We start from the raw sequence: 101,983 nt of genomic DNA on the forward strand, positions 1-101,983 counted from the left end.
GAGAGTCGCCGGCAGCCGCCGCGAAAAGCGCCGTACCAGAAGCGATCGGGAGGATCGGGAGAACTCGTCGGCCAGGTCGGCGCGCGTCGTCATTCCCTCTGCGCTGACCATCCTGGCGGTCTGCGCCGGGCTGACCGCCGTGCGTCTGGCGGCCGAGAACCACATCGACCTGGCGCTGGCCCTGGTCGTCGGCGCCGCCCTGCTCGACGGAATCGACGGCCGCGTCGCCCGCATGATGAACGCGACGTCGAAGATCGGCGCGGAACTCGACTCCCTCGCCGACGCGATCAACTTCGGCGTCGTGCCCGCCCTGCTGCTGTCGATCACGCTGATGCCCGGCCAGGATCTCGGCTGGGCCATCGTCCTGGTCTACTGCTGCGCGATCATCCTGCGGCTGGCCAGGTTCAACACGCTCTCCGACGACGAGAACGCACCGGGCTACACCCGCGACTTCTTCGTCGGCGTGCCCGCGCCGGCCGCCGCGCTGATCGCCCTCGGCCCGCTCGGGCTGCACCAGGGACTCGGCGACGGCTGGTGGAGTTCCTTCCCGATGGTCGCGGCCTGGACGTTGCTCGCGGCCTTCCTGGCGATCAGCCGCGTACCGACCTCCTCGCTGAAGGCGACGACGAAGCTGTCGCGCCGCGCGGTGGCCCCGGCCCTGGTGCTCTTCGCCGCGGCCGCGGCCCTGCTCGTCACCTACCCGTACACGTTGATGAGCATCATCATCGCCGCCTACCTGGCGCACATCCCGTTCGCCTGGTGGGGCAGGCGCTGGGTGGCGGCTCGCCCGGAGCACTGGGATTCGCTGCCCGCCGAGCGGCGCGCACACCGCCGCCAGACGAGCAGGCGCCGGCCGATCATCGCCAAGTCGCAGGCGCGGCTGGGGCTGCGCCGCCCGCCGTCGCGTCCGGCTAGCCCGCCCGATCCACGTTGACCTGATAGAACACCGAGTTCGGCCCACCGGCGGCACGCGGCGAACTGCCCACCGTGACCCAGTAGGTCTCGTCGCCCTTCTTGGCCGACAGGATCACCGTGCGCGTCCCGCCCTCCTCCGTTCGGCTCGACTCGGTGAAGCCGGCCTCGGTGAGGGTCTCGACGGCGGCGTCGAGCACGTTCGGCCCGCCGAGCTGACCCTGCACGGTCAACGACCACCCGTCGGCGCGCGACCCGCTCGCCTGGATGAGCCGACCGTCGAGCAGCGGCACATCCTTGGCGGGGAAATCGGCCGGGAGCGCGACGTCGCCGGTCGGGCCGGACTCCGACGACCCGCACGCACCGACGAGTCCGGTCGCGACGGCGAGGAACAGCACCATGAAGAAGACGAGCGGCCCGCGGCGGCGACCTGAACGAAAACGCGTCATACCTGCAACGGTAGGGTAAGAACCGCGGGTGACTCCGAAGTGACACCCCGCCGATGACCGAAGTCGACCGATCTCGCCGGAGCGCCCGTGATAGTTACCCTTTTCACACTTTCGGTCGCTGCGCTCGTCGCGCCGGCCATCGTGTGGCGTCTAGGGCCCAAGGGTTTCTACGTCATCGCGCTCGCTCCGGCCGCCGCCCTCGTCTGGGTCGTCGCCAATTGGCCGACCGACGGCCAGCCGCTAACCGAATCGGCCGAATGGATCCCGCGTCTGCACATGACGCTGGACATGAGGATGGACACCCTCGCCGCAGTCCTGTCCGTTCTCATCCTCGGCATCGGCGCGCTGGTCCTCTGCTACTGCGCGCACTACTTCGACTCGATGCGCCCGCGCGTCGCGGTCTTCGGCGGCGAGATGCTCGCCTTCGCCACCGCCATGTTCGGCTTGGTCATCTCCGACAACATGCTGGTCCTCTACGTGTTCTGGGAGATCACCACGGTCCTGTCCTTCCTGCTGGTCGGCTTCTACGGGGTGCGCGCCTCCTCGCGCCGCGCCGCGACGCAGGCACTGCTGGTCACGACGCTGGGCGGCCTGGCCATGCTCGGTGGCATCATCGCCCTGGGCACCCGGACCGGGAGCTACCTCCTCTCCGATCTCCTGGCCAATCCGCCGGCGAGTTCGGTCTACGTCGACCTCGCGATCGCCGCGATCCTCATCGGCGCGCTGTCCAAGTCCGCCATCGTCCCGCTGCACTTCTGGCTCCCCGGAGCCATGGCCGCCCCGACCCCGGTCAGCGCCTACCTGCACGCCGCCGCGATGGTCAAGGCCGGCGTCTACCTGGTCGCCCGCCTCGCCCCCGGTTTCGCAACCCTGCCGGTGTGGCAGGTCCTGGTTCTCGGCCTCGGCGCGGTCACCATGCTCGTCGGCGGCTGGCGCTCGCTGCGAGAGCTCGACTTGAAGCTGATCCTCGCCTTCGGGACGGTGTCGCAGCTCGGGTTCCTGATGGTGCTGCTCGGCTTCGGCGACGCCAGCGTGGCGCTGGCCGGCATCACGATGCTCGTGGCGCACGCGATGTTCAAGGCGGCCCTGTTCATGGTCGTCGGCATCATCGACCACTCGACCGGTACCCGGGACCTGCGCAAGCTGGCGCGCCTCGGCCAGAAGATGCCGGTCCTCGCCCTGATCGCCGCGGTCGCCTCGGCGAGCATGGCGGGGTTGCCGTTCACCTTCGGTTTCGTCGCGAAAGAGGCCGCGTTCGGGACGATTTGGGCGTCGAGCGCCCTGCCCGACTGGCAGGCCCGCGGCATCGACCTTGTGCTGTTGACCGGCGCCATCATCACCATGGCGTACACGACCCGATTCCTGTGGGGGGCATTCGGCCGCAAGGTGCGCCCCGGACCCAGCCTCGCGGTGAGCCGGGCCCACCGCCCGCACCCGATGTTCCTGTTCCCCCCGGCCGTGTTGGCGGTGGCCGGAATCGGCACCGCCTTCGCCGCCGGCTGGTTCGGCGAGATCTTCGAGCCGTACGCCAAGACCCTTCCGACCTACGGGCGCAAGCTCGAGCACCTCGGCCTGTGGCACGGCTTCGGGCTGCCGCTCATGTTCTCGATGATCGCCATGGTCGGCGGCGTCGGCGCCTTCCTCCTCGTCCGCTCCATGCGCGACCACCTGTTCGTGCGGCCACCGGTGGTCAACGCCGACCGCGTGTACGACTGGGTGCTGCGCACCGTCGACGCTGCCTCGCTCGCCATCACCCGCAACACCCAGCGCGGTTCGCTGCCGGTCACGCAGGGCGTGATCCTGGCGACGGCCGTCGTCCTGCCCATGGCCGCGCTGTTCACCGGCGCGCGCTCGGTCCTGCATCCACAGGGGTTCGACGCCCCGACGCAGGCGGTCGTCGCACTGCTCATGCTCGCCGCGGCGGTCGGGGTCGCCGTCCTGCGCAACCGCCTCGCCGCGGTCATCGCGATCGGCCTCAACGGCTACGGCTGTGCCTTCCTCTTCGCCCGGCACGGCGCCCCCGACCTGGCACTGACCCAGGCTCTGGTGGAGACGCTGACCCTGGTCATCTTCGTCCTGGTGCTGCGCAAGCTACCCGCCGAGAGCCAGGCCCGCCGCTCGCTGGGACTCGACCGCGTCGCCCGGATCATCATCGCCGTCGCCGTCGGCGCGACGGTCGTGGTGATCGCGGTGTTCGCGGCCGCCGCCCGCTCGACGCGACCGCTCCACGAGGTCATCCCCGACCTCGCCTACACCATCGGCCACGGCGCCAACGCGGTCAACGTGCTGCTCGTCGACATCCGCGCCTGGGACACCCTCGGCGAAGTCTCGGTGCTGATCGTCGCCGCCACCGGTGTCGCGTCGATGGTGTTCCGCGACCGCCGGTTCGGGGCCGCCCCCCGCGTGGCCGACGCGAATACCGCCGACGACCTGATGCCGTCGGACCGCACCACCTGGCTGCTGGGCAGCGACCTGCGCGATCCGCGGCACCGCTCCCTCGTGCTGGAGGCCACCACACGACTGGTGTTCCCGACGATGGTCGTGCTGTCGGTGTTCCTGTTCTACGCCGGCCACAACGCTCCGGGCGGCGGGTTCGCCGGCGGCCTGACCATGGGCTTGGCACTGGTGCTGCGCTACCTCGCCGGCGGCCGCTACGAACTCGGCGAGGCGCTGCCGATCGAGGCCGGAACGATTCTGGGCACCGGCCTGGCCGTCTCGGCGGGTACCGCGGTGACCTCGCTGTTCTTCGGGGCGCCTGCCCTCTCGTCGGCGATGTTCGAGGTGACGCTGCCGGTGCTGGGCGACGTCAAGCTCGTGACGGCGCTGTTCTTCGACCTCGGCATCTACCTGATCGTCGTCGGCCTGGTGCTCGACATCCTGCGCAGCCTCGGCGCGCGCCTCGACACCGAAGGGGAGGTTCGATGAGCGTCAACGTCCCCCTCCTGATCGTCCTCGGCGGCATCATCGCCTGCGGTGCCTACCTGTTGATGGACCGCTCGCTGATCAAGATGCTGCTCGGGCTGATGCTCGTCGGCAACGCGGTCAACGTGATGATCCTGGTGATCGCGGGCAACAGCGGCAACCCGCCGATCCGGGGCCAGGAGGTCGCGGGCCGCACCGAGGACGCCGACCCGCTCGCCCAGGCGATGATCCTGACGGCGATCGTCATCATGATGGGCGTCGCCGCCTTCGTGCTGGCGCTGGTGTACCGCCTGTTCGTCCTCAACCGCGACGACGACGACGTCGAGGACGACCCGGAGGATCTCAAGATCCTCACCGGCTCCCTGGAGACGGCCGGCGACCGCGACCGCAGCGATGATCCGTTGACCCTCGCCGACACGGTCGCCGGCGACCTGTTCGACGACCAGGGGCATCCGCTGACTCCCGAGGAGTTCGAAGAGTTGCACCGCACGGTGATCGAGACCGACCTCCTCGTCGCGGACGACGACGACGTCGTCGACGAACTGCACGCCCCCGACGAAGACGAGGACGACGCCGAGAGCCCCGCGTCCGAGCCCGGCGAACGGGGGACCGACCAGTGAACTTCACCGTGCCCCTCTCGTGGTTCCCCGTACTGATCGTCATGCCGACGCTGGTGCCGCTGATCGGCGCGGCGATCGCCCTGGTCGCCGGGCGCAGCGCCCGCCTGCAACGCGTCGTCACGGTCGTCGCCATCAGCCTCTCGCTCGGCGCTTCGCTGTTGATGCTGTTCGGCGTCAGCAAGCACGGCACCCAGGCGATCGCCATCGGCGGCTGGGACTCGACCGTCGGCGGTGAACGGACGAAGCGCCTCGGCCCGCTGGGCATCACCCTCGTCGTCGACCACCTGTCGGCGATGATGCTGGTGGTGTCGGCGACGGTGCTGCTCGCCGTCATCCTCTACGCCATCGGCCAGGGTCTGCGCGACGGCACCGAGGCACAGCCGGTGTCGATCTTCCAGCCGACCTATCTGATCCTGTGCGCGGGCGTGTGCAACGCCTTCCTGGCCGGCGACCTGTTCAACCTGTACGTCTCCTTCGAGGTGCTGCTCACCGCGAGCTACGTGCTGCTCACCGTCGGCGCCAGCGCCGACCGCGTGCGCGCCGGGGCCATGTACGTGATGGTGTCGATGGTCTCGTCGCTGATCTTCCTGATCGGCATCGCCTTCGCCTACGCCACCACCGGCACGCTCAACCTCGCCGAGATGTCGATCCGGCTGAACAGCGGCGAGGTCCCCGACGGCACCCGCAACGCGCTGTTCGCCGTGCTGCTGGTCGCCTTCGGCATCAAAGCAGCCGTGTTCCCCCTGTCGACCTGGCTGCCCGACTCCTACCCCACCGCCCCGGCCCCGGTCACCGCGGTGTTCGCCGGTTTACTGACCAAGGTCGGTGTGTACGCGATCATCCGCGCGCACACGCTGCTGTTCCCCGGCGGGTCGATGGACTCGGTGCTGATGATCGCCGGTCTGCTCACGATGCTGGTCGGCATCGCCGGTGCGATCGCCCAATCCGACATCAAACGACTGCTGTCGTTCACCCTGGTCAGTCACATCGGCTACATGGTGTTCGGCGTCGCGCTGTCGTCGCAGCTGGGCATGGCGGCGGCCATCTACTACGTGGCGCACCACATTCTGGTGCAGACGACGCTGTTCCTAGTGGTCGGCCTGATCGAGCGCCAGGCCGGGTCGGCGTCGCTGCGCCGCCTCGGCGGCCTGATCGCCAGTCCGGTACTCGGCATCCTCTATCTCATTCCGGCCCTGAACCTCGGCGGCATTCCGCCGTTCTCCGGATTCATCGGAAAGGTGGCGCTGCTGCAGGCCGGTGCCGTCGACGGATCGGCGCTCGCCTGGACGCTCGTCATCGGCGGCCTGGTGACCAGTCTGCTCACCCTCTACGTCGTCGCCCGCATCTGGACCAAGGGCTTCTGGCGGGCCCGCGCCGACGCCCCCGAGGGCGATCTGTCCGACGAGCGCCCCTCGTCGCTCATGGATGAGAGTTCGGCCACCGATATCGCCTACTCCGACCGTGACGACGTCGGGTCGATGCCGCCCGGCATGGTCGTCCCGACCGCGGCCATGGTCGCCGTCGGCTTGGCGATGACGGTGTGGGCGGGGCCGATCATGAACTACGCCGACCGCGCCGCAGCCGACATCGTCGATCCGAAGGTGTACATCCGCGCGGTGATGGACATCGGCGATCCGGACAACCCGGCGGGGGGGCGCTGATGCGATCGGCACTGATCAACGCGTGGCGACTGACCCTGCTGGCCCTGTTCTGGGCGGTCGGGACGACCTTCGTGTGGATCGCCGACCGCGTCAAGGTCCCCGAGTGGCTCGGCACCGATCTTCGCGAGGTCGGCGTCCGGATCTGGACCGCGTCGTGGCTGACGTTCGTCTGGGTCCTGCTGTGGGGCACCATCTCGTGGGCCAACATCCTCGCCGGCCTCGCCGTGGCGATCGGCATCATGGCGCTGCTTCCGTTGCCGCGCGTCCCGGTCGAGGGCCGCCTGCACCCCGTGTCGATCACGCTGCTGCTCCTGCGGCTGATCCGGGACTTCTTCCTGTCGTCGCTCCAGGTGGCGTGGGCGGCGATCCGCCCGGGCCGCCCGCCGCTCGGGGCCGTCGTGCGCCGGCGCGTTGCGATCAAGTCCGACATGGTGCTGACCCTGGCCATCAACTACATCAACCTCGTCCCCGGCACCCTCGTCGTGGAAATCGACCACCGCCGCCGCCTGCTCTACATCCACGTCTTCGACTTGTCGTCGCCGAAGAAGGTCGCGCGCTTCGACCAGCAGATCGAGTTCATCGAACGCGCGTTCATCCACGCTTTCGAGCGCGACAGCGAATGGCACCCGAGCCCGTACCACGGGATCGACGACGAGTACCACAACCGCGTCCTGGCGCAGCGCGACGCCGACGGAAGGGAGCCGCGATGAGCACCATGGACATCCTGTGGCTGGTCGCCGCGGCCATGCTGCTGATCGCCGGCATCCTGGCCTCGACGCGGGTGCTGGGCGGCCCGACCACCCTGGACCGCCTCATCGCGCTCGACATGTCGATCGCGCTGACGATGTGCGGTCTGGCGCTGTGGGCCGGTACCAGCGGCGATTCGTCGGTGGTCTCGGCGATCGTCGCGATCGCACTGGTCAACTTCGTCGGGTCGATCGCGGTCGCCCGATTCCGAGTCCGGGACGATAAACGATGACCATTCCAGAAATCATCAGTACCGTCCTGGTCATCGCCGGGTCGCTGATCGCGCTCACCGCATCGGTCGGGTTGATCCGCTTCCGCGACACCCTCTCGCGCATGCACGCGGCCACCAAACCGCAGACCTTCGGATTGCTGCTCGTGCTGACCGGCGCCGGCATCCGGCTGGGCGGCAACGTCGATATCGGAATGCTCGTCCTCGCCGGGCTCTTCGCGCTGATCACGGCACCGGTCGTGGCCCAGCGGATCGGCCAGCTCGCCTACCGCGAGCAGCGGGCCGCGAGCGGCCTCACGCGTTCGCCCACCGAAGTGCCGACGTCCGACGAGAAGTGACCGCTCAGCGCCGCCGGCGCTTGCGGTGCCGCCGGATGTCGGAGCGGTGCGACAGCCTGCGCCGCATCCGGCCGAACACGAGGACCATCGACAGCACCACCAGGAGCACGATGAGACCCATCTGCACGGTCGCGTCGTTCACCACGGTGACGACACCGAGCAGGGCCACCGCGAGCACCAGCAGGATCTCGCGCAGTTCGACGTAGAAGCGGTGCAGGCGCCCCGGTCGGGCCCGTACCGTCGCCAGGGTCTGGCGGTTGACGCCCAGCCGCGCCCGCAACTCCGCGTCGATGAACGCCAGCGGGAGTTCGGGATTGGACCCCAGGGTTTCGTTGGCGGCCGGGAAGCGAGTGCCCCACGACCCACCGGTGACCTTGCGGCGCATGTCTTCGACGTCGGAAGGGACCTCGAAGACCTTCAGCACCACCGTCGGCACATCGCCGTTCTCGTCCGGGGTTCCCTCGATCACGACGTAGTCGCCGCTCTCAATGCCGAGCACGTCGATGGCCAGCCTGGGCATCAGTACGACATCGCGCTCGGTGGTCGCCGGGTCGGCGAGCGTGACGCGCATCGTTAGATAGGTCGGCTTTCCCAGCAGCCAGTCCATCTTACGGTCGCGGTCGACGTAGGCCGGCCGGACGGCGACGGCATCGCCGCGCTCGATGCCGCAGGCCATCCGCAGCACATGGTCGATCTGGGTGTGGCCTTGCTCGGGCTCGGCCGGATCGTGCGGGTCGTACGGATGTACGGCGGCCAGCGCGGACGGCGCGGCATCGCCGTGCAGCGCGGCGAGCGCCGCCGACCGGATCGACACCAGCCGGGGACTGCCCAGCTTCGCCAGATCCCCGCGCGCTATGCGAACCACCGATTTCCCACCGCGATTCAGCCCGTCCGGGCTCGAATCCGCCCACAACAGGGTCTCGCCGGGTTCCGCCGTTCCCGCATCCTCGATCGGTCCCTGGCGCGGCAGACTCCCGTAGCGCAGCGGTTCGGCCCCCATGCAGTCGGGCAAGTCGTAGAACGGATTGTCCTCCCGCACCCCGGCGCGCTGGGCGACCTCGAGCACCTGCTCCTGGTTGAGCGCTCCGGGGACGGGATCGCCGGGGACGGCCATCGCGATGGGCTCATCGTCGGCATCGGTGAGCACTCCGCCCTCTGCGACGTAGGCGTACACACCGGGTAACCGCTCCCCCGTCTCGAGGAGCACGTCCACCGATTGCTCGGTGCCGAGCCACACCCGCCGGTATCCCGGTGACTCGGACTTGTCGAGTTCGACGAGCTGGCGTTCGTCGAGAAGCTGGACGACCAGCGTCGTCTCGAAACCGGGTTCGGGGTACACGGTCGCGGCGATGTAGCCGAAGCGGGAGACCGTCGCCATGTAGCCGACCTTGGCACCCCGGATCCGCGCGCGGACCTGTGGCACGAACAGCGCCTCGGGACGGTCGGCGAACTTGAACCGCAGTTGCGCGGGCGATGCGTTGGAGCCGATCGCCAGCACCGGCACGCGATTGTCGATGGTGCCGAATCGGAGGTCCTCGGCGAGCCGGCCCAACTGCAGCGCCGCGTTGTCGGGCCGGTCGGCGGCCCGCACGTCACGCACCCGGCACACACCGAGGCGCACCGGTGGCGTCTGCTCCCAGGCGAGCGGGAAACCGTCGCGGTCGTTCAGTTCCCACATCCGGTTCGCGGCGATGACCGCCGAGAACTCGGGCCATTGGCCCGGATAGGTCAGCGGGTGACGGCGCGGAGCCGATGACGCGGCGAACGGATCGCCGGAGTCCACCATTCGGTCAGCCGGCGCTGATCACACCGCAGGCGGCACGACCGCCCGCGTCGCCGGTGTCGAGGCTCCTCTTGTCCGGGCCGGGCCGGCCGTCGGCGCTGTAGCGGTCGGGAATGTTGCCGAAGTTGTCGGCACCGGCGTGGATCACCAGGGCCTTGCCCTTGATCTGCTCCAGCGTCACCGCCTCGCTCGACGTCGTCGTGGTCCCGCCGCCGTTCTCACCGATGTAGATCGACACGAGATCTCCGCTGGACGGGTGCTCGGTGCGTCCGCCGACCTGAAGGTGGCCGCCCGCGCTGGAGAACGGCTCGGCGCCGGACGGATCGCAGACGCCGTTGGCATGGATGTGCATGCCGTGGAAGCCGGGTTCGAGGCCTTCCTTGACGGTGACGACGACCTTGACGCCCTTCTCGGCCTTGGTGAACACCGCGGTACCGATCTCGCGTCGCTGTACGTCGATGATCTTGGCGGTGGCCTGCTCGCCGGCGTGCTCCTCGCCGTGACCGCCCTGCTCGGCGCCGCCCGGCGCTCCCTTGTCGCCGGTCACCACGGTGGGCGTGGTGCCCTTCACGTCCGAGGGCTCCTCGGCGTTCGAGCAGCCCGCGAGGGCGAGCCCGACGGCGGCTGCCGCGGCGACGACCGCGACGGACTTTCGGGAAACGACGGTGGCTGTCATGACAGAACCTCTCATTCGGTGACGGCGATGACCAGCACGCCGCCGGTGCACGCGGGCAGTCTGGTCTGGTTGGGCGATCGTTGCTCGACGCTATAGCCGCCACCGAGATCGGTGGCGATCTGGTTAGCGGCGGCCTCGTCGCCGGCGCGGTAGAAGATCGTGTTCTCGCTCAGAGTGCTCGACGAGAGGTTGTCCGGCTCGGCCGTCTGGTAGCCCTTCGTCTTGAGCTGATCGGTGACGGATCCGGCCAGGCCGCTCACGTTGCCAGCGTTGACGACGCAGACCTTCGTCGACGAGGCGTCGGCGGACGGCGCCGCCGCCTTGCTCTCGCCCGAGGCGGGCGCGGGATTCTGCTGGGCCGTGGTCTGCGCCGTCGGGGCCGGCTCGGCGTCGTCGCCGGATCCGGTCGCCAGGCTGTGCGCTCCCAGACCGAAGAACACGACGGCCACGGCCAGCAGCAGCATGGCGCCGGCGCGCAGCGGCAAGCGATTGGATTCGCGTTCGGAAGTCATCAGGGCAACTGTATCTCAGCGCCCGCGGAAGCCGGGCCGCCTACTCGGAGAGGTCGAATCCGAGCCGCCGCGCGGCCCTGGCCTTCTGGCGCGACGCGCGCAGCCGGCGCAAACGCTTGACCAGCATCGGGTCGGCCGCGAGCGCCTCGGGGCGGTCGACGAGTGCGTTCAGCACCTGGTAGTAGCGCGTCGCCGACAGCCCGAACAGCTCTTTGATCGCGTCTTCCTTGGCACCGGCGTACTTCCACCACTGCCGCTCGAACGACAGGATTTCGTGTTCCCGGCGCGACAAACCGTCCGACCCGACCTCATTCGGGTCAAGGTTGGCATCTGCCCCCGCCTTGTGGCTCTGCTGGCTTCGCGCAGTCGCCCCGTCCATCACACTCCCTTGAGAATCTTGCTGTCAGGTACCGCGGGGATCGCTCCACGCCGGTGTGACTCGGTAGTTATCTAACCACGCGCACGCCGTCGAGCCGCACCGTGACGCGCCGTGTTTGCCGCCATCCCAGATTGCCGACGGCCCAAACGAACTGCGTAATCTATTCGGCATGGCGATTCTCCCGATCTGCATCATTGGCGAGCCGGTGCTGCACCAGCCGACGGCGCCGGTGGTCCTCGACGAGAACGGCCGGCCGTCCGCCGACGACATCGCGCTCCTCGACGACATGTACGAGACCATGGATGCCGCCAACGGTGTCGGCCTGGCCGCCAACCAGGTGGGCGTTGCCAAGCGGATGTTCGTCTACGACTGTCCGGCCGGTGAGTCTCGCGCGTCGGTGCGCCGCCGCGGCGAGGTCATCAACCCCGTGCTGGAGACCTCGGAGATCCCCGAGACGATGCCCGACCCCGACGACAACGACGAGGGCTGCCTCTCGGTGCCGGGGGAGAGCTTTCCCACAGGGCGGGCCGAGTGGGCGCGGGTCACCGGTGTCGACCGCACCGGTGAGCCGGTGGAGATCGAGGGCAACGGATTCTTCGCCAGGATGCTCCAGCACGAGACCGGGCACCTCGACGGCTTCCTCTACGTCGACGTGCTCCTCGGCCGCAACGCCCGAGCCGCCAAAAAGGCCATCAAACGCAACGGCTGGGGTGTACCCGGGCTCACCTGGCTGCCCGGGGAGCAGCCGGACCCGTTCGGACACGACGACTGAACCGATGACCGGGACGCCGTTCGTCGGGGATCGCGTCGTCGTGCGCTACCGCCTCGGCCCCGGTGCGCCGGGCGACTGGCGCGCATCGGATGGCGCGACGCTGTCCGACGTGACCGGCGTCGTCGTCGAATCCGGTGACGGTGAGACCCCTCTCGTCCTCACCCGGGTCGCCCCGGCAGCGGTGGCCGACGACGACCTCGTGCGCCTGCCAGCCGACCTCATCGCCTCGGTGCGCCTACTGCCCTACCGCGCGGTGCGCAACAGCGAGATCCGCGACATCGCCATGCGAGCCGTTGACGCAGCAGAAACAGCCGAGCTCCTCGGTTGGCGAGCCCGGGCGGGTGCCGGGGAGGCAGCAGAGCCGGGTGTCCCCGTGAACACCGCGGTCCCCGCGGCGATCGGCGCGCGACTGGATTCGGCGTCGGTGGCCGCGCTGCGCGAGTGGTACGCCCACCGCGACCTGGCGCCCCTCGTCGAATTGCCCGAACGCCTGGTCACCGGTGCGGTCGCGGGGACCGCGTTCGGCGGCGAGTTTCACCGGCTCGTTCGGGTCGCCCCGGACGGCACGGAATCGGACATCGTCACCGTGGCCGCCGATGATCGGGAACGCGGTCGTGCGCTGCGCGCCGACGGCTTCGCGCTGCACCACCGGGTGACCTATCGCGACCTCGGCCGCTGACGGCTAACCTCAAGCCGATGCGCCAGAAGAACTCAGCTGCCCCGGCCTGGCTCGGCGTCGGACTGTTCGCCGTACTGCTCGTGGTCGGGCTCCTCTGGCTGCTGGGCGGATTCGGGCCGTCGGGTCCGACCGCGCCGGAGCGCGGTGGCCCGGCCGCCGCCGGACAGCACGGGCCGGTCCCCGACCGGGTCCAGCGCACGCTCGACCTCATCGACGCCGGGCAGTGGCCGGAAGCGGCCAACGCGCCCGGCACCCGCGGCGGGCGCACGTTCCGCAACAACGAGGCCCTGTTACCGCGCACCGACTCCACCGGTGCGCGGGCCAGCTACCGGGAGTGGGATGTGAACCCGAAACGGCCGGGCCGCAGCCGTGACGCCGAGCGGATCATCACCGGAGCCGACGGGTCGGCGTGGTACACCCTGGACCACTACCGGTCCTTCCACCGGATCAGAGGCCCCGAGCAGCGAGGAAACCCCCGATGAGCACCGCGGATACGAGTGTCGACGTTTTTCTGGACGCAACGGCGGCCGGCGGGCCCGCGATCGCGCTGCGCGCCGTGCCGGCGAAATCCCGCGTCCCGCGCACGGATCTTCCCGGCGTCCTCGTTCGGCGCATCGACGCCCGCGATGCGCGCACCCTCGCCGGCCTGTACCGCTGCATGGCGAAGGCGTGGGATTTTCCCGCCCACTTCGGCGCCAACAAGGATGCCTTCGACGACGTCATGCGCGATCTGCCCGAGACCGGTCGCGGATATCTCACCGAGATCACCCACCCGGCGGTGCTGCTGGAGGATTCGCCGGACGACCTGGCGTGGTTCGCCGGGTCGATCGCCTTCTACGCCGACGAGTACGCCCCCGATCGTCAATTCGGCGTGCTGCTGCTGGCCCGGCGATCCGAGGAGGCGGCCACCGGGCGGGTGTGGTCCGCGGCCGGTGCCGACGTCGTGACGGTGGGCTGAGGCGAGTATGCGGCTGGCTACGTGGAATGTGAACTCGATCCGCGCGCGGTCGGAGGCGGTGGTGGGCTGGGCCCAGGCGGCCGATGTCGACGTCCTGGCGATGCAGGAGACCAAGTGCACCGACGACGGTTTTCCGGTGATGAGCTTCCTGGCCGCCGGCTACGATGTCGCGTTCACCGGCGACGGCGGCTACAACGGCGTCGCGATCGCCTCGCGCGTCGGGCTCGACTCGGTCGAGTACGGCTTCGAGGGGCAGCCGGCGCACGGCGGGACGACCGAAGCTCGGGCCATGTCCGCGGTGTGCGACGGGGTGCGCGTGTGGAGTCTCTACGTGCCCAACGGCCGCGCGCCGGACGACCCGCATTTCACTTACAAGCTCGACTGGCTCGCCGCCCTGCGCGACCGGGCGGCGTTGTGGCTCGCCCACGACCCGGCCGCGCAGATCGCGCTCGCCGGTGACTGGAACGTCGCACCCACCGACGATGATGTGTGGGATCCCGCCGAATTCGCCGGCAAGACCCACGTCACCGACGACGAGCGCGCCGCCTTCGCTTCTTTCGCCGGCGCCGGCTACACCGATGCAGCGCGGCCCTACCTCGGTGCGACGAAGACCTACACGTTCTGGGACTACCAGCAGCTGCGCTTTCCGCGGAATCAGGGCATGCGCATCGACTTCACGCTCTGCTCACCCGCGTTGCAGGACCGCGTCTTCGGCGCGAGCATCGACAAGGCCGCGCGCAAAGAACCCGGAGCGAGCGATCACGCCCCGGTCGTGCTGGAGTTGCGCTGACCCCGACTCGGGCGTCATATCCGGGCCGGTCGCGAACGCGGACTACGCCGACCGGCCGGCCGCCGGTTCCGACGGACCGTCGTCGTCGGTCATCTCGCGTTCCGGCCGCGGCACCGCGGCGGCCGACTCGGGCAGTGCCAGATACTCGACCTGCCGCGCCAGCCGCGCCCACCTGGGGAACATCAGCGCGAAGCGCCCGCCGATCCGGCCGGCCGCCGTCGATACCGTCGGCTGCCCGTAGCGGACCGCCCGATCGATCAGCTTTGCTGCCTGTTCCGGGCTGATCGTCGGCGCCGGCTGAACCTTGCGCGACGGTTCGATCATCGGGGTTCTGGTCAGTGGCACCTTGACCGAGCTGACCGTGATGCCGCGCGTCGCCACCTCGCCGGCGATGACCTCGCCGAACGCGTCGAGGGCCGCCTTGCTCGCCACATATGCGCTGTAGCGCGGGCTGTACACCTGCGTGCTGATGCTCGATACGTTGACGATCCGGCCGCTCCGGCGTTCGATCATGCCGGGCAGCACCGCCAGTGTGCAGACGACCGCGCCGAGATAGTTGGCCTCCATCGTCCTGCGGTAGTCGTGGCTGCGGTTGACCGCGTGGGCCGCGCCGCGCCGGATCGACCGTCCCGCGTTGTTGATCAGCACGTCGATCCGGCCGTGTCGTTCCAGTGCCAACTCCACGATCTGACGGATGCGCGTTTCGTCGGTCACGTCGCCGGCCCACCAGCTGACGCGTTCGGCCGCGTCGAACTCGGCCGCGATGTCCTCCGCGGTACCGCGCAGCTTCTCGGCGTCGCGGGCCACCAGGACGACGGTGGCGCCGGCCCGCACGAATCGGCGCGCGCACGCCTCGCCGATGCCCGACGAGCCGCCCGTGATCAGGAAGACTTTGCCGTCCGGTTCCAATGATCGGACACGCGGCAGTGCCATATCGGCCGTTGCTCGGGCCAGCCCTTTGCGGGCCGCCCACACACGATTGGGGACTGATGCTCGTGCCATCGGTCCACCACCCCCTTGTTTCGGATGAACTGATGTATCAGTCTTTGGCGCATTAGCCTACACCAGCGCTCAAGTTCACTCTTCTTAGAATTAGTTGAATGATGTGTCAGTCTATGGTTTATTGGACCGGTACATGACACTTGAGGGAGATTCGACCATGGGGATCGATCAGACGGCCGCGACCGACTACGAGGTCGCGATCATCGGCGCGGGCGCCGGCGGGATTTGCGCCGGGATCAAACTGCAGGAGATGGGGATCGACGACTTCGCCCTCATCGAACGCGCCGACGACCTGGGCGGCACGTGGCGCGCGAACACCTACCCCAACGTCGGCGCCGACCTGCCGTTCCTGGCCTACCAGTTCTCCTTCGCCCCCAAGGGCGACTGGGACTACTTCTTCGCCAAAGGCGACCAGATCCAGGAGTATCACGTCGGGCTGGCCCGCGACGCCGGCCTCGAGGCGAAGACGATCTTCAACACCGAGATCATCCGCGAGGAGTGGGATGAGCCGAACCACCGGTGGCTGCTGCACACGGCCGCCGGCCAGAGGATCACCGCCCGTTTCGTGCTCAGCGCGGTCGGCGCCTACATCAACCCGAAGGACAAGCCCGACATCGACGGGCTCTCCTCCTTCGCCGGCAAGGTCATGATTCCCGCCGGCTGGGATCACGACTACGACTTCACCGGCAAGCGGGCCGCCGTCATCGGCGTCGGATCGAGTTCGGTGCAGATCGCACCGGCCCTGGCCGAGCAGGTGGCGCATCTCGACATCTACCAGCGCACCCCGCAGTGGTACTTCCCCAAACCCGACTTCGCGACTCCTCGCTGGCTGCAGCGGCTGCTCGGGCTGCCGCGTCTGGCCGGCCTGTTCCACGAGGCGATCCTCGCGGTGCTCGAACTGGGCCTGCGGGTGCTGATCTACACGCCGCAGTGGCTGTTCCGGCCCGGCGCGCGGGTGTTCGACGCCGCCGGTCACGGCCTCTACCGCCTCTGGCTGCGGCTGTGCGTGCGCGACAAGGAGACCCGGAACAAACTGAACCCGAAGTACGGCCCCGGGTGTACGCGCGGCACCCTCGGCGGCGGCTACCTCTCGGTGTTCAACCGCGACAACGTCGATCTCCACACCACCCCGATCGAGCGCATCGAGCCCGACGCGATCGTCACCGCCGACGGCGTGCGCCGCCCCATCGACGCGCTCGTCCTGGCAACCGGCTACGAGATGTTCTCCGATCCGGAGACCTACCGCGAGGGCACGGTGCTCGGCCGCGACGGCTTCGACCTCGGAAAGTACTACAACACGGTCGGCCTGCGCGCTTACCACAGCACCGCCGTCGCCGGACTGCCGAACCGGTGGATCCTGGTCGGCCCCTACTCGTGGACCGGTACCGCGTTCCACTACATCCTGGAGAACGCCACGCGCCACATCACCGCGGTGCTCGGCGAGGCCCGCGAGCGCGGGGCGACCCGCGTCGAGGTCACCGAGCAGGCGCAGGACCGGTTCCACCAGGAGATGGTCGAGAAGGGCCGCAACCTGGCGCACTACTTCTCGGTGCACTGCGCCGGCTCCAACACTTACTTCGTCAATTCGCAGGGCGACGCGGTGTACGTGCGGCCGTGGACGATCTACCAGTCCCGCAAGCGCAGCGTCGGCTTCGACCGGGCGGACTATCGCTTCGGCGCGCTCGACCGTTCCGCGGCCGAGACGCAGCCCGCGGAACAGGCGGCGATCTGATGCAGCCGCTGGCCAAGTTCCGCTTCCGCGCTACCGGCCCCGTCACGATCGACGAGGCGCCCGCCTTCGCCGAGCGCGCCCCGTTCCGCACCGACGTGGTCTACGACTTCCCCACGATCGACCCCGACGCGCTGTGGCGGATCATCTCCTCCGACCGCATGTGGTCGTGGCTGCCGACCGTATGGGGCTGTCGCTACCCCGACGGGGAGGAGATCGGTCCCGGCACGGTCCGCGACTTCCAGATGTTCGTCCACCACTGGCTCGTCTACGCACAGCGCGAGCAGCTCCTGGCATGGGAACCCGGACGCCGGATTGCCTACACCGCAACCGACGCCACGCTCCCCTTCTTCGGCACCTGGTTCGAGGACTACCGCGTCGAACCCCGAGCCGACGGCGGGTCGCGGCTCCGGTGGACGATGGCCGTTCAGGTGCGCTTCCTCGGCCGACTCCCGCTGCGGTGGATCAGCCCGCTGTTCGCCCTGATCTTCCGGTTCGGCCTGCGCGGACTCCCGCGCGAATACCGCGACGGGCTGACCTCGGTCACCGAGAGGGCGCTTTAGCGCTCCCTCACGCCCGGGTGCCGGCTCAGGATTCGGCCGTCGCCTGCGCGGATCCGCCCGACGGCTCCGGGACACCGTGCAACAGCGCGTCGGTGAGAATCCGCGCCGCCTCGTCGATGTCGCCGATGTCCCGGCCGTCGGCGACGGCCGGGGCGATGACCGCTAGCACGGTCGAGATCCACGCCTGTCCGGCGAATTCGAGGCTGACCGATTCGTCGATCAGGCCGTCGGCGCCCGCGTTCGCAAGGATCGCCGTGGCGAGCCGGCCCGATTCGCGGTAACGCTCGACCTGCCCGGCCAACGCCTGCGCGTCGATGCCTGCCACGTCGAGCAACAGGAAGGCGGCCACGTCGACCCGGGCGAGCGCGATTCGTAACAGTTCCGCGGTGACAAGGGCGACCTGCGACCGCAGCGATTCCTCGGTGACGGGACGCGTCATCTCCGCCTCGGCCTGCCGGAGGACCTCCAGGTAGCCATCGGTCTCCCGGTCGATGAGCACGTCGAGCATCTGCCGCCGGTTCTCGAAATAGTTGTAGAAGGTGCCGTGGCTCACCGACGCCCGCGCGGTGATCTCTTTGACGCCGACCGCGGCGTAGCCGTTGTCGACGCATTCGGCCAGCGCGGCATCGAGCAACTGGTCGCGCCGTGACTGCTTACTCATCGCTCCCCTTGACGCCCAGCAGCCCGAACCGGGCGAGATCCGACGCCGCCGTGACGTACTCGGCCCGCTTGGCCGGCTCGTCTTTGTCTCCGGTGAGAACGAGGACGAGGCCGGGGAGACCCAGGGCGGGCAGCGCCCGGGCGATCACCGCGATCTCCCGTTCGTCCAGATCCATCCAGCCGCGCTCGGTCGCCTCGGTCAGCACCCGGATGATCAGCGAGTCGACCGTGTTGTAGATGCCGGTCACTCGATACCGCAGTTCACGATCGACCGCCCCGCCCTGAATCGTGAGGATCCGCAGGAGCCCGGGGTTCGCATCGACAAGGGCGTAGAGCCGATCGCCCAGGTCGTCGATCACCTTCCGCAGCGCCGTCGAATCCGGCGCCTCCACCGCGGCGATCAGCGTTTCGGGTTCGATGGCCGTCATCAGCTGGTCGACGCACCAGTCGATCACCAGGTCGAGGAGTTCGCGTTTGCCGTCGACGTAGCGGTACAGCGTGCCCTGACCGACACCGGCACGACGGGCGATCTCGCTGACCGGCGCTTCCTCGTACGGGTATTCGACGAAGACCTCGTACGCCGCTTTGGTCAGCTGCGCACGACGCTCGTCGGCTAGCCCGACGGAGGTCGGCCGGCCGCGGCGGGGACGAGGGGACGCCTCACTGGTCTCCACCTTGGATCCGTCGCCACCCATAAGCGATGATCTTATCGCCTAGGTATACGCAGTACGCCGCCAGACCCGCTAATCCAGCAACGCGCGTATGCCGATTCGCGATCGCCAACCCGACCGCCGTCTCCGCCGCACCGTTTATCCGGACCTGCTTCTCGGTTTCATCACCGAAAAGCCATCGGGTCAGCCAATGGAACAATCGGGGCACGGCGAAGTGGGCCAACCCCGACACCGCGATGACTCCACCGGCCACCTGGAAGAACAACGACGCCGCTCGCCCCAGATTCTCCGTTGAGGGCCGCTCTCTCAGCACTTCTCCACCTCGAAATCCTCCTTGAGATCGACCTCGGCCGGCGGCCGAGACGAGTAGTCGAAAGTGAAATCGGCCATCGGAATTCGCTTACTGGCTTTCGTCGACTGATAGGCCGTCGTCGGGCGCAGAAATCCGAAATCACCGTGTTTGTCGATGTAGTAGGAATTCGCGTTGATGCACGATTTTCCGTGCATCAGCGTTTGCTTCCCGCGCGCTGAGATGAAATCGAAGAATCGGTCATTCGCCTCCGCGGTGACCGCCACGGATGTGGCTCCGCGCTTTTCGGTCTCGGCGACGATCCGGGTGACGATGCGCATCGCGTTCTCGACCATGACGTGCCAACTGCTGCCACTCCAGGCGAACGGGCCGAACACCATGAAGTGATTGGGCAGCTGCGGCATACACACGCCCTCGTAGGCCTTGGCACGATTCTTGTCGTAGAACTCGGCAAGGTCGAAGCCGTCGCGGCCGCGCACCGGGCGGCGCCGGTACGGATCGGGGCTCTGACTCATCTCGAAACCCGTCGCCAGCACCAGGACGTCGATCGGATGGTCGGTCCCGTCGGCGGTACGCACCCCGGTCGGAGTGATCCGCTCGATCGATTCGGTGACCAAGTCGACGTTCGGGCGCGTGTAGGCCTTGTAGTACCGGTTCGACACACTGGGCCGCTTACACCCGAAGCCGTAATTCGGGGTCAGCTTGCGCCGCAGTTCCCGGTCGCGCACCTGGGTGAACAAGAACGCGCGGCAGGCCCAGTTGGGTATGAGGGTCAGCGGCGCGATCTGCTTGCCGTAGACCGTGATCCCCACGAGTCCCACTTCGACCGCGGCCGCGACCACGCCGCGGATCGCGCTCTGCAGGAACGGTGCGTAGCGGAACGCCGTACGCACCCAGCGCGGAATCGCGAAGTCGGGCTTCGCGAACACCCAGATGGCCCGGCGCTGGAACACGTCGAGGTGGGCGGCGCGCTGGGCCAGTTCCGGCACCAGCTGGACCGAGGTGGCTCCGGTACCGATCACCGCGACGCGCTTGCCGGTCAGGTCGTAGTCGTGATCCCACGCCTGGGTCTGGATGACCTTTCCGGTGAAGTCGTCGAGCCCGGCGATATCGGGCACCCGCGGCTCGACGAAGGCGCCGATGGCCGAGATCACGTACTTGGCCGTGATCGTGCGCCCGTCGGCGAGTCCGACCCGCCAGTGCTGCGCCGACTCGTCCCATTCGCGCGAGACCACGTCGTGCCCGAGGCGCAGGTGATCGTCGAGCTGGAACTCGCTCACCAGACCGTCGATGTAGGCCCGCACCTCGGCCCCCTTGGGGAAGGTGCGCGACCAGTCCGGATTCTTGGCGAAGGAGAACTGGTAGACGATGCCCGGGACGTCGACGGCAACATCGGGATAGGTGTTGGAGTACCAGGTCCCTCCAACCCCGTCGGAGCGCTCCAGGACCACGAAATCGTCGAAACCGGCCTGCTTGAGCGCGACCGCCATGCCCAGGCCGCCGAACCCGGCGCCGATGACGACGGCCAGGTGGTCGTACCCGGGAGCCGTCTCGACCGCGGTGAGTTTGGGCTTTCTCGCCATCATCGCTCCCCGTTCCCGACGGCCTGCTGTTCGATGCGCGAGTCGTACGCGGCACGCGCCCGCTTGTCGTAGGGCTCCAGAGTCCGGTCGGCGCCCACGACGCGACGCCCGAGCAGCCACGCCCATTCCGGCACGACGTGGTAGATCCGCAGCACTGGGACGGTCCCCCGCGGCACGCCGACTACTGCCGGCCGACGGCGCAACGTCGAGACCGCCCGCCTGGCGACCATTTCCGGTGAGACGATGCCCAGCCGCTCCCACCCCTTGAAGGGGATGCCGCTGACCAGCTCGGTCCGCACCGCCGACGGCATCACGACCGAGATGGTGACGCCGGTGCCCTGCAGTTCTTCCCGCGCGCTCCGGGCGAATCCCGTCGCCGCGTGCTTGCTGGCGACGTAGACGGCCAGGCCCGGGGAGTGGATGGCCCCCGCCGCCGAGGTCACGTTGATGAAGTGACCGCGGCCGCGGCCGACCATCCGGGGAGCGAGGATGCGGAAGGAGTGGTGATGGGCCCAGAAGTTCACATCCATCGTCGCTTCGGCGACGCCGGGGGCGTCGTCGAGGATGGGGCCGACCGGCATGATTCCGGCATTGTTGACGACGATGTCGATCGGTCCGATCGTGGTCTCGATCAGATCGACGGCGGCTTCGTATCGGTCGCGGGCCCGCACGTCGAGTTCGATTCCGGTTGCATCGTGCCCGAGCCGGGCCGCCGCCTCCTTCGCGTCGACCTCGTTCAGGTCGGCGATCACGACGCGCGCGCCGCGGCTCACCAGCCGCTCGGCGATGGCATAGCCGATACCCCTGGCTCCGCCGGTGATCAGCGTGACCGCCCCGTCGACGGGGAATTGCGTGAATTTCATCGTCGTCTACTTTCCGGCGCCGGCACGCATGCGCCGCCTCAACGTTGGGACCTCGCCGACGGCGGGCCGGGCCAGCGTGCGGAGCTGATAGGCGTCGAGCTCCACGTGACGGCTCTGCTTGCGCGCTTCGAAGAGGCTGGTCGGCCGGATGTAGGGCATGTCGCCCGCGGAGTTGACGTAGTAGGTCCGCAGGCCGGCGTTGACTGTGTTGAAGTAGTAGTCGATGTTCTCGTCGTTGCGCCGGATCATCGCGTGGTAGTCCTCGTGGGCCTCCTGCGACACCTCGGCGACGTCGGCGCCGCGCGCGATGACCGCGTCGATCACGTTCACCGCGTGCGAGGACGAGATCTCGACGAGTTCGTGCCAGCCGGTGCCGATCCAGGAGTAGGGGCCGACGAGCATCCACCGGTTCGGCAGCTTGGGAACGGCCACCGACTGGTATGCCTGCAGGCGCTCCTCGTTGTAGAACACGCCGAGGTCGAAGCCGTCGCGGCCGACGACCGATCCCTCGGTGTAGCTCTCCGGGTCGGAGAACAGGTGGTAGCCGGTCGCGAGGACGATGGCGTCGAATTCGTGCAGGCGGCCGTCTGCCGTCTCGATCCCCCCTGCGACGATGCGTTCGATCGGCTCGTCGACGAGCGCGACGTTATCCCGGTTGAACGCCTGCAGGAAGGCATTGGAAAGCGTGGGCCGTTTACCCAGGGGACCGTAGTCGGGCATGAGCCGCTTGCGGACGTCCGCATCGCGCACCACTGACCGCAGATACAGGCGGTACAGCGCGCGGCTGACCGAGTCGAATCGCGGTGCCGCGGCGCGGAACAGCGGCCGCGGTGTCTGGTACACCAGTCGCAGCGCGGCCTCGACGACGAGATTCGCGATCGCCGAGAGCACGCCGCCGAAGACCGGAGTCGCCATGGCCCGTCGCACGGGCACCGGCAGGGGGAAGTCCGGCTTCGGTAGCGCCCACACCGGCGTGCGCTGGAATACCTCTAACGCGGCGACTTCAGGCGCGATCGACGGGGTGATCTGGACCGAGCTGGCACCGGTGCCGATGACGGCGACGCGCTTGCCGCTCAAGTCGTAGTCGTGATCCCAATCGTTCGGGCGCAGGATCTTGCCCGCGAAGTCGCGGTACCCGGGGATGCCCGGATCCTCCTTGGCCTTGATGTAGGCGCCGATCGCCGAGATGACGAACCGTGCCGTGATCTGCGACCCGTCGTCGACGTGCAGGCGCCAGAAGCCGGCAGCGTCGTCCCACTCCTCTTTCACCACGCGGGTGTTCCACCGCGCGTGCGAGTAGAGGTCGTGTTCGCGCGCCACCTCGCGGTGGTACTCCCACACCTGGCGCCCCATCGGGAACAGGCGCTTCCACTCGGGGTTGCGGGCGAACGAGTACTGGTAGGTGAATCCGGGAACATCGACGCCCAGTCCCGGGTAGTGATTGTCACGCCAACTGCCGCCGAAGTCGGCCGCCTGGTCGATGACGACGAAGTCGTTGATGCCTTTGCGCTGCAGCAGCACACTCGCGCAGATCCCGCCGGGGCCGGCCCCGATGATCGCGACGAGATGATCGGGCTCGGTCATGACGCCCCCCTTCCGCAGCCAGACTGACACATCATTTCGTTCACCACAACGCCTCCTAGAAAGTTTCTCCAACATTAGCGGACTGATGTATCAGTCTGCAAGGTCCGGTCGTCTGTCCTGTCTCTCGACGACCCTCGTTTTCGGGTTCGCCGCTCGTCAGTTCGCGCCGGGAATGGCGCCGCCGCCCTGAATCTTGGGGTCCGGCGAGAAGTTCGCGATCTTCCACTCGCCGCCGGATCGCACGACGACAACGCGCAGGATCACCGCGTTCGTCGACTTCTCCGGCTGCTGGGTGGTCGTCGCGGTCTGGGTCGCCACGACGACGAAGTTCCACGGCTGCCCGTCGGCCGGCGGCGCGTCGGCATCGCCGTCGAAATGCGTGTAGAGGACCTTGCCCTCCGACACCATCCGCAGCTGCTGGAGAAGTTCTTGGGTCAGCAGTCCCGCGCCGCCCTGCTCCGTGCTGAAGTTCTTGGCGAACTCCGCGGTGGTGCCGCGCTGCAGCCCCTGGACGTACTGTGCCGCCTGTTTGTAGTCGATGGTGAGCGAGCGAGTCGCGTAATCCCCGGCGACTTTGCGCGCCTCGGTCAGCCGCGCACGGTTGTCGTCGACGCGCTGCTCTTGGCGTGCGAGGTCGGCCGCCGCGCTCGATCGGCCGACGGCGAGCACGACGGTCGCGGCTCCGAGCAACAGACACAGTGCTGCGAGCACCGCGCACAACCGCGCCAACACGACCGGGTCGCGCTTGCCTTCGGCCGCCGGGCGGCGGTCCCGGGAGCGGCCGGCGGCCGACGCCCTGCTCCTGATCGGGCTGGTCTTCGCCGGACCGGTCTTTCGTTCGTCGTCGTTCGCCATCGTTGTCTCCTCAATTCACTTTCAGCTGCACCCGCATGGGCCCGCCGGGCGGGAACGCCCGTCCCCAGAAGTCGGTGAAGGCGCCGGCATTGACCCGGATTCCGCGCAACTGGTCGCTCACCGGGGTCAGTGCGGCCGCGATCGGGCCGAGCGCGGGCAACAGCAGGTTGAGCTGGCTCAAGAGCCGGTCCATGAAGGGTCCGACCTTGCCGTCCCACGCGTCGCTGCGCCTCGACATCGCCGCGTAGCCGTCGATCCCGGCCAGAACGCGTTTCATCGCCGGGGTCAACGTCCGCATCGTGCGCCCTACCGGAGCCAGCGCCTCCGGCGCGTTGATGGCCATCAGCCGCCGGTCGAGTTCTTGCGCCACCCGGAACATGCTGCGGATGCCGTCGGTCTTGTCCTTGGCCGTCGCTCCCATATAGCCGACGATGGACGACAGGTTCTTGATCGTCGCCTCATCCGGCATGCCGTTGACCAGCAGCGCGGACAGCCGATCGACGATGGCCGGATCGAGCATCTCCCCGAGGCGGTCGACTTTTCCGAGCAGTTCGCCGACGGTCGCGGTATCGGCCACCCGGGATCGGGGGACCGTGTCCCCGTCGCCGAGATACGGCCCGGCCGAACGTGTCGGGCGGAAGTCGAGAAACTGCTCGCCGGCGGGCGAAAGATTCTGTACGACGACGATCGCGTCCCTCGGAACCTGTTGTGCCGCATCGACCTCCACTCGCACGTGCACCTCGTCGCGCTGCACCGAGATCTCGGTGACACGGCCGATCCTCATGCCGTACATCGAGACCGGGGAGGTGTCCATCAGACCCGCCGTCTGCGTCATCGCGACGGTGATCCCAAAGGTCGATTTGCGGGCGTCGAGACCGAGGGAGGCGATCGCCAGGTAGGCGGCCGACACGAGGGCCACAACCGTCAACACGGCACACGCCGCAATGCCTCGCGCTATGCGCATGTCACACGACTCCGATCGCTCGCAGGACATCGGCGACCTGCGTCGCCCGCCCCTTGGTGTCGTCGATCCTGGTTATGTCGACTTCACCACCGCTCATCAGGAAAGGTGCGATCTTGCGCGCGAGCAGGTCGCGCACCGCGACCAGGTTCTCCTGAATCGACGTGTCCGCCCGGGCGATCTGCATGAGCATCGGGTCGGCCTGGGCCAGCATCCGCTTCAGATCGCTATACGTCGGCTCGACCAGCAGATCGCCGCCCGGCTTGGTGAGCACCCGCAGGTCGGCGATGAGTTCGACCATCGCGAGGAAGACCTCTTGCATAGCGGCGAACCTCGCCGGACCGATCGTCAGCGTCCGGTCGATCGTCACCCGGTGATCGGCCAGCGACTGGGCCATGGCCGCACCGTTGACGATCAGGGTGTCCAGCGAGCGCGTCGCGGCGCCGACCTCGGACAACTGGGTCATCGCCTGACCACTGAGCCGGCGCAGTTCGGCCGGATCCGACGGCAGCACGTCATTGGCCTTCCGGACCAGGTCCTGCGACCGGCCGATGAGCCCACCGTTGATGAACTGGCTCAGCCCCAGCATCGTCGTCTCGACGTTCGCCGGCGGCTCGGTCTGCGCAACCGGAATCCGATCCCCGTCGCGCAGCAGCCGGCCGTCGCCGCCGTCGGCGGGCGGAACGAGCGCGATGTACAGATCGCCGAGCAGTGTCATCTGACGCAGTTCGGCCCGGGTGGCGACCGGGAGACGTTGGGTGTCGGAGACCTCGACCTCGACGGTCGCCGTCCGCCGGCCGAGCGCCACCGCGCGCAGCTGTCCCACGGACATACCGTTCACGAGCACTTTCGCACCGGCCGGGATGTTGAGAACGTTGGCGAATTCGATCGACAGGCGATAGGTCGACCCCTGCGGCGCCCCTGGTGCCCGCAATCCGCAGCCCGTCGCCAGCGCGACGACGATCAGCGCGAGAACCGCTCGCCGCGCCCATGCGGCGCCCCGGCTCACGACTGCCCCCGCAGGATCATCCGGATGAGCCCGAAGCGCTGCGCCTGGGCCGGAGCGCATCCGCTCGGGCGGCCCAGCACGGCGCACAGACCCGCGGCTTCGGCCGGCCGCACGGCCACCGTCGGTGGTGTCCAACTCACGCGCAGCGCACCGGTCTGCCGGTCGAACAGCAGGTCGGTGACCGACGCGAGACCGGGCAACTGCGCGATGAGTTGGGCGATCGTCTGCACGAACGGTGCCAGGAATCTGACCCACGGCTGGATCAGCTCGACGATCGACAGCATCCGGTCGCCGACGCGGCGCATGAAGTCGGCCAGCGTCGGAACGAAACGCACGGCCGATTCCAGCGTGCCGGAGAACTCCTCCGCCCATCCGATGAACGCCAGCACCGAGTCGTTCATCGTGCGCACGACCTTCGAGACATCGGGCCAGTGCCCCAGGGTCTCGCGGCTCAGCGTGTCGGAATTGTCGATGAGGCGCCGGATGATGTCATCGGTTTCGCTCGGAGTGCCGGAGAGGACGACCGCGTTGCGCATCATGTTCTTGATCTCCGATTCGCGGCCCGCGACGTTGCGATCCAGCGTCTGGACGAGCTGGGCGATGCGGTCGGTCTGGCCGCGCCCCGCCGGGGTGGAGTCGCTGCCCAGCAGATCGCCGAGCAGGGTGTCGACCGCCTCGAAGGCGCGGCTGACCCCGCGCGGCGTCTTGGTTCGGGCCTGCGGAATGCAGCCCGAACCCTCGAGGCGAGGGCCCCCGCCGTAAGGCTTGGAGAACTCGACGCGCCGATCGGCGACGATGGACGAATCGATCACCACGGCGCCGGTATCGGCGGGCAGGACGAGATCCCGGTCGACGTCCAGGGTGATTCGTACACCGCCGTCGCGCGGGCTGATGTCGGCGACGTGGCCGACCGGCAGGCCCATCAACGCGACCGAGTTGCCTTCGTAGACACCGATCGCGTCGGTGAAGTCGGCACAGATCTGCCGCGTCTGATTCGCCTGCAACAGTCGCGGGGCTCCCACCGCGGCGCCGACCGCCACGACGACGACGGTCGCGAGGACCAGTATCGCCCGGATTCGGCCAGCGCGGTTGCCTCCCAACGGTTTCGACACGATCAGCACCCCCTACCCGACGAGGGCACGCACAACCGGACGCCCGTTGCGACCTTGCGAGAGTCGTCGACGGTGATGCCGTCGCTGCCGACCATGCGCTTGACCGTGCCGAACGCGCGGTTGAAGTCGGTGAGCGCCCTACCCATGCCGTTCATCCGCCCTTCGAGCCGCTCGAGCACATCGACGACAGCATCGACCGACGGTTCGATCGCCTGGTGATAAGCGAGGATCGGCCGTTCCAGGAAGAGGAACAGTCGGGTGAGAAGGTTGAACACCCGGCGCACCTGCTCGTGGCGCACCCCGAGTTCGACGCCGATCTTCCCGAGGTTCTTCACCAGGGTGAACAGGACCTGCCGATCGGTGGCCGTCGCCTTGACGTACTCGTCGGAGACGTGCAGTGCACCGCGGAGCTGGTCCGAGCGCGCCGCGAGCTGCTGGGTCAGGCTCGACGTCGAGTTAAGAAGGTCACCGACGAGCGTGGGCTGTCCCGACATGCCGCGCTCGATGGTCTCGACAAGCGATCGCATCGCCTTGCCGTCCAGTTCCGCCGCCTTCGGCGTCGCCTCTTCGAGCAGGGAGACCAGGTCGTAGGTACCCGTGATGCGGTTCGGGGGCACGGGGGTGTCGCCGAGCGGCTCGCTCCCCTTCGGAGTCACCTGGATGAAGCGGCCGCCGACCGGCGTGAGCAGCTTGATCGCCATCGAGGTGTCCTTGCCGAGGTGCACGTCGTTCCTCACCGCGATGCGCATCCGCACGCGATGACCGTCGATGCGCAGCGAGTCCACCTTGCCGACCTGAATGCCCGCGATCCTCACTTGATCGCCGGCCCGCACGCCCGAGGCGTTGGACAGGTCGACGTTGTACCGCGTGTATCCGATGGGCCGCAGGTAGAGCAGACCGAGTCCGGCCGCGACGACCACGACCACCGCGATGGCGATGCCGCCCAGGAGGAGCTGGTGACGGCGCAGCCGGTCGTCGCCGCGCACCGTGCCGAGCCCGAACACGTCGCGGGCATAGGTGAAGATCCGTTTCATCGGCACACCACCACTTCGCGGCCGCCGATCAGCGCCTTGGTGACCAACGGCAGGTCGAGCCGCCCGTTCGAGCACGAGTAGGTGGCCGAGACGAACCGGCGCGAGCCTTCGTTGATGGCCGACAGCACGCCCGGGATCGCGGCCAGAACGTCCACGATCTGCGGCGTGAACGGCACGATCCGGTTCAGGAACGCGTCGAGCGGTCCGTAGTTCGCGTCATAGCTGCCCTGCATCATCTCGAGCAGGTCGACGAAGGGGACGAGCACGCGGTCGCCGTAGTCGAGAGACTGCTTGACGGTGGACATGCGGTCGTTGAACCGCAGGATCGCCGCGTTGAGCCCGTCGACGACCTTGGCCACCTGCCCGGACCGGCCGCCGATCTGGGCGGCGAGGTTGTTCAGGTTGTCGACCATGGTGATCAGCAGGACATCGCGTCGCTGGGTCAGGCCGGCGATCCGTTTGACCGCTTCGAGCGCCGGCTCTACTCCCCTCGGATCGCCCTGCAGGACGGCCACCATCGATTCGGTGAGCTTGTTGGTCTCCGCGGGATCGATCCCGCCGATCAACGGCGCCACTCCGTTGAACAGCGACGTCACATCGAAAGACGGGATCGTGCGGGCCGCCGGGATGACCGTCGCGGGCGCTTGACGCGCCGCTGCGCCTTCGTGCCGGATGATCTCGAGGTAGCGCTGGCCGACCAGGTTCTGGTACCGCACCGCCACCTGCGAGTTGTCTTCGAGCTGGTGGTCATGCGTGACGGTGAACAGCACCCGCGCCGCGGCCCCGTGCAGGTCGACGTCGACGACCTTGCCGACGGCGACGCCCGCCACGCGCACCGCGTCCCCCTCGTAGAGGCCCGACACGTCCTCGAACTCGGCGGTGTAGGTCAGCTTGTCGCCGGGCACCGGGGCGATGATCGTGCGGCCGATCACGGCCATCGCCGCCGCGACGGCGACGACGACGAGCATGATGTAGATGAACGATCTGCGCGCGGGCGTCATCGGTCCCGACCTCCGATCTCCTTGTAGAGCAGTGGTGTGCCGATCTGGGGAGCCTTGGTCAGCAATACGGTCACGAGCAGGCGGACAGCGCCGTCGTCGCGAACCTGGAAAGCGTCACCGGTGTTGCGGATCAGCTCGGTCAGCCGGCCGTAGGCGTTCGGGATGGTCCCCACCGACAGGACGATCGGCACGCCGAAGTCCAGTCCGATCTCGATCAGCGACTGCAGGTGGGTCAGGTTGCCGCCGCCGAGGATCCGGCCCAGCGGCAACACCAGCCGTTTGGACAAACCGAGAATCGCCTCCGAGGTGCGGTCGACGCCGCCGGGTTCGGCCAGGAAACTCGACGCGCCGAGCGAACCGTCGATGAGACCGAGCATCGGCGCGACCATCGGCCGAACCGAGTCGGTTAGCCGGCCCAGGTCGCGCAGCAGGTCGCCGACCGGAGTCGTCTGGTCGCTGGCCAGGCCGGAGAGCAGCGGCAGCACATCCCTGGTGAACTCCAGGTACGGCTCGGCCGAGTCGATCATCGTGCCCATGGTGCGCAGCACGTCGGGGTCGCTCAGCGGTGCCGCCAGCTTGCCCATCCGGCTCAGGACGCTGGTCATGGTTCCCAGCGCCGTGCTCGTGTTGGTCATCGTGAGTTCGGCGTCGTCGGCGAGCGGCTGACCGGCGTCACCGGTGGGCACGAGTTCGATGCTGGTCGTGGCGAACATGTTCGACGCCGCGAACACCGGCTCGACGCTCGACGTCAGCGCTGCGGCGTTGCGCCGTTCGATGGCGAGCTTGATGCGCTGGCGGCCGTCGTCGGTGATGGTCAGATCGTCTACTTTGCCGATCGCGTATCCGCGGAACTTGACGTCGGCGCCGGCGACCAGTCCGTCACCGATGCGCGGCGACACGATGGTCAGCAGGAACCTGTTGCTGAATGCGCCGTTGCTCCACTTGGTCACGGCGATCCCCGAGGCGACGAGGACCAGGACGACGGCGAGGCCGAGCATGCGCAGCACGCGCGGTTTCGGCTCCCGTCCGGACGGATCTATCCACAGCGGCACGGCCTACCCCGAGATTCTCACGGCGGAGTCGAAACCCCAGATCAGCAGTGTCAGCACCATGTCGAGGACGACGACGATCACGAGGCTGGCCCGGATGGCCCGGCCGGCGGCGACGCCGACGCCCTCGGGCCCGCCGGAGGCGTAGAACCCCTGATAGCTGTGGATCAGCACGATGGCGACGATGAACGCCACGACCTTGACCACCGAGTACAGCACGTCGACCGGGCTGACGAAGCTGGTGAAATAGTGCTGATACGTGCCGAGCGGCTGGTCGTGGACCACGCTGACCACGACCTCGCAGGAGAGGTACGCGACTGCGAGGGTGAGCAGGTGGAGCGGCACGATCGTGAGCACACTGGCGACGATGCGCGAGGACACGACGAACGGCAGCGGGTGGATGGCCGACGCCTCCAGAGCGTCGATCTCCTCCGAGATGCGCATGGCGCCCACCTCGGCGGTGATCCGGCACCCGACCTGGGCGGCGAATCCGACGGCCACGATCATCGGACCGAGTTCGCGGGTCGTCGCGTAGCCGGACACGAATCCGGTCAGCGGACCCATGTTGACCATGTCGAGCAACGCGAATCCCTGGATGCCGACGGTGCCGCCGACCGCCGCGCCCAGCACGACGAGCACACCGAGCATGCCGCCGCCGACGATGATCGATCCGTTACCGAAGGTGATCGAGCTGATATGGGCCAACACCTGGCTCCAGTACCGGGTCAGCGCGACCGGCACGTTCCGCAGCGCTCCCGTTACGAAGTAAAACTGATGCCCGATCATCGCCAGCCCCGTCGCGGGGCGGTCGACGACCTGCCTCGCGGCGCGCAACACGGTTCCGGGCCGCCCGGGCGGCGTGTGGGTCGACGGTGCCATCACAGAATCCTTTGGGGGAAGAACATGGTGGTGAGCTGGGTGATGGCGAGGTTGAGCGCGAAGGCCGCGACCACTCCGATCACCACGGCGGCGTTCACCGAGTTGGCCACGGCGATCGCACCGTGCTTCGTCTCCATACCTCGCTGGCACGCCACCACAGCGACGACGAAGGCGAACAGGATCGACTTGGCGACGGCGATGCCGATGTCGGTGAGAGAGGTGAACGCGGAGAAGGAGGAGACGAAGGATCCGGGCGCGACGTCCTGCACGATGACGGCGATGCCGAAGCCGGTCGCCAGGCCCATGATGATCGTCAGGAAGCAGATCAGCGGCGCGACGACGAGCATGGCCGCGATCCGGGGGGCCACCAGACGCCGGATCGGATCGATCCCCATGGCGCGCAGCGCGTCGACCTCCTCGCGCAGCACCCGTGCTCCGAGGTCCGAGGCGACGGCGGCGCCTGCCGCGCCGCCCAGCAGCAGGGCCGACACCATCGGTGCGCCCTGCTGGATGATCCCGAGGCCTCCGGCGGCGCCCGAGACCGACGTCGCGCCGACCTGCTGGGTGAGGCTGCCGACCTGAGCGGAGATGATCACGCCGAAGGGCACCGAGACCAGCACGGTCGGGGTCGCGGTGACGGTGATGATGAACCAGGTCAGCGAGAGGAAGTCGCGGAACGGGAACTGCCTGCGCACCACGTCGCTGATGCCGAAGACCACAACGGCCAGCGTCATCTGCACGGACCGGCCGAAGGTGGCCATCGAGTCGAAGACGACTCTGCGCACGTACCCGTCGACACTGTCGAGGGCGGCTCCGGCGCTGATCATGCGGCCCTGCGGTCCGCGGATGTCAGCGCGGCGACGAGGTGTCCGGCCATCGACGCGATCGCCCGTCGCCCCTCCGGAATCACGTCCGCGCCGGCCTGGAACACATGCACCTGCCCGGCGAAGACCTCGACCGTTGCGGTGCCTCCGCCCGCGACACAGGCCGCGAGCAACCGGTCGGTGTCGGGCCGCAGGATTTCGGAGCTACCGACCTGGATGTGCACCGGCGGGAGCTCGCCGAGTTCGGCGGACCCCAGCGCAGCCGACCGCAGCCGGTCGCACGCCGCTTGGTCGGCCTCGGTGCGCTGCACCAGTTCCCACAGCGCGGAGAGAGCGGCCCGCGGGAACAAGGGGTCTGGTTCACCACCCATCGATGCGACGGCGTCGAGTTTGCTCGTCGGTTCGAGGTCAATGATCGGCGAGATCAATCCGACCGCGCCCACCCGCCCCAATCCCCGTCGCCGTGCTTCCAGCGCCACGTGCAGCGCGAGGAATCCGCCGGCCGAGTCTCCGACGACAGCGATCCGCTCGCTCGGGATACCGGTACGGAGCAAGTACTCGAGCGCGTCGATCCCGTCGGCGATGGCGGAACTCACCGGCGACGAAGGCAGCTTGCGGTAGTCGACCGCCAGTGACCCGATCCCGGATTCCCGCACGAGCCGCGACACCAGCCGCCGGTGACTGCGGATTCCGCCGACGACGAACGCGCCGCCGTGCAAGTAGAGGATCGCGCTCGACGCGGACCCGTCGGGTGCGGCGTCTTTGGGGAACATCCGCTCGGCGGTGCAGTTGGGCAGATCAACGCGCGAACGCGTGACACCGCGGACCGCGGGCAGCAGCGAGGCGGCGATGTCCAGCAGGCGATACGGCCAGGGCAGGAAGAGCGCGCGCGACCACATCCAGATCACCGGCTTGACGAATAGGCGTGCGCCGACGGCCGCCAGCCGTCCCGTCAGGCTGGTGTGCGGTTCGAAGGCCACGGCACGCGCCGGTGGCGTCAGGTTGTCGCTCATCGGTTCCCCCTCAGGTCGTTCAGTCCAGATGTTTATATCAGACTGACGCCTCAGTCTGTTAAAATTCACAGCAATTGCCAGGAGCTTTGGTCGATTTCCGCCGGGTCAGCCCTCGTCGCCGCGAGAGGAGCGCCACCGGGCGATCTCCTCCCCGAGCGCGGTCGACGGACCGGCCATCCCGAGTACCTCCCGGGCAATGGCCGACCAGGGTGCACATGCGTCCAGCCGTCCGAGCAGACCGCAGGTGGCCAGCTCGTTGCGCCGCCCGAAGGCGTGCCCCTCGACCAGAGCCTGACCGGCGAAAGACTCAGCGTGGTGGCCCTGGAGCATGAATGCCGCCGACGCCGATTCCGCCGCGACCTTCTCGTCGATGCGATAGGAATCGGAATCCAGATGCCAGCCGACGACCGCCCGGATGTAGGCGCCGAAACTCTCCGGATCGGCCCGCGCGGGGTCGACGATGAACCCGGCCTCCTGGGCGAGCCGGTACGCGGCGGCGACGTCGTCGCGCATCAGCGCGGCGAACACGACGCGTTCCACCTCGAGTTCGGCCGGGGTCAGCTCGATGCACAATCCGAAGTCGACGAAACCCACCCGGCCATCGGGCAGGGCCAGCACATTGCCCGGGTGCGGGTCGGCGACGAACTTGCCGATCCGGTACATCTCACCGCAGTAGAAGCGATAGACCGTCTCGCCGATGCGGTCCCGCCGCTCCTGCGGCAGCTCACACGCCTCGTCGAAGCCGACACCGTCGAGCCACTCGGAGACCAGGACTTCGTCCGTGCACAACTCGGGCACGATGTCCGGGACGGCAAATGCCGGGTGTCCGGCATAGCGCTCAGCGAAGGCGCGCTGGTTGGCCGCCTCGGCCGCGAAGTCCAGTTCCCGGGAGATCTGCCGGATGACCTCCTCGACCAGCGCGGTCGCGTTCGCCGCAGGCATTTGTTTAGCGAGGACGCGGGTCAGCAGCCGCAGGTTCTTCAGATCCGCGCGCACCATGCGATCCACGTCCGGGTACTTGACCTTGACCGCCACCGCCCGGCCGTCGCGCAGCGTGCCGCGGTAGACCTGGCCGATCGACGCGGCGGCCATCGGCCCCTCCAGGGTCTCGATGTCGCCGTAGCGCGCACCGAGCGCCCTGCGCAGCGTCGCGTCCATATCGTCGTCGTTCCAGCGCGGCACCGAGTCGAAGAGCGGCTTGAGCCGCCGGGAGAATTCCGCACGGGTCTGCGGGTTGCGGATTCCGATTCCGACGACACCGATCGCCTGGCCCAGTTTCTGTGCGGCGCCCCGCATTCCACCCGCGGTCATCACGATGTCGTCGGCCAGCTTCAGCAGCGTCCGCTCCTGCGCACGGGCGGAGTCGTCGGCCGAGCGAAGCGGTGTCAACGCCGCGTTGAGCGCACTGCGCCCGGCGTGACGCGCCACCACGCCGCCGACCTTGCTGCCGCGCCGGAACCGGCCCCGCGTCGGCTGGTTCGACGAGTCGTCGTCTAGCTCCACCACTGACCTCCCCCGGGCCACTGCGGCCCGCGCGGCGACCTTCCACCGGATCTGGCGCTCATCCTAGTGTCGCGTGTTGGAAATTCGTTGATGGTTGCCGCGAGGACGATGGGCGATCTGGCAAGGCGGAGGAGGGAGTGATAGCGGAGCTATCGCGACCGACGACAACGCAGCCAGGCGTTCATCGAACCACGGCAAGCGCAACAGGAATTTTCGACACGCGACACTAGTGCTCCGCGTCGGGATGCTAGACGGATCCGGCGGCCGGCGAGCCCGCTGTCGTCCCGGCACCGGGCCGGTCCGGCTTCAGAACGCCCGCCGGATCGCGAACGCCAGGAACGGACGGACGAAGACGCCGGTCCACCGCAGCGGCAGGAATCCCACGAAGCGAGGCTCGATAGCGACGGTGTAGGTGACGATCGACCGGTTGCGCCCGCGAGCGACGACCACCGCCTCTTCGGCGATCCCCTTCACGACGATGGGCACCGAGGTACCGACCCCGACGGCGGCCATGCGCTGCGCGCCGGAGGTGTCGACCACCGTGCTCGTCATCGCGACGATCCCGCGGAAAGCCCTGGTCCCCCCGTCGGCCGTCGGACCGGAGTACACGGGCGCGAGCCGGATCAGCGGCCCGTTGAGAACCTGCCGCCACGCCGTCGCGACGTCCACGGGTACCTCGACCTCAGCGGTCACCGCCCATGCCGCCTCGTGGTCCAGGAAGGCCCGCAGATCCGCCGGCGCGTCGATGCGGAATCGGCGCGGCCCGGTCGATCCCGACGCCAGCAGCGCCAGGACGAACAGGCCGCCGAGCCCCAGCGCAGCCGCGACGAGCACGACGATGATGATGATTGTCCCCATGGTGAGGTCCTCCCCCTATATGAAAGTGATACGTCACTCTAACTAATAGGAGAGTTCGCGCAAGCGCATCGGAGAATTAGGTCAGGCGACTTCCGTTCGCGCCCGATCAGGCGCGAACGACTCCCGGTTCGACCAGAGCGTCCACGGTCGTGAGGAAGCCGTCGACGGCCGGCCACGTGTGGGCGACGGCGTCGGGTCCGGCGAGCAGCCCGAGATGGCTGGATTCGACAGTGGTGAACTCGACGTGCGGCGAGCCCGACAACAGGGTCACGCCGTGACGGGCCGCATCCCACGAGCACAATGCGTCTCGATGGCTGCCGAACAGCTGAACGGGCACGTCGACGGCATCGAGATCGACGGTCAGACCGTCGAACCGCAGCTGCCCGACGCGCAACTCGTTGCGGTAGATGAAGCTCTCCCACATCTCCTCGGCCAGTCGCCCGGGGTAGCCAGGGAAGTCGCGCTGGAATCGGTCGATGACCTCCATGCGCTTGAGGGTGTCGGTCTCGCCGAGGTGAGTGGCGACGAACCAGGGCTTCTTCAGTTCGCGGTCCCACGACGTCGCGCGGTAGGCGACCTTCACCGCCGGTGAAGGGATGCCGCCGAGCAGGCGCAGCGCCGCGGTCGGCACCCGTCCCCCGGTGGGTTTCATCAGCGCGCGCGCCAGCGAATAACCGGGCAGCGCGTCGTAGTCGAGCGGCGTGCCGACGGTGACCACGCTGCGAATGTGCCGCGCGCCCTCGGGCTGGGCCGCGGTCGTCAGCAACGACAGCGTGCCGCCCAGGCTCCAGCCGTAGAGGTCCACGACGCCGGCGTCGTCGCCGTAGTCCTCGATGACCCGCCGGATCGCCTGCGGGATGATGTCGGCGATGAAGTCGGCGAACCCCATCGCACGGTCGGCGTAGGTCACCTCGCCGAAGTCGACGACGTAGGGCACCCGGCCCGCGTCGCGCAGATGTGCCACCACCGAGTGCTCGGGCGAGAGGTCGTAGCAACTGGCCGGTGCGGCGATCGGCGGGACCAGAAGGATCGGCGTGCGTCCGGCTTCGCGCGCGGCCCGGACCTGCTCGTCGTCGGCATAACGCCGCAGCGTGCGGTGCTCGCCGTCGGCGACGGTGACGTGCTCGGTGCGGTGCGGCGGCGCGATGCCTCCGCCGAGAGTGAGCGACCAGAGGTTGCGCAGGCCGCGTTCGGCGGCGGCGAGGTCAAGCATGCGCTCATCTTACCGGCGAGTCAGATAGCGGTCGTCGTGCGGTACCGCAACTCCCGGTGGCCGTCGGCGTCGTTGGCGACGGCCACCGGGAGAACGTCTATGCCGGCCGTCCTGGGGCGCTCAGCCGGCGATCCAGTACGCCTGCGACTTCACGCCGTCGCGGCCGAGACCGTACTCGGTGCGCAGCAGCGCAGTGATCGCGCGCGTCGAGGCGGTCTCGGTGGCAACCCACCCGTGATAGCCGGTGGCGTCGAACGCGGCGGCGCGCACCGCGTCGACGATGGCGGTGCCGTCGTCGCCGCGCGGAATCCACTCGACGCGGTGGTGGTCGCGCATCCGCAACGGCAACGTGTACTCGTCGTCGTGCTGGTACTCCATCCAGATCGTGACGGGCACGTCGGGCGAGTCGGAGACGGCGATGGCCTCGAGCAGCGAGTTGACCGCCGGAAGCGAAGCCGTGTCGCCGACGATGAGCCAGCCGTCGGCATCGGGGTGCGGGAGCGCGAAGTCCGCGCCCATCACCGTCGCCAGAATCTCGTCGCCGACGAAGGTCGTCTGCGCCCAGCGGGCCGCCACCCCGTCGTGGATGGCGAATTCAACTGCAAAGGTGCCGGTCTCCGGGTCGGGATTGACCAACGTGTAGGCGCGCTGGTGCGGCTTCCCGTCGCGGGAGAACCACAGGCGGATCCACATCGTCGGATGCCGGCGCGTGGCCTCCAGCAGCCCTCCGTCGTCGAAGTACACGCGCACATAGTGTTCGGTGATCGACTCGACGGCGGTGACGGTCAACTGGAAGTCGTCGGCGCGGAGCAACCGCAGGACGGCGCCCTGCCAGCCGCGGTACGGCGCCTTCGTCGCGAAGGTGGTCATGCGAGTAGGTTAGCGTAACCTAACTAGTCTCGCGACCCCTGGAATCAGCCGGAGCTAAACCGCGGCCAGGCGGACCTGTCCGGGATGGGTCTCCAGGTAATGCCTGGTGAACGTGCACACCGGACGCAACCGCGCGCCGGTCTGCTTCACGTAGTCGACGGCCGAGCTGGTCAACCGGGTCGCGAGTCCGTGGCCCGTGTACTCGTCGTAGAGGACCGTGTGCAGCACCGTCACGACGTCGCCGTCGGCCTCGTGCTCGGCGTGGTAGCCAAGGACGCCGACCAGGTCGCCGGCCACCCACAGCTCGAAACGCTCACGGTCGGGGTTGTGCTGCACCTGGCTGATCTGCTGCAAGATCTTCTCGGCCGGGCGAGCCGGCTTCTTCCGGTACCTCATCGCGACCTCCCTTCGGTCTCATCGTTCGCGAAGTCCTCGGAGCACTATATGTGACTTGACTCACATCGTACAGAATGTGACTGATGTGGCTAGTGTGATTACTTCTTCGCCATCAACCCGATACTCGACGGTGACTGTCGTAGGCTGTGCCCTGCGGAGGAATCCGCGCACAACCCCATATCCGCGGGGGCTCTCACGCACCGAGGGCTGAGATGGCGACAGGCGGTCGCCGACCGCCTGAACCTGTCCGGGTAATGCCGGCGTAGGGAGACCACCATGAGCACACGTGTGCCCGAATCAGCAGCCACCACCGTCACCACCGGCCCCATCGAGGGCAGCACCAAGCAGTATCTGGATGTCGGCCACCTCCGCATCCCGCAGCGCCGCGTTCACCTCACCAACGGCGAACACCTCGACCTCTACGACACGTCCGGGCCGTACACCGACGACACCGCCGTGATCGACCTCGACGCCGGTCTCGCCAAGACCCGCGACTCGTGGGACCGCCCGCCGGCCGCACCGACCGATGCCGGCCACGGTGCCGCTACGCAGCTCGCATGGGCGCGTGCCGGAATCGTCACCGACGAGATGCGGTTCATCGCAGCGCGCGAAGGCGTCGACGCCGAGTTCGTGCGCAGCGAGGTCGCCCGCGGGCGAGCCGTCATCCCGGCCAACCACCGCCACCCCGAGTTGGAACCGACGATCATCGGCAAGAAGTTCCTGGTGAAGATCAACGCCAACATCGGCAACTCGGCCGTGTCGAGTTCCATCGCCGAAGAAGTGGAGAAGATGGTGTGGGCCACCAGATGGGGCGCCGACACCATCATGGATCTGTCCACCGGCAAGGACATCCACCAGACCCGCGAGTGGATCATGCGCAACTCGCCGGTGCCGGTCGGGACGGTGCCGATCTATCAGGCGCTGGAGAAGGTCAACGGCGACCCGACGAAGCTCACCTGGGAGATCTACCGCGACACGGTGCTCGAACAGGCCGAACAGGGCGTCGACTACATGACCGTGCACGCCGGGGTGCTCTTGCGCTATGTGCCGCTGACCGCCAAGCGGGTGACCGGCATCGTCTCGCGCGGCGGGTCGATCATGGCCGCCTGGTGCCTCGCCCACCACGAGGAGTCCTTCCTCTACACGCATTACGACGAACTCTGTGAGATCTTCGCGCGCTACGACATCACCTTCTCCCTCGGCGACGGGCTGCGCCCCGGGTCGATCGCCGACGCCAACGACGAAGCCCAGTTCGCGGAGCTGCGCACGCTCGGCGAGTTGACCGCGATCGCACAGCGCCACGGCGTTCAGGTCATGATCGAGGGTCCCGGCCACGTGCCGATGCACAAGATCGCCGAGAACGTCCGCCTGGAAGAAGAGCTGTGCAACGAGGCGCCGTTCTACACGCTCGGCCCGCTCGCGACCGACATCGCACCCGCCTACGACCACATCACGTCGGCGATCGGTGCCGCGATGATCGCCCAGGCCGGCACCGCGATGCTCTGCTACGTCACCCCCAAGGAGCACTTGGGGCTGCCGAATCGCGACGACGTGAAGACCGGCGTCATCACCTACAAGATCGCCGCCCACTCCGCCGACCTCGCCAAGGGGCACCCGCGCGCGCAGGAGCGCGACGACGCGCTGAGCAAGGCGCGCTTCGAGTTCCGCTGGACCGACCAGTTCAACCTGGCCCTCGACCCGGACACGGCGCGCGAGTTCCACGACGAGACGATGCCGGCCGAGCCGGCCAAGACCGCACACTTCTGCTCGATGTGCGGGCCGAAGTTCTGCTCGATGCGCATCTCCGCCGACGTGCGGGCCTACGCGGCGGAGAACGGGCTCGAGACCGCCGAGGACATCGACGCGAAGATCGCCGCCGAGATGGCCGCCAAGTCCGCGGAGTTCGTCGAGCAGGGCAATCAGGTGTACCTGCCGATCACCGAAACGGTCGGCCGTTGACCGAGTACCCGCCGCTGCTGCCGACCGTCCCCGACGGCACCACGCCCGTCCGGGTGCTGACGATCGCCGGATCGGACTCCGGCGGCGGCGCCGGGATCCTGGCCGACATGCGCAGCTTCGCCCTGATGGGCGTGCACGCCTGCGTCGCGGTCACCGCGGTCACCGTGCAGAACTCCCGTGGCGTCTCCGGGTATCAGGAGATCGATCCGGCGATCGTCGGCGACCAGATCCGCAGCGTGGTCACCGACATCGGGGTCGATGCGGCCAAGACGGGCATGCTCGCGTCCAGCGCGATCATCGAGGCGGTGGTGGCAACCTGCGCCGACCTCGGTATCGGCGGCGCCGGCCCCACCCCGCTCGTCGTCGACCCGGTCTGCGCGTCGATGCACGGCGACCCGCTGCTGGCCGACGAGGCCCTCGACGATGTGCGCCGCAAGCTGATCCCGCAGGCCACCGTCGTCACACCGAACCTCGACGAGGTACGGCTGATCACCGGAATCGACGTGGTCGACGCCCCATCGCAGCGCGCGGCCGCGCGCGCCCTGCACGATCTGGGCGCGCGCTGGGCGCTGGTGAAGGGTGGTCACCTGCGGTCCAGCGACCACAGTCCCGATCTGCTCTTCGACGGCGACGAGTATCTCGAGTTCGACCACGAGCGGATCGACACCCCGCACGACCATGGCGCCGGCGACACACTGGCCGCCGGCCTCACCGCGGCCCTCGCGCACGGCTATTCGGTGCCCGAGGCGCTGCGCTTCGCGAAGGCGTGGGTGACGCGGTGCCTGGCCGCGGCGTATCCGCTGGGTGCCGGGCACGGGCCGGTCAATCCGCTGTGGCGACTGGGCGCGCAAACTTCGTCGCCGTAGCGGGCCGTCGTGGTCACTATGTCCACGAGGCCCGCGTCAGACGACGATTTTGACGGTCAGCGCCACATCCAGAAGTTCACCTGGCGCACGTTGTTGAGGTAGGCGTGGCCGAGCCAGACGCCGTTGGGCAGCATCCGCAGCTCGTCGTGTCCGAACCCGAGGCCGCTGCGCGAGTAGTCGATGCGCATGACCGCACGCCCGTCCCGGATCGAGCGCGCGACGAAGACGTTGGCCGGAAGCACCTCGGTGCCGGCGAACGGATTGATCAGCCAGCCGCGGTGGAAGTTCTTACCGGTGAACACCAGTCCCATCGCGGAGGTCGCGGCCGGATTCGGCGGGCCGAGCGGACGGGCCTGCCCGTGCAGCGCGACGTTACGGGGCAGCGGTCCGATCCGCAGGGTCGCGAACAGCCGATCGAACTGGGCCTGGCTGCAGGTCTCGCGGAGCGCGGTCACGGATGCGCCGACCGTCGCCCGAGAAGATGCGCTCGGACAGGGAACGGCCGCGGTGGCCGGGGATACCAGCGGCACGCTGACCAGCGCGAACGCCGCTGCCGCGATCGCAGCACGGCGCAAATGGAGGGATCTCATGGCAACTCCTTTTTGCCCGATTCCGACCCACCTCCGGATTACTCCCTTCCTAGCCAGGACGCAAGAAGTCGGGTTACATAGGCATAGATGGCCAATTCGTCCACCGCAGCGCCCCACCCCGTCCCGTCGACACGCACGGTCCGCCGGGCCATCGGTGCCTCGGCGATCGGCAACGCCACCGAATGGTTCGACTACGGCGTCTACGCCGCGGCCACCACCTATCTGACCCAGGCCTTCTTCCCCGGCGAGTGGGGCAGCATCGGCACGATGCTGGGCTTCGCCGTGTCCTTCGTACTTCGCCCGCTGGGCGGTTTCGTGTGGGGCCCGATCGGCGACCGGGTCGGCCGCAAGCACGTACTCGCCCTGACCATCCTGCTGATCTCGGTGGCCACCGCGCTGATCGGCGTCCTGCCAACGCACGCGTCGATCGGCGTCTGGGCTCCCGTCCTGCTCATCGCGCTGCGCGTCGTGCAAGGCTTCTCGACCGGCGGCGAATACGGCGGTGCAGCGACCTTCATGGCCGAGTACTCCCCCGACGCCAAGCGCGGCCGCTACGGCAGTTTCCTGGAGGTCGGCACCATGGCCGGGTTCGCCTCGGGAACGGCCATCGTATTGCTGCTCAACCTGATGCTGTCCGACGAGCAGATGTCGACGTGGGGCTGGCGTCTGCCGTTCCTGCTCGCCTTGCCGCTCGGCCTCATCGGCTTGTACCTGCGCTCGCGTCTCGACGACTCGCCGGTGTTCACGGAGGTCGGCGAGAAGGCCGGCGACCGGGTCAACGTCTCGATGTGGGCGGCACTGCGACGGACCGTCGTCCGGTACTGGCGGCCGATCCTCATCATGTTCGGCATGGTGGTGGCGCTCAACGTCTGCAACTACACCCTGCTCGCCTATCAGCCGGACTATTTGAAGAACACCATCGGTCTCAGCGAGGAGGCGGGATCCCAGGTGGTCCTCATCGGCCAGGTGCTGATGATGCTGGCGATCCCCTTCTTCGGCGCGCTGTCGGACCGGACCGGCCGCAAGCCGATGTGGTGGGGGTCGTTGATCGGGCTGTTCGTCTTCGCCCTGCCGATGTACTGGCTGATGGGCCAGGGCTTCGGCTGGGCGATCGTGGGCTTCGTCGTGCTGGGTCTTCTCTACATTCCGCAGCTGTCGACCATCTCGGCGACCTTCCCGGCGATGTTCCCCACTCAGGCGCGCTACGCCGGCTTCGCGATCTCCTACAACGTGTCGACGGCGATGTTCGGCGGCACGGCACCGCTCGTGAACGAGGCTGTCGTGAGCGGCACCGGCTGGCACCTGTTCCCGGCCGCCTACATGATGGGCGCGTGTGTCATCGGGATGATCGCGGTCTACTTCCTGCGCGAAACGGCCGGGGTGTCGATCCGCGGTACGAAGACGCCGAAACAGGGTCTCGAGCCGCAAATGACGGCCTAGCTCCGACGATTGCTAGCCTCCCCTCATGGAGCCGCCGCGGGGAGCGATACCACCACCAACGACACCGTATGTTTCACCATCTTCACGGCCCCCGGACAGCCTGTACGCGGCTCACCCGAACCCGAATCCGGCGGACGGGTCGTGCGCCGGGCAACCCGCAGCTTGTCGTCGAAGGCGTGGATCAAACCCATTGTCTGCGCCGTTTCGGCGTTGATCGTGACGCTGGGTGCTGCCACCTATTACGCCCCGATCATCCTCACCGACAATGTCGGATCCGAGGAGAATCAGCTGCGCTTGCTCGTCGAGACCGACGGGTCCCAGTACAACGGGTACAAGCACGAGCCGCACGTGACCTTCAATCTGTCGCGATCGGGCGATCTCAAGATGTACGTGCAGCTGTTCGTCGTCGACAGGGACAAGGGCAGTGCGGGCAAGTCCCCGACCAAATACGCACTCTCGCCCAGCGAGGTACGGCTCTATCTATTCAACAAGTCGGGCGAACCCTTCGACCTGACCTGCGACTCGAAGTCGAAGGTCGACTGGACTGCCGAACCGGACGCCCTTGGCTCCGGACTCGGAAAGACGGTCAAGAATCTGCAGATACGGCAAGCGGGGAATCTGATCACCTCCACGGTGAAACCCCGCCAGACCTCGACGACGCCGGCACCGCTCGAGCCCTCCCACCCGTTCAATCTCGACGTCGGATTCGTCAACGACGTATCCGACAGCCTCATGCCGCCCAGCGCCATCGAGCCCGCGACCGTCGCGTGTGTCACCAGAGACAACGCGGCCATTCGCATACAGAAGGGGATGCTCTCGGGAAGGTTCAACGCCCCGATGGTCTCGTGGGTTCGGCGAAGCATGACCGAGTCCTGTGTCGCGGATTTCCGAACGTCGTATTGCTGGCAGACCCCCGTCAAGGAAGCAGTGCATCCGGCGATGCGCATCCGGTCCAATATCGACTTGAGGGGCCACGGAGCCTTTTCCCTCAAAGCCGGATCGGAGGGATTCGTCGCAACCGGTCCGTCGACCTTTCACGCGCAATCGCACATGAGCGAGTTCACGCAGTACTGCATGGATTACAACTGCATCGAGAAGAGCTATCCCACCGCGCTGCTGGAGCAGGCCCGGCTGGACTCCCGGCGCAACGTCCAGTGGCTGATCCTCGGCATGGTGATCTCATTCCTGTTCGCCCTGTACCGCGTCCCCGTCAGCTACCTCTGGAATCGATTGGCCGGCGAGCCCTCGGACTAGTCCTTCGACGGGGAGGAAGCCTGGGCCCAGAACCGTTGCGGGATCCGGCCGGCATGCCGGGCGAGGTGACCGGCGGCGACCGCGTGGCGCATCGCGGTGGCCATGCTTTCGGGGTTGTCGGCCCGGGTGACCGCCGTCGCCAGGAGAACCGCGTCGCAACCGACCTCCATCGCGAGCGCGGCGTCGGAGGCGGTGCCGATCCCCGCGTCGAGAACCACCGGAACCGTGGCCCGCGAGACGATGAGTTCGATGTTGTGCGGGTTGCGGATGCCCAGGCCGGTGCCGATGGGTGAGCCCAGCGGCATCACCGCCGCGACGCCGGCGTCCTGCAGGCGCAGGGCGAGCACCGGGTCGTCGTTGGTGTAGGCCAGCACGGTGAAGCCCTCCGCGACCAGCGCCTGCGCGGCGTCGAGGGTCTCAATCGGGTCGGGCAGCAAAGTCTTGTCGTCGGCGACGACCTCCAGTTTGACCAGATCGGTCTGCACGGCTTCGCGTGCGAGCTGGGCGGTCAGAACCGCCTCGGCGGTCGTGTGGCAGCCGGCGGTGTTGGGCAGGACCGCGATGTCGAGCCGGCGGAGCATCTCGATGACACCGGTACCCGTGTCGGCGCTGACGCGGCGCATCGCGACGGTCGTCAGTTCGGTACCGCTCGCGATCAGGGCGCGCTCGAGGACGGCGAGGTTCGTCGCCCCGCCGGTGCCCATGATCAGGCGGGAGGAGAACTCTGTGGCGCCTATCCGCAACGGGCCGGCCGGGTCGGCCGGATCAGCCACCCTGGACCGCCGTGACGATCTCGACCTTGTCGTCGGGGCGCAGCGCAGTCGTCGCCCAATTACCGCTGGGCACGACGAATCCGTCGACCGCGACGGCGATCCCCCGGTCGGGCAATCCCAGGTCGTCGACGAGGCCGGCGACCGTGGTGCCGGCGGCGAGTTCGCGGACGTCACCGTTGACGGTGATGGCGATCGAAGTCCCGGTAGCGCTCATGGGTCCAGATTAGCGCGCCAGTTGCTCGACGATCCGCGCCGCTGTGGCTGGCGCCAGCACGATGCCGTTGCGGCCGTGCCCCGCCGCGACGAGGGTGCGGTCGTCGATGCGCTCGACGATCGGCATGCCGTCGGCCGAGCACGGCCGGATCCCCGCGGCCGCCTCGACGAGGTCGTAGGTGCGCAGGCCGGGCATGACCTCGATCGCGTCGGCGAAAAGGTCGGCCACTCCGCCTGCTTGCGGGTCTCGGTCGTCGGCCGATGCCGGCTCGTACTGCGTGGCCCCGACGACCAGCCCGTCCGAGCGCGGCACCAGATAGACGTTGCGTCCCTCGACGCGCGCGCGAACCACTTTCGCCGGCACCGGGACCGAGAAGCGGTTGCGGCGCAACCGCAGAATCTCCCCCTTCGCCGGAGTGAGGTGGACATCCGGGAGCAACTCGGAGGTGCCCATCCCGGCGGCGACCAGCACCTGATCGGCGGGGAGGTCTCCCAGTGCGTCGACCTGCCCGCGGTGCCAACCGACACCGGCGGCCGTCAGTTCGGTACGGAAGGCATCGAGCAGCCGACGGTTGTCCAGTGCTCCCTCACCGCTGGCGAGGTATCCGCTGTGCACGCGGGTGCTCAGCGCGTTCTCCTGGGTGCGGATCTCCCGTGCCCGCAGCGGCGTGAGCCGGTCGGCGCCGATCTGCTCGGCCCAGACGAACTGCGCCAGCTGCCGCAGGTACTCGCCGTCGGCGGCCGTGGTGGCGACGAAGAGCGAGTCGTGCGCCGACCAGATGGCCGGGTCACCGAGGCGTTCGATCCACCGCGGCCAGCGCGCGGTCGATTCCGCCGACAGGGCGAGGAGTGGCGCTTCGCCGGGGTGGCCTTCGCCCAGCGAACCGAGCATTCCCCCCGCGACATGCGCCGCGCGCTTCTGCGGACCGGCATCGTAGATGTCGACGCGCCATCCCGCATCGGCGGCGGCGAGCGCGCAGATGCTGCCGATGATGCCGCCCCCGACCACCGCCAACGTGGGTACGGGGCGGGTCGGAGTCACGGTTGTGAGCCTATCGCTACCGTGGAGCCCGTGAATCGTCGCGAACGCTTGGCCCGATCGTCGCTGTATCTGTGCACCGACGCGAGGCGGGAGCGCGGCGATCTGCTCGACTTCGTGGCCGCCGCACTGGACGGCGGCGTCGACATCGTGCAGTTGCGGGATAAAGGATCGCCGGGCGAGCGCGAGTTCGGTGCGCTGGAAGCCGGGTTGGAGCTGAATATCCTGGCCGACCTGAAGACGTTGACCACGCGCGCCGGGGCGTTGCTCGCTGTCAACGATCGGGCCGACATCGCCATCGCCGCCGACGCCGATGTCCTGCACGTCGGCCAGGATGATCTGCCCGTAGCCACCGCCCGGCGCCTGGTCGGCGGCGACGTGATTCTCGGCCTCTCAACGCACGATCCCGACCAGGCATCGGCTGCCTCGGCCAATCCCGATGTCGACTATTTCTGCGTCGGCCCGTGCTGGGCCACTCCGACCAAACCCGGCCGCCCGGGCACCGGCCTCGATCTCGTCCGCCACGCCGCATCGCTCCCGACGAACCGCCCGTGGTTCGCGATCGGCGGCATCGACGTGGACCGGGCACCGCACGTGGCCGAGGCCGGGGCGAGCCGGGTCGTCGTCGTGCGGGCGCTGACCGACGCCGCCGATCCTGCCGCGGCCGCCGTGGCCTTGAAGACGGCAGTCATCCCACGGGTATAGCGACCCCATGCGGCGGCACCGTCCAGGCGTTCGGACGCCGTGCTGGTCGCCGATGCGCTCCGATTCGAGGACCGAGGTCCGAGGCCTTTCGTCCAGGTCAAAGTGTTGTGTAGCCGAGCCGGTTGCAGATTCGCGTTTCGGTGGGCGACGGCTGTTCCCCTGCAGGCCGAACGTTGTCCGCGCCGGCAGAATCCGCGCCGGCCTCCGCTGGCCCAGCACAGGTTCGCGGGTGGTCGGTCGGACAATCGGGCGGATCGGGATCGGCCTCTCCCCGGTGTTGGCGGAGTCGTTTGACCGAACTGGCGCGCCGGGCGAGATCGTCGGGATGGTGTGTGTCGTTGATGCGGGGACGACTGAGAGTTCCGTCGCGGCAGCGCAGGCGCCAGACCACGCGCCCCGCGTCGGGACCGCGACGCCGATAGGCGGTTTCCCACTGCCCCGCGCGGTCACCGACGGCGCGGTTGTGCCGGCCGTCGGCGGGCGTGAGCTTGTCGATATCGGTGGCACCGCCCTTGGCCCAGTCGGGCAGATGATGCATCTGACTGGCGACGAGCGGAGCGTCGCAGTCGGGTGCGCTACACCCGCGATCCCGCGCGAACAGGGCCAAACGCTGAGCCAGCGTCGCCGATCGCTTAGCCCGCCCCTGATACAACACGTCACGGGTGTGGTCCGCGAACACGACCAGCGACGGGTCCAGATGCGCGGCGAGAGTCACCAGGTCGCCGATCGGCACCAACGATCCGGTGGCGGTCAGCGCGGTGCCGCAGCCTGCCTTGATCTCGGCCAGGCTGGCCGTGATCACCAACTGCCCCGGAATGCGCTTGGGTTTGCCCAGTCCGCCGTGGCCGATCACGTAGTCCAGAAACGCCTCGAACGCATCGTGGTTGCGTTGGGCGATACTGCGATGATCGCGCTGCCGGGCCCGCGTGAGCCGTTCGCGGGCCTCGTCGGTGTCGGCGACATCTTCGACCGATCCGAACAACCGCTCCGCCTGCGGGTCGTCGGGATTGTTCATGCCCGCCACAGCCCAATTGGCCAACAACAGCTCGAATTTCGCCCGCACCACCGGAGTCAGGCGGCCGGTGAGATCGGTCATCGTCTGCCGATCTTGGATACCGATGAACAGGCTGCGAACTCGCTGGCGATCGGTCTCGTCGGTCAGGCGGCCGTCCGGGTCGAGCAACTCGACCAGCCGACGGCCGGCTCGCGAGAGTTCACCCGGCGCCAGCTGCGCGGCCATACCCGCCAGATCCGCCTCCGCGGACTCCTTCACCTCGGCCGGCAACGAGTGCGGCAGCTCGCGCATCACCGCCATGATCACCGCTACGTGCTGGTGACCGATATCCCCGGCGGTCACCGCGGCCGCCGTGGCGGGCAGTGCCGGCGGCAGCGTCTGCCCGGTCATGCCCGTGAGCTTCGCGATCTTCTGCGCCTGCCCGTAGCGGCGACGCGCTTCCGAGCGGCCCAGCCGCAACCCGTGCGACAACCAGGTGGACAACCGCACGAAGCCCTCCCGCTCATGTGCTCCACGATCATTGACTTCGGTCAACAGCTGAGCGTCGAACCCGACCTGACGCCGACGCAACCGCTCACTGATCCGCGCGGTCTCCAACAGACCGTCCTCGGTCACCGCCGACAGCGGTGCCGACGCCGCCTTCGCCAACGCCGCATCCGCCAACCGCACCAGCTCCAGCGGCGACTCGGGCAGATCGACGGCCGAACCCGCCACCGGCCGGGACTCGACGCCGATCGCCGTTCCGTCCGGATCCCCCATCGGATTCACCCCCTCACCTGCGTCAACATCGCTCGAACATCTTGTTGTTCGTTGATAGATACGACACTATCCCCGACCTCTGACAAAACGACGAACTCACAGATGCCAGCGCTAACGAGTCGACCGCGGACCGGCGCTACTCGTGCCGATCGAGCCGGTCTAGCCGACGGCCTGTTCGTCGTCTCCGAGTTGCTGCACCGACAGGACATTGCCGTCGGGATCGGCGAACCATGCGACGCGGGTGCCACCCGGGGTCGTCCAGATCGCGTGCTCGTCCTGGTCGAATCCGTCGTAGCGACGGAGTTCGACGCCGGCATCCGCAAGTTCGCGAACGGTCGCCTCGATGTCCTCGACGTTCCACCCGAGGACGGTGTACGGGGCAGACACGGGCTCGGCCGCCTCGGTCACCCGAAGCTGCCGGCCGGCGACGTCGTAGACATTCGCCGCGGGCGAGGCATGTACGCGGCGCAGACCGAGCACGCCGCCGTAGAACCGGTGTGAGGCCTCCAGGTCACGGCACGCAACGAAGGCGACCAACTCCGCCGAGTCGAGCATGTCGCCCAAGCTACCGCCGTTCACGCCCAGGAGGCACGAATCCCGCCCAGCACCGAGACCGGCCGTCGTGCCCGGTCCGGGTGGCAACGGGGCCGAGTGAGGAAGTGCGATGCGAGTCGGGAATGGTAGTCAACACACCGCCTGACGAAGGGATCCATGTGACCGACCGCCCACGACCGTCCGCCCTCCTCTTCGACCTCCAAGGAACGGCCACGGATTTCTACACCCCGGTGGTGGCCGGGCTGCGCGAGGCGTTCCCCGACGCCGATCACGACGAACTCCTCACGCGGTGGCGAGCGGGATACTTCGAGCAGACCGGCCCCGAGGCGCCCGTCGACGACGCCGGCTGGGTCTCGGTCCACGCCATCTACCGCGCGGCACTCGACGAAGTGCTGGCCGAGGCGGGGTTGCAGGCCGGCGACGACGTCTGCGAGGCGCTCAGCAGGACGTGGCAGCGCCTGGAACCGTGGCCCGACTCGATCCAGGGTCTGTCCCGACTGCGCAGCCGCTACACCACCGCGACGCTCTCCAATGCCGACGTCGCGGCGGCCGTCCGGATCTGCAAGCACGCCGCGCTGCCGTTCGACGCCGTGTTCACCGCCGAGATGGCCGGCGCATTCAAACCCGACCCGCGCGCCTACCTGACGGCGGCGCGCTACCTGGACGTCCCGACGTCGGAGATCATGATGGTCGCCTGCCACAAGTACGACCTGCGTGCGGCCGCCGAACTCGGTCTCGCCACCGCTTTCGTCGCGCGGCCGCTGGAGTTCGGCCCCGCCGGCTCCCCCGACGCCGAATTCGACGATGCCTTCACCATCAACGCGACCGACTTCCTCGACCTCGCCGATCAACTCGACTGCTGACGCGCCGTCACGCGACTGTGGCAGCATCGGTACATGGGATCGATCACCCATCTGATCGCCGGCGTCCCCGTCTCCGACCTGGCCGCCGGAACCGACTGGTACACCCGATTCTTCGGCCGCGGCCCCGACCTGCACGTCGGCGGCGAGATCCTATGGGACGTCGACGAACACGCGACGCTGTTCATCGAAGCCAACGCCGAACACGCCGGATCCGGACGCGTCACCTTCGGCGTGAGCGGGCTCGATGAACTGCTCGACGGCCTGACCGCACGAGGAATCGCCTACGAGGCGGTCGAGACGTACGACAACGGCGTACGCCACGTCGATATCCCCGATCCGGATGGCAACGCCATCGCGTTCGCCGAGGCACCGGACCCGCCGACGTCCCGGACGTGAGGTCCGCGGACGCCGACGAACCGCCGTCGTTCCCCCGCCCCGAGGGGTGTTCCCGAAATCACGTTTGCACCCCATGGGTCACGGGCCTACTCTGGCTGCGTGCACATCAAGCTCGTAACTCGCCCGTAGCGGGGTCTCACCGGCCGACCCCCGCTGCGGGGGTTGCCTATTCACCCATCGGTCACTTCCCATATCGACCGAGAGCAGACTCCAGATGCACACCCGAAACTTCGCCCCGTCATTCTTCTCGCATACCACTGATCTTCCGACCGGCATCCGCGAGGAGGCACGCACCATGTCTACCGAAGAACTCGCTGAACGCTTCGCCCCATCCGGCTCCATCCGGCTGAACTCGTGGTCCGCCGCACCCGCGGACGGGGACCGGCTGGACTGCCGCGCCACCATCGCCGTCGAGGGTCACGACCATTCGGTCCAGGCCCGCGCCACCGGCCAGCTGGGCGCCCTGACGTCGATGCTCTACGACCTGGGCGCCGGTGTCGAAATCCGCCGCCTGCACCAGCGCCGCGACGGCGACGAGTACGTCACGATCCTGCTGTGCGGCAACGACTACGACGAACGCTGGGCCGTCGGCTCCGGCGCCAACGGCGACGAGGCCAACCGCAACGCGCTGATCGCCGGCGCCAACCTACTGCCGCACTGACTGGGCACCCCACCTCCGCCGAGTGGGCACCTCACCTTCGCCGAGTGGGCACCTCACCTCCGCCGAGTGGGCAGTAGGCCAGTGCGGCCAGCTGGTCCCGCAGCTCCGGCCAGCTACGAGCGAATCCCGGGTGCAGCGGCAGCAGGTCCACCTCGCCGGTCGCCACCCACCGCAACTCGGTCGACTCCCCGTTGGCGACAGTGCTGACCGGCGTTTCGACGTCGGCGATCACCGTCGTGTAAGTCCATCCGCTGACCGACTCCGCGGTGACCAGCTCTAGCCGCACGACGATCTCGTGATGGCCGATACCGGCCTCCTCGTCGGCTTCCCGGATCGCCGTGTCGACGGCGGACTCGTGTGAATCTCGTGCGCCGCCGGGCAGGGCCCACGTGCCGCCCTGATGGGACCATGCCGCGCGATGCTGCAACAGCACGCCGATCGCACCGTCGGGCAACGGTGCGCGCAGCAGGAGGCCGGCCGCTCCATGACGACCCCAATACCGCGAACCGTCGGGGTCGAAAACCCAACCGTCACCGTCTCCGCGCACGCGCGCCTCCCGACCTCAGATCTCACGTCCACCGTAGGCGAGACCGCACCATCCGGTCGAGAATCTTTGCGCGCCGATCCCATTGCGTGTCGTCAGCGTCCGGGCCGCGGTCCGACTACCCTGGTAGGTGCACGTTCAATCGGCCGGCCCACGGGAGATGATGCGGTGAAATCCGACGCATCACCCGCACGGCTGCGCTTCAGTGGACTCGGCGACGGCGCGGCCCGGTCGACGCCGGAATCGATCGCCCAGGCCGCCGGACAACTCTCCACCAGTCCGCAACTACGACGGGCACTCACCGACCGCCGCGAACTCGTCGCGGCCGCGCGCGCACGCGCCCAATCCCCGGTCGCGGCCCTCCGCGTCTTCGCCTCGTCGACGCCGGGCAAGCTCATCATCATCACGATCGCCCTGACGATCGGCTGCATGACCACCGGCTGGTACGCCTCGGTGACCCTGAACAACCGCATTCTCGCGCTGCAGCAACTGATCTCGCGCGCTGAGCCGATCGCGGAGTCCTCGCAGGTGCTGTTCAGTTCGCTGTCGATCGCCGACGCATCGGCCAACTCGGCGTTCATCTCCGGCGGCCTCGAACCCGTCGAACTGCGGAAGCGTTACTCGAACGCCATCGCCAGCGCCTCGGCGGCGCTCGTCACCGCGGCCAACAGCCCCGACGAGGACGGCGGGGCGCTGCGCACCGAAGACGATCCCGTCCACGCCGACCTGGTGGCCCTGACGATCAACCTGCCCGTCTACACCGGCCTGGTGGAGACCGCGCGAGCGAACAACCGGCTGGGCAATCCTGTCGGCTCGGCTTATCTCAACGAGGCCAGCGGGCTGATGCAGGAAACGTTGTTGCCTGCCGCGCAACGGATCTACGAGCAGCGCACCTCGGCGATCGCCCAACCCCAGCAGGTGCTGACCCGACCGCCCTATCTCGTGTACGCGACGTTGTTCCTCCTGATCGGCGCGCTGCTCGCCGCGTCCCGTTTCCTGGATCGCCGGACGCGACGCCGATTGAACATGGGCATCCTCGTCAGCCTGGTCGCCGTCACCGCGGGAACCCTATGGCTGCTCATCGCCGGTCTGACGTCGGCGGCGGCCACCAACACCGCCAGGGAGGACGGTGCCGACCCGCTGCACGCGCTGACGTCGGCCCGGATCAGCCTGCAGCAGGCGAGGTCCGCTCAGACGCTCTCGCTGGTGCGCCGGGACCAGACGGCTCTCAACGACAACTTCACCGACGCCACCCGGGGCGTCGCAGAAGTCCTCAACCAGCTCTCCGCCGACTACGAGTCCGGCAAGAGCAAAGCTCTGCCGATCGACGACATCAACGCGGCCCGGGTGGCACTCGTCGATTGGCAGACCACCGACCGGGAGATCGGCAAGCGCCTCGCCAGCGGCGACTATCTCGGCGCGCGCAATCTCACCGTCGGTACGGGCGCCGCCAGCGCCGCCACCTACTACGCCAAGGTCGATGACGCGATCGTCCGGTCGATCACCAAGGCCCGCAGCACCTTCCGCGACAACATCTACACCGCCGGGCGCTTTCTGGCGTTCAGCAGCTCCGGCATCGCGGCACTCTCCTTGATTGCCGCCGTCGCGATTCCCCTCGGCCTGTACGACCGCGTGCGGGAGTATCGATGAGAACCCGGGTCCGCGCCGCACTGGTCCTCGTCGCGCTGACCGCGACGGGGTGCGTCCGGTTCACCGCCCCCGACAGCCCGCCCCCGCTGACCACGGCGAACACCCCCACACCACCGGGGATGGTGACGCAGCGGCCCGGCGCCCCGACCTCGCCGGAGTCCGACACGGACAACTGCAATCGCCTGGCGAGCCTCAGACCGATCCCGCTGCCGCCGCGCGGACAGATGCCGCCCCGGACCCCGATGGCCGAGATCGCCGCCAGCGGGCGCCTCATCGTCGGCATCGACACCGGATCGAATCCGTTCAGCTTCCGCGACCCGCTCTCCGGTGACCTGCGCGGGTTCGACGTCGACATCGCCCGCGAGATCAGCCGGGCCATCTTCGACGACCCCAACCGGATCGAGTTCCGCGTGATGAGGTCGGCCGACCGGGTCGATGCCCTGCGCAACCGCGAGGTCGACCTGGTCGTCAAGACGATGAGCATCACCTGCGAACGCCGCAGGCACGTCGATTTCTCCTCCCCGTATTACGTTGCCGCACAGCGGATCTTGGCGGTGAACAGTTCCAAGATCAGCCAGGCCGAGGACTTGGCGGGCAAACGCGTCTGCGTCGCGACCGGTGCGACGTCTGCGCTGCGGCTGCGCCAGATCGTGCCAACGGCGACGCTCGTGGAGACGTCGACGTGGGCCGACTGCCTGGTGCTGCTTCAGCAGTCCGGCGTCGACGCCGTGTCCACCGATGACGCGATCCTGGCGGGCCTGGCCGCCCAGGACCCCTGGCTGCAGTTGGTGGGCCCCAGCCTCGGCGAGGAGTACTACGGCATCGGCATCGCCAAGGGGCGCGACGGATTGGTGCGCTTCGTCAACGCCGTGCTGGTCGACCTGATGGCCAGCGGCCGGTGGCGCGCGATCGCCGACGAATGGCTCTCGATGCTCGGATCCACCGCCGCCCTCCCCCGACCCACGTACCGGGATTAGCCATGGCCGACGACGCACAGCCCTCCCACGAGGACGAACCACTCGAAACCCAGGCGACGCCGTTCGACCAGGCCGACACCGGGACCCAGGCGCTCGCCCCGGATCTCCTCGTCGGCCCGGACACCTCGGCGGCCACCGAACCGGCGGGCACCTCGCGGTCGTCGGTCGTGCCCCGGACCACCTTTCCCGTTCCCCGCGGTCGGGTCCTGGTCCCCGAGCGCGGCGCCCCCCGCGTCCACGACCGCCGGTTGGGCAGCGAGCTCGTCGACCTGCCGCGCATCGTCGACACCGAACCGGCCGACGCCATCCTGGTCGATCCGCAGATCCCCGAACGCAAGCGCAAGTGCTGGAACTGCGGGACACCGCTGGCCCGCGAGTCCGGACCGCACGCCGGTCCGATGACGGGCGAGTGCCCCAACTGCGGGGTGCGCTATTCGTTCGTCCCCGGTCTCGAGCCCGGAACCGTCGTGGCCGATCAGTACGAGATCCTCGGTGCCATCGCTCACGGGGGGATGGGGTGGATCTACGTCGCCACCGACCGGAACGTGTCGGATCGGCCCGTCGTCCTCAAGGGGTTGCTCAACTCCGGCGATTCGGCGGCGCAGGCCGTCGCCGTCGCCGAGCGACAGTTCCTGGCGTCGGTCAGTCACCCCGGCATCGTCAAGATCTACAACTTCGTCGAACACGGACTCCACGACGACCGCACCATCGGCTACATCGTCATGGAGTACATCGGCGGCAAGACCCTCAAACAGCTGACGGCCCCACCGGAAGGGTCGATGACACCGACGCTGCTCTCACCCGAGCAGGCGATGGCCTACCTGTTGGAGGTGTTGCCCGCCGTCGGCTACCTGCACTCGGTTGGGCTGGTCTACAACGATGTGAAACCGGACAACATCATGGTCAGCGCCTCGGACGTGACGCTGATCGACCTGGGCGCCGTGGCACCGATCGGCGGCCACGGACGGCTCTACGGCACACCGGGGTTCCAGGCGCCGGAGATCATCGAAACCGGCCCCCAGGTCGCCACCGACATCTACAGCATCGGGCGCACCCTGGCAGTGCTGACCGTCGACATGCCGATGGAGGGCGGGCAATACCTGCCCGGACTGCCCGACGTCGACGACGTTCCGCTGTTCGCCGAGAACCCGTCCTTCCACTTGCTGCTGGCCCGCGCCACCGCGACCAATCCCGACGAGCGCTTCGCAAGCACCGCGGAGATGACGACGCAGGTCCTCAACGTGCTGCGCGAAACCGTCGCCGTTCACACTGGTGTCCCCCGCCCCGCGATGTCGACGGTGTTCACCCCGCCGCGCTCCACCTTCGGCACCGAACTGCTCCTCGGCCCGGTCGACGCCTTCTTCGACCCGGACCAGGCGTCCTTCTACGACCCGGCGGACATCGCGGCCGCGTTGCCCGTTCCGCTCATCGACCCGGCCGACCCCGCCGCCCGGGTGCTGAGTTCGGCGGCGCTGTCGGACCCGCGCCAGATCCTGGACTCCATCAGCGCCCACCGCGCCGACCTGGTCTCGGCCAACGACACCGACTACGCGCCGCCGCGCGCCTCGCTGGAGATCGAGCTCGCCGAAGCGCGCGCCTATCTCGAACTCGACGACGTCGACACCGCGCTGGGCGTACTGCGCGGCGCGGATCAGCATCACGGGCACAACTGGCGCATCGAGTGGTACCTGGGTATCTGCGCGCTGCGCAACGACGAACCCGAACTGGCCTACGAGCGGTTCAACGAGACGCTGGAGGCGATGCCGGGCGAGATCGGGCCGAAGCTCGCCGTCGCGGGCACCGCCGAACTCATCGGCCGGTGGCTGGCGGGAGAATCCGCGGACACCGGGACGGGTGGCGATCTCGATCCGCAGGTTCGGCAGTGGTACGAGATCGCCAGGCACCACTACCAGGATCTGTGGTTCACCGACCACGCCATCATCACCGCGGCCTTCGGCCTGGCCCGTATCCATCTGGCCTACGGCGAGGTCGCCAAGGCTATCGTCGGCCTCGACGAGGTACCGCCGACGAGCCGCCACTACAACACAGCGCGCGAGACGGCGGTCATGGCGCTGGTCCACGGCCGGCCCGTCTCGCAGGTGACCCACTCCGAGATCGTCGAAGCCGCCGACCGGCTGGAGAAGATTCCCGACGCCGAGCCGCGCAAGCCGCGCATCAAGCTGATCGTGCTGGGGACGGCGCTCGGCTGGGTGCTGGCGAACGAACCGTCCGAAGGCCTGCCCGACCTGCTCGGCTACCCCTTCACCGAGTACGGGCTGCGCACCGGCACCGAACAATCCCTGCGCGACCTGGCGCGTGAGACCCGCACCAACCGCGCCCACCGCTTCCAGCTCGTCGACCTGGCCAACTACGTCCGGCCGGCGACCTGGTTCTGATCAGAAACTCGCCGAGTGGGCACCTCACCCACGCCGACTGGGCACCCCACCCACGCCGACTGGGCACCCCACCCACGCCGACTGGGCACCCCACCTACGCCGAGTGGGCACCCGCGCTGACGACTGCCTGCGCCTGACGCGCGATCTCGAGCTCCTCGTTCGTTTCGACGACGAGGACGGTCGTGCGCGAGGCGTCGGTGGAAATGACGCGAGCGTCACTGCTGCGCACCGCATTGCGCTCGGGATCGATCTCGATGCCGAAGGCTTCCAGGCCGGCCAGCGAGTCGGCGCGCACGCCCGCCGCGTTCTCGCCGACCCCGGCAGTGAAGCTAATGACGTCGGTGCGGCCCAACTCGACGAGGTAGGCGCCGAAGTAGCCGCGCAACCGGTGGATGTAGATGTCGTAGGCCTCGCGAGCGTTGTCGTCGCCGGCCTCGATCATCTCGGTGACCGCACGGAAGTCGTTCTCACCGCACAGCCCCTTGAGACCCGACTGCTTGTTGAGCAGCTGATCGATCTCGTCGACCGACATCCCGACGACACGATTCAGGTGAAACAGCAGCCCGGGATCGATGTCTCCCCCGCGCGTCCCCATGACCAGACCTTCGAGCGGCGTCATGCCCATGGACGTGTCGACGGCGCGCCCGTCGCGGATCGCCGACATCGACGCACCATTGCCTAGATGGGCGACGATCTGGTTGGTCTTCTCGTAGTCCAGGCCCAGGTACGCGGCGGCGGCATGCGATACATAGTCGTGGCTGGTGCCGTGGAAACCGTATCGGCGCAACGCGTACTTGTCGGACAGCTCGCGGTCGATCGCGTAGCGCGCCGACGCGTCGGGCAGGTCGTGGAAGAACCCGGTGTCGAAGACCGCAACCCCCGGGACGTCGGGCAGCAGAGCCTGGGCCGCCTCTATCCCGACCAGATTGGGCGGGTTGTGCAACGGCGCCAGCGGCGCAAGGCGAGCCACTTCGTCGATGACGTGCTGGTCGATCAGCGTCGGCCGGTAAAGCGAACGCCCACCGTGCACGACGCGGTGCCCGACGGCGCACAGATTGGCGTCGGCGAGGTCGGTACCCTTGGCGGCGAAAAGCTCCAACGCCTTGGCAATCGCGGCTTGATGGTCGGGCAGATGCAGTTCTTCGACAATCTGCCCGCCGTCCTGCTCGTGGGTGATGATCGACGTCTGCTCACCGATGCGCTCGACGAGTCCGTCGGCGGTCACCGTCCCCGAATCCGGTTCGAGCAGTTGATATTTCAGCGACGACGAGCCGGCGTTGAGAACCAGGACCAGCGCAGGCGTTCGGTCCGCGGCGTTCATTTTCCGGCTCCGGTGGTCTGAGCCTGGATCGCGGTGATCGCCACGGTGTTGACGATGTCGGCGACGAGCGCACCGCGCGAGAGGTCGTTGATCGGCTTGTTCAAACCCTGCAGAACCGGGCCGATCGCGATCGCGCCCGCGCTGCGCTGCACGGCCTTGTAGGTGTTGTTGCCGGTGTTGAGATCCGGGAAGATCAGCACCGTCGCCTGCCCGGCGACCGGCGAATCGGGCATCTTCGTCTCCGCGACGCTGGGCTCGACAGCGGCGTCGTACTGGATCGGTCCCTCCACCAACAGGTCGGGCTCGCGTTCGCGCACGAGCGCGGTGGCGGTACGCACCTTGTCGACCTCGGCGCCCGAACCGGACTCACCGGTGGAGTAGGACAGCATCGCCACGCGCGGGTCGATGCCGAACGCAGACGCCGTCTCCGCCGAGGAGATCGCGATGTCGGCCAGCTGCTCGGCCGTCGGGTCAGGCACCACGGCGCAGTCGCCGTAGGTCAGCACGCGGTCGGCCAGGCACATGAAGAACACGCTGGACACCGTGTCGACGCCCGGCTTGGTCTTGATGATCTCGAACGCCGGGCGGATCGTGTGCGCCGTGGTGTGGATCGAGCCGGACACCATCCCGTCGGCCATGTCGTTGTGCACCATCATCGTGCCGAAATAGGAGACGTCGCGCATCAGGTCGCGCGCGCGGTCCATCGCCACGTTCTTGTGCTTGCGCAGTTCGGCGTACTGGACGGCAAACTTCTCGGTCAGCTCGGAATCGAGCGGATTGATGACGTCGATGCCGGAGAGTTCGATGCCGAGATCCTTGATCTGCCCCTCGACCTTGGCCGGGTCGCCCAGCAAGGTCAGACGGGCGGTGCCGCGCGCGGTGAGCTGAGCCGCCGCCCGCAGGATGCGTGGCTCCTCGCCCTCGGGGAGCACGATGTGGCGGCGATCGGACTTGGCTCGGGCGGCGAGCTGGTACTCGAACATCTGCGGGGTGACGACCTCGGGAATCGCGAGGTGCAGGTCGGCCATCAGCTCGGTCGAGTCGATGTGATGCTCCATCAACGCCAGCGAGGTCTCGATCTTGCGCGCCGATTGGTTGGCCATCTTTCCCCGCGTGTGCGACGCGATCCGCGCGGTCTCGTAGGTGCTCTGTTTGCAACACACGATCGGCAGCGTCGGGTTGAGGCCGCGCACCAACGCGTCGATCATCGGGTGAGGTCGCAGACCACCGTTGAGGATCAGGCCGGCCAGCCGCGGAAAGCCTTGTGCGGCATTAGCGTTCACCAGCGCCAGCAACACGTCGGAGCGATCGGCCGGCGCGATCACAACCATGCCCTCTTCGAGTCGCTCCAGGATGTGTTCCACCGTCATGCCGCCGACCATCATGTGCAGCGCCTCACGGTCCAGCAGTTCTTCGTCGCCGCTGTAGAGCGTGCCGCCCAGCGCCTCGGAAAGTTCGGCCATCGTCGGCGAACTCAGGACCGGGTCCTCGGGCAGAATCCACACGCCGGGCCCGAGGCCGTCGAGCGCTTTGCGCGTCGCTTCTTCCTGACCGACGCTCGTGCGGTTGACGATCACCGCGACCGTCGTCGCATGCTCCGACGAGATCTCGGCGAGGGCGTACTCGGCCATGCCCCGCACTTCCGCCGGTGACCGCTCGGCCGCCCGCAGCGCCAGCACGATCGGACAGGCGAGGTTCGCCGCGATCCGCGCGTTGTAGGAAAGCTCCGACGGGTTCCCGACATCGGTGTAGTCGGATCCGACGACGAGGACCGTGTCGCACTGCGCCTGCACGGCGTGGAACCGGTCGACGATCGTCGCCAGCGCCCCGTCCGGGTCGGCGTGGACCTGGTCATAGGTGACGCCGATGCACTCGTCGTAGTCGAGCCCCACCGAATCGTGGGCGAGCAGCAACTCCAGGATGTAATCGTTCTCCCCGTCGCGCGTTCGACTGATGGGGCGGAACACGCCGATGCGACCGCCGGTCGCCGAAAGCAGGGCGAGCAGGCCCAGCGCGATCGTCGACTTCCCGGTTTCGCCCTCGGCCGAGGCCAGGTAGATCGCGGAATGCGAGGTATCGGACACGGACTTCTCTGCTGGAGAGCGCTCGGTCATGACCGATACCCTAACCTGGCGCCGGGAGCGCAGCGAGCGGGCCGATCAGACCGGTGCCACCACCGCCGCGACGACGAGATCGGCCACTTGCTCGTCGGACATGACCGAGTCGGGCACGAGCATCATCGAGTACACGGTCCGAACCATGAACTCGGCCGCCGCCTCCGGACTCGGCCGCAGCCGGTGCGCGATCCCCTCGTCGAGGTCGGGCATCGTCGCGGCGACGATCTGGGTGATCAGCGCGGGTCCGCCGTCGGTCGTCGACACGAGAGCGGAGACGATTTCGCCCGGCTCGTTGCGCAACACGTACTGCAACGCCGTGTGCTCACGGATGTATCGCAGCGACTCGACCACCTGGACGCGCACCTTGCCCTCGACGTCGGGTTGCGCGTCGGCCCAAGCGTTGAGATGAGACCGCAGCTGTGTCACCTCGCGCTCGACGATCGCGGCGATCAACGCCTCGCGACCGCCGAACATGCGGTATGCGGTCGCTCGCGCGACACCGGCCTGCTTGGCGACCGAGGTGAGACTCAACGCCTTCGCGCCGAAGCGGGACACCAGCGCGACGCCGACGTCCACCATCCGTTCGCGATCCATGCGATCAGGGTAATACGCCGAGCGTGCCCACATTTCCGCCGAGCGTGCCCAGTTTCCTGCCGACCGTGCCCAGTTTTCCGCCGACCGTGCCCACAATCCCATCGAGTGTGCCCGAAATCCCGTCGACCGTGCCTTTGGGCGTCACCGCCCGGTCCGTCGCGGGCACAGTCGGCGAGAATCTGGGCACGGTCGGCGAGAATCTGGGCACGGTCGGCGTCAGGAAGCGGGGACCAGTTCGCGGAGGCGGGGTGCGAGGTCGCGGGAGAAGTTATCGAGGAACCGTCGCTGGTCATGCCCGGGGGCGTGGAATACCAGGTGGTTGAGGCCGGCGTCGGTGTACTGCCGTACCTGTTCGACCGCCTCGTCGGGGTCGGAGGCGACGATCCACCGTTTGGCGACCTGCTCGATCGGCAGTTCGTCGGCGAGGCGTTCCATCTCCACCGACGAGTTCACCGAATGCTTCTGCTCCGGCGTCAACGACAACGGCGCCCAGAACCGGGTGTTCTCCAGGGCGAGTTCGGGGTCGGGGTCGTAGGATATCTTGATCTCGATCATCCGGTCGATGTCGGCGAAGTCGCGCTCGGCCTTGGCCGCACCCTCCTTGACCGCCGGGATCAACTTCTCGGTGTAGAGCTCCATCCCCTTGCCTGAGGTGCAGATGAAACCATCACCCGCGCGCCCGGCATAGCGGGCGACCACCGGGCCGCCGGCCGCGACATACACCGGGATCGGCTGCTCGGGCACGTCGTACATGAACGCACCCTGGGTGCGGTAGTACTCGCCCTCGAAATCCACCTTCTCGCCGGTCCACAACTCGCGCATCAACCCGATCGCCTCACGCAGCCGGGCGAACCGCTCCTTGAACTCCGGCCAATCCCCGGTGAACCCGGTTGCGTATTCGTTGAGCGCTTCACCGGTGCCGACGCCGAGCATGATCCGCCCCGGATACAAACACCCCATCGTCGCGAAAGCCTGAGCGATGACCGCCGGGTTGTAGCGGAAGGTCGGGGTCATCACCGACGTGCCGATCTGCACCCGCTCGGTGCGCTCGCCGACCGCGGCCATCCACGCCAGCGAGAACGGCGCGTGTCCGCCGTTGTGCCGCCACGGCTGGAAATGATCGCTCACCGCCACCGAATCGAGCCCATGCTCCTCGGCCGCAACCGCGATCTCCACCAACTCGCGCGGATCGAACTGCTCCGCCGATGCCTTGAATCCGAGCTTCAAACCTTGCGTCACGCCGCCTCCTCGTTGTCGACGCCAACGCTACCCGAGCAGTTGCTTGGTTGGAATGCGGGCGCCTGAGGGCCACTCGGCGGGGGTGGGGTGCCCACTCGGCGGAGGTGAGGTGCCCACTCGGCGAAGGTGAGGTGCCCACTCGGCGTAGGTCGCCTACCGGAAGGCGTCTACTCCCGTCAGCGCCTTGCCGATCATCAGCTGGTGCATCTCGGAGGTGCCCTCGTAGGTGAGCACCGACTCCAAATTGTTGGCGTGCCGGATGACCGGGTACTCCAGCGTGATCCCGTTGGCCCCCAGGATGGTTCGGCATTCCCGCGCGATCGCCAGCGCCTCGCGGACGTTGTTGAGCTTGCCCAGGCTGATCTGTTCGGGCCGCACTCCGACCGAATCCTTGAGCCTTCCGAGATGCAGCGCCAACAACTGTGAGGTACCCAGGTCGACGGCCATGTCGGCGAGTTTGCGCTGGGTCAGCTGGTAGCCCGAGAGCGGCTTGTCGAAGACGTCACGGCTCCCGGCATACTCGACCGCCGTCTCCAGACAATCGCGACCGGCACCGACGGCCCCGAACACGATGCCGAAACGGGCCTCGTTCAGACACGACAACGGCCCCCGCAATCCTTCGACCTCCGGCAGCATCGCCGACGACGGCAGGCGCACATCTTCGAGGACGATCTCGCCGGTCACCGACGCGCGCAGCGACATCTTGCGAGTGATCTCCGGTGCGCTGAAACCTGGCGTGTCCGTGGGTACGACGAAGCCGCGAATCCCCCGAGCCCCCTCGGCGAGATCGGTGCGCGCCCAGACGACGGCCACGTCGGCGACCGGCGAGTTGGTGATCCACATCTTCGCGCCGTTCAGCACCCAGTCATCGCCGTCGCGCTTGGCGTTGGTCCGCATGCCGGCTGGGTTGGAGCCGAAGTCGGGTTCGGTCAGCCCGAAGCAGCCCAGCGCGCGTCCGGCGGACATGTCCGGCAGCCAGCGGTCCTTCTGTTCGTCGCTGCCGAATTTCCAGATCGCGAACATCGCGAGCGACCCCTGCACCGAGACGAAGCTGCGCAACCCCGAGTCGACGGCCTCCAACTCCTGACACGCCAGACCGTAGGCGGTCGCCGACGCCCCCGCACAGCCGTAGCCGTCCAGGTGCATGCCGAACACGCCGAGGGAGCCGAGTTCGGTGGCGAGTTCGCGGACCGGCAGCTCGCCGGACTCGAACCAATCGGCGACGTGCGGACGCAGCCGCCTGTTCCCGAAGTCGCGGACCGTGTCGACGATCGCCCGCTCATCGTCGTCCAGCAATCCGTCCAAGCCGAAAAGCTCGGCAACACTCTGCGTCATCAACTGGCCTTACTCGTATCGGTTCCGCTGTGCGCGGCGCGGATCTCGCCGGCGAGGAAGTCGACGGTCAGGCCGACCGACTCCTTGCCCTCCCGGTGGCGCAGCGGAACGGTGAATGCGTGGACCTGCCACGGAAAGCTGTGCAGGACGGCGCGCACTCCGGCCGCGTCGAGTTTGTCGACGAACTCGATGCTGTCCGGCTCGACCATCTCCTTCTCCGCGGTGATGACGATGGTCGGCGGAAACGCCTGCGGGTCGATGTCGACGGCCCGCCGGGCGCCGGTCAGCGCGATCGGGCCCCAGTCGAACATCGGTCCGAGCACCGAGAGCTTGCCGATCGGCAGATACGCGTCGTGGCGGCTGGTGCGGTTCGGGTTGTCACCGAGGTCGAGATCGAGCAGCGGCGACAAGAGGGCCAGCGCGGTGGGTGCCGGCAGTCCGTTCGCCGCCGCGAGTTCGGCGACCTTGACGGTCAGAAAGCCGCCGGCCGAATCCCCGGCGACGACGACGTGCCGAAAGCCCCGCTGCCCCAGCAGTTCTCGATAGGCCTCGAACGCGTCGTGCACCGACGTGCCGACACCGGCTTCGGGCAGCTGCCGGTAGTCCAGCACGAAGACCGGAACCTGCAGGCTCTTGGCGATCGACGTCGAGATCGGTCGGTGGGTCCCCGGTCCGCACGCGATGAACGCGCCGCCGTGCAGGTACAGAACCGCGGTGTCGGTGGAGGCGCCGGTCGGGCCTTTCGCCATGACCAGCTCGGTGGGCCGGCCGGCGAGCTGGATGCGCTCGACGGCGACGGATCGCGGTGGGCGCTGTCGCTCCGACATCCGCTCGAAGCGCCCGAGCACGGCGAAAGCCAGTCGGTTAATTGGCGCGAAGGTTAACAGCGGCTTAAGAGTTAGCCATGCCGCCAACCAGATGGGATACGACGCGAGACTCGGCCGTCGGTGGTGCACAATTGGCATGCTCGTGAAGCTACACCCTTGTGCTGAGAGGTTGAACCGCGTTGCCGGATAATCCGCCCGCTGCGAGCGTCGGCGACGCCTACCGACTCGGCTCCCGGGCCGCGCCGCCGCGCACGCTGCGCGATATCTTCGTCGCCACCGCCAGTGCCCACCCCGATGCCATCGCTATCGACGACGGTGACGTGCCTCTGACCTATCGACAGGTCCTCGCGCTCGTACGCCGCAACGCCGCCGGCCTCGCGGGTGCGCGCATCGGTCCGGGCTCCCGCGTTGGCATCCGGATGACCTCCGGCACCCGCGCGCTGTACCTCGCGATTCTGAGCACGCTGTTTTCCGGAGCCGCCTACGTGCCCGTCGACCTGGACGATCCCGCCGAACGCGCGAACCTGGTCTTCGGCGAGGCGGACGTCGACGCCGTCATCACCGACGAGGGCATCTTCCGGGCGGAGGCCGGCCTCCCGACCGAACGGCTGGCCAACCCGCAGGCGAACCTCACGCCCGCGCCCGAGCCGGGCGACGACGCGTGGATCATCTTCACGTCGGGATCCACCGGTACCCCCAAAGGCGTCGCGGTCACCCATCGCAGCGCGGCCGCCTTCGTCGACGCCGAGGCGCAGCTATTCCTCGTCGACAACCCTCTCGGACCTGGCGACCGAGTGCTCGCCGGGCTTTCGGTCGCCTTCGACGCCTCCTGCGAAGAGATGTGGCTGGCCTGGCGGCACGGTGCGACGCTGGTTCCCGCGCCGCGCGACCTGGTCCGCAGCGGCATGGACCTCGGCCCCTGGCTCGTGCGGCGCTCGGTCACCGTCATCTCCACCGTGCCGACCCTGGCGGCGCTGTGGCCGTCGCAGGCACTCGAATCCGTGCGGTTGCTGATCTTCGGCGGCGAAGCGTGCCCGCCCGAGCTGGCCGCCCGGTTGGCCGCACCCGACGATGACGACGACTCCCCCGGCCGGGTCCGCGAGGTCTGGAACACCTACGGCCCGACCGAGGCGACCGTCGTCGCCTGCGCGGCGCGGCTCGACGGCTCGACGCCGGTGCGGATCGGGCTGCCGCTGGCCGGTTGGGATCTGGCCGTGGTCGACGAGCAGGAGAACGAGGTCGGCTGGGGCGAGACCGGGCAGCTGGTCATCGGCGGCGTCGGTCTGGCCCGCTACCTCGACCCCGCCAAGGATGCCGAGAAGTACGCGCCGATGCCCAGCCTCGGCTGGGAACGCGCCTACCGCAGCGGCGACCTCGTCCGCCTCGACCCCGAGGGGCTGGTTTTCGCCGGGCGCGCCGACGACCAGGTGAAGGTCGGCGGACGGCGCATCGAACTCGGTGAGATCGACGCGGCACTGCAGAACCTGCCCGGTGTCGCCGGCGGGGCCGCGGCGGTGCGCACCACCGCCGCGGGAAACCAGGTGCTGATCGGGTATCTGGCCGCCGCCGACCCCGGATTCGACCTTGCCACCGCCCATGCCGCACTGGCCGAGCGCCTGCCCGCCGCCCTCGTACCGCGCCTCGCCCTCGTCGAGGAGCTGCCGACGCGGGTCTCGGGAAAGGTCGACCGCGACGCGCTGCCGTGGCCGCTTCCCGGCGCCGAGTCCGACGACGAGGACACCGGCGATCTGTCCGAGACCGAGCAGTGGCTCGCCGGTGTGTGGGCGTCGGTCCTGGGCACCGCCGTCACCACTGCCGACGCCGACTTCTTCGCCGAGGGAGGCGGGTCGCTCGCCGCCGCCCAGCTCGTCGCGGCGATGCGGGAGCGCTATCCGAATCTCACCGTCGGCGACCTGTACGACAATCCGCGGTTGGGCCGCCTCGCCCAGCTCCTCGACTCGTGGACGCCGGCCGGGGTCGTCGTCGAACGGACCGTCGTCCCCACACCCCGGCGTACCGGGTTGGCCCAGACCGTCGCCAGCGTTCCACTCGCCACACTGACCGGACTGCAGTGGGTGACCTGGCTGGCCGCCGTCAACAACGTCGGCGCGTGGCTGCGACCGGAGACGCCGTGGCTGATCCGTGTGGACTGGTGGATCCTGCTCGTCGCCTTCCTCGTCTTCATCACCCCGCTGGGACGCATGGCGTACGCCGCCTTGTTCACCCGGCTGTTGTTGCGCGGCGTCCGACCGGGCGTGTACCCGCGCGGCGGCAGCGTCCACATCCGTCTGTGGTGCGCGGAGCGGCTGGTCGAGGCCAGCGGGGCGTCGAACATCTCCGGCGCTCCGTGGATGATCCACTTCGCCAGTGTGCTGGGGGCGCGCGTGGGCAAGGGCGTCGACCTGCACACCCTGCCGCCGGTGACCGGTCTGCTGAGCATCGGCGACGGCGCCTCGGTCGAACCCGAAGTCGACCTGGCGGGGTGGTGGATCGACGGCGACCAGGTGCGCATCGGAGAGATCGTCATCAAGCCCGGTGCGACGATCGGTGCGCGGTCCACCCTGTTCCCCGGCGTCGTCGTCGGTCGCGATGCCGTCGTCGAGCCGGGGTCGGCGGTGCGCGGCCGCATTCGGGCACGTCAGCAGTGGGCCGGTTCGCCTGCAGTCAAGGTCGGCAAGGCGCGCCATCCCTGGCCGGACCGCCGTCCGCTGCGACGCACCCGCTGGGCGGTCGTCTACGGTCTCTCCGCGCTCCTGCTCGCGGCGATCCCGTTGCTCTCGCTGGGCACCGGATTGGCGCTGCTCGCTTGGGGGGTCGCCGACTGCGAGCGGCTCCGCGACGTCGCGATCCGGTCTGCCCTGCTCATTCCCCCGGCGACCCTGCTCAGCCTGGCGACATATGCCGCGGTCACCGCGGTCGCCGTCCGGCTGCTGTCGATCGGCGTCACCGCCGGGTATCACCCCGTCCGGTCCCGGGTCGGCTGGCAGGTGTGGTTCACCGAGCGGGTGCTCGACGCCGCCCGCACCTATCTATTCGTGTTGTACGCGTCGCTGCTGACCCCGATCTGGTTCCGGATCCTCGGTGCCAAGGTCGGCCGCAACACCGAGATCTCCACCGCGCTGATCCTGCCGAAATTCACCACGATCGACGACGGCGCCTTCCTCGCCGACGACACGATGGTCGCCTCCTACGAACTCGGCGGCGGCTGGCTGCGCGTCGACGAGGCACGCATCGGCAAGCGCGCTTTCTTGGGCAACTCGGGAATCACCGGCGCGGGCCGCAAGGTCCCGAAGAACGGTCTGGTGGCGGTGCTGTCCGCGACGCCCAGCAAGGCCAAGTCCGGGTCGAGCTGGCTGGGGAGCCCGCCCGTGCGGCTGCGGCGCGTCGCCGCCGACACCGACGCGGCCCGCACGTTCACGCCACCCACCCGGCTGCGCATCGCCCGCGCCGTCATCGAAACGCTGCGGATCATCCCCGTCATGGTGTCCTTCGGGATCGGCGTCTTCGTCCTGCTGGGCGCGCAATACCTGGCCGTCCATGCCGGCCCCGCCGTCGCCGCCGGGCTGAGCGGACTGCTGCTGCTCGTCGCGGGGGCCGCCGCGTGCTGCATCGCCGCGGCGGCGAAGTGGCTCGTGGTCGGCCGGATCCGGGTCTCCGAGCACCCGCTCTGGAGTCCGTTCGTCTGGCGCAACGAGCTGTCCGACGCCTTCGTCGAGACGGTCGCGGCGCCGTGGTTCGCGAACGCCGCGGCCGGCACGCCGGTCCTCACCGTCTGGCTGCGTCTGCTGGGCGCCCGGATCGGCCGTGGCGTGTGGTGCGAGACCTATTGGCTGCCCGAGGCCGACCTGGTGACCCTGGGCGACGGCGCCACCGTGCAACGCGGCTGCGTCGTGCAGACCCACCTGTTCCACGATCGCGTGATGGCGATCGACACTGTCGAACTCGACGCCGGAGCAACCCTGGGCCCCCACTGTGTCGCGCTGCCGGCTTCCCGGATCGGCGAGTCCGCCACGGTCGGCCCGGCATCGTTGGTCATGCGCGGCGACGCCGTGCCGGCGCATACCCGCTGGCAGGGCAACCCGATCGCGCCGTGGCGCTGACCCGCGCACCCCTTCCACAGCAGATTAGTGCAAACGAAAGGTTGCAGTTCATCCTTATTCGTGTCACTCTGTAACTGCAACCACAAGATTGCAGTTAACGCCACCGAAGAGGAGCACATCATGGCAACCACCACCGAGGTCGACCGCATCGAGCGCGAAATCGAGATCGCCGCCCCCGCCGAGCGGGTGTGGGCATTCGTCTCCCAGCCCGGCTGGTTCATCTACGAATCCAAGAGCGACGGTTTGCAGGTCGACCACGACGCCGACCTCGCCGTCGTCCACCACCCCGAACACGGCCGATTCCTGTTCCGCACCCTCACCCTCGACGAGCCGGCCTACGCCGCCTTCCGGTGGTACATCGAGCCCGACCCGGCCGCTTCGTCGACGCTCGTCGAGTTCTGGATCACTCCGTCGGACACGGGAGTGACACTGAAGGTCGTCGAGAGCGGTTTCGCTTCGCTGGACGAACCGGAGGTGAATCGCCGGTCCCGCTTCGACGACCACAACGAGGGGTGGCGCCAAGAACTCGGGCTCGCCCGCGACCACGTCATGTCCGGGACCGCCCATGCATGAGGATTCGGCAACCCTCGCGGTCTTCGCCGCGCTGGCCGACGACAGCCGGTGGGAGATTCTGGTGCGGCTCGGCCGGGAACCGGCGTCGGCGTCGGCCCTGGCCGCCGAGTTCCCGATCAGCCGTCAGGCCATCGCCAAGCACCTGCGCGTGCTCAGCGACGCCGGGCTCGTCGAGCCGATCCGCGCCGGACGGGAGGTGCGCTACGAGGCCATCGGCTCGGAACTGTCCCGCGTCGCGCGGCGGCTCGACGACATCGCCCGCGGCTGGGATCGCCGTCTGCGTCGGATCAAGGAACTGGCCGAGGAGAACTGAATCCGTAGGATCGACGCCATGGGCGACAACGAGGATTCGGGGCACGACACCGCGGTGAGATACGACTCGAGCGGCTGGGGCGAGGGCGCCTCCGGCTGGGTGGAGAACGAGGCACTGTTCGACTCGGTCTACACGCCGGTCACCAAAGCGATCGTCGATGCTGCCGATTTCGGGCCGAGCATGCGCGCGCTCGACGTCGGTTGCGGCTCCGGCACGTTGCTCGCCGCCGGGACCGCGGCCGGTGCCGAGATGGTCGGCGTCGACATCGCCCCCGATATGGTCGACGCGGCGCGCCGGCGCGTGCCGGCGGCGACCGTGCTGCTGGGCGACGCTCAGACGATGAACATCGGCGCGCAGGCCCCCGGCGCACCCTTCGAACGGGTCGTCTCCCGGTTCGGCGTGATGTTCTTCGACGACCCGACCGCCGCGTTCGCCAACATCCGCGGCTTCGCCGCCCCCGGTTCGCGGCTGGTCTTCGCCTGCTGGCGCGGCGTCGAGGAGAATCCGACCTTCGGCGGCGCGGGCACCGACGTGATCACCGCCGAGCTGCCCGACCCGCCCGTTCCGCCCGCCCCGGGGCAGCCGGGTCCGGTGGCCTTCGCCGACCACGACTACCTGAGGAAGATCCTCAAGTCCGCCGAATGGTCCGACATCAAGATCGAGCCGTTCGACACCCGTTTCGACCACGGGGTCGACGGCAGCGATGGCGTCGACGAGCGCCTCACGCTGATCCAGGCCACGACGACCGGACGCCTGGCCCGCGAACAGCTCACCGGCCGGCTCAGCGAATCGGAATGGGCCGATCTCCTGGAGCGTGCCCGCGACGGGATCCGCGAATACCTCGTGGACGGCAGCGTGAAACTGCCCGGCGCGATGTGGCTGGTCACCGCGACCAACCGGGAGTGATCAGGCGGCGTTGACCGCGACCGGTTGAATCTTGGGTGAATTCTGCCCGCTCATGCCACCGAGACGGTGATCCGCAGCCTGTCACGGGATACTGTGTGTCGGGATTCCCGGCTGACGATGGAGATTCGGTGACGGAACCACCCGCGCTGGCGCGGAGGTTGGGGCTGGACGACGCGGTCTTCGTCGGGCTCGGATCAATGATAGGCGCGGGCATCTTCTCGAGTCTGGGGCCTGCGGCGGCCGCGCGATATGCCCGGATAGCAACACTCGGCGAGGAGGTGCGCGACCCTCATCGCGCAATTCCATTGGCAATCCCTACCGCGCTCGGGTTAACGCTACTGATCTACGGGTTGGTGCGATAACGGCGCTCGCGATGCTTGGACCCGACGGCTTGGCGAGATCGACGGCTCCGCTCACCGAGGTAGCGCGGGATAGCGGAGTGCCAGGACTCGGACCGGTAGTGGCGGCTGGTGGCGTGGTCGCGGCACTCGGAGCGCTACTATCCCTCGTTCTCGGTGTTTCTCGGGACGACACTCGCGATGGCACGCGATGGCCACCTGCCTGGAACCTTGTCAAGAGTGCACCCTCGGTTCAAAGTAACGCATCACGCCGAGGTGCTAGTTGGCGTGATCGTGGCGGCACTCGTGGTGAGTATCGACCTGCGCGGCGCCATCGGCTTCTCGCCCTTCTGAAGGCATAGCATATCTTCCGCTTGCCCACAGTATCGATATCTGTCAATATCGATGTATGTCGAAACAGATTCCGGTGTCGGACGTGACGGTGCGGTGCTCGCCGTTGGTGCGTGAGCCGCTCTCGGAGGCGCAGTCGGTTGATCTGGCCGCCGTGTTCAAGGCGCTCGCCGATCCGGTGCGGCTGCGGCTGCTGAGCTTGATCGCCAGTCATGCCGGCGGAGAGGCGTGTGTTTGTGACATCGCCTCGGTCGTCGACGTGTCGCAGCCGACTGTGTCGCACCATCTGAAGGTGCTGCGCACCGCGGGGCTGCTCGAATCCCAACGGCGGGCTTCGTGGGTGTACTACCGCGTCGTTCCCGGCGTGCTCGACTCGCTGGCCAGCGCCCTTCGCCCTGACTCGGCCACGAGTATTTCCGGGCAGTCGATCGAAGCCATGTCGTGACCGCCCAACAGCCGACGGTCGTCGGAAAACTGCCGGTGCTCGATCGCTTCCTGCCGGTGTGGATCGGCATTGCCATGGTCGCTGGACTGGTGCTGGGCCGGATGATCCCCGGCCTGGGCGCCGTGCTGGAGAAGGCGCAGTTCGACGGTGTCTCGCTGCCGATCGCCCTCGGCTTGCTGGTCATGATGTACCCGGTGCTGGCGAAGGTGCGCTACGACCGTCTCGACACCGTCACCGGCGACCGTAAACTGCTGCTCGGTTCGCTCGTGCTGAACTGGGCGGTCGGCCCGGCCCTGATGTTCACCCTGGCGTGGCTGTTGCTACCCGACCTGCCCGAATACCGCACCGGGCTGATCATCGTCGGCCTGGCCCGCTGCATCGCCATGGTGATCATCTGGAACGACCTGGCCTGCGGTGACCGCGAAGCCGCGGCCGTCCTGGTCGCCATCAACTCACTATTCCAGGTCGCGATGTTCGCCGGCCTCGGCTGGTTCTACCTGACGGTGCTGCCGGGCTGGCTCGGCCTGGAGCAGACGACCATCGAGGCGTCACCCTGGCAGATCGCCCGATCAGTGTTGATCTTCCTCGGCATCCCCCTGCTCGCCGGATATCTGTCCCGGCGGCTCGGCGAGAAGACCAAAGGCCGCGACTGGTATGAGTCGACGTTCCTCCCCAAGGTCGGACCGTGGGCGTTGTACGGGCTGCTGTTCACCATCGTCATCCTCTTCGCCCTCCAAGGAGAGCAGATCACCTCCCGCCCGTGGGACGTCGCACGCATCGCACTGCCACTGCTGGTGTACTTCACCGTCATGTGGGGCGGCGGCTACCTCCTGGGCGCCGCCATGGGCCTGGGCTACCAACGCACCACCACACTCGCGTTCACCGCCGCCGGCAACAACTTCGAACTCGCCATCGCCGTCGCCATCGCCACCTACGGCGCCACCTCCGGACAGGCCCTCGCCGGAGTCGTCGGCCCCCTCATCGAGGTCCCGATCCTCGTCGGGCTCGTCTACGTCTCGCTCGGCCTACGCGATCGATTCCCCCTCACCCCGTCCTCCGCCACTCGAGCCGTGGATCCATCCAGGAGCGTGAACTGATGCACGACCACCCGACCTCCCCCGATACCGCGCCCGAAACGGGAATGCCAAGCGTGTTGTTCGTGTGTGTGAAGAACGGCGGTAAGTCGCAGATGGCCGCCGCCCTGATGCGCCTGGCCGTCGGCGACGCGATCGCCGTGCACTCGGCCGGCACCAACCCCGGCAGTGCCGTCAACAGTCTGTCCGCGCAGTCCCTGGCCGAGGTCGGCGCCGACATCAGCGGGGAGTCCCCGAAGCCGATCGACCCCGAGTTGCTCTCCCGTGTGGATCTGGTGGTCACCCTCGGCCGCGAAGCCGTCGTCACCCCGCCGGCCGGAGTGCGGCTCGTCAACTGGGAGATCGACGAGCCCTCGGAGCGGGGCATCGATGGGATCGAAAGGATGCGACTGGTGCGCGACGACATCACCGGCCGCGTCACCGCACTGGCAGCCGAACTCACCGCCTTTTAACGACGCACTACGAGAAGGCCCGAGTGACGCGCAGTCGTTGGGCCACTACCGGGACTCGCCACCTCCGTCTCTGGCGCATTCGACGCATGTTCTCGCACAGTGGCGGCACAATTCACCTGACAACACCCAACTACTGCTTGACGACCTTGGGCGCAGTCCAGCTACCGCCGGTAACCTCGGACTTGGGCCAGTACAACCTCAGGACCATGTCGAACGGTCCATCTGGCGCCGGCAGCCAGTTCGATTCCAACTCGGATCCCGGTGACGTCTTCTGAATGTGCAAGGTAGCGCTGCCGTCCGGGTTCTTCGTCAGCTGGTCCAGCATCGGCGAGTTGATCAAATACCGATTGATCGGGTTTTCCACCAACAGACTCTCCGGCATCTTGTACATCGTGACCGACCAGAACGCATTCACCGGCGGCAACTGCCCCGCGGGAAAAGTCAGTGTGTACCTCGCACCGTTCGTGCCGCTGAGCGGCGCGCCAGTGGCGTCAACCTTCAGCGGGAAGTACAGCGCCTCAGCGCCAGGCAGTCCGAGAATGCCGACCACCGCGCCAGCCATCCGGTAGAGGTAATTGCCGGCCAGCTGCTCTGGCGCGCCGAACAGGTCGCCCGAACTCACCCTCCCCGTCGCAAGATCACCCTTGACGAAGCCATCCAGCGCGGTCCACGCATCCTTGACGCCCGCGGCGAAGGCGGCCTTCGTCGGCTCGTCAAGCTGCCCCGGGTCCCACGCACCGTCGCCGGTGAGGCCGAGTTGCGCCATCTGCTCCCGGTCCGCTACGTCGTTTGACAGCGGCGGAGCGAACTGAAGGGTGAAATTGAGTAGCTTGAAGAAGTCCAGCGAACTCTTCTCCTGGTCAGGAGTGAGGGGCCGCATGAAGTCGATCTGCCGCGCTGCCGGCGGCGACGGCTTGCCCTCGAACTTGGACAGCGGCTCGACATGGTAGCCCGACTGAATCTTCTGGACGTTGGCGATGTCCCCGGGGTTGAACAGCTGGGTGCGGAACAGAACCAGGCTTAGCTCGGTGTTCGCCCGGATAACCTTCACAACCCCAGCTGGCTTCTCACCTTGCCAGTTCGGTCCGACCAGCAGATACTTGCCGCCCCCGTTACCGGTGGTCCTGCTGCCCAACATCTCGTAGTCGTAGGTGTATCCGTCAATGAACGACACGGAGAAGTACCGTCCCTCCTCGACCTTGGGCAGGCTCAGCACTAATGGCTCAGCGCGTAGGTCGGCGCCGATCCACGAGTACGGAGTATCTGAGTTGGGAGTCTGCACGGCAGTATCGGCGGGCGTGTAGACGCGGTCGATACTGTGCACCGCGTTCCACGGCCCCAGGTACTGACCACTGTCCTTGTCAACGAAGTACGAGTGCATGATCCGGTACACGTCGACCATCGGGAACCCGTAGGTGTAGGCATTCTTCACCATCCCCTGAACCTGCTCGGGGTCGACGTGGTTGGCGGCGGTCGCGTTGGCCGGGACCGCGGATGTCGACACGACCGAAGGCGCCTTAGCACCATCTTTCGAGCCACAGCCGGCTGCCGCGACCACGGCCACCGATACGACCGCGAGCGTCAGAAGTCTCGAGTTGTTCATCACGGTCAGTCTCCTACCTTCATCACATTTGGGGCGGTCCACTTGCCGTCAGTTACCTCGGGCTTTGGCCAGTAGAGCCGCATTACCATGTCGAACGGCCCATCTGGCGCCGGTAGCCAATTCGACTCCCGCTCCCCGCCCGGCGACGTACTTTGTAGATAGATCGTTAGCCCCCCATCCGGGTCCTTCTTCAACGTGTCGAGCATCGGGGAATTAATCAGGTATCGGTTAATCGGGTTCTCGACCAGCAGGCTCTCCGGCATCTTGTACATAGTGACCGACCAGAACGCATTCACCGGCGGCAACTGCCCCGCGGGAAAAGTCAGAGTGTACTTGGCGCCGCTCGCCCCGCTAAGTGGTGCGCTCTTGTCATCGATCTTCAGCGGGAAGTACAAGGCCTCGGCGCCCGGCAGACCCAGGATGCCGAACTGGGCACCGGCGGCGCGGTAAAGGTAATTCCCCTTCAGTTGTTCAGCGGTGCCGAACAACTCCCCCGATCTAACGTCCCCGGTGGCTAGCTCGTTCTTCAGGAACTCATCCACTTCCGTCTGGCCGTCTTTCATTCCGACCAGGAACGCCGCTGTCGTCCGCTCGTTCAGCGCCGCGGGGTCTAATTCGGCGTCACCACTGATGCCGATCTCAGCGAAGCGAGTCCGAGCTTCGCTATCGCGCGATAGCACTGGCGTGAACCCGAGTATGAAGTTCATCAGTTCGAAAAAGTCGATCGATGTTCTTTCGGCTTCAGGAGTAAGAGGTTGCATGAAGTCGATCGACGGCGCCGAGATCGGCGAAATCTCCTTCTCATAAGAAGACAGTGGCTCTACCGAATAACCCTGCTGGATCTTCTCCACATTGTCGAGATCCTGCGGATTGAACAACTGCGTGCGGAAGAGAACCAGACCGAGTTCGGTGTCGGACTTGATGACCTGGTCGATGCCGGCTGGTCTCTCCCCATTCCACCCGGGTCCGACCAGTAAGTACTTGCCACCGTCGTTGCCGCTGGTGCGCGTGCCCAGGAGCGCGTAGTCGTAGGTGTACTGATCAATGAATGACACCGAGAAGTACCGCCCCTCCTCGATCTTGGGGATGGTCAGCACCAGCGGCTCGGTCCGCAGGTCGACGCCCATTGTCGAGTACGGGGTATCGGAGTTCGGAGTCTGCACGGCGGTGTCTTTAGGGGTAAACACCCGAGCGATACTGTGAATCTTGTTCCACTCGCCCAAGTACAGCGGGTTCTCCGAGTCCACGAAGTACGAGTACATGATTCGGTACATATCGACCATCGGGAAGCCGTATAGATAGGCCTCTTTCGCGATATTCTCAATATCTGTTGGCATCCTATTCTCATGCACTCTCAAGACTCCTTCTACACCCTGCTAACGATCGCCACATATGCCCAGTTGAACGGAGTCGTCTTCGCCACTACACGCGCCAACCGACCGTGACGAAGGCGGCGATGCCGAGGATCGCTATCGCTGTGACGAGAGGTGTCGTCAGCGTGCGACGCACACCCGGATCTTCCTTGCGCAACACCGCGAGTTCGCGGCGCTCTTGATAGACCGCGAGGACCAGACAAACCAACCCGGCCCCGATCATCAACATGCCGACCGACCACGGACTTGCCACCGTGCGGTAATGCTCATCGACCCGATGCTGGAGAAACTGGTAGATCGTGAAACCGAAGGCGATGAGGGAAGTGCTGGTCCGCGTCCACGCCATTGTCGTGCGCTCGAGCGCCAGCAGCGTGCGCTGGACCGCTAGCCGCGTGTTTGCGTCCAGCTGCGGCTTGGCATCGTGCTCAGCCACGAACGCCTCCGGCCACTGGGTCCTCGTCGTCGCGCTCGGCGAAGGCGGTGAACAAGATCGATAGGCTGATAATCAGCGCCCACACCGGATACAGCAGACTGATCCACACCGATAGGTTGCTGGCGACCAGCAGGATCACGGCCGTGGCATAGCTCACAATGACCAACCATCGCTGCATGACTCCCGACTTGAGCCAAATCGTCGCGAGAGACATCATCGAGACCGCCGCCATCCGCAGCGCGAATGTGCCGCCTGCCGAGCCGACGATGCCCGAACCGAACTCGACAACCGCCTGTTGCGCCGACTCCGGTTCGTCGCCCGACACGTTTCCCAATCCTGCCGCCACCGCCACGGCGACAAAGATCATCGCTAGGAACAGGAGTGAACTGGCCATGAAGACCGTACTGTAGAAGCGGTCCTCGACCTGACCGAAGCCGTCGCGCACGACCGCGACGAACCATAGGTAGGCGATGCCGGCGAAAGGCATCAGGGCGACCGCCAGAGTCAGTCGCCCCTGCGGTGCGACGAACTCCTCCGCATCTTGGTCGAAGCCCCCCGGCATTGACAAGTGCACCAGAGAGAGGGCAACGCCGAACAGCAAGGCGAACACGACGCCCGCCAGCGCCGCTGCGCGCGGTGTCTCCAACGCGCGCAGCGGCACCTCATCACGTGTAGGCAACGTGTACCCCGCCGATCGTGCCCGTGAAGGGGAACGGTGCACGTTCTCGATAGTCGAGCGAGACCGGCGAACCCAGGCACTGACCGATGTCGAGACAGTCGTTGGCAGTGAACAGCAGTGGCACGCTCACTGGAACCGTCCCCTGGGCGACTGTTTCGCCGTCGACCTCTACGACGATATCGAGCGGCCCAGCCGGCTGTTCGCTCGCAGCGCGCGTGGTAACGGTGATCGTTTCCGCCCCGGCCGGAATGGGCTTGTCCGAGCGGATCTTGGTTCGCTGGATGAGGAAGAGATTGAACTCGTAGGTGAGATACCCCTCGTCGAGGTAACAGGTCAATCCGCCCGCCCCCGATCCGAGCGCATAGAGCACCCCGCTCGCGTCATCGGGCGTGTCAGCTAGCGTGATCGTCACCACGTTGCCGCGCGTGCCCAGCTTGGGCGCGCAGAACTCGGGCATCCGAATCATGTCGCCGGCAAACTCCCACTCCGAGTACGGCGGCGCAATCCGCAGCTCAGGGTGATAGACGGGAACCCACAGCCCGCCGCCAACCGGTAGCACTGAGTTGCGAGCTGCCTCGATCGCGAACATCTCTCGCATCTGCGCCAGTTTCTCCGGCATCTTCTCGGCCAGATCGTGCGCCTGCGACCAATCCTCGTCGAGGTTGTACAACTCCCACTTGTCGTTGTCCGGGGTCCACGTCGCGATCCCGGGTGGAGTACCCGTAAGCCATGGCAGACGCGGACCCACGGCGCTGGCGAGCCAGCCATCGTGGTAAACGCTGCGGCTGCCCATGATCTCGAAGTACTGCGTGCTCTTGCCGCCGGGAGCGTCGCGGTCCACGAGAGTGCGCGCGAAGCTCGCGCCAGCGATATCCATCTGCGGCTCGCCGTTGACAACGTCCGGCGGCTTGATCCCCAGAATCTCGTAGAGAGTCGGTACCACATCATTGCAATGCAGGAACTGGTCGCGCGGTTGCGGATCGGCGGCGACCTTCGTTGGCCACCGGATGGCCATCGGGTTCCGCGTGCCACCAAGGTGGGAAGCCATCAGCTTCATTCCCTTGTACGGCGTGGAACCCGCCCACGCCCACGCCGCGTGGTACTGGTTGTCTACCAGTGGCGAGCCGAGGACGTCGAGGCCGCCCAGTTCGTCGAGCGCGTCGATGTGCTGACGGACGGTCGTCGGAATCCCGTTCTGCGCAAGCAGTTCGGAGATCGTGCCGTTCTGCCCCTCACCGGACGATCCGTTGTCGCCCCAGATGTAGATGAAGATCGTGTTATCGGCATACCCCATGTCCTCGAGTTCATCGACAAGCCGGCCGATCTGCGTGTCGACGTGCTCGCCGTAGCCGGCGGCCACCTCCATGAGGCGGCGCTGGAACGGCTTCTCGTCTTCAGGAATATCGTCCCACGCGGCGAGTTGCGGGTCCCGCTCGGTCAATTCGCAGCTCTGGGGAATCCACCCCTTCTCCTTGGCCTTCGCGAACACGCGCTCGCGATACGCATCCCAGCCGTCGTCGAACTTGCCCGCGTACTTGTCAGCCCATTCCTTCATAACGTGATGCGGACCGTGAATAGCACCGCTGGCCCAATACATGAAGAAGGGCTTGTCGCCGTTGAACGCCTTATGCCGGTGCAGCCAGGAGATCGCGTCATCAGCCAGGTCTTCAGAGAGGTGATATCCCTCCTCGGGTGTTTTCGGTGGCAGGACCACGGTCGTGTTGCGGACGAGGTTGGGCTCGTATTGCGACGCCTCGCCTGCGAGGAACCCGTAGAAGTACTCGAAGCCGAGTCCCGTCGGCCAGTTCTCGAAGGGACCGGCGGCCGTCGTCTCTTCCGCCGGAGTGTTGTGCCATTTTCCGAATGCCGATGTCGCATACCCGTACTGCTTGAGCACCTCGGCGATGGTGGCGCTCGACCTGGGAATCTTCCCCGCATAGCCGTCCCAGTCATTGGCCAGCTCGGCAATCTGACCGTTGCCGATTTCGTGGTGATTCCGGCCCGTAAGCAACGACGCTCGCGTAGGGGAGCACATCGCGGTGGTGTGAAACCTGTTGTAGGTGACCCCCTCGGCACAGATCCGGTCCAACGTGGAGGTCGTCACCTCACCACCGAAGGTCGACGGCAAGCCCGGCCCCGCGTCGTCGACTAGGACCAGCACGATGTTCGGCGCATCCTGGTGGAGCCGCTCGGGTGCAACACGCGGGTTATAGGTGGATTCCTGCAGGGTCCGGCCCGCGACACTTCCCGAGGGAACCGGCGGGAAAGGCAGCACGCCGCCGTCGGGCAGGACGGGGGCCACGAGCCCACCGGTATTCGTCGACATCACTTTGCTCCTCGACTCTCAGATGACATGTCGGTGGACCGAAGCACCCCCGGCTGGATACTGAACATTAGCCGGGCCACGCGCTTCCGTCTTGACAATCGATGACAGGAACTTGACACTTGGCGCCATGCCGTTGATCCGCGGTACCGCCCTGACGGGCTTTCATGAACTCGTCACCGAACTGGGCGGCGATAGCCGGCGATTCACCACCTCGGTACGACTCCCTTTCGATGACGTCGGGCGCCATGATCGGTTCATCTCACTGCCGCGCGGCGCACGCATGCTTGAGAACGCCGCGGCAGCGCTCAACACGCCCGACCTGGGACGTAGGCTGGCGACTCGCCAGGGCATCGAGATCCTCGGACCGGTCGGGCTGGCCGGCCGCAACGCGGCCACCGTCGGTGAAGCATTCGCGATATTCGACAAGTTCATGGCGGCTTACAGCCCCTCGATACGCGCGCATGTCGTCGCTCACGACGATCCCCGATTCCATCGGTTCGAGTTCGAATACCTGCTGGCACCGGCACCGCGGATGCAGGCGCTGGAATTGTCACTCGGCGTCGTACTCAAGCTGCTCCGCTCCTTCCTGGGACGCCGCTACCGCCCCGTCGCGGTGCATATTCCGCATCTCCCGCTCACCCCGGCCGATACGTACGCGACGTACTTCGGATGCCCACCCAAATTCGCCGAGTCGGTGGCCGGGTTCACCCTCCGACCCAGCGATATGCTGAGTCGTCTGCCCGCCGACGCGTTGGCCCATCAAACCGCCGTCGAATACCTCGCGGCAATGGTGACCGAGGATCGGTCGTCCATGCGGAGCACGGTGAGCACCCTCGTCCGGCAGTTGATGCCGTCAGGAGTGATCGGACTGGACGACCTTGCCGGCCACCTCGAACTCCACCCCCGAGCGCTGCAACGGCTCCTCGCTGCCGAAAACACGTCTTTCAGCACGGTCGTCGATGAAGCCCGACGTGAGGCCGCTAGACGCCTGCTCGCGACGACGGATATGGACCTCGGCCACCTGTGCCACGAACTCGGCTACTCCGAACAGAGCGTTCTCACCCGATCTTGCCGACGCTGGTTCGGGATGACTCCAAGTGAGTTTCGCGACGAAACCCGCGGACCCCGTGCCACGTAGCTCGCCCGAGGGAATCAGGCGGCGTCGACCGCGACCGGACGTTCGCCTCGGCGCCGCTCGCGCAGGTAGTGGTCGAGCGAGAGCACGCCGGGCGCGGCAAAGCCGACGGCCAGCACCGCGACGGCAAGCACCAGGTTGAACTCCCAGCCGTTCTGCTGGATCCAGAATCCGTTCTCGTGGTGCCCGTAGTAGCCGGCTCCGACCATCGTGGCCGCGAGAACCACCCCGACGTAGGGCAGCAACACACCCAGGATCAACGCGATCCCACCGAGGATCTCGGCCCATGTCGCGAAATGCGCTGCGACGGTCGGGAACGGAATCCCCAGGTGCTTGTCGAACATCTGCGCCGTCTTGTCCACGCCCTTGATGGACAGCTTCTCCCAGCCGTGCAGGAAGAACACCACGCCGAGCGTGACGCGGAACAGGAGCTGCGTCACCGTGCGCAGGTTGGTCATGGGGTGCCCTCTCTCAACGAGTCTCTTAGGGCACCCTAATGCCTGGGGCGTTGAGCCGCGCGGCTACCCCTCTTCGACGACCACCGTCGAATCGCGCCGGCCCACCCGCCGGAACAGGTAGTGGTCGATGGACACCACCCCGGCGTTGGCGAATCCGACGGCCAGCACGCCGGCGGCCAGTGCGATGACGTACTCGTAGCCCTTGTCGCCGGCCCAGAATCCGTTGTCCCAGTGCGCGAAGTAGGCGGCGCCGAACATGGTCAGGGCGAGCAGGGTCCCGAAGAGCGGCAGGAGAACACCGAGAATCAGCGCGACACCGCCGATGAGCTCCAGCCAGGTGGTGAAGAAGGCGGACAGCTTCGGTGCGGGCACGCCCATCCCGTCGAAACCCTGCGCCGTCGCGTCGAGTCCGTTGGTGAACTTCTGCCAGCCGTGGGCGATGAAGATGACACCCAAGATGATCCGCGCGATCAGCAGCGCGGGGGTCCGCAGGAAAGTCATGACAAGTCCTCTCGTCGGGCCGGATCGTCGTCGGTCTACCGGCTATCAACCAGCGTGCCAGGTAATGTCATCCCGCACGGGCGCGTTCACCCGGATATCACCCCACCGAAGTTCGCTCGACGTCGAGGAGCAGGCCTTGTCAGGAAACCGCGCTCCGGCGATTTGGAACGGCCTCCGCATCGTCATGGCGGCGGTGATTCTCGCCGCGATCGTCGCACAGTTCGTGAAGTCGACCGACTCCGCGGCGGCGCTCGGCCGCGACGTCGGCACGACGGTAGCCAACTTCTTCAGCTTCTTCACGATCCTGTCGAACCTCTCGGCCGCGACCGTGCTCGCCTGGGCGGCGATCTGGTGGTTCACTCGCGGCCGCAACGACTCCCAGCCCCGTTCTCTCGCCGTCGCGCTCGCCTGCGTGACCACGTACATGGCCGTGACCGGCATCGTTTACAACACGCTGCTTCGGAACGTCGAACTCCCCCAGGGCAGTGAAGCGGTCCCCTGGTCCAACGAGGTCCTCCATCTGATCGGCCCGGCGTTCCTGGTCGTCGACCTGGTCGTCGGGCCGCCACGCCGCCGGCTGGGGTGGAAGACCATTCTGCTCGTCATCGGCTTCCCGATCGCGTGGGTCGTCTACACGCTGGTGCGCGGACCGCTGACGACCAATCCGGCGACCGGCGACGACTGGTGGTATCCCTATCCATTCCTCGACCCGCACGGTCCGGGCGGCTATCCCAGCGTCGCGGTGTATGTGCTGGCCATCGCCGTCGTCTTCACGGCCGTCGCCGCGGGGGTCGTGTGGGTGGACCGGCGCCGGGCCGCCGACCTTCCCGGGTAATCCTGCAGCCCGACCGTCTGCCAAACCCGGCCGACGACCGCTTCGCGGGGTAGCCTGGGGCCCGCGGAGCCGACACCTTCGCACTACGCGGACACGCTGAAGGAGCGCGCCACTTGCCCGGGAAATCAGGACGCATTGCGCGCCTATCGCCGGTCCTGGGCAACCCGGCCGACATCATCGACGACTACCTGCCGGACAACGGCAACCTGGGCTACCGGGTGTCGCGCTACGACCTGGCGCTTCAGTACAAGGTCACCGCGAACCGCCTGAGCGGCGTCGCCACCATCACCGCGACTGCCAGCTCCCACCTGAAGCGCCTGCAACTGGATCTGGCGACGTCGATGACCGTCGCGCGCGTCGCCGTCAACGGCGAACGGCTTCGCTACACGCACCGGCGCGGCAAGCTCGCCGTCACGCTGACCACGCCCGTCCCGCCGGGCGGCGCACTGTCCATCGTCGTGCGGTACGCGGGCAATCCGCGGCCGATCCGCGGCCGGTGGGGCGAGGTCGGGTGGGAGGAACTCGATTCCGGATCCCTGTGTGCCAATCAGCCCAACGGCGCACCGTCGTGGTTTCCGTGCGACGACCATCCGATCTCCAAGGCGAGCTACCGCATCGCGATCACCACCGATTCGCCGTTTCACGTCGTCGCCAACGGGGTGCTGGCGGAGAAGCGCACCAAGGCCGCGCAGACGACGTGGGTCTTCGAGCAGGCCGAGCCGATGACCACCTACCTGGCGTCGATCCAGATCGGCCGATACGAGACGGTGAAGCTGGCGACCACACCGGTGCCGGTGGACCTGGTCGCCCCACGGTCGCTACGGCTGGCGGCCAAAGCGCGGTTCGCCCCCCAGGTCGAGATGCTGGCCGTGTTCACCGAGATGTTCGGGCCGTATCCCTTTCCGCGCTACACCGCCGTCGTCACCGAGGATCCGCTCGAGATCCCCTTGGAGGCACAGGGATTCTCGACCTTCGGCGCCAACCACTGCGAGCCGGCCAGCGACGCCGAACGCCTCGTCGCCCACGAATTGGCCCACCAGTGGTTCGGCAATTCGGTCACGTTGTCGCGCTGGCGCGACATCTGGTTGCACGAAGGCTTCGCGTGCTACGCCGAGTGGCTGTGGAGCGAGCGCAGCGGAGGGCGGACGGCCGCCCAATGGGCCGAGCACTACTACGCGAAACTCGCGGCGACGCCGATCTCGCGCCCACTCGCCGACCCCGGCCCGGACCACATGTTCGACGACTGGGTGTACAAGCGCGGAGCCCTGACCCTGCACGCGTTGCGCCTGCGGATCGGCGACGACGCCTTCTTCGCCCTGCTGCGGCATTGGACCGAGAAGCACCGGTACGGCTCGGTCAGCACCGAGGATTTCACGACGCTGGCCGCCGATCACTCGAACGAAGCGCTCACCGACCTGTGGCGCGCGTGGCTGCACGCGCCCGAGTTGCCGCCGTTCCCGCTCGGGTGACTACAGGTACTCGACCTTGCTGACGCAGGCCTTGCCCGCGTTCTCACCGATCGTCACCCGGCTGACCGTCGAGTAGACCTTCGCTTGCTGCTGAGTCCCGGACACGGACTGGTTGCCCATGATTGTCTTGGCGACGATGATGACGTCGGCCGGCGCTTTGTCCTGGAACGCGCCGACGACTTCGGTGCGGCTGCCCGGGACGTACTGCACCCGTTCCAGCCAGCCGGCGTCCTTCGACTTCTGATATTCCTTGGCCGCGGGCGAACCCGGGCACGACATTCCCATCGCCTTGTCGAACCATTTCGTCCGCTCCGCGCCGGGCGGGGCGGCGTAGATCGGCCCGAGGTCCTGAGCGTATTGCCTCGCCGAGGCGACTCTGGCGTCCGCCGCCGATTGCGCGGCCTGCACCGAACTCAGCTGTGCCTGGTGCTGGGCACCGTCGTCCGACGAACAGCCCGAGGTCAACAACGCTGTCGACGCCCCGAGGACCAGCGCGGCGAGCATCGCCGAACGAGCCGTGGCCGACGCCTTCACCCGGAGTGCGGGCTTCCGGTCCGCGGTCATCACACACGCTCCATCTCGTTGACACACTTCTTGCCGGCGTCGGTCCCGAGTTTGACGCGGATCGCGATGGCTTGCGCCTTCTGTTGCGCGGGCGACCCCGGATCGGTGTTGCGGAACACGACGATGACCTGGTTCGGGTTCGCCTCGGAGTAGCCGCCGATGATCTCCGTTCGCTTCTTCGGCGCATAGGCGAAGCTGTCGATCTTGCCCTCGGCCTTGATCTTCTTCAGCCGATTGCCGAGCACCGACCCCGGGCACGCGCGTGCACCGATAGCGTCGAACTCCGACATCCGCGCCGCGCCTCGCACCGTGTTGATGTGCTGGTCGGCCGTCACCGTTTCGACGGCGAACTTCTCGTTCTCCGTCGCCGCCGACTCCTGCGCCTGGACCGAACTCAACTGCGCCTGGTACTGCGCACCGTCGTCCGACGCGCATCCACCGACCGCCAGCGTCACGCCGACCGCCACGCAAACCGTCACCGCGGCTCGCAACATGGGGCACCCTCCTCGCCGATTCCGCGACGACCGGGCGCCATCACGGGTAGGCGAACAGTACGCCCCGATCACGGCCAACTACTTGAAATCTCAAACTTTGACCGTTATGTCCGGTCCCGCAGCGGATTCATCGCCGCCCGGCCATGTCGGACAGCACCGCGGTAGCGATCTTTCCGGTCGCCGTGCGTGGCAACTCGTCGACGAAGTGGACGTCCCTCGGCACCTTGAACCTGGCCAGGCGATCGCGGACGTGGCGACGCACCTCGTCGGCGGTCAGCTCGTCGCGCGAGACGACGAAAGCGGCCAGCCGCTCGCCGAACTCGTCGTCGGGCACGCCGACCACGGCGACCTCCGCGATGGCCGGGTGTTCGTTGAGCAGGTTCTCGACTTCGCCGGGAAACACGTTCTCACCGCCGGAGACGATCATGTCGTCGGCGCGACCGTCGATGAACAGGCGCCCGGCCGCATCCCAGTGCCCGACGTCGCCGGTGCTCATCAAGCCGTCGACAACGTCCTTGTTGCCGCCGCCGGAGTACCCCTGGAACGCGATCGGGTTGCCGACGTGGACGGTGCCCTTGCTGTTCGGCGCGGTCACCGGGTGTCCGTCGTCTCCGTACAGCCGCACCGTGATTCCCACCGGTGGCCGACCGACGGTACCCGGCGCCGCCAACCAGTCGTCCGGCGTCGCGATCGTCGCGGTTCCGGTCTCGGTGCAGCCGTAGAAGTTGTACAGCGTCGGGCCGAATGCCTCGACGGCCCTCGTGCCCAACGCGGGCGGCAGGGCGGCGCCGGCCGAGAAGACGACCCGCAGGCTGTCGGTGCGATGAGCGGCCAGCACGTCGGCGCCGAGGTCGAGAATGCGCCGCAGCATGGTCGGCACGACCACCATCGCGGTGACGCGGTGCTCGTCGACCTGGGTGAGCGCCCGTGCCGCGTCGAATCTGCCGTGCAGCACGTTGGTGCATCCCAGATTGAGCGACAGGATGAACTGCGAGAGCGCCGTGCCGTGGAACAAAGGCGCGCACAGCAGCGTCACGCCGCCCGGGCGCAACGGCACCCGGTCGAGGAACTGCGCCGCCGCGAGCGGCGAACGGACCCGGCGCGGCACGCCTTTCGGGGTGCCGGTCGTTCCGCCGGTCAGGATCACGAACCCGCCCTGTTGGCGCGGCAGCGACGGCGCGGGCTTATCCGCACGATTCGCGGACGGATCGAGGCGCCGCACCGAATCAGGCAGCAGCGAGACGCTCTCGGCAAACTCGTCGTCGGCCACGACGGCGTCTATGCCTTCGCGCCGGGCGACGTCGGCCAGCTGCGCACCCGCGAATCCGGTGTTCATCAGCACCAGCCGACTGCCGAGTTTCGCCGCCGCGATCATCGCCTCGACGAGTCCGAGGTGATCGCGGCACAACACGGCGACCGTCGACCGGTCGGTGACGCCCTCGGCAACCCAGGCGCTCGCGATCGCATCGGTCTTCGCGTGCAGCTCGCGGTAGGTCACTCGGGTTTCGCCGTCGATGACCGCCACGCGGTCCGGGCACCGCCGCGCCGAGAGGCGGACGGCTCCGGCGATCGGCCCGAGCCGGCGCGTACCTCGAGCCGCGTACCAGATCAGATCCGGCCGTCGCAGGTCGATCAGCCCGGAGCGCTGCATCACCGCGACCTGTCGGGCCGTCGTCCCGAGGGAGCCCAGTTTCCGCCGGAGCATCGTTGCCGCCGTCGACATCAGGCACCCGGGAATCCGGGCGGCAACGGTGCCGGGTAGTCCAGCATGAACCGCGGTCCCGGCGAGAGCCCGCGCAGCACCGCGCTCACCCAGGCCTGCGCCGGGAACCAATCGACCGCAGCGTTGACGATGTGCTCGGGCAACGGCGAGGTGATGAAGCGCAGATCAGCCCCCTGCCGCCAGTACTTCTTGGCGGTCGGAACGACCACCGATGCGGGGATCAACTCGTCCCAGATGCCGTGGAACCACAGCAGCGGACTGTCCGGGACATGTTTGTCCAGGCTGATCTCGCGCAGGACCCGCATGACCTCCGGCGTTGTCTCCAGACTCATCCCGGGCTTGAAGTACTCCTTGATGGGCCGCCACATGCCGGTCATCGCCGCGGTGTACACGCATCGGCTCTGCATGTCCGCGACGATCCGCTGCCCGTCCCGCGTCAGCAGCTTCTTCGCGTCGAATACCTCCGGGTAGGACCGGGACAGTCCGGCGAAGCCGAGCCACATCGTGAAGTTGCTGATGCCGGTGACGCCCGGCTGATGCGGGGTCGCATACCTGGCCTGCGCCACCAGATCCGCCGGCATTCCTCCTGCCGCGGTGCCCAATATGCGCACGTCCGGTGCATAAGACTTGCGCAGCGCTGCCGCTCGCATCGAGCCCGATCCGCCGCCGGAATACCCGTAGAGCGCGAACCCGGAGTGGCGCATGCCCAGTGTCCGGTCGTTCTTGAGCGCCCGCAGGCTGTCGAGGACCATGTAGCCCTCGTCCCAGGTGTTGAAGGTGTTGTACTGGCCGTCGAAGTCCGGGACGTTGATGGCGAATCCCTGGGCCAGCCAGTACTGCGCCAGGGCGGCTTCTTTGAAGGTGCCCACCTGGAGGGTGTGCGAGGGGTTGCACGCCGAGTTGGTGGCATCGATCGCCTCCTGGAAGGACACGACGGGACGCGGACTCCCCACCCACGGGATTCCCGGAACGATCACGGTCGTCGCGGTCGCGATCGGCTCCTTGCGGACGTTGTTCGACCGGTACAGCAACTGCTTGGTGAACACCGGGAACGGGATTCCGACGATGCGAGTCTGCACCACGCGCGACCGGATGATCTGGCCGGGACGGTACTTGGCCAGGTTGGTGGGCTCGCGGTACCACCGATCCTGGTCCGGGGTCGGTATCGGGAGCTGCCGGTAGATGTCCGGTTCGCGCGGCAGTTGGGGTAGCTGGTTCTGGTCGTGCGGGAAGGACCGCGGGAACCCGGGGGCACCCCGCGCCGCCCCCGGAGCCGCCGCGACGACCACCACGCACATCGCCAGCATCACGCCGGCGAGTACTCGTAACGCCCCTCGAAACGCCCCCACTGTGACCTCCTTCATAGTTTGCATTCCGAGAAGTACAACACACATCCTTGTTTCCAACAAGAGTTCTTGTTGGAAATGGCGATATGCTCTCGTTGTGACTGCCAACCGTGTCGACCGTGCCCGTGCGCGCGGACGGCGGATCCGAGGACTCGACGCCGCCGAACGTGCCGATCAGCGCCGCGATCTACTTCTCGACGCCGCCCTGGAACTCTTCGCCCGCGACGAATACGCGAACACCGCGATCGAGGCGCTGTGCCAACACGCCTACGTCGGGAACAAGGCCTTCTACGAACACTTCTCGACGAAAGAGGCCTGCTACCTGGAACTGTTGCAGCGCAACACCGGCACCATCATGGCGACGGTCACCGCGGCCTTCGGCGAGGCGTCCGACGACGAGGCGGAAGGGACCGCGGCGATTCTCTCGGCCTTCGCCCACGCCCTCGTCGACGACCCCCGCGTCGCGGCGGTCACCTTCGGCCAGGCCAGCGGTATCTCACCCACGATCGAGCGTCAGCGCCGCGCCAACCGTCGACAGGCCGCTGCGCTCGTGCTCGAGATCTGGCGCAAGTACGGCGGCACCCCGCCCGGCGACGGCGCGGAATCCCTGGCCGTCGCGGTCGTCGGCGGCCTCTTCGACCAGATCAGCGACACCCTCGACCGGACCGACTGCGCTCCGAGCGCCGACGATGTCGCCGAGCTGATCACCGCGATGACCGAGTTCGCCCTGACCGTCCGGGCGGGGATGCGGGAGCGCGCCGAATAGGCGGCGCCCGGCGCGTTCAGTCTCCCGCGGCCCGCGACCGCAGATAGGCGGTCACCGCGTCATGGTCCGGTAGCAGACCGGTCGCAGCCGCCTGCTCCAAAGTCGGTGCCGCCGTGTCCTTCTCGGAGAGCTCGTAGGCCAGCGGCGTACCGTCGCGCGCGGTGGTCGGCCACTCGATGCCCAGCGCGGGGTCGAGCGGATTGACGCCGTGCTCGGCTGCCGGGTCGTACCCGGTCGAACACAGGTAGGCGACGACCGATCCGTCCGCCAGCGCGCAGAACGCGTGTCCCAGGCCCTCGCTCAGATACACCGCGCGCCGATCGACGTCGTCGAGCAGCACGGTGTCGTGGCGACCGAACGTCGGCGAGCCGACGCGGATGTCGACGATCACGTCGAGCACCGCACCCGCGACACAGGTGACGTACTTGGCTTGCCCGGGGGGCACGTCGGCGAAGTGGACGCCGCGCAGGGTTCCGGCCGACGACACCGACACGTTCACCTGAGCGAGATCGAGGTCGTGGCCGAGTAGTTCGGCGAGCAGCGGAGCCTTGAACGCTTCCAGGAACACGCCGCGGCTGTCGCCGTGCTGGACGGGGGTGAACTCCCATGCCCCGCCGATCGCCAGTTCGCGAATCTCCATGCGCTAGAAGCCTTTCCGTTCGATCAATGCGGGCCGCGTTCGAGGAGGTCCAGCAGATAGTCGCCGTAGCCCGACTTCGCCAGCGCCACCGCGCGCTCGCGCAGATCGTCGTCGCCCAGCCATCCCTGGCGCCACGCGATCTCCTCGGGCACCGCGATCTTGAGACCCTGGCGCTGCTCCACGGTGCGCACGAAGTTCCCGGCATCGAGCAGGGAATCGAACGTACCGGTGTCGAGCCACGCCGTGCCGCGCGGCAGCACGGTCACCGACAGCGCGCCGCGATCGAGATAGTGCTGGTTGACGTCGGTGATCTCGTATTCGCCTCGGGCGCTCGGCTGCAGCGCCTTCGCGATTTCGATCACGTCGTTGTCGTAGAAGTAGAGGCCCGGCACGGCGAAGTTCGAGCGCGGTCGGTCCGGCTTCTCCTGGAGGGAGACCGCGCGGCCCTGATCGTCGAATTCCACCACGCCGTACGCCTCCGGATTGGCCACCCAGTAGGCGAAGACCGCGCCGCCGACGATGTCGCGTCGGCTGGCCAACCGGCTGCCGAGGCCGGGGCCGTAGAAGATGTTGTCCCCCAACACCAACGCGACCGAATCGTCACCGATGTGCTGGGCGCCGACGACGAAGGCCTGCGCCAATCCGTCGGGCGACGGCTGGACCGCGTAGGTCAGCGAGATGCCGAAGCGCGACCCGTCGCCCAGCAGGTTCTCGAACGCCGGCCGGTCGTGCGGGGTGGTGATGACGAGGATGTCGGTGATTCCCGCCAGCATCAAGGTCGACAGCGGGTAGTAGATCATCGGCTTGTCGTAGACCGGAACCAGTTGCTTGCTGACGCCCTGCGTGATCGGGTGCAGCCGGGTACCGGTACCTCCGGCCAGGATGATTCCGCGCATCACCCCAGGCTATCGGCCCACTAGACTGTTGAGCGGCAACCCTGCCGAGTCGACGTGGGAGAAGCATGCGGGTATTGGTGACCGGCGGCGCCGGATTCATCGGCGTCAACTTCGTGCTCCGCACCCTCGCCACCCGCGACGACGTCGAGCTCACCGTGCTCGACAAGCTCACCTATGCCGCCGACCCGGCGTCGCTGGAACCGGTCGCCGGGCAGGTGCGCCTGGTCGTCGGGGATATCGCCGACGACGAGCTGGTCGACGATCTGGTCGGGCAGACCGATCTCGTCGTGCACTTCGCGGCCGAGTCGCACAACGACAACTCGCTCAACGACCCGTCGCCGTTCGTCACCACCAATCTGGTCGGTACGTTCACGCTGCTGGAAGCCGTCCGGCGGCACCGGGTCCGGTTCCACCACATCTCCACCGACGAGGTGTACGGCGATCTCGAACTCGACGATCCGTCGCGTTTCACCGAGTCGACCGCCTACAACCCGTCGAGCCCGTACAGCTCGACCAAGGCCGGCTCCGACCTTCTGGTGCGCGCCTGGGTGCGGTCCTTCGACATCGAGGCGACGATCTCCAACTGCTCCAACAACTACGGCCCGTACCAGCACGTCGAGAAGTTCATCCCGCGCCAGATCACCAATGTGCTGACCGGGGTGCGGCCCAGGGTCTACGGCGACGGCAGCAATGTGCGCGACTGGATCCACGTCGACGATCACAACGACGCGGTGTGGGCCATCATCGACCGGGGCCGCATCGGCGAGACCTATCTGATCGGCGCCGACGGCGAGACCGACAACCGGACCGTCGTCGAGACGATTCTGGAACTCCTCGGCCAGCCGCGCGACGATTTCGTCTTCGTCACCGACCGGCCCGGCCACGACCGCCGGTACGCGATCGACTCGACGAAGCTGCGCACCGAACTCGGCTGGCGGCCGCGCTACACCGATTTCGCGAGCGGCATCTCGGCGACGATCGACTGGTACCGCGAGAACGAGTCGTGGTGGCGGACCCGCAAGGCAGGCGTCGAGGCGACTTATGCGAAAACGGAGAAGCCGCTCAGCTGAGCCTGCAAGCCCACGCGCCGCCGATCCGCCGAGTGGGCACCTCACCCCCGCCGAGTGGGCACCTGACCTATGCCGACTGGGCACCCGCCCCGCCGTTGGGTACTACAGACTTTGGGTGTCCGGCACCTTTTTGGGACTCGAGGCCAGTACCTCGACAATCCGCAGGCAATCCGCACATCATGCTAACGAGGTGGAGATGCTACGACCGTCGCGCGCGGTAGTTCTGTCGGGATGCTCCGGAGGTGGCAAATCGACCTTGCTGGAACGTCTGGCCTCTCGCGGCTTTGCCACGGTTGACGAGCCGGGCCGACGAATCGTCCGCCACGAACTCGATAGCGGCGGTCAAGCGTTGCCGTGGCTGGACGCTGCTCGTTTCGCCCAACGCTGTATCGATGTCGCGCGCGCAGATCTAGCCGGTCGCGACGGCAGCCAGTGGACGTTCTTCGATCGCGGCCTCGTCGACGCCGACGCGGCGTTACGCCACTACGCGGGCGCCTCCACGTGCTCGATCGACGAGCTGCAGAGCTACCACCAGCAGGTGTTCCTGACGCCACCCTGGCCAGAGCTTTACGTCGGCGACGAGGAACGGCAACTGGAGTTTGCCGAGGCAGTCGACGAATACTGGCGTCTGCTCAATGCCTACGAGCAGCTCGGCTACACCGTCACCGTCCTACCGAAAGTGGATATCGCCGAGCGGGCCTTCCTCATCCTCAGCGCTCTGGGCTTACCGTGAGCGCCCCGTGGCACCTCACCCCGCCGAGTGGGCACCTGACCCGCGCTGACTGGGCACCTCAACCGACGTCGGCGGACCGATATCCGTTCGGGTTCCGCTGCTGCCAGCGCCAGTAGTCCCTACACGCCCGACCGATGTCGTATTGCGTCCGCCACCGCAGCTTCGCCTCCGCCTGGTCGGGCAGACAGTAAGTGGCCTGCGCGTCGCCGGGACGGCGCGGCGCGTCGACCGCGACGATCTCCTGGCCCGACGCCTCCTCGAATGCCGCGATCAGCTCCAGGACGCTCGACGGACGGCCGGTGCCCAAGTTGTAGAAGTGCATGCCCGGCTCGGCGTGCTCGATGGCCGCGAGGTGGCCACGAGCGAGGTCGACGACGTGGATGTAGTCGCGTAACGCGGTCCCGTCGGGGGTGTCGTAATCCCGCCCGAACACACTCATCTGCGGCAAGATCCCAGCCGCCACGCGTGCGACGATCGGCATGAGGTTGTTGGGAATTCCCTGCGGATCCTCGCCGATGAGACCGCTCTCGTGCGCCCCGATCGGATTGAAGTAGCGCAGGCCGATCAGTTGCTTGTCGGGATCGGTCAGTGCGAAGTCGCGCATGATCTCCTCGCAGATCCGCTTCGACTTGCTGTACGGGTTCGGCAGGTCCAAACCGGTCCGCGATGTCTCCACGAACGGAAGATCCTCTTGGTGGGTGTAGACGGTGCCGGTACCGGAGAACAGGAAGGTTCCGATGCCGTGGTCGCGCATCGCGCCGAGCATCACCAGCGTCGAACCGACGTTGTTGCCGTAGTACTCAAGCGGCATGGTGACCGATTCGCCGATCGCTTTGCGGGCGGCCAGGTGGATGATCGCGTCGAACGGTCCGGTCTCCTCGATACCCGCGCGCACGGCCTCGGCATCGGCGACATCGATCTCCCGAAAGGGCACTTGCGTCCCGGTGATCTCGTTGATGCGCTCGACGGCGACCGGGCTGGAACAGGAGAAATCATCGAAGATCACCGCTTCGTGCCCGGCCGCGACCAGCTCGACCGCGGTGTGGGCACCGATGTATCCGGCCCCGCCGGTGAGAAGAACTCGCATGGGGGCAGTCTACGGATGAGCGCGGAGCACTAAGCTGGCCACAGCTCTCCGGAGGTCGCCCAGGGCCGCTTTTCCCGTTTTCTTGCGACCGGCGCGGGTGAGCACATACTCTCGTCGAATCCGAGACGCTCTCGTACCAGATTTCTGAGCTAGCTCCTGCCGGACCTGCGCAAACACAAGGAAGACGATGGACTCCCCCTTTGTATCGGTCGGGCTGCCGGTGGCGCTCGCGATCATCATGTTCGGTCTTGGGCTGTCACTGACGACCGCTGACTTCGCACGCGTCGCGAAGAACCCGCGCGTCGTCACGATCGCCCTGGCGTGTCAGCTATTGGTCCTGCCCGTTGTGGCATTCGGCCTGGTGTTGCTGTTCGACCTGCCCCCGTTGCTCGCCGTCGGCATGATGTTGCTCGCGGCCTCCCCGGGCGGTACCACCGCCAATCTCTACAGCCATCTGTTTCGGGGCGACGTGGCGCTGAACGTCTCGCTCACCGCCGTCAATTCGGTCATCGCGGTGATCACCCTGCCGCTGATCACCAACTTCGCGATCGGTTGGTTCGACGCCGACGACGGCACCGGCACGGTTGGTCTGCAGTTCGGCAAGGTCGTGCAGGTCTTCGTAATCGTCCTGGCCCCCGTGGCGCTCGGCATGCTGGTGCGCCGCTCCCGGCCCGACTTCGCCGACCGCATGGACAAACCCGTGCGCATCGGATCGGCCTTGCTGCTCGTGCTGGTCGTATTCGGCACCATGTTCGCCGAACGTGCGAACCTGGTCGGCTATCTGCTCGACGTGGGCGCGGTGACCGGGCTGTTCTGCCTCATCAGCCTGTCCGTCGGCTATTTCGTCCCCCGACGCCTCGGCGTCGCCGACCGCCAGGCCATCGCCTGCTCGATGGAGATCGGCATCCACAACAGCACGATCGCCATCACCATCGCGATCAGTGTGCTCGCCAGTACCCAGATTGCCGTCCCCGGCGCGGTCTACGGAATTCTGATGTTCCCGCTGGCCGCCGCCTTCGGCTGGCTGATCACCCGTCGCCGCTCCCGCGACGCCGCCCCCGCCCAGCGCTGAGACCGCCGAGCAGTACCGACACCAGACACACCCCCGTCATCAGGAGTCCGACGAGGAAGAAATCGCGGTAGTCCAGGCCGGGGTAGCGACCGTCGAGCCAGGCCAGCAGCGCCGGCGAGGCGAAGCCGATGTAGGTGAGCGCGTAGAAGACCGCGGTGAGCCCGCCGAGATCGTCGGGCCCGGCGATGCGCTGGACTTCGAGGAGACCTCCGATCATCGCCATCCCGTAGCCGCAGCCGAGGACCGCGGCGGCGACCAGGGCGACCGGGATGGAACGGGTTGCCTCGGCGGCGATCGCCGCCAGCATCCCGGCGGCGAGGACCGCAAGCGCCACGACCATGCCGCGCACGGTTCCCGGACGGTCGATGCGCCGGCCCACCGACTGGATGGCGAACCCGGACGTCAGCCCGATCACGCAGCACGCGGCGGCAAACGCGATCGGCATCGACGTGTGGCCGCGCAACAGGTCGGGGACGATCGCGTAGGCGATCGCACAGGCGCCGAATACCCACGGCGCGACCGGAGCGACGACGAGCAGGAAACGCTTGCTCAGCGCCGACGGGATCCGCATCGCGGCCGCGATCCCCCGCGCCGCACTGTCACCGGCGAACCGGGTCTCCGGCACCTTCCACAGGCTCACCGCCGATGCCGCGGCCAATACGACGGTGATCACGTACGGAAACACCGTCGGCCACGGCCCCCACTGCGCGAGCACGCCGGCCACCGCCGCGCCGACGCCGAACCCGGCGGTCAGGCACATCGTCGCGCGGCGTGCTCCGACGCCGGCCGGGGCACCGGCACCGCGCGTGAGTTCGACGAGCCAGCTGCCTCCGACGGCCATCGCCAGGCCGAGCGCGGCGCCGCTGAGTAGTCGACCGATGCTGAGCAACACGACCGAGTCGGCGCCCATCGCGAGGGCGACCGAACCCAGCCCGGCCAGGATCGGTGCCGGCAGCATCAGCGGCCGACGGCCCCAGCGGTCAGACGCCGGTCCGCCGATCATCAGGGCGGGGACGATGCCGAAGACATAGACGAAGAGCAGGGCATCGACGATGACGTTGCTCAGTCCCTCCTGCTTGTACATGACCAGCAAGGGGGTGAACTGGTTGCCGCCCCACGCGCTGACGAACAGAGCGCCTCCGACCGGCATCCACGCGGACGCGCCGAGGGCGGCCCGTTGGGCTGGTGGTGTCGTCGCTGTCGTCACAACGGGTCATCGTATCGAGCACTCGGCGTGGGAGAGAATCGTCGTGAGCGCCGTCACCCCACCGCCGAGTGGGCACCTCACCTACGCCGAGTGGGCACCTCACCTATGCCGAGTGGGCACCTCACCTACGCCGACTGGGCACCTCACCTATGCCGAGTGGGCACCCGGGGCCTAGATTGGATTTCCATGCGCACCCCGGGCCGGACTCCCCGTCGGACATCGACGATGCTGGCCGCATTCGCCGCCGTACTCGCCGTCGTGCTCGCCACCCCCGCGGTCTTCGCCGCGACGGCAAGCGCCGCACCGTCGTCGACGGCCGGACTCACCCCGCAACTGGCCACGGCCTACCGGCTGGCCAAAGCCCAGGCGAACCGTGAGGGCGTACCGCTGTGGATCACCTCCGGCAAGCGTTCGTGGGCGGAACAGAACCGATTGTGGCGCGAAGGGATACGCACCCACGGCAGTCCGGCGGCGGCACGGCGGTGGGTGCTGCCGCCAGCCGAGTCGTCCCACGTAATTGGGCGAGCGATCGACGTCGGCCCCCTGCGCGGAGCGCGCTGGCTGGCGCGGACGGGCAATCGGTGGGGACTGTGCCGGACGTACGCCAACGAATGGTGGCATTTCGAGGTCGCGACCTTCCCCGGTACCCCGTGCCCGCCGATGCGCCCGAGCGCCGCACACCGTTGACCTGCACCGAGTGAGGTTCACCGGCCCGAGCCCGGTTTGCCGACCGGGCCGCCGGGCTGGCAGACTTTACTCACTTGCCTGACACTGCCGGCGCACCATCCGGCCGTCGCAGACGAGGCATTGGTGCCAGCAGCTCACCCGCCGCGCCGGCCACCGGACCAGACGCACCCATCGTCGTGTGCGCGGCCCTGACGCGCGGGCACCATCACTCCCTTGCCCGACGCCACTCCCGCTTCAACGCATAGATGCTCGGTAAGGAGAACCGTGACCAGCACGGACAAAGGCTCGATGACCACCCCGATCACCGACGAGGAGATCTTCCTCTCCCACGTCGGAGGCAAACTGTCCACGGAGCTCCAGTCCCCGTTGGAAACCCAGCGCGACCTCTCGATCGCGTACACGCCCGGCGTGGCTCAGGTGTCTCGCGCGATTGCGGCCCAGCCGGAACTCGTCGACCGGTACACGTGGACCAATCGGCTGGTCGCCGTGGTGTCCGACGGGTCTGCGGTACTGGGCCTCGGCGACATCGGCCCACGCGCTTCGCTGCCGGTGATGGAGGGCAAGTCTGCGCTCTTCCGCAGTTTCGCCGGCCTCAACTCCATCCCGATCGTGCTGGACACCAAGGACCCCGACGAGATCGTCGAGACGCTGATCCGGCTGCGCCCGACGTTCGGGGCGGTGAACCTCGAGGATATCTCCGCGCCGCGCTGCTTCGAGATCGAGCGCCGCGTGATCGAGGCCCTCGACTGCCCGGTCATGCACGACGACCAGCACGGGACGGCCATCGTCGTGCTGGCAGCGCTCAAGGGAGCGGCGAAGGTCCTCGACCGCGAGCTTGCCGGCCTCAAGGTCGTCATCTCCGGAGCCGGGGCCGCCGGTGTCGCCTGCGCCAACATCCTGCTGGCCTGCGGGGTCGCCGACGTGGTGGTCCTCGATTCGAAGGGCATCGTTTCGCCGGATCGCTCTAACCTCAACGAGTTCAAGGCCGAGCTGGCCGAGCGCACCAACCCTCGGCGACTGACCGGCGGCGCCACCGAGGCCCTTGCCGGCGCCGATGTCTTCCTCGGTGTGTCGGCCGGAACCATCGCCGAAGACCTCATCGCGTCCATGAACGACGATGCGATCGTGTTCGCCCTGTCGAACCCGGACCCCGAGATCCACCCCGACGTCGCGCGCAAGCACGCCGCGGTCGTGGCCACCGGCCGCAGCGACTTCCCGAATCAGATCAACAACGTGCTGGCCTTCCCCGGTGTCTTCGCGGGCGCCCTCGACGCGGGTGCGCGACGGATCACCGAAAACATGAAGATCGCGGCGGCCGAGGCGATCCTGTCCGTCGCCGCCGACGACTTGCGACCGGACTACATCGTGCCGAGCCCGCTCGACGCACGAGTGGCGCCGGCGGTCACCGCGGCCGTTGCCGACGCGGCACGCGCCGACGGCGTCGCCTGAGACCCAAATCCCGACTCGTTTGGCAGAACCCGACGCAATCGCGTCGGGTTCTGCAAAACGGTGCGGGCGGAGCACATCGCGGCATAATCGCCGTATGCGCACAGTGACCATCTCCGCTGCTATCGCGGCATCGGTATTCGCTTCGTCGCTCCTCGCCGTCGACGCCGCCGCAGCGCCCTTTCCGGTTGACACCAACGTCCCCGGCGCGATCGCCGGCGGATATTTCGCGCCAGCGCAGACGTCGCCGGCGGGTTCGAATCGATGGAATTGCCGAAAGCCCGACCGCGACCCGGTGATCCTCCTGCACGGGACGGCGATGAACCAGGCCGCCAGTTTCGGCTACCTCGCACCGGTTCTCGCCAACGCTGGGTTCTGCGTGTTCAGCCTGACCTACGGCCAGACGAGTTGGAGCGGCCCCGTCGGCGGTTTGGCGAAGCGCGAACTCTCGGCACGTCAGGTGGCGCCGTTCGTCGATCACGTGCTGGCGGCAACCGGAGCGTCGAAAGTCGACCTGGTCGGCCATTCGCAGGGGGGAGCGATCGCCCAGCTCGTCTCGCAGGCCCGGACGTCGAAAGTCGACTCGATCATCGGGATAGCCGCGTCGAGCAGAGGATTCAGTCGCGTCGGCGCCATCCAGGACCGGCTGCCGGCGCGCGCACCGGGTCAGAACTATTGGGGGCCAAGGCATTCGACGATCCGATACACGAACATCGCGACGAGGTTCGACGCGATCTCGACACCGTACCGCGTCACGCTGATGCCACCCGGTCCCAACATCGACAACACGGTGGTCCAAGACGTGTGCCCCGCTTCGCGCGTCGGCCATGTGGGTCTGGCGTTTTCGCCGACGGTGGGTGCGCTGGTGCGCAACGCGCTCGACCCCGCGCATCGGGTCCGCGTGCCGTGCGGTGGTCCCGAGTTCACGCAGTGAGCTTCGACATCGAGCCTGCGCGTTTCATCAAGCGCATATCGGTCGGCGGTGGCTTTCCGAGTGATCGGTACCCCTTCGACCTTCCCGTCGTCGAATTCCTCGCCGAGTCCGGCGGGCTGACGCTGCCCGCGGGCGCGACCTTCTTCGTCGGCGAGAACGGCAGCGGCAAGTCGACGTTGATCGAAGCGATCGCGGTCACGGCCGGAATGAATGCCGAGGGCGGCAGTGAGAACTACCGATTCGCCACCCGCGCAACCGAATCCGATCTCGCCGACCACCTGTTCCTCACGTGGGGAACGTCGAAACCGCGCAGTCGGTTCTTCCTCCGGGCCGAGTCGTTCTACAACGTGGCCACCGCGACCGAGGAACTCGGCCCCGACCAGCTCGCGGTGTTCGGCGGCGTGTCGCCGCACGAACGTTCGCACGGCGAGTCCTTCGTCGACCTGATCCGGTCGCGCTTCTTCCCCGGCGGACTGTACGTAATGGACGAGCCCGAGGCGGCGCTATCTCCGCAGGGGTGCCTCACCGTCATCGCCCTGATGGCCGATCTCATCGCCGACGGGAGCCAGTTCGTCGTCGCCACGCACTCGCCGATGCTGCTGGCGCTTCCCGGCGCGACGATCTACGCCATCGACGACGACGGTGAGATCGTCCAGGTCGACTACGACGATGCGCCGTCGGTCCGCCTCACCCGCGATTTCCTGGGCAAACCCGACCGCTACCTGCGGCACCTGCTCGCTCCCGACTGACAAGCGAAGTGGTTTTGGCCTGCCTCGGGTTTGCCGATACACTCGTTCTCGCTGCCCAGCGCAGCACGCCGCCTTAGCTCAGTCGGTAGAGCAATTCACTCGTAATGAATAGGTCAGGAGTTCGATTCTCCTAGGCGGCTCCACCAGTGCGAACGTCGATTCGCTGCTCGCTCGAAGGGCTCCCACCCACCCCTTGCCCTCCCGAAACGAATCCGCTGGTAACGCGGATATCGTTGCGTCCGGTCGAACATAGCGACGACGAGACCGCCCCGATCCTCACCGCGAGGTCGGGGGCGGTTCGTTGCGGTGTGGTCGATATCGGCGAGGAACCGGACCCTGGTCGACCATGGCCGCCCTCGGCGAGCAGGTCGACGCTGGCCGGATCAGCCTGGATCAGGTGCGGAGCCGCCGGCATCGGCACGACTGCGTTGTGCAGGATCCTGCATAGTTCCTCGCGATGCTCTGCAAGGTAGTCGATCCACTGGTTCACAGTATCGAACGAGTAGGCGTCCTCCCGGCATTACTGCGAATGCACGACGACACCGACGCGACCTGTCCTGGCCTGTGATAACGGCGCCTACGCGGGATCCCGATCCCCGAGTGTGCTGCACTATCTGCAACTCTGTGTGATACTAAAATTCGAATTGTCCATCACCAAGGTGGCGATGTAGGGGAAATAGGCCCAACTGCCTCGGCAGGGAGGATCCGATGAGCAACACCGATACCGCCGTACTCGACATCGTGCCCGCCGATGACGACGAAACCACCGCCAGCGACCGCCCACCCGTCGACCCGGCCGAAAGCCCGGGCGTCCCTGTCGGCACCCTCATCGTGTGGATCCTCGGCTGCGCCGTGCTCGTGGTCGCCGCCGTCTGCTTGCCACGCCTATCGGAGTGGGCCGACCGCTACGGCAGCATCCCCGTCTTCCTCGGCTTCTTTCTGGTCATGTCGCTGGCCGGACGCTGGTTCTGGGCCGGCACCGACGCCATCATCGCCGCCATCCGAGGCAAAGCATGACCGCCACCGGCATGACCGAACCAGACAGCACCGCTCCCGTGGGCATCAGCCAACCCCCATCCACCACCATCGTGCCTCGTCGCCGGTGGCGATGGATCGCCGGACTGGCCGCTGTTGTCCTGACCGTCGGTACCGGTCTGGGCGTCGTCCTCGCCGTTGTCTCCGGTGGTTCGGGCACCGCCCACGCCGATGCCCTGTGTGATCAGATGCGCCGCGAACACGGACCGTATTGGCCATGCATCAACGTCCCCACCTACACCCCGCAACCCACACAGAACACGCCGCCGCCCACCGGCTCTACGCCGGGCGCACCCGGCAACGGCCCGAATGCCGGCGGTTCACCGGGCCCGGGACCCGGCACGGGCAACGGGACCCCGATCATCCCGGTCCCCGGCTACCGGGCCCCCGGCTTGCCCGGGCAACGTCCTCCCGCGCCGCCGCAGCAAACTGGGCAGCGACCGGCACCGCCCAACACCGGACAACCCGCACCACCGGCACAGACTGGCCGACCCGCACCACGGACGCCGGCCGTACCGGGCCCCAAAGTGCAGCAACCTGCTCGGCCGGCACCAGTTACAGTCCCAGGTCCAGCACTTGCGCCGATACCGGGCCCAGCCAGCACGGACTCGATCCCGACCGCAGTCTGGCTGCTAGTCGGAGCAGCAGCTCTCACTGCTGCACCCGCACGTCACTCAGTGTCGAGATTCGGCTTCCTGAAGAAGCTATGGAATCGTCGAAAGAAGGACAAGGACAAGAAGGACGACAAACCCAAGAACGACAGTAAGCCTGCCCCCAAGCCTATACATCCAGATTCGTCGCGAATTCGAGAAATCGAGAATTCTCTACCACGAAGTAGAGCTAGGATTCGCGAGGTAAAGAATGAGGATGAACTGCGGGCCGTGTATGAACGAATGTCGCACGGTAGCAAACCAGCCCAAGCCCCCGGTACTTACAATGGAACCTTACGAGAGTTTCCAGACGGCACAAAGGTAGGCTGGAGGAACAGCAACAAATCGGGATCAACGATCGACATATGGTACGCAGATACCGGCAAATGGGTCCGCATACACACAGCCAAGTGAGGGTGAAAATGAGCGCCATTGAAGACCGCTTGTTCAACATAGCGATGTATTATGGGATCGGCGACTCAGTACCGATATATAGCATGTACGGCGCCGTGAAGGAAGTTACCGGGTCAACCGACCACGCTGGATCACTTCTAATTCCCATTTATGAAAAGTTAGTCACAGACAAGCTTGCGGAAGTCGGTGTTCCTGGCGACGACGGGTTTATAGCCTGGCCTTCGCAGGAGAATGAAGCTCTTGACACGGTCCGAGCCTTCTTGCATGAGCACCCGAACGACCCGAACGATCAGGGGTTTTCAATATGGTTTGAACTCACCGACCACGGAGAATCAGTCGCCAAAGCTATGCCTGCCCCCTTCCCTGATGACGAGAACTAGTTGACAAACAGAACCTCAATAAGATCAAGAGCGGTCGGCCATCTTCCTACTAAACAGGAAATATAACGGCAATTGATAGGTTGACAACTACGGGCAATGCCGAACTGCTCGGCCGTTGGGGAAGCAGATACCAAGACGCCGCCCTGTTCTCTCTCTCTCTCTCTCGGCCCGCTAGGTCGATCCGCTCGCAAGGCCGGGGATGCGCCGGCACCAGAGGAGCCATCGTGAGTGCATCGAGACGCGGGTTGAGTCGCCGGCACCAGGTCATGAGTTTCCTGTTCGGCGTCACCGTCGGCAGCTTGATTGGATACTGGACTGGCCTAACGTTTAGCGGCCTCGTCATCGGTCTGATGGCAGCTGCGGCATACGTCCAGGCTCGGACACGACCCGACGATCCCGAACTATCGTTCTGGCATGCCAACACGCAATGGAAAACACCGTTCCGGGTGCTCGTGAACGTGTTGGCGGTCGCGGCACTCGTGGCGGCGTTCATCGCCACACGTGACCACAGCGACCTCGTCCAGAACTCGACGCTCGGGTTCATCCTCGTCTCCTATTGGGCCCTCATCTACGCGTGGTGGCGCCTCGACGTACAGAAGCGGGCGCCCGAACATCCTGTTGGCTCTTAGTCATGTCGCCAGGCGTATTC

Annotated in this window: 101 protein-coding genes, 1 tRNA gene, 1 pseudogene and 1 riboswitch; of the genes and pseudogenes, 48 read left to right on the forward strand and 55 right to left on the reverse strand. The window is 67.5% G+C overall.

Annotated elements, in window-relative coordinates; all coding sequences use genetic code 11:
- On the forward strand, positions 1-934 hold a 934-nt coding region (locus tag GOARA_RS01605), incomplete at its 5' end, for a CDP-alcohol phosphatidyltransferase family protein (RefSeq protein ID WP_245548328.1).
- Here the strand turns inward: GOARA_RS01605 and GOARA_RS01610 are convergent.
- Positions 912-1,361: a hypothetical protein gene (locus GOARA_RS01610; RefSeq protein ID WP_040521419.1), complete on the reverse strand. Its 450-nt coding sequence runs from the start codon at positions 1,359-1,361 to the stop codon at positions 912-914. The genes GOARA_RS01605 and GOARA_RS01610 overlap by 23 nt on opposite strands.
- 87 nt (positions 1,362-1,448) lie before the next feature.
- On the opposite strand from GOARA_RS01610, the gene GOARA_RS01615 reads away from it, so the two are divergent.
- From GOARA_RS01615 to GOARA_RS01640, 6 genes are read left to right on the forward strand one after another with little or no spacing between them, the layout of a single operon-like run.
- Positions 1,449-4,286, forward strand: coding sequence for a Na+/H+ antiporter subunit A (locus tag GOARA_RS01615; RefSeq protein ID WP_007320530.1), 2,838 nt, complete (start codon positions 1,449-1,451; stop codon positions 4,284-4,286).
- Positions 4,283-4,903, forward strand: a complete 621-nt coding sequence (locus GOARA_RS01620) for a Na(+)/H(+) antiporter subunit C (RefSeq protein ID WP_007320531.1) — start codon at positions 4,283-4,285, stop codon at positions 4,901-4,903. The genes GOARA_RS01615 and GOARA_RS01620 overlap by 4 nt, the downstream gene beginning before the upstream one ends.
- A 41-nt stretch (positions 4,904-4,944) precedes the next feature.
- Positions 4,945-6,564, forward strand: a complete 1,620-nt coding sequence (locus GOARA_RS01625; protein WP_050947127.1) for a Na+/H+ antiporter subunit D — start codon at positions 4,945-4,947, stop codon at positions 6,562-6,564.
- Positions 6,564-7,274: a Na+/H+ antiporter subunit E gene (locus GOARA_RS01630; RefSeq protein ID WP_007320533.1), complete on the forward strand. Its 711-nt coding sequence runs from the start codon at positions 6,564-6,566 to the stop codon at positions 7,272-7,274. The genes GOARA_RS01625 and GOARA_RS01630 overlap by 1 nt, the downstream gene beginning before the upstream one ends.
- A gap of 5 nt (positions 7,275-7,279) precedes the next feature.
- Positions 7,280-7,543 carry a monovalent cation/H+ antiporter complex subunit F gene (locus tag GOARA_RS01635; RefSeq protein WP_040521432.1) on the forward strand — a complete coding sequence of 88 codons (264 nt, stop codon included), beginning with the start codon at positions 7,280-7,282 and terminating at the stop codon, positions 7,541-7,543.
- Positions 7,540-7,878, forward strand: a complete 339-nt coding sequence (locus GOARA_RS01640; RefSeq protein WP_007320535.1) for a monovalent cation/H(+) antiporter subunit G — start codon at positions 7,540-7,542, stop codon at positions 7,876-7,878. Before GOARA_RS01635 ends, GOARA_RS01640 begins: the two co-directional genes overlap by 4 nt.
- A 4-nt stretch (positions 7,879-7,882) precedes the next feature.
- Here GOARA_RS01640 and GOARA_RS18745 read toward each other — a convergent pair whose 3' ends face one another.
- The 4 genes from GOARA_RS18745 to napA are packed head-to-tail and all read right to left on the reverse strand — an operon-like array spanning position 7,883 to position 11,228.
- Complete coding sequence (locus tag GOARA_RS18745; RefSeq protein WP_138947486.1) at positions 7,883-9,664, reverse strand: hypothetical protein; 1,782 nt, start codon at positions 9,662-9,664, stop codon at positions 7,883-7,885.
- Positions 9,665-9,668: 4 nt separating this feature from the next.
- Positions 9,669-10,337: a superoxide dismutase family protein gene (locus GOARA_RS01650; protein ID WP_007320537.1), complete on the reverse strand. Its 669-nt coding sequence runs from the start codon at positions 10,335-10,337 to the stop codon at positions 9,669-9,671.
- Positions 10,338-10,348: 11 nt separating this feature from the next.
- Complete coding sequence (locus GOARA_RS01655) at positions 10,349-10,849, reverse strand: LytR C-terminal domain-containing protein (RefSeq protein ID WP_007320538.1); 501 nt, start codon at positions 10,847-10,849, stop codon at positions 10,349-10,351.
- Between the two features lie 40 nt (positions 10,850-10,889).
- The gene (gene napA, locus GOARA_RS01660; RefSeq protein ID WP_007320539.1) at positions 10,890-11,228 is read right to left on the reverse strand and encodes a nucleoid-associated protein NapA; all 339 of its coding nucleotides are present in this window, start codon (positions 11,226-11,228) and stop codon (positions 10,890-10,892) included.
- A 169-nt stretch (positions 11,229-11,397) separates the two neighbouring features.
- Here napA and GOARA_RS01665 point away from each other — a divergent pair, with 169 nt between their 5' ends.
- From GOARA_RS01665 to GOARA_RS01685, 5 genes are read left to right on the forward strand one after another with little or no spacing between them, the layout of a single operon-like run.
- Complete coding sequence (locus tag GOARA_RS01665; protein WP_007320540.1) at positions 11,398-12,000, forward strand: peptide deformylase; 603 nt, start codon at positions 11,398-11,400, stop codon at positions 11,998-12,000.
- Between the two features lie 4 nt (positions 12,001-12,004).
- Positions 12,005-12,679, forward strand: coding sequence for a GNAT family N-acetyltransferase, cg3035/Rv0428c family (locus GOARA_RS01670; protein WP_007320541.1), 675 nt, complete (start codon positions 12,005-12,007; stop codon positions 12,677-12,679).
- A 17-nt stretch (positions 12,680-12,696) separates the two neighbouring features.
- Positions 12,697-13,161 (forward strand): guanyl-specific ribonuclease, encoded by a 465-nt coding sequence (locus GOARA_RS01675; protein WP_007320542.1) that lies wholly within the window; start codon positions 12,697-12,699, stop codon positions 13,159-13,161.
- Positions 13,158-13,637, forward strand: a complete 480-nt coding sequence (locus tag GOARA_RS01680) for a barstar family protein (RefSeq protein WP_007320543.1) — start codon at positions 13,158-13,160, stop codon at positions 13,635-13,637. Before GOARA_RS01675 ends, GOARA_RS01680 begins: the two co-directional genes overlap by 4 nt.
- A gap of 7 nt (positions 13,638-13,644) precedes the next feature.
- Positions 13,645-14,427 (forward strand): exodeoxyribonuclease III, encoded by a 783-nt coding sequence (locus GOARA_RS01685; protein WP_007320544.1) that lies wholly within the window; start codon positions 13,645-13,647, stop codon positions 14,425-14,427.
- Positions 14,428-14,469: 42 nt separating this feature from the next.
- Here the strand turns inward: GOARA_RS01685 and GOARA_RS01690 are convergent, their stop codons facing one another.
- Entirely contained in the window at positions 14,470-15,429 is a 960-nt protein-coding gene (locus GOARA_RS01690) for an SDR family NAD(P)-dependent oxidoreductase (RefSeq protein ID WP_007320545.1), read from the reverse strand.
- A gap of 157 nt (positions 15,430-15,586) precedes the next feature.
- Between GOARA_RS01690 and GOARA_RS01695 the strand changes: the two genes are divergently transcribed.
- Positions 15,587-17,161 carry a flavin-containing monooxygenase gene (locus GOARA_RS01695; RefSeq protein WP_138947487.1) on the forward strand — a complete coding sequence of 525 codons (1,575 nt, stop codon included), beginning with the start codon at positions 15,587-15,589 and terminating at the stop codon, positions 17,159-17,161.
- A complete protein-coding gene (locus GOARA_RS01700) occupies positions 17,161-17,721 on the forward strand; it encodes an SRPBCC family protein (RefSeq protein WP_007320547.1) in 561 nt (186 codons plus the stop codon). The genes GOARA_RS01695 and GOARA_RS01700 overlap by 1 nt, the downstream gene beginning before the upstream one ends.
- Before the next feature lie 25 nt (positions 17,722-17,746).
- Here the strand turns inward: GOARA_RS01700 and GOARA_RS01705 are convergent, their stop codons facing one another.
- The 20 genes from GOARA_RS01705 to GOARA_RS01805 form a co-directional block, all read right to left on the reverse strand.
- Positions 17,747-18,382 carry a TetR/AcrR family transcriptional regulator gene (locus tag GOARA_RS01705; protein ID WP_007320548.1) on the reverse strand — a complete coding sequence of 212 codons (636 nt, stop codon included), beginning with the start codon at positions 18,380-18,382 and terminating at the stop codon, positions 17,747-17,749.
- A complete protein-coding gene (locus GOARA_RS01710) occupies positions 18,375-19,076 on the reverse strand; it encodes a TetR/AcrR family transcriptional regulator (protein WP_007320549.1) in 702 nt (233 codons plus the stop codon). The genes GOARA_RS01705 and GOARA_RS01710 overlap by 8 nt, the downstream gene beginning before the upstream one ends.
- 282 nt (positions 19,077-19,358) lie before the next feature.
- Positions 19,359-20,945, reverse strand: a complete 1,587-nt coding sequence (locus GOARA_RS01720) for a flavin-containing monooxygenase (protein ID WP_007320551.1) — start codon at positions 20,943-20,945, stop codon at positions 19,359-19,361.
- Complete coding sequence (locus GOARA_RS01725) at positions 20,945-21,808, reverse strand: SDR family NAD(P)-dependent oxidoreductase (protein ID WP_007320552.1); 864 nt, start codon at positions 21,806-21,808, stop codon at positions 20,945-20,947. The genes GOARA_RS01720 and GOARA_RS01725 overlap by 1 nt, the downstream gene beginning before the upstream one ends.
- Positions 21,809-21,814: 6 nt before the next feature.
- Positions 21,815-23,392 carry a flavin-containing monooxygenase gene (locus GOARA_RS01730; protein WP_007320553.1) on the reverse strand — a complete coding sequence of 526 codons (1,578 nt, stop codon included), beginning with the start codon at positions 23,390-23,392 and terminating at the stop codon, positions 21,815-21,817.
- Positions 23,393-23,548: 156 nt separating this feature from the next.
- The gene (locus tag GOARA_RS01735; protein WP_007320554.1) at positions 23,549-24,247 is read right to left on the reverse strand and encodes a hypothetical protein; all 699 of its coding nucleotides are present in this window, start codon (positions 24,245-24,247) and stop codon (positions 23,549-23,551) included.
- A 10-nt stretch (positions 24,248-24,257) separates the two neighbouring features.
- Entirely contained in the window at positions 24,258-25,178 is a 921-nt protein-coding gene (locus GOARA_RS01740; protein ID WP_245548329.1) for an MlaD family protein, read from the reverse strand.
- A 34-nt stretch (positions 25,179-25,212) separates the two neighbouring features.
- Entirely contained in the window at positions 25,213-26,217 is a 1,005-nt protein-coding gene (locus GOARA_RS01745) for an MlaD family protein (protein WP_007320556.1), read from the reverse strand.
- Positions 26,214-27,329 (reverse strand): MlaD family protein, encoded by a 1,116-nt coding sequence (locus GOARA_RS01750; protein WP_245548330.1) that lies wholly within the window; start codon positions 27,327-27,329, stop codon positions 26,214-26,216. The genes GOARA_RS01745 and GOARA_RS01750 overlap by 4 nt, the downstream gene beginning before the upstream one ends.
- A gap of 2 nt (positions 27,330-27,331) precedes the next feature.
- Positions 27,332-28,363, reverse strand: coding sequence for an MlaD family protein (locus GOARA_RS01755; RefSeq protein ID WP_007320558.1), 1,032 nt, complete (start codon positions 28,361-28,363; stop codon positions 27,332-27,334).
- Complete coding sequence (locus GOARA_RS01760) at positions 28,360-29,364, reverse strand: MCE family protein (RefSeq protein ID WP_007320559.1); 1,005 nt, start codon at positions 29,362-29,364, stop codon at positions 28,360-28,362. The genes GOARA_RS01755 and GOARA_RS01760 overlap by 4 nt, the downstream gene beginning before the upstream one ends.
- Positions 29,361-30,416, reverse strand: coding sequence for an MlaD family protein (locus tag GOARA_RS01765; RefSeq protein ID WP_007320560.1), 1,056 nt, complete (start codon positions 30,414-30,416; stop codon positions 29,361-29,363). Before GOARA_RS01765 ends, GOARA_RS01760 begins: the two co-directional genes overlap by 4 nt.
- Positions 30,417-30,419: 3 nt before the next feature.
- Entirely contained in the window at positions 30,420-31,292 is an 873-nt protein-coding gene (locus tag GOARA_RS01770) for an MlaE family ABC transporter permease (protein WP_007320561.1), read from the reverse strand.
- Complete coding sequence (locus GOARA_RS01775) at positions 31,292-32,119, reverse strand: MlaE family ABC transporter permease (RefSeq protein ID WP_007320562.1); 828 nt, start codon at positions 32,117-32,119, stop codon at positions 31,292-31,294. Before GOARA_RS01775 ends, GOARA_RS01770 begins: the two co-directional genes overlap by 1 nt.
- Positions 32,116-33,129, reverse strand: a complete 1,014-nt coding sequence (locus tag GOARA_RS01780) for an alpha/beta hydrolase fold domain-containing protein (RefSeq protein WP_007320563.1) — start codon at positions 33,127-33,129, stop codon at positions 32,116-32,118. Before GOARA_RS01780 ends, GOARA_RS01775 begins: the two co-directional genes overlap by 4 nt.
- A 105-nt stretch (positions 33,130-33,234) precedes the next feature.
- A complete protein-coding gene (locus GOARA_RS01785) occupies positions 33,235-34,635 on the reverse strand; it encodes an ABC1 kinase family protein (RefSeq protein ID WP_007320564.1) in 1,401 nt (466 codons plus the stop codon).
- 303 nt (positions 34,636-34,938) lie between these two features.
- Positions 34,939-35,490: a hypothetical protein gene (locus GOARA_RS01790; protein WP_007320565.1), complete on the reverse strand. Its 552-nt coding sequence runs from the start codon at positions 35,488-35,490 to the stop codon at positions 34,939-34,941.
- A 106-nt stretch (positions 35,491-35,596) separates the two neighbouring features.
- Positions 35,597-36,703, reverse strand: a complete 1,107-nt coding sequence (locus GOARA_RS01795) for a polyhydroxyalkanoate synthase family protein (protein WP_007320566.1) — start codon at positions 36,701-36,703, stop codon at positions 35,597-35,599.
- A 120-nt stretch (positions 36,704-36,823) separates the two neighbouring features.
- Positions 36,824-37,573 (reverse strand): siderophore-interacting protein, encoded by a 750-nt coding sequence (locus GOARA_RS01800; RefSeq protein ID WP_007320567.1) that lies wholly within the window; start codon positions 37,571-37,573, stop codon positions 36,824-36,826.
- 54 nt (positions 37,574-37,627) lie between these two features.
- The gene (locus GOARA_RS01805; protein ID WP_007320568.1) at positions 37,628-37,969 is read right to left on the reverse strand and encodes a GNAT family N-acetyltransferase; all 342 of its coding nucleotides are present in this window, start codon (positions 37,967-37,969) and stop codon (positions 37,628-37,630) included.
- A gap of 173 nt (positions 37,970-38,142) precedes the next feature.
- Positions 38,143-38,255, forward strand: a riboswitch (TPP riboswitch).
- On the opposite strand from GOARA_RS01805, the gene thiC reads away from it, so the two are divergent.
- Entirely contained in the window at positions 38,246-39,928 is a 1,683-nt protein-coding gene (gene thiC, locus GOARA_RS01810; RefSeq protein WP_007320569.1) for a phosphomethylpyrimidine synthase ThiC, read from the forward strand. (Overlaps the previous riboswitch by 10 nt.)
- Positions 39,925-40,794 carry a bifunctional hydroxymethylpyrimidine kinase/phosphomethylpyrimidine kinase gene (gene thiD / locus GOARA_RS01815; protein ID WP_007320570.1) on the forward strand — a complete coding sequence of 290 codons (870 nt, stop codon included), beginning with the start codon at positions 39,925-39,927 and terminating at the stop codon, positions 40,792-40,794. The genes thiC and thiD overlap by 4 nt, the downstream gene beginning before the upstream one ends.
- A gap of 56 nt (positions 40,795-40,850) precedes the next feature.
- Here the strand turns inward: thiD and GOARA_RS01820 are convergent, their stop codons facing one another.
- Positions 40,851-41,384 carry a hypothetical protein gene (locus GOARA_RS01820; protein ID WP_007320571.1) on the reverse strand — a complete coding sequence of 178 codons (534 nt, stop codon included), beginning with the start codon at positions 41,382-41,384 and terminating at the stop codon, positions 40,851-40,853.
- Between the two features lie 87 nt (positions 41,385-41,471).
- Between GOARA_RS01820 and GOARA_RS01825 the strand changes: the two genes are divergently transcribed.
- A complete protein-coding gene (locus tag GOARA_RS01825) occupies positions 41,472-42,824 on the forward strand; it encodes an MFS transporter (protein ID WP_007320572.1) in 1,353 nt (450 codons plus the stop codon).
- A gap of 141 nt (positions 42,825-42,965) precedes the next feature.
- Positions 42,966-44,078: a hypothetical protein gene (locus GOARA_RS01830; RefSeq protein WP_138947489.1), complete on the forward strand. Its 1,113-nt coding sequence runs from the start codon at positions 42,966-42,968 to the stop codon at positions 44,076-44,078.
- Here GOARA_RS01830 and GOARA_RS01835 read toward each other — a convergent pair.
- From GOARA_RS01835 to thiO, 3 genes are read right to left on the reverse strand one after another with little or no spacing between them, the layout of a single operon-like run.
- Entirely contained in the window at positions 44,075-44,851 is a 777-nt protein-coding gene (locus GOARA_RS01835) for a thiazole synthase (protein WP_007320574.1), read from the reverse strand. The two genes, GOARA_RS01830 and GOARA_RS01835, sit on opposite strands and share 4 nt — an antisense overlap.
- Positions 44,844-45,065, reverse strand: coding sequence for a sulfur carrier protein ThiS (gene thiS, locus GOARA_RS01840; RefSeq protein WP_007320575.1), 222 nt, complete (start codon positions 45,063-45,065; stop codon positions 44,844-44,846). Before thiS ends, GOARA_RS01835 begins: the two co-directional genes overlap by 8 nt.
- 9 nt (positions 45,066-45,074) lie before the next feature.
- A complete protein-coding gene (gene thiO / locus GOARA_RS01845; protein WP_007320576.1) occupies positions 45,075-46,106 on the reverse strand; it encodes a glycine oxidase ThiO in 1,032 nt (343 codons plus the stop codon).
- A gap of 30 nt (positions 46,107-46,136) precedes the next feature.
- Here thiO and thiE point away from each other — a divergent pair, with 30 nt between their 5' ends.
- Positions 46,137-46,808: a thiamine phosphate synthase gene (thiE, locus tag GOARA_RS01850; protein WP_040521422.1), complete on the forward strand. Its 672-nt coding sequence runs from the start codon at positions 46,137-46,139 to the stop codon at positions 46,806-46,808.
- 97 nt (positions 46,809-46,905) lie between these two features.
- On the opposite strand, the gene GOARA_RS01855 is transcribed toward thiE, so the two are convergent.
- Entirely contained in the window at positions 46,906-48,582 is a 1,677-nt protein-coding gene (locus GOARA_RS01855; protein ID WP_138947491.1) for a DUF222 domain-containing protein, read from the reverse strand.
- A gap of 159 nt (positions 48,583-48,741) precedes the next feature.
- Positions 48,742-49,137 (reverse strand): VOC family protein, encoded by a 396-nt coding sequence (locus GOARA_RS01860; protein WP_040521423.1) that lies wholly within the window; start codon positions 49,135-49,137, stop codon positions 48,742-48,744.
- A 122-nt stretch (positions 49,138-49,259) separates the two neighbouring features.
- On the opposite strand from GOARA_RS01860, the gene GOARA_RS01865 reads away from it, so the two are divergent.
- The 3 genes from GOARA_RS01865 (at position 49,260) to GOARA_RS01875 (ending at position 51,057) form a co-directional block, all read left to right on the forward strand.
- The gene (locus tag GOARA_RS01865) at positions 49,260-50,000 is read left to right on the forward strand and encodes a haloacid dehalogenase type II (protein ID WP_050947124.1); all 741 of its coding nucleotides are present in this window, start codon (positions 49,260-49,262) and stop codon (positions 49,998-50,000) included.
- A gap of 33 nt (positions 50,001-50,033) precedes the next feature.
- Positions 50,034-50,396: a VOC family protein gene (locus GOARA_RS01870; RefSeq protein ID WP_007320581.1), complete on the forward strand. Its 363-nt coding sequence runs from the start codon at positions 50,034-50,036 to the stop codon at positions 50,394-50,396.
- Between the two features lie 295 nt (positions 50,397-50,691).
- Positions 50,692-51,057, forward strand: a complete 366-nt coding sequence (locus GOARA_RS01875) for a hypothetical protein (RefSeq protein ID WP_040521444.1) — start codon at positions 50,692-50,694, stop codon at positions 51,055-51,057.
- A gap of 31 nt (positions 51,058-51,088) precedes the next feature.
- Here GOARA_RS01875 and GOARA_RS01880 read toward each other — a convergent pair whose 3' ends face one another.
- On the reverse strand, positions 51,089-51,604 hold the full coding sequence (locus tag GOARA_RS01880) for an NUDIX hydrolase (protein ID WP_007320583.1): 516 nt from the start codon (positions 51,602-51,604) through the stop codon (positions 51,089-51,091).
- Between the two features lie 165 nt (positions 51,605-51,769).
- Here GOARA_RS01880 and GOARA_RS01885 point away from each other — a divergent pair, with 165 nt between their 5' ends.
- The 3 genes from GOARA_RS01885 to GOARA_RS01895 are packed head-to-tail and all read left to right on the forward strand — an operon-like array spanning position 51,770 to position 56,624.
- Entirely contained in the window at positions 51,770-53,251 is a 1,482-nt protein-coding gene (locus tag GOARA_RS01885) for a GlnX family signal transduction membrane protein (RefSeq protein ID WP_007320584.1), read from the forward strand.
- Positions 53,248-54,228 carry a glutamate ABC transporter substrate-binding protein gene (locus GOARA_RS01890; RefSeq protein WP_007320585.1) on the forward strand — a complete coding sequence of 327 codons (981 nt, stop codon included), beginning with the start codon at positions 53,248-53,250 and terminating at the stop codon, positions 54,226-54,228. The genes GOARA_RS01885 and GOARA_RS01890 overlap by 4 nt, the downstream gene beginning before the upstream one ends.
- A 2-nt stretch (positions 54,229-54,230) precedes the next feature.
- On the forward strand, positions 54,231-56,624 hold the full coding sequence (locus GOARA_RS01895; RefSeq protein ID WP_007320586.1) for a serine/threonine-protein kinase: 2,394 nt from the start codon (positions 54,231-54,233) through the stop codon (positions 56,622-56,624).
- Between the two features lie 94 nt (positions 56,625-56,718).
- On the opposite strand, the gene GOARA_RS01900 is transcribed toward GOARA_RS01895, so the two are convergent.
- The 7 genes from GOARA_RS01900 to GOARA_RS01925 all read right to left on the reverse strand — a co-directional run bounded on the left by GOARA_RS01900 (position 56,719) and on the right by GOARA_RS01925 (position 64,195).
- Positions 56,719-57,945, reverse strand: a complete 1,227-nt coding sequence (locus tag GOARA_RS01900) for an acetate kinase (protein WP_007320587.1) — start codon at positions 57,943-57,945, stop codon at positions 56,719-56,721.
- On the reverse strand, positions 57,942-60,059 hold the full coding sequence (pta, locus tag GOARA_RS01905; RefSeq protein WP_007320588.1) for a phosphate acetyltransferase: 2,118 nt from the start codon (positions 60,057-60,059) through the stop codon (positions 57,942-57,944). Before pta ends, GOARA_RS01900 begins: the two co-directional genes overlap by 4 nt.
- A 45-nt stretch (positions 60,060-60,104) precedes the next feature.
- Positions 60,105-60,656: a TetR/AcrR family transcriptional regulator gene (locus GOARA_RS01910; RefSeq protein ID WP_007320589.1), complete on the reverse strand. Its 552-nt coding sequence runs from the start codon at positions 60,654-60,656 to the stop codon at positions 60,105-60,107.
- A gap of 4 nt (positions 60,657-60,660) precedes the next feature.
- Complete coding sequence (locus GOARA_RS20080) at positions 60,661-60,822, reverse strand: hypothetical protein (protein WP_007320590.1); 162 nt, start codon at positions 60,820-60,822, stop codon at positions 60,661-60,663.
- Positions 60,823-60,872: 50 nt separating this feature from the next.
- Positions 60,873-61,895, reverse strand: coding sequence for a glucose-6-phosphate dehydrogenase (coenzyme-F420) (gene fgd, locus GOARA_RS01915; RefSeq protein WP_007320591.1), 1,023 nt, complete (start codon positions 61,893-61,895; stop codon positions 60,873-60,875).
- Positions 61,896-62,048: 153 nt separating this feature from the next.
- A complete protein-coding gene (locus tag GOARA_RS01920; RefSeq protein WP_007320592.1) occupies positions 62,049-63,230 on the reverse strand; it encodes an acyl-CoA dehydrogenase family protein in 1,182 nt (393 codons plus the stop codon).
- The gene (locus GOARA_RS01925) at positions 63,230-64,195 is read right to left on the reverse strand and encodes an alpha/beta hydrolase (RefSeq protein WP_040521425.1); all 966 of its coding nucleotides are present in this window, start codon (positions 64,193-64,195) and stop codon (positions 63,230-63,232) included. The genes GOARA_RS01920 and GOARA_RS01925 overlap by 1 nt, the downstream gene beginning before the upstream one ends.
- 41 nt (positions 64,196-64,236) lie before the next feature.
- Between GOARA_RS01925 and GOARA_RS01930 the strand changes: the two genes are divergently transcribed.
- The 8 genes and pseudogenes from GOARA_RS01930 (at position 64,237) to GOARA_RS01965 (ending at position 72,629) form a co-directional block, all read left to right on the forward strand.
- Positions 64,237-68,157: a Pls/PosA family non-ribosomal peptide synthetase gene (locus tag GOARA_RS01930; RefSeq protein ID WP_007320594.1), complete on the forward strand. Its 3,921-nt coding sequence runs from the start codon at positions 64,237-64,239 to the stop codon at positions 68,155-68,157.
- Between the two features lie 120 nt (positions 68,158-68,277).
- Positions 68,278-68,730, forward strand: a complete 453-nt coding sequence (locus GOARA_RS01935; RefSeq protein WP_007320595.1) for an SRPBCC domain-containing protein — start codon at positions 68,278-68,280, stop codon at positions 68,728-68,730.
- Positions 68,723-69,043 (forward strand): ArsR/SmtB family transcription factor, encoded by a 321-nt coding sequence (locus GOARA_RS01940; RefSeq protein WP_007320596.1) that lies wholly within the window; start codon positions 68,723-68,725, stop codon positions 69,041-69,043. Before GOARA_RS01935 ends, GOARA_RS01940 begins: the two co-directional genes overlap by 8 nt.
- A gap of 18 nt (positions 69,044-69,061) precedes the next feature.
- Complete coding sequence (locus tag GOARA_RS01945; RefSeq protein WP_007320597.1) at positions 69,062-69,949, forward strand: class I SAM-dependent methyltransferase; 888 nt, start codon at positions 69,062-69,064, stop codon at positions 69,947-69,949.
- A gap of 236 nt (positions 69,950-70,185) precedes the next feature.
- A pseudogene (locus GOARA_RS20490) lies at positions 70,186-70,638 on the forward strand (APC family permease); the annotation flags it as partial.
- A 58-nt stretch (positions 70,639-70,696) separates the two neighbouring features.
- Entirely contained in the window at positions 70,697-71,083 is a 387-nt protein-coding gene (locus GOARA_RS01955; protein ID WP_007320600.1) for an ArsR/SmtB family transcription factor, read from the forward strand.
- Positions 71,080-72,180, forward strand: a complete 1,101-nt coding sequence (arsB, locus tag GOARA_RS01960) for an ACR3 family arsenite efflux transporter (RefSeq protein WP_007320601.1) — start codon at positions 71,080-71,082, stop codon at positions 72,178-72,180. Before GOARA_RS01955 ends, arsB begins: the two co-directional genes overlap by 4 nt.
- Positions 72,180-72,629 carry an arsenate-mycothiol transferase ArsC gene (locus tag GOARA_RS01965; RefSeq protein ID WP_007320602.1) on the forward strand — a complete coding sequence of 150 codons (450 nt, stop codon included), beginning with the start codon at positions 72,180-72,182 and terminating at the stop codon, positions 72,627-72,629. The genes arsB and GOARA_RS01965 overlap by 1 nt, the downstream gene beginning before the upstream one ends.
- 130 nt (positions 72,630-72,759) lie before the next feature.
- Here the strand turns inward: GOARA_RS01965 and GOARA_RS01970 are convergent, their stop codons facing one another.
- The 5 genes from GOARA_RS01970 to GOARA_RS01990 all read right to left on the reverse strand — a co-directional run bounded on the left by GOARA_RS01970 (position 72,760) and on the right by GOARA_RS01990 (position 79,043).
- Entirely contained in the window at positions 72,760-74,232 is a 1,473-nt protein-coding gene (locus GOARA_RS01970; protein ID WP_007320603.1) for a DUF1254 domain-containing protein, read from the reverse strand.
- A 5-nt stretch (positions 74,233-74,237) separates the two neighbouring features.
- The gene (locus GOARA_RS01975; RefSeq protein WP_083834747.1) at positions 74,238-75,569 is read right to left on the reverse strand and encodes a DUF1254 domain-containing protein; all 1,332 of its coding nucleotides are present in this window, start codon (positions 75,567-75,569) and stop codon (positions 74,238-74,240) included.
- Positions 75,570-75,654: 85 nt separating this feature from the next.
- On the reverse strand, positions 75,655-76,038 hold the full coding sequence (locus tag GOARA_RS01980) for a YidH family protein (RefSeq protein ID WP_007320605.1): 384 nt from the start codon (positions 76,036-76,038) through the stop codon (positions 75,655-75,657).
- Complete coding sequence (locus GOARA_RS01985; protein WP_007320606.1) at positions 76,031-76,699, reverse strand: hypothetical protein; 669 nt, start codon at positions 76,697-76,699, stop codon at positions 76,031-76,033. Before GOARA_RS01985 ends, GOARA_RS01980 begins: the two co-directional genes overlap by 8 nt.
- 4 nt (positions 76,700-76,703) lie before the next feature.
- Positions 76,704-79,043, reverse strand: a complete 2,340-nt coding sequence (locus tag GOARA_RS01990) for an arylsulfatase (RefSeq protein WP_007320607.1) — start codon at positions 79,041-79,043, stop codon at positions 76,704-76,706.
- A 127-nt stretch (positions 79,044-79,170) separates the two neighbouring features.
- On the opposite strand from GOARA_RS01990, the gene GOARA_RS01995 reads away from it, so the two are divergent.
- Entirely contained in the window at positions 79,171-80,181 is a 1,011-nt protein-coding gene (locus GOARA_RS01995; protein ID WP_040521426.1) for an AraC family transcriptional regulator, read from the forward strand.
- 14 nt (positions 80,182-80,195) lie between these two features.
- On the opposite strand, the gene GOARA_RS02000 is transcribed toward GOARA_RS01995, so the two are convergent.
- Positions 80,196-80,636, reverse strand: coding sequence for a DoxX family protein (locus tag GOARA_RS02000; RefSeq protein ID WP_007320610.1), 441 nt, complete (start codon positions 80,634-80,636; stop codon positions 80,196-80,198).
- Between the two features lie 63 nt (positions 80,637-80,699).
- Complete coding sequence (locus GOARA_RS02005) at positions 80,700-81,137, reverse strand: DoxX family protein (RefSeq protein WP_007320611.1); 438 nt, start codon at positions 81,135-81,137, stop codon at positions 80,700-80,702.
- Positions 81,138-81,273: 136 nt separating this feature from the next.
- Here GOARA_RS02005 and GOARA_RS02010 point away from each other — a divergent pair, with 136 nt between their 5' ends.
- Together GOARA_RS02010 and GOARA_RS02015 are read left to right on the forward strand one after the other, a co-directional pair.
- A complete protein-coding gene (locus tag GOARA_RS02010) occupies positions 81,274-81,972 on the forward strand; it encodes a Pr6Pr family membrane protein (protein ID WP_007320612.1) in 699 nt (232 codons plus the stop codon).
- Between the two features lie 113 nt (positions 81,973-82,085).
- Positions 82,086-83,441, forward strand: a complete 1,356-nt coding sequence (locus GOARA_RS02015; protein ID WP_007320613.1) for a M1 family metallopeptidase — start codon at positions 82,086-82,088, stop codon at positions 83,439-83,441.
- Here the strand turns inward: GOARA_RS02015 and GOARA_RS02020 are convergent, their stop codons facing one another.
- From GOARA_RS02020 to GOARA_RS02035, 4 genes are all read right to left on the reverse strand, one after another.
- Complete coding sequence (locus tag GOARA_RS02020; protein WP_007320614.1) at positions 83,442-84,005, reverse strand: flagellar basal body-associated FliL family protein; 564 nt, start codon at positions 84,003-84,005, stop codon at positions 83,442-83,444.
- Positions 84,005-84,499: a hypothetical protein gene (locus GOARA_RS02025; RefSeq protein ID WP_007320615.1), complete on the reverse strand. Its 495-nt coding sequence runs from the start codon at positions 84,497-84,499 to the stop codon at positions 84,005-84,007. The genes GOARA_RS02020 and GOARA_RS02025 overlap by 1 nt, the downstream gene beginning before the upstream one ends.
- 127 nt (positions 84,500-84,626) lie before the next feature.
- Positions 84,627-86,150, reverse strand: a complete 1,524-nt coding sequence (locus GOARA_RS02030; protein WP_007320616.1) for an AMP-binding protein — start codon at positions 86,148-86,150, stop codon at positions 84,627-84,629.
- A 71-nt stretch (positions 86,151-86,221) separates the two neighbouring features.
- On the reverse strand, positions 86,222-87,529 hold the full coding sequence (locus tag GOARA_RS02035) for a lipase family protein (protein ID WP_040521427.1): 1,308 nt from the start codon (positions 87,527-87,529) through the stop codon (positions 86,222-86,224).
- Between the two features lie 136 nt (positions 87,530-87,665).
- Between GOARA_RS02035 and GOARA_RS02040 the strand changes: the two genes are divergently transcribed.
- Positions 87,666-88,334 (forward strand): TetR/AcrR family transcriptional regulator, encoded by a 669-nt coding sequence (locus tag GOARA_RS02040; protein WP_007320618.1) that lies wholly within the window; start codon positions 87,666-87,668, stop codon positions 88,332-88,334.
- A 16-nt stretch (positions 88,335-88,350) separates the two neighbouring features.
- Here GOARA_RS02040 and GOARA_RS02045 read toward each other — a convergent pair whose 3' ends face one another.
- Both GOARA_RS02045 and rfbA read right to left on the reverse strand, forming a co-directional pair.
- Positions 88,351-88,974, reverse strand: a complete 624-nt coding sequence (locus GOARA_RS02045) for a dTDP-4-dehydrorhamnose 3,5-epimerase family protein (protein ID WP_007320619.1) — start codon at positions 88,972-88,974, stop codon at positions 88,351-88,353.
- A gap of 23 nt (positions 88,975-88,997) precedes the next feature.
- On the reverse strand, positions 88,998-89,870 hold the full coding sequence (rfbA, locus tag GOARA_RS02050) for a glucose-1-phosphate thymidylyltransferase RfbA (RefSeq protein WP_007320620.1): 873 nt from the start codon (positions 89,868-89,870) through the stop codon (positions 88,998-89,000).
- Positions 89,871-89,935: 65 nt separating this feature from the next.
- Here rfbA and rfbB point away from each other — a divergent pair, with 65 nt between their 5' ends.
- Complete coding sequence (gene rfbB, locus GOARA_RS02055; protein ID WP_007320621.1) at positions 89,936-90,940, forward strand: dTDP-glucose 4,6-dehydratase; 1,005 nt, start codon at positions 89,936-89,938, stop codon at positions 90,938-90,940.
- Positions 90,941-91,055: 115 nt separating this feature from the next.
- Positions 91,056-91,673, forward strand: coding sequence for an AAA family ATPase (locus GOARA_RS02060; RefSeq protein WP_245548331.1), 618 nt, complete (start codon positions 91,056-91,058; stop codon positions 91,671-91,673).
- A gap of 58 nt (positions 91,674-91,731) precedes the next feature.
- On the opposite strand, the gene galE is transcribed toward GOARA_RS02060, so the two are convergent.
- Complete coding sequence (gene galE / locus GOARA_RS02065; protein WP_007320623.1) at positions 91,732-92,760, reverse strand: UDP-glucose 4-epimerase GalE; 1,029 nt, start codon at positions 92,758-92,760, stop codon at positions 91,732-91,734.
- 187 nt (positions 92,761-92,947) lie between these two features.
- Between galE and GOARA_RS02070 the strand changes: the two genes are divergently transcribed.
- Positions 92,948-93,832 carry a bile acid:sodium symporter family protein gene (locus GOARA_RS02070; protein ID WP_007320624.1) on the forward strand — a complete coding sequence of 295 codons (885 nt, stop codon included), beginning with the start codon at positions 92,948-92,950 and terminating at the stop codon, positions 93,830-93,832.
- On the opposite strand, the gene GOARA_RS02075 is transcribed toward GOARA_RS02070, so the two are convergent.
- On the reverse strand, positions 93,789-94,982 hold the full coding sequence (locus GOARA_RS02075) for an MFS transporter (protein ID WP_007320625.1): 1,194 nt from the start codon (positions 94,980-94,982) through the stop codon (positions 93,789-93,791). The two genes, GOARA_RS02070 and GOARA_RS02075, sit on opposite strands and share 44 nt — an antisense overlap.
- A 243-nt stretch (positions 94,983-95,225) precedes the next feature.
- Between GOARA_RS02075 and GOARA_RS02080 the strand changes: the two genes are divergently transcribed.
- The 8 genes from GOARA_RS02080 to GOARA_RS02115 all read left to right on the forward strand — a co-directional run bounded on the left by GOARA_RS02080 (position 95,226) and on the right by GOARA_RS02115 (position 101,963).
- The gene (locus GOARA_RS02080) at positions 95,226-95,726 is read left to right on the forward strand and encodes a M15 family metallopeptidase (protein ID WP_007320626.1); all 501 of its coding nucleotides are present in this window, start codon (positions 95,226-95,228) and stop codon (positions 95,724-95,726) included.
- 288 nt (positions 95,727-96,014) lie between these two features.
- Positions 96,015-97,175 (forward strand): NAD(P)-dependent malic enzyme, encoded by a 1,161-nt coding sequence (locus GOARA_RS02085; protein WP_050947130.1) that lies wholly within the window; start codon positions 96,015-96,017, stop codon positions 97,173-97,175.
- Positions 97,176-97,269: 94 nt separating this feature from the next.
- Positions 97,270-98,106 (forward strand): esterase/lipase family protein, encoded by an 837-nt coding sequence (locus tag GOARA_RS02090; protein ID WP_007320628.1) that lies wholly within the window; start codon positions 97,270-97,272, stop codon positions 98,104-98,106.
- The gene (locus GOARA_RS02095; protein WP_007320629.1) at positions 98,103-98,855 is read left to right on the forward strand and encodes an AAA family ATPase; all 753 of its coding nucleotides are present in this window, start codon (positions 98,103-98,105) and stop codon (positions 98,853-98,855) included. The genes GOARA_RS02090 and GOARA_RS02095 overlap by 4 nt, the downstream gene beginning before the upstream one ends.
- 67 nt (positions 98,856-98,922) lie before the next feature.
- A tRNA-Thr gene (locus tag GOARA_RS02100) sits at positions 98,923-98,998 on the forward strand.
- Between the two features lie 565 nt (positions 98,999-99,563).
- Positions 99,564-99,872 carry a hypothetical protein gene (locus GOARA_RS18755; protein WP_007320630.1) on the forward strand — a complete coding sequence of 103 codons (309 nt, stop codon included), beginning with the start codon at positions 99,564-99,566 and terminating at the stop codon, positions 99,870-99,872.
- 1,090 nt (positions 99,873-100,962) lie between these two features.
- Positions 100,963-101,334 (forward strand): hypothetical protein, encoded by a 372-nt coding sequence (locus tag GOARA_RS02110; protein WP_007320632.1) that lies wholly within the window; start codon positions 100,963-100,965, stop codon positions 101,332-101,334.
- Between the two features lie 266 nt (positions 101,335-101,600).
- Entirely contained in the window at positions 101,601-101,963 is a 363-nt protein-coding gene (locus GOARA_RS02115; RefSeq protein ID WP_007320633.1) for a hypothetical protein, read from the forward strand.
- Positions 101,964-101,983: the final 20 nt, after the last annotated feature.

Source organism: Gordonia araii NBRC 100433 (genome assembly GCF_000241265.1).
GTDB lineage: Bacteria > Actinomycetota > Actinomycetes > Mycobacteriales > Mycobacteriaceae > Gordonia > Gordonia araii.

What these genes read in the sequence shown, in the direction of transcription:
- GOARA_RS01780 (WP_007320563.1), bottom strand. Translation starts at nt 33,129, where the DNA reads ATGAGCGACAACCTGACGCCACCGGCGCGTGCCGTGGCCTTCGAACCG.
- GOARA_RS02000 (WP_007320610.1), bottom strand. Translation starts at nt 80,636, where the DNA reads ATGACCAACCTGCGCACGGTGACGCAGCTCCTGTTCCGCGTCACGCTC.
- GOARA_RS01805 (WP_007320568.1), bottom strand. Translation starts at nt 37,969, where the DNA reads ATGAGGTACCGGAAGAAGCCGGCTCGCCCGGCCGAGAAGATCTTGCAG.
- GOARA_RS01940 (WP_007320596.1), top strand. Translation starts at nt 68,723, where the DNA reads ATGCATGAGGATTCGGCAACCCTCGCGGTCTTCGCCGCGCTGGCCGAC.
- GOARA_RS01680 (WP_007320543.1), top strand. Translation starts at nt 13,158, where the DNA reads ATGAGCACCGCGGATACGAGTGTCGACGTTTTTCTGGACGCAACGGCG.
- GOARA_RS01790 (WP_007320565.1), bottom strand. Translation starts at nt 35,490, where the DNA reads ATGGGGACAATCATCATCATCGTCGTGCTCGTCGCGGCTGCGCTGGGG.
- GOARA_RS01725 (WP_007320552.1), bottom strand. Translation starts at nt 21,808, where the DNA reads ATGAAATTCACGCAATTCCCCGTCGACGGGGCGGTCACGCTGATCACC.
- GOARA_RS18745 (WP_138947486.1), bottom strand. Translation starts at nt 9,664, where the DNA reads ATGGTGGACTCCGGCGATCCGTTCGCCGCGTCATCGGCTCCGCGCCGT.
- GOARA_RS02090 (WP_007320628.1), top strand. Translation starts at nt 97,270, where the DNA reads ATGCGCACAGTGACCATCTCCGCTGCTATCGCGGCATCGGTATTCGCT.
- GOARA_RS02085 (WP_050947130.1), top strand. Translation starts at nt 96,015, where the DNA reads ATGACCACCCCGATCACCGACGAGGAGATCTTCCTCTCCCACGTCGGA.
- GOARA_RS01770 (WP_007320561.1), bottom strand. Translation starts at nt 31,292, where the DNA reads ATGGCACCGTCGACCCACACGCCGCCCGGGCGGCCCGGAACCGTGTTG.
- GOARA_RS01860 (WP_040521423.1), bottom strand. Translation starts at nt 49,137, where the DNA reads ATGCTCGACTCGGCGGAGTTGGTCGCCTTCGTTGCGTGCCGTGACCTG.
- GOARA_RS01655 (WP_007320538.1), bottom strand. Translation starts at nt 10,849, where the DNA reads ATGACTTCCGAACGCGAATCCAATCGCTTGCCGCTGCGCGCCGGCGCC.
- thiS (WP_007320575.1), bottom strand. Translation starts at nt 45,065, where the DNA reads ATGAGCGCTACCGGGACTTCGATCGCCATCACCGTCAACGGTGACGTC.
- GOARA_RS01730 (WP_007320553.1), bottom strand. Translation starts at nt 23,392, where the DNA reads ATGACCGAGCCCGATCATCTCGTCGCGATCATCGGGGCCGGCCCCGGC.
- GOARA_RS01910 (WP_007320589.1), bottom strand. Translation starts at nt 60,656, where the DNA reads ATGGATCGCGAACGGATGGTGGACGTCGGCGTCGCGCTGGTGTCCCGC.
- GOARA_RS01890 (WP_007320585.1), top strand. Translation starts at nt 53,248, where the DNA reads ATGAGAACCCGGGTCCGCGCCGCACTGGTCCTCGTCGCGCTGACCGCG.
- GOARA_RS01935 (WP_007320595.1), top strand. Translation starts at nt 68,278, where the DNA reads ATGGCAACCACCACCGAGGTCGACCGCATCGAGCGCGAAATCGAGATC.
- pta (WP_007320588.1), bottom strand. Translation starts at nt 60,059, where the DNA reads ATGACCGAGCGCTCTCCAGCAGAGAAGTCCGTGTCCGATACCTCGCAT.
- GOARA_RS01995 (WP_040521426.1), top strand. Translation starts at nt 79,171, where the DNA reads ATGCCGTTGATCCGCGGTACCGCCCTGACGGGCTTTCATGAACTCGTC.
- GOARA_RS02075 (WP_007320625.1), bottom strand. Translation starts at nt 94,982, where the DNA reads ATGCCGGTCGGAGGCGCTCTGTTCGTCAGCGCGTGGGGCGGCAACCAG.
- GOARA_RS01865 (WP_050947124.1), top strand. Translation starts at nt 49,260, where the DNA reads ATGGTAGTCAACACACCGCCTGACGAAGGGATCCATGTGACCGACCGC.
- GOARA_RS01895 (WP_007320586.1), top strand. Translation starts at nt 54,231, where the DNA reads ATGGCCGACGACGCACAGCCCTCCCACGAGGACGAACCACTCGAAACC.
- GOARA_RS01900 (WP_007320587.1), bottom strand. Translation starts at nt 57,945, where the DNA reads ATGAACGCCGCGGACCGAACGCCTGCGCTGGTCCTGGTTCTCAACGCC.
- GOARA_RS02110 (WP_007320632.1), top strand. Translation starts at nt 100,963, where the DNA reads ATGAGCGCCATTGAAGACCGCTTGTTCAACATAGCGATGTATTATGGG.
- GOARA_RS01700 (WP_007320547.1), top strand. Translation starts at nt 17,161, where the DNA reads ATGCAGCCGCTGGCCAAGTTCCGCTTCCGCGCTACCGGCCCCGTCACG.
- GOARA_RS01855 (WP_138947491.1), bottom strand. Translation starts at nt 48,582, where the DNA reads ATGGGGGATCCGGACGGAACGGCGATCGGCGTCGAGTCCCGGCCGGTG.
- GOARA_RS01690 (WP_007320545.1), bottom strand. Translation starts at nt 15,429, where the DNA reads ATGGCACGAGCATCAGTCCCCAATCGTGTGTGGGCGGCCCGCAAAGGG.
- GOARA_RS01965 (WP_007320602.1), top strand. Translation starts at nt 72,180, where the DNA reads ATGCACGACCACCCGACCTCCCCCGATACCGCGCCCGAAACGGGAATG.
- GOARA_RS01735 (WP_007320554.1), bottom strand. Translation starts at nt 24,247, where the DNA reads ATGGCGAACGACGACGAACGAAAGACCGGTCCGGCGAAGACCAGCCCG.
- GOARA_RS01925 (WP_040521425.1), bottom strand. Translation starts at nt 64,195, where the DNA reads ATGCCAATTGTGCACCACCGACGGCCGAGTCTCGCGTCGTATCCCATC.
- thiC (WP_007320569.1), top strand. Translation starts at nt 38,246, where the DNA reads ATGAGCACACGTGTGCCCGAATCAGCAGCCACCACCGTCACCACCGGC.
- GOARA_RS01635 (WP_040521432.1), top strand. Translation starts at nt 7,280, where the DNA reads ATGGACATCCTGTGGCTGGTCGCCGCGGCCATGCTGCTGATCGCCGGC.
- GOARA_RS01755 (WP_007320558.1), bottom strand. Translation starts at nt 28,363, where the DNA reads ATGAAACGGATCTTCACCTATGCCCGCGACGTGTTCGGGCTCGGCACG.
- GOARA_RS01625 (WP_050947127.1), top strand. Translation starts at nt 4,945, where the DNA reads ATGCCGACGCTGGTGCCGCTGATCGGCGCGGCGATCGCCCTGGTCGCC.
- GOARA_RS02025 (WP_007320615.1), bottom strand. Translation starts at nt 84,499, where the DNA reads ATGTTGCGAGCCGCGGTGACGGTTTGCGTGGCGGTCGGCGTGACGCTG.
- GOARA_RS01670 (WP_007320541.1), top strand. Translation starts at nt 12,005, where the DNA reads ATGACCGGGACGCCGTTCGTCGGGGATCGCGTCGTCGTGCGCTACCGC.
- GOARA_RS01640 (WP_007320535.1), top strand. Translation starts at nt 7,540, where the DNA reads ATGACCATTCCAGAAATCATCAGTACCGTCCTGGTCATCGCCGGGTCG.
- GOARA_RS01800 (WP_007320567.1), bottom strand. Translation starts at nt 37,573, where the DNA reads ATGACCACCTTCGCGACGAAGGCGCCGTACCGCGGCTGGCAGGGCGCC.
- GOARA_RS01945 (WP_007320597.1), top strand. Translation starts at nt 69,062, where the DNA reads ATGGGCGACAACGAGGATTCGGGGCACGACACCGCGGTGAGATACGAC.
- GOARA_RS01675 (WP_007320542.1), top strand. Translation starts at nt 12,697, where the DNA reads ATGCGCCAGAAGAACTCAGCTGCCCCGGCCTGGCTCGGCGTCGGACTG.
- GOARA_RS01705 (WP_007320548.1), bottom strand. Translation starts at nt 18,382, where the DNA reads ATGAGTAAGCAGTCACGGCGCGACCAGTTGCTCGATGCCGCGCTGGCC.
- GOARA_RS01620 (WP_007320531.1), top strand. Translation starts at nt 4,283, where the DNA reads ATGAGCGTCAACGTCCCCCTCCTGATCGTCCTCGGCGGCATCATCGCC.
- GOARA_RS01955 (WP_007320600.1), top strand. Translation starts at nt 70,697, where the DNA reads ATGTCGAAACAGATTCCGGTGTCGGACGTGACGGTGCGGTGCTCGCCG.
- napA (WP_007320539.1), bottom strand. Translation starts at nt 11,228, where the DNA reads ATGGACGGGGCGACTGCGCGAAGCCAGCAGAGCCACAAGGCGGGGGCA.
- GOARA_RS02115 (WP_007320633.1), top strand. Translation starts at nt 101,601, where the DNA reads ATGAGTTTCCTGTTCGGCGTCACCGTCGGCAGCTTGATTGGATACTGG.
- GOARA_RS01970 (WP_007320603.1), bottom strand. Translation starts at nt 74,232, where the DNA reads ATGAACAACTCGAGACTTCTGACGCTCGCGGTCGTATCGGTGGCCGTG.
- GOARA_RS18755 (WP_007320630.1), top strand. Translation starts at nt 99,564, where the DNA reads ATGAGCAACACCGATACCGCCGTACTCGACATCGTGCCCGCCGATGAC.
- galE (WP_007320623.1), bottom strand. Translation starts at nt 92,760, where the DNA reads ATGCGAGTTCTTCTCACCGGCGGGGCCGGATACATCGGTGCCCACACC.
- GOARA_RS01650 (WP_007320537.1), bottom strand. Translation starts at nt 10,337, where the DNA reads ATGACAGCCACCGTCGTTTCCCGAAAGTCCGTCGCGGTCGTCGCCGCG.
- rfbB (WP_007320621.1), top strand. Translation starts at nt 89,936, where the DNA reads ATGCGGGTATTGGTGACCGGCGGCGCCGGATTCATCGGCGTCAACTTC.
- GOARA_RS01610 (WP_040521419.1), bottom strand. Translation starts at nt 1,361, where the DNA reads ATGACGCGTTTTCGTTCAGGTCGCCGCCGCGGGCCGCTCGTCTTCTTC.
- GOARA_RS01665 (WP_007320540.1), top strand. Translation starts at nt 11,398, where the DNA reads ATGGCGATTCTCCCGATCTGCATCATTGGCGAGCCGGTGCTGCACCAG.
- GOARA_RS01720 (WP_007320551.1), bottom strand. Translation starts at nt 20,945, where the DNA reads ATGGCGAGAAAGCCCAAACTCACCGCGGTCGAGACGGCTCCCGGGTAC.
- GOARA_RS02005 (WP_007320611.1), bottom strand. Translation starts at nt 81,137, where the DNA reads ATGACTTTCCTGCGGACCCCCGCGCTGCTGATCGCGCGGATCATCTTG.
- GOARA_RS02045 (WP_007320619.1), bottom strand. Translation starts at nt 88,974, where the DNA reads ATGGAGATTCGCGAACTGGCGATCGGCGGGGCATGGGAGTTCACCCCC.
- GOARA_RS01695 (WP_138947487.1), top strand. Translation starts at nt 15,587, where the DNA reads ATGGGGATCGATCAGACGGCCGCGACCGACTACGAGGTCGCGATCATC.
- rfbA (WP_007320620.1), bottom strand. Translation starts at nt 89,870, where the DNA reads ATGCGCGGAATCATCCTGGCCGGAGGTACCGGTACCCGGCTGCACCCG.
- GOARA_RS01870 (WP_007320581.1), top strand. Translation starts at nt 50,034, where the DNA reads ATGGGATCGATCACCCATCTGATCGCCGGCGTCCCCGTCTCCGACCTG.
- GOARA_RS02070 (WP_007320624.1), top strand. Translation starts at nt 92,948, where the DNA reads ATGGACTCCCCCTTTGTATCGGTCGGGCTGCCGGTGGCGCTCGCGATC.
- GOARA_RS01975 (WP_083834747.1), bottom strand. Translation starts at nt 75,569, where the DNA reads ATGCCAACAGATATTGAGAATATCGCGAAAGAGGCCTATCTATACGGC.
- GOARA_RS01820 (WP_007320571.1), bottom strand. Translation starts at nt 41,384, where the DNA reads ATGAGATCCCTCCATTTGCGCCGTGCTGCGATCGCGGCAGCGGCGTTC.
- GOARA_RS01685 (WP_007320544.1), top strand. Translation starts at nt 13,645, where the DNA reads ATGCGGCTGGCTACGTGGAATGTGAACTCGATCCGCGCGCGGTCGGAG.
- GOARA_RS02020 (WP_007320614.1), bottom strand. Translation starts at nt 84,005, where the DNA reads ATGACCGCGGACCGGAAGCCCGCACTCCGGGTGAAGGCGTCGGCCACG.
- GOARA_RS01795 (WP_007320566.1), bottom strand. Translation starts at nt 36,703, where the DNA reads ATGCTTGACCTCGCCGCCGCCGAACGCGGCCTGCGCAACCTCTGGTCG.
- GOARA_RS01630 (WP_007320533.1), top strand. Translation starts at nt 6,564, where the DNA reads ATGCGATCGGCACTGATCAACGCGTGGCGACTGACCCTGCTGGCCCTG.
- GOARA_RS01825 (WP_007320572.1), top strand. Translation starts at nt 41,472, where the DNA reads ATGGCCAATTCGTCCACCGCAGCGCCCCACCCCGTCCCGTCGACACGC.
- GOARA_RS01920 (WP_007320592.1), bottom strand. Translation starts at nt 63,230, where the DNA reads ATGACGCAGAGTGTTGCCGAGCTTTTCGGCTTGGACGGATTGCTGGAC.
- GOARA_RS01775 (WP_007320562.1), bottom strand. Translation starts at nt 32,119, where the DNA reads ATGATCAGCGCCGGAGCCGCCCTCGACAGTGTCGACGGGTACGTGCGC.
- GOARA_RS02080 (WP_007320626.1), top strand. Translation starts at nt 95,226, where the DNA reads ATGCGCACCCCGGGCCGGACTCCCCGTCGGACATCGACGATGCTGGCC.
- GOARA_RS01990 (WP_007320607.1), bottom strand. Translation starts at nt 79,043, where the DNA reads ATGTCGACGAATACCGGTGGGCTCGTGGCCCCCGTCCTGCCCGACGGC.
- GOARA_RS02035 (WP_040521427.1), bottom strand. Translation starts at nt 87,529, where the DNA reads ATGCTGGCGATGTGCGTGGTGGTCGTCGCGGCGGCTCCGGGGGCGGCG.
- GOARA_RS01875 (WP_040521444.1), top strand. Translation starts at nt 50,692, where the DNA reads ATGTCTACCGAAGAACTCGCTGAACGCTTCGCCCCATCCGGCTCCATC.
- GOARA_RS01710 (WP_007320549.1), bottom strand. Translation starts at nt 19,076, where the DNA reads ATGGGTGGCGACGGATCCAAGGTGGAGACCAGTGAGGCGTCCCCTCGT.
- GOARA_RS02030 (WP_007320616.1), bottom strand. Translation starts at nt 86,150, where the DNA reads ATGCAGCGCTCCGGGCTGATCGACCTGCGACGGCCGGATCTGATCTGG.
- GOARA_RS01760 (WP_007320559.1), bottom strand. Translation starts at nt 29,364, where the DNA reads ATGACGCCCGCGCGCAGATCGTTCATCTACATCATGCTCGTCGTCGTC.